Genomic DNA, 115,343 nt, shown 5'->3' with positions numbered 1-115,343 from the left:
ATGAACGAAACGATGGGGATGCTTCGGCAATTGTTTGCGACCTCCAATGAATGGGCTTTTCCGGTCGACGGCACGTCGCGTTCCGGTATTGAAGCGGTTCTGGTCAGTCTTATCGAGCCGGGAGATAAGGTGCTTGTTCCGATCTTCGGGCGTTTCGGGCATTTGCTCGTTGAGATTGCAAGACGCTGCGGAGCGAATGTCGTGACGCTGGAAACGGAATGGGGAACGGTTTTTGACGTTGAGGAAATTACGGCCGCAATCCGCTTGTATCGTCCGAAGCTTGTCGGCATCGTCCACGGGGAAACATCGACGGGAAGAATGCAGCCTTTAGACGGGATCGGAGCCGTATGCCGCGAAGTCGACGCATTGCTAGTCGTTGACGCTGTTGCAACGATTGGAGGCACTCCGGTGGAGACGGATAAATGGATGATTGACGCTGTCATCGGCGGCACGCAGAAATGCCTGTCCGTGCCGTCGGGGTCGTCTCCGATTACGTATAATACGCGCGCGGAAGCGAAGATTCTCCGCCGCAAGCGGATCGAGCAAGGCTTGCTTGCCGCTGGTCAGGAAAGCGGTCATGACGAGCTTTCGGCGCCAATTCAAAGCAACTATCTGGATTTGAGTCAGCTGCAGGATTATTGGAGCTCTGCCCGATTGAATCATCATACCGAATCGACTTCGATGCTTTATGCGCTGCGCGAAGGTCTGAGAGTTGTGCTGGAGGAAGGTTTGGAAGAGCGGTATGCTCGTCACCGCGCTCATGAGCTGGCGCTGGCGGCGGGGCTGAACGCGATGGGGCTAAAGCTGTTCGGCGACCCAAGCTGCAAAATGCCCGTCGTCACCTGCATCAACATCCCGGAAGGTATTGACGGCGAGTCGGTTCGTTCCATGCTGCTGCAGCAATTCGGCATAGAAATCGCGAGCTCCTTCGGTCCGTTGAAAGGGAAAATATGGCGGATAGGGACGATGGGCTACAGCTGCAGTAAGCGAAATGTGCTCCTAACGCTAGGCGCACTCGAAGCGACGCTGCTGAAGCACGGCTATTCGCTGCCGGCAGGGGCAGCCGTGCAGGCGGCGTTTGATGCTTACGGCGTATAAGAAGATTGAAATTTCGTTGCGGAATGTCGCTGAATATTAGGCCGTCCCTTTCTATTCATAGAGGGGGGCGGCTGACTAGCCCGGCTTGCGCGCCGGGTGGCAGCCGTGCGGCCGGGCCGGATGAAACGGCTGCGCTGCTCATCGAGCTGCTCGCCGATGCCCAAGAAGCGGAGGGCCGCGCCATTGAAGCGATTAAGCATTTCATGCGCGAAACGCTGGAAATCCGCGAGGGCGATATCGCCTTGCGTTAATATTGAAGAGAAGAAGGCTCTAACGGATCGACAGTCCGTTAGAGCCTTTTTATTAGCGCAGTTACTGCTGCGTAACGGCCTGCGGTTCCGTTACGTGTGCCGTCTACCTTCCACAACGCCGCCAAACGGACCATTCGGCAATCTCTAACGGACTTTCGGTCCGTTAGAATCGTCCCGACTACATAGTTACTGCCGCGTAACGGCCTGAGGTTCCGTAACGGCAAGACAAAACAATAGAGGATAGCCAATATACGTGTGCGCGCTTGAGTCGGGTCAATTGCTCGTCCGAATGGAACAGGCTGTATCGGTCTATTCTGGTATGCTGAGCTTGCTTCTAACCGTCGGAGCAGTTAATGAGCTGGATGTGCTATTTCATCAACGGTCCCATGATGCCGTGCAGCACCAGATCGGCGGCCATATGGGAAACAATCGCATACTCCAGCCCTTTCCGCCAGTAAAGAAAGCCGAACCAGATGCCCAGCAATGCGTTCAAAATAATGGTGCGCGCCGTTACGGCAGCGGAAAGCTCGCCGAAATACAATTGTGCTGCCGGAAGATGCCCCAGTCCGAACAGTACGGCTGCCAATAGGATCGCCGCGATATAGATGAAGGCCGGGATGTGAGGCGTTTTTGCCCGGAAAAGCTTCGCCAGCAGCCATACGATCAGCGACATCGCGAACAGCCGCAGCAACGTTTCTTCAAAGATGCCGCCGTAAAACAGCGTCAGCACGCCTTTCCACCATTCAACAGATTGCTGCTCATTGGCGACAGCGGGCATATACGGCTGGAACAAAAGATCAATGCCGATAATAGCCAAACATCCGATCACGCTGCCGGCGATTCCGATCAGCAGCCATTTGCGGGAGAAAACGGGGCTGCCGTTGCCATAAATCCATTTGCGCAGAAACGGCGCATTCAATCCGACCCGGCTTGCAAGGGCAAGACCGGCCCATCCCGATAGAAAGATGACAACAGCTGCTTGCAAAATCTGAACGGCCATTACGGCTGGCAATTGCGATTTCGTGACCGCGCTGCTGCCCGACAACAACGTTTCGTTCAAATAAGGAATCATCGCGATACTCGCAAAGATACCTCCAGCCATTAACCATAAAGCGATTTTAAGATGACGAATGCGTTCCATAGGAAAAACCACCTTTAATATTTGTTATAGTTTATATATAACAGATATCTTTTCAAGGTGCAATCTCTTTTCAGATAAAACAAAAAGCATACACTAGGGCATGCTTTTTGTTTTGCGGCTTGCGGGGAGGCAAGCGCCGCTCTTGCAAGGAATAGACGATCAAACTTATCAGCGAATAAATTTGATCTGAATGTTGGCTGAAAGAAATTGTCGGTTTTTGCGAAACTGCAAGGAAATTTTACCTTTTATGTGGAATTTAATAGAAAGAGAAACGGCTTTATCAACTTTTTCAACCGAAGTAGGAGGCACGTTGCATGAATTTGTTTATGAAACCGGCGAGAATCGGGGAAGTTTTGGACCGGAGCTTTCAGTTGTACCGTAAGCACTTTGTTACGGCCTACACGCTGGCGCTTATTTTGATGGGCCCGCTTTATTTGCTGCAAAACCTGCTGCTTCTGAACGATGCTTCGTTTTTGCCGCAAGACGGGATGTCTGTGGAGCAATCTTTTGAGAGATATGCAGAAGCCAGCAATGGGTTGAACGGCGATCAATTAAACGTAGGGTATATTCTGTTCTTGTTTCTGTTTATGCCCCTCTATCTTGTATTCGTCGCGCCTGCGGCGGCAGCGTCGCAGCTGCATGTGGTGCTGGCGGCTGCGGAAGGCAGAGCGATGCGGATCGGCGAGCTTTTGAAGCGCGGCTTTGCCCCTTATTGGCGGATAACGGGCAACAGCGTGCTGTTCGGGCTTATAATGATTGGCGTTTACATCGTGCTGTTCATGGCCATTATGGCGTTCGTATTTATTTTCATGCTGCTGGCGGTAGGGATTGGCGCCGGATTTATGACGTTGAGCGATGATCCCTTTGGCGGAGGGGTCGCAGCTATCATCCTTTTCGTTATCGTCTACTTGCTGCTTGTTGCAGGCGTAACTGCGGGCTTAGCCTTTTTCGCCATTCGATTCGGCTTCTATTTGCCGGTTTTGACGCTGGAGCATGGCAGCTCGCCTTTGGCTCGCAGCTGGAAATTGACCAAAGGCAGCTTTTGGCGGGTTTATGCGACTTTTCTCGTAGTCATGCTGGTAAGCAGCATATTTATAATTGGCGGATATGTGATCTCAATCGGGATTTTTAAGCTGTCGATCATTGGGCAAATCCTCTATGTGCTCATTATGCTTCTCGCGCTCCCGCTTATTCTTCTGACGTATGGCGTCGTTTATTTCGATTTGAAGGGCCGCAGCGAAGGAGCCGATATCGCGAATGACTTAGCGGCGGTTGACGCTGCAGAACGTTCAAGAGCAGCTGCCGATGAGCGGGCGAGCGAAAGCTTTGCGCCAATAGAACGCAAGGAAACGGAAACGATCGATGAATGATATCAGCCTGTCCGAGAAGAAAGAGAAGCTTAGAGAGATTTTAAGCCGAGAGGAATTTGCGGAAAGCGCCAAGCCGCAACACTTAAATCCGATTGCGCTTTGGTTGAGGAAAATATGGGAGAAGTTCATCGATCTGATCTCAGTTGCCGGCGTTCCGCAAGGCGCTTCGGAGCTGTTCGCTTATGTGCTGCTCGGTCTCGTGCTGCTGTTGCTCGCAGCAGCGGTAGTATGGCTGGGAAGAAGGCTGCTCCAGCAGCGCGCGGGAAGGAAGCCGGAATATTTCAGCAGCACGGACGAGCTGCTGAAATCCTCTCGCGTACAGCATGAGGCTGCGAAAAAACAAGCGGAGCAAGGCCAATATGACGAGGCTGTTCGGCTTATGTTTCTAGCGCTGCTGTTAATGATGGACGAGCAAGGCTGGGTGCGCGCGGAGAAGTGGAAAACAAATTTTGAATATGCAGAGGAGCTGGATAACCGCACGCCGGAATTGGTTGAGACGTTCAAGCTGGCTGCGGCCATATTCGAGAACGTGCATTACGGCAAGAAAGCTGCGAATGCCGGAGATTATGAACGGATAACGGAGTTGGCCGGACGGCATTGGCGAGAGGAGCGGGCAGATGCGTAATGAAAACAGGCAACGAATCGGACTCGCCCTTTGTGTCATCGCTTTTATTCTGGTCGGGCTTATTCTAGTCCAGCCTGAAGCTAAGACTGCGCCTCCGCCGTATGCATCCGGTTCAGCCCGGCCAGATGGAGTGAAGGGCTTATATACATGGATGAAAGAAGAGGGCGCTCCGGTCAAGGGCTGGAAGAAGGAGTGGCGCTTTCTTCCGAAGTCGGAAGGATACGCTTTAATTGTGATTGAGCCGGATTCGATTGAAGACTATGAATCGGAAGAGATTCAAAGCTGGGTCGAAGTGGGAAACGATTTGCTGCTGTTGTCCAGCAGTCCGTATTTGTGGGATTGGTTTGAAGTCGGGCAGCTTGATGACAGGACAGCTTCCGACGAGGCTGCCGTCCCGATACGAGTTCCAGCTGAATCAGAAGCGGAAGAGGGAACGTTCACCGGCGTTATAGATACCGAATACCGTTTGCAGCTGACGCCTGCTATGGAGCCATTGCTGGAAGATAGCCAGGGCATTATCGCCGGACGGCTCCAGCAAGGGGAAGGCAGCATTACGCTGCTGCTCGCGCCGGAGTGGGCAAGAAACGATCAAATATTGGACGAATCGCATTTTGAACTGCTTGCGCCTTTATTGCAAACTGAGGCCCGGGCGATTTTGTTCGACGATTATCATCACGGGGTAACGGAAAGACCCGGAATTGCTGCTGTCTATCCTGCATGGCTGCTGGCAGGCGCATTGCAGCTCGGCATCGGCCTGCTTCTATGGCTATGGCTCAAAGCGGTTCGGTTCGGTCCGGCTTATACGCCTCGAGCCTGGACCGTTCGCCGTGGAGACGAGACGGTGCTGGCTGCTGCAGGCTGGTACGAGCGGCGCAGGCTCGCTCGCGAAGCGATTCACCATCAGTCGCGTTATATCAGAAGCATGCTGAGAGAGAAGTGGAAATTGCCGATCGAGGCGAGCGACAGGCAGACTTTCGCCGCCGCCAAGCTGCGCTGGAAAGATGAAGATGCAGAGCGGCTGGTCTCGCTGCTTCAAAGCTTGAGCGAAGCGGAGCGCGCTTCTGTATATTCGATGAAGCAGCTGGTGAAAGACAGTCGGAACGCGGATGACATGATTCGTAAATTAGAGAATGAGTAAGGAGTGAGTGTTTTGCAACAATTAATTCAACAAATGAACGCGATCGTAATCGGCCAGTCGAAAAACGTACGGCTGCTATTAACCGCATTTCTTACGGGAGGCCATGTGCTGCTTGAGGGGGTTCCAGGGCTCGGCAAAACGAAAATGGTCCGCACGCTTGCGGAGCTGACGGACGGAAATTACCGGCGCATTCAGTTCACGCCCGATATGATGCCGAGTGATATTACCGGAAGCGTAATCTTCAACATGAAGGACAATGAATTTCAAACGGTGAAAGGTCCGGTATTTACGAATATGCTGCTGGCCGACGAGATTAACCGGACGCCGCCGAAGACGCAATCGGCGCTGCTCGAGGCGATGGAGGAGCGGCAGGCGACCATTCAAGGGCAAACGTACGCGCTGCCGGACCCGTTCTTCGTCATTGCGACGCAAAACCCGGTGGAATACGAGGGCACATATCCGCTGCCGGAAGCGCAGCTAGACCGCTTTTTGTTCAAGCTGACGGTTAATTACCCATCCATGCAGTCGGAGCTTGAAATATTGAAGAGCCATGTTCCTTTTTATGCAGAAGGGGCGGAGCGCCGCGAACCCGCATTGACATTGGAGCGTTTGAAGGAGCTGCGCGGGAAATTAAAGGATGTCGTCGTTCAGGAATCGCTAGTGGAATATGTAGCAACGTTAATTCGTTCCACCCGCGAGGATAAAAGAGTGCTGCTCGGAGCAAGCCCGCGGGCCGGCATTGCCCTATTAAACGCGGCCAGGGCATGGGCGCTGCTGGACGAACGAAGTTTTGTAACACCGGACGACATTAAGATCGTTGCCGTTCCGGCGCTGCGGCATCGTCTGTTGCTGACGCCTCAAGCCGAATTGGAGGGGGAAACAAGTGACCGCTACATCCAGGACACGCTGGCGACGATTCCGGTACCTCGCTAATGCGTTGGAGCGGCGCATGCTTATTCCGACAACGAGGCTTGCCGCGCTTGCCGGGGCGGGAGCTGCGCTTATCGGCGCCGGATATGCGGTTGGATTAGGCGCTGCCGCTTTTTTGCTCGTCAATGGCTTGCTGCTGGTTTTGAGCATTATTGATTTGTCGCTTATGCCGCGCAGAAAGAGCTTGAAATTTACGCGCGAAATTCCAGAAAAGGCCGATATACATAGTCCGTTCGAGGTAAATTTAAAGGTCGAGTCCGCTCAGCGGCATATGGCGCTTAAGCTGGAGTTCAACGACGATGTGCCGCAAAGCTTTCTCGCACCCGAGCGGAAGGTAACGGCGCTGTGGCGCGGACGGACTGCGGAAGCCCGGTATACGACGCTCGGCAAGGAGCGGGGACGCTATCGTTTTCGTTTGTTGCGTGTTCGGATGAGAGGGACGCTGGGGCTTTGGATGAAGCAAACGGCTGTGGAGCTTGAGCATAACGTTCATATTTATCCGGATTTATCCGGTGTGCGGGGCATTCTGTCATCGGCGCAAAACCATTTGACGCTGGAGGGCAAGCGAATCTATCGCAAGGAACGAAGCGGCTCTGAGTTTCATGCCATCCGCGACTATGTTCCTGATGACGACCTGCGAATGGTGAATTGGCGGGCTTCGGCGAGATCGCGGAATTTGATGACCAACGTCTACCGTCCTGAACGGGGGAAGTCGGTCATCCTGATGATCGATTGCGGAAGAATGATGGGCGTAGAACTCGACGGAAGAACGAAGCTGGACGCTTCTTTGGAAGCCGCGTTGTCTCTGGCGGCGGTGGCGCTCAGGCAAGGAGATAAAGTAGGCTTGCTTGCTTTTTCGGCGCATATCAAAGCATATGTGCCTCCGGGCGCAGGGGTCGCTCATCTAAGCGCGCTGACGGAAGCGGCGTTCGACTTGCAGAGCGATTTTGTTGAAGCGAGCTATAATACGGCGCTGCAATATTTTATGAAGGTGCAGAAGAAACGAAGCTTTGTCGTGCTGTTTTCCGACTTGGACAATTACATGTATGAAGAAGGCCTCCGGCCGCTGCTTAAGCGAGCGAATCGGCAGCATCATTTGCTTCTGCTCGGATTGCGCGACGAGGTGCTGCATAAATGGACGCTATCGGATACCAAAACGCGGCAAGACGCTTTCGTCAAAAGCATCGCGCATAAGCTGACGCTGGACAGGCGCGATTATGCCGCGATGATGGAAGCCGAAGGCATAGATGTCGTTGACGTTCCGGTCGGCGAACTCGCCTGGACGGCGGTTAATCGCTATCTTGTCGTGAAAGCCGACGATTTAGTATAGCGGCTTCTCGGCGAGGAGAGGCGCTTATGGAGACTGCCGTAGAGAACATATAAGGCGAGAGCAAGCAGTGTAAGCCCTGCTACAATATACTTTACTTCCAGTGACAGCGCGGACGGCGTGATGTAGCCTTCGATTATGCCGGCGATGACGAATAATGGAATCGTGCCGACCAGCAGCAAGGCGGATTGCCGGACGGACTGCAAAAACATATATTTGCGGGTGTACGGACCTGGATTCATCATGCGATAGCCCATATACAGTCCGGCTCCCCCGGCAATAAAAATGGCCGTAAGCTCAATGATGCCATGCGGCAAAATATAAGCCCAGAACGCGTAACTGTTGCCTGCCTGCATGAAAACAGCCGCTAATGCGCCTAACAGAATGCCGTTTTGGAGGAGAAGATAGACGGTCATCAACCCGAAGGTGATTCCGCTGGCAAAAGCAAGCACCGCAACGCGGATGTTGTTCGTCATAATGGTCGAGGAGAAAACCGGCTGTCCATGATCCTGGCTTTCGTGACTTTTCCCCAATTGCTCGGGATCAATGTTGTCCGCTATGCTGGCAGGCACAAGCGCATAAAGATTGAGAGGATCGGCCTGCACGGCCGCAAAGCCGCTGACGCCTCCAATCAAGAACAACAGCGCAGCCACGGCAATGAACCAGCGCCGTTCAAGCAAATGACCGACAAATTGAGTTTTGAAAAACGCGCCTATCCGATTTGCGCCTTTCCACTGTTCGCTGTGCAGCGAGTGATGGGCTCTTGATACGAGCTGGTTTAGCAATGTGGTTATCTCATCTTTAGGATAGTTGGTTTGGGAATAGGCCAGATGCCCGGAGACCGTTTTATAGAGCCGGGTCAAGCGATCGATATGCTCCGCGGCCACAGTGCGCTTACGCCCGCCCTCAAACATCAGGAGCAGCTCGTCCAGCTCTGTCCAGAGCGGCTTATATTCGCGAATAAATCGCCGGATTTCCATGTCGTCTATCTCCTTCCATATATAGGATTTATAGTATCATAGTTTGGCGCATAAGCGAATGCTTAAGCGGCCGTGGGCTTTGCAAAACTTTTCAGGAGAGTGGATTATGCAAGATTCGTTTAATAGAGAGGCGACTATCGTCACATCCGAGCATGTGAAGCTGCAGCTCCAAACAGCGGGATTGGGCAGCCGCGCAGCCGCGATGCTGCTGGATACGCTGCTGATGATCGCCTTTTATGGCATCGTCAGCTTGACGGTTGGGCTTGTTATGGCTATTGCGGGAAGCGGCTTGTCGGACGTGTTCGGCTCGTATGCCGCGGCATTCTTGGTCATCCTATACTTCCTTCTAATCGGAGCTTATTACGCGTTAACGGAATATTTCATGGGCGGCCAAACCTTCGGAAAGAAATGGATGGGACTGCGCGTCGTGCATGAGAATGGGCAGCCGCTCACTTTTCTCTCCGCGATTATCCGCAATTTTTTCCGTATTATCGATTTCTTGCCCTCTTTTTATTTGTTCGGAGCGATATGGATGTTTTTTCATCCGGTCGATAAACGGCTCGGAGATGTTGCCGCAGGAACGATGGTTATTCATGACAAGCGCAACGATCGCCAGCGGTCGCGCACTCGGCTGAAGAAGTGGCTTGATAAACAAAACCGGACTTTGCATGCCGAATACCCGATTCCTCATGCGGGGGATCGGATTGGCCGGGAGGATTGGCTGCTGCTGTCAGGCCTTGTTGAGCGGATGCCCTCTCTGGACAAGCTGAAACGGGAGGAGCTGGCTTGGCATCTTGCCGCGCGGCTCGGCTATAAGCTGCAAATCGAGGGAAATGCTCAAATGCGGGATCCAGAGATGTTCCTGCTTGTGCTTTACGAACAATTGTATGAGGAATGGTCGATATAAAAGGGAGGGCTGTCCCAAATGGGACAGCCCTTGTTTTATGCGCAAGTTGCTGCTGCGCGGCGAGCCATCGGAACTAGAGCAGCTTGTATAGATAGCTTGCAATAACGCCAATAAAGAAAAAGATCATGACAGGGTAACGGCGTTTTTCTGTTTTCTCGGCTACGGCGGCATCCATCATATAAGCAGCTCCAACGCAAGTGATTTTAAGCAGTAAATACAAATAGGGCACGATGAGGCCAAGGCATAAGGCGATGGCGAAAAGGATATAGTGCAGTTTCAACCTTGATCTTCCCTTTCAACTTTGATCTATTTTCGAATTTATAAATGGACAGCAAGACGTATTGTTTGGATAATTCTAGTTAATTTTACATGGAAGTCGATCGTTTGGATACATACAAACGATAGGAGATAAAAATATTTTTTCCGACAAGATGGTGTGCAACTTTTGTGCAAACGTTACCACAATGCCGTTTTTGCTGAAAATGGTGTCGAAAACAGAAGGACTTCTTTCTGTTTTTGGTTCATTTTTAAATTGACAGCGCTTTAAATGAGGTAGTAATATAAAAAACGAGTACAGCAAACGCTTTCAAAACACGATTTATGTAACTATTATGGGAACGCCTGGTTGCATTGTGGTCGAGTTGAGAGGTTGTTTGCATTTGCTGGTCTATTTGTGCAATCGTTTGCATCATGAAGGGAACCTCACTGCGAATGTTTAAAATGGGGAGGAAAGCAGGATGAAGTTAGGTTTACGAAGCAGAAAAGCGGTTGCAATCATGATGACGCTCGCTCTGGTGTGGTCATGTTTCGGTATGACGCCAAACCGTGCTAGCGCAGATGCGGTAACGGCTACATTGGTCGGCGATCTGCAGACGGAGCTTGGAGGGACGGCGGATTGGGAGCCGGCTGATGCAACGACGCTCATGCAAGATTTGGGCGATGGCAACTACGTGTTTACGGGCGAGCTTCCGGCAGGCACGTATCAGTACAAAATCGCATTGAATGGAACTTGGGCTGAAAACTATGGATTCAGCAATTATACGAATCCGGCAGGCGTTGATTCCGGCGGCAACATTAAGCTGGTGTTGGCCGAAGCAACGACAGTAACGTTCTACTACAATCACACCACGCGCAAAATTGCGGATTCGACGTACTATACGCCGATAGCGGCCGACAAGCTCCCTCGTCTGGTCGGTGATTTGCAGACGGAGCTTGGGGACGAGGCGGACGGGGCTCCGGATAAAGCAGGAACATTTCTTGCCGATTCCGACTTCGACAATGTGTATACGGTTGTAAAGACATTGCCGGAAGGCACTTATGCGTATCAAGTCGTGCTTGGCAGCACCTCGGAAGATCCGACTTATCCGGAAGAGAGCCAATCGCTGGTTCTGCCGCAGGAGCTTCCAGTTAATTTTAAGTACAACGCGGTTGACAACAGCGTAGGAGCAGACTTTACGATTCCGGTAGACCCGGGCTCGGAAGTGCCGGAAGGCTTTTTACGGGTTCACTATAACGGCGATCCTGAAAATATCGGTCTTTGGCTGTTTAACGATGTAGCTTCGCCTTCGACGAACTGGCCGACAGGCGCTTCGGCGTTCGCGGCGGAGCAGACCGACAGCTACGGCGTATTCCAAGACATTCCGCTTGCAGCAAATGCGAAGAAAGCCGGAATGGTTGTTGTAAATCGTGTAAGCGGCGCGAAGGACGGCGGGGATAAAGTGTTCACGCTAACGTCGGCAGCTGTGAACGAAGTATGGCTGCAGGAAGGATCTGATGTGGTGACGCCGTACGAGCCGGTGGAGCTTGCGCCGAATACGATTCGGATCCATTATACGAGAAGCGATAACACTTACATCAACACCGGATTGTGGCTGTTCGGCGACGTTGCGGTGAAGTCGGAGGAGCTGGGCAGCTGGCCGACTGCTGCAACGCCATTTGCAGAGGAAGACCGCTATGGCGGTTATATCGACGTTGCGTATAAAGAAAACGCGCAAAAAATCAATTTTATTGCCTTGAATCGTGAGACCGGCAACAAAGACGGCGACACGAAAGAGTTCGCGCTTATGAATCGTTATTCTCACATCTGGATTAAAGAGGGAGACAATAACGTATACATCTCGCCATACAGTGATCTGGCTACGGCTATCGTCTCGGCGGAAGTAACAGGGGTCAATAAAATTCTTTCTCTCTTCACAATGACGGAAGGTCTTGACGCGACTGCGCTGAAGAGCGCAATTGCAATAACGGACAGTGAAGGCGAGAGCGTGACGATTAATAAAGTCGTCATTAAAGATGAGACGACGGTGGAGATCGATGCCGCTCTCAATCTGGATAAGCTGCCTCTTAGCATCACGTATTCGGGCAGAACAGTATCCGCTTCTACGGGCTGGAGAATGCTCGACTCATTGTATACCTACGATGGCGACGATCTGGGAGCGAAATACAACGCGAACGGAACGGCGACGTTGAAGCTTTGGGCTCCAACCGCTTCTGCGGTTGTTGCCAATGTGTATGACAAGGATGATTCAACGGAGCTCATCGGCAGCTACCCGTTAACGAAAGGCGAGCAAGGCGTCTGGTCGGAAACGATCACCGTGCTGCAAGACGGCAACGGGGTCGACAGCGAAGGCTACTTCTATCAATATGAAGTGACCAATAACGGCGTGACGAAGAAAGTTCTTGATCCTTACGCTAAATCGATGGCGCCGTTTACGGTGAACACGAAAGGGGAAGCAGGTCCGGACGGAGATACGGTAGGCAAAGCCGCAATCGTAGATTTGAGCGGAACGAACCCTGAAGGCTACGACTTCGCGCAAATCGACGGTTATGAGAAGCGGGAAGACGCGATTGTTTTGGAAATGCATGTACGGGACTTCACGTCCGATCCGTCGATTGAAGGCGATCTGAACGCAAGATGGGGAACTTATAATGCATTTGCCGAGAAATTGGATTATATCAAATCGCTGGGCGTAACCCACATTCAGCTGATGCCGATTATGGCTTGGTACTTCGGAGACGAGACCAAGGCGGGAGAACGCGAGAATGAATACTCTGCGCTGGATAATGAATACAACTGGGGCTATGATCCTCACAACTACTTCACTCCAGACGGCGCTTATTCGGAAGATCCGGCCGATCCGGAGCTTCGTGTCAAAGAGCTGAAGGACATGATTAATGCGATTCACGAAGCGGGAATGGGCGTCATTCTCGACGTTGTTTATACGCATATGGCCCAAAAAGAGCTGTTGAACGACATCGTCCCTGGCTACTATCAATGGATAGACGCAAACGGAAACTTTGTCGGCGGCTTCACAAACAACCTGGCGACCAACCATATCATGTCTGAGAAGCTGATGGTTGATTCCGTCAAATACTGGTTCGACGAGTACAAAATCGACGGCATGCGCTGGGATATGATGGGCGACGCAACATATGAGGCCGTTCAGCATGCTTACGACGAAGCGATCACAATCAATCCAGACGCGCTGTTTATCGGCGAAGGCTGGAGAACGTTCTCCGGGGCTGTTGCTGAACCGGCGTTGGCGGGACATAGCGCCGATCAGGACTGGATGGACAAAACGGATAATGTCGGCGTATTCTCCGACGAATTCCGCAATGAATTGAAATCCGGCTACGGCTCGGAAGGCCAGCCGCGATTCATTACAGGCGGAGCAAGAAGCATTAGCACAATTTTTAACAACATTAAGGGCCAGCCGTCGAACATCAACGAAGACGATCCAGGCGATATCGTTTCTTATATCGAAGCGCATGACAACCTTCCGTTGTACGACGTAATTGCGCAGTCGATCAAGAAGAACCCGGCCATCCCAGCCGATGATCTGGAAATTCATCAGCGGGTCCGGCTCGGCAACCTTCTCGTCCTGACATCGCAGGGCACTGCCTTCCTTCAGGTAGGCCAGGAGTACGGCCGCACGAAGCAGTGGAACGCCGCAGGCGAGCCGGAACAGAAGTCTACGGAGTTTTTGGATGAGAATGGCAACCATATCGGTTATTTCGTCCATGATTCCTATGATTCTTCCGATGCCATTAATAAGTTTGACTGGGCAAAAGCGACGGATGAAGCGGCATATCCGGTCAATAACATTACGAAAGAGTATACGTCGGGCTTAATGAAGCTTCGCAATTCGACGGACGCATTCTCGCTTGGCGACCAGGATTTGGTCAACTCTAACGTTACGTTGATCGACGCGCCACAAATTTCGGCCGAGGACCTCTTCATCGCCTACAAGAACAAGGCGACGGACGGAACTGGACAATACTATGTATTCCTGAATGCGGACAACGAGGAAAGAACGATTACGTTGACGGAGGATTTGCAAAGCGGAACGGTTGTCGTCGACAACGACGAAGCAGGCATTGCTGCGGTATCCGCACCTTCCGGCTTCACATTGACTGCGGATTCGATCACGCTTGATCCGTTGACAGCAGTCATTATTAAGAAAGATGCGCCTGCGGCGACGCTTGCCTCGCTTGAGCTCGACAGCGCAAGCTATTCGGTAGCGATCGGCAGTGAGCATCAAACGACGGTATATGCGAAATACGATGACGGCAGCAAACGCAAAGTAACGGCAGAGGCTGCATTCGCATCCAGCAAGCCTGGTATTGCAAGCGTATCGGCAGCTGGCAAAGTGAAGGGCCTGAGCCTGGGTACGACTGCAATTACGGTTACGTATAACGGCTTGACAGCTGTGGTCGATGTAACGGTTACAAAACCGGTAGATAAACGTTACGTTCAAATCAACTATATCCGTCCGGACAAAGACTATACGGATTGGAACCTGTGGGTATGGGGAACCGGCGTGAAAGACGATCAAATCGACTTCACGAAGGTAGAGAACGGAATCGCAACCGTTAATCTCGAAGTAGCAGAAGGCGCGGCAAGCGTAGGCTTCGTGCTTCGCAAAGGAACGGATTGGAACACCGCGAAGCAAGATATCGGTTACGATCGCAACATACCGATTGAGCCGGGCGCAATGTTTACGAAAGTAAATGTGACCAGCATGGTCGGCGCGCTCGATATTTTGCCAAGCACAAGCGGTCCGTTGTTGAACGACGGCAATGTAACGTTCGTATATCGCGATGAAGCGTTGTTCAAAAACGGGCAAATGAACACGATTGCGAGCGTTAAAGTCAAAGTAGGCGACAACGAATACCAGATGGCATATGACGCTGGAAAAGAATGGTTCAGCTACACGCTGCATAATGTAGCGGTTGGCGCACATGACTATTCGTTCATCGTTGAGAGAGCCGGAACGACGACAGAGGTTAACGACCCGAACAATATCGTGGACGGCAAGTCGAGCTTCGAATATCGCAAGCCAACGATGACGATTACGTCGGCATTCAATCCGGCTGCGATCGCTTCCAACGAGAACGGCGTTCTGTCGCTTGACGTGACGCCATCCGAGCCAGTTGTCTATCGTGAAGCGTATATCGACCTGACGGCGCTTGGCGGCTCGGCAAAGGCGACTTTCGATACGGAATTGATGGCGCAAACGCTCTCTGTAGAAGATAAAATTACGGCGGGAGCTAAAAACGTTACGGTCACGTTAATTGACGTGTACGGCAACAAGCATCAGCACACCGCAACAGTAAATGTAAAAGCAAGAACGTATACAGACGACAAGCTTGATTTCGATTGGGACGAAGCGCGTATTTACTTCACGCTTACTGACCGATTCGCCGACGGCGACAGCACGAACAACGAGAATGTCGATAAAACGCATCTTGAAGCGTATCACGGCGGCGACTTCAGAGGCATGATCGACAAGCTGGATTATATTCAGGATCTTGGCATCAATACGATCTGGATTACGCCTATCGTCGATAACATCGACTTCAACAAAGGCGTTGATTTTGACAGCAAGCAGTACGGCTACCATGGCTACTGGGCAAAAGACTTTACGCAGATCGACGAGCATCTTGGCGATTTGGACACATTCAAGGAGCTTATCGACAAGGCGCATGACAGAGGCATCAAAATTATGGTCGATGTCGTGCTCAACCATACGGGCTACGGCGTGAAGCCGGAAGACGACTATCCGACCATTGCGCAAGAGGACAAAGACCGTTTTGCCGGCATGCTTAGAACGGACGACGTACAGGCTAGCACCAATCCGATTAGGGGCGAGGTCGCTTTCTTGCCAGATTTTAAAACGGAAGAGCCTGCCGTACGCGAGAAAGTGATCGATTGGCAGACGAGTTGGCTGAATCGTGCAAAAACAGACCGCGGAGATACGATTGATTACTTCCGTGTCGATACGGTTAAGCACGTTGAAAGCACGACCTGGAAAGCATTCCGCAATGCGCTGACTGAGATCAATCCAGAATTTAAAATGATCGGCGAGCAATTTGGCGCGACGGTCGACACCGACGGCGGCACGCTGGGCAACGGTCAAATGGACAGCTTGCTTGATTTCGGCTTCAAAGGGCAAGTGCGCGATTTTGCAAACGGCAGCATTGATGCGGTTGACGCTTACTTGCAAGACCGGGAATCGAAAATGAACAATACAAAAACGATGGGCCAATTCCTAAGCAGCCATGACGAGGACGGATTCTTGGTGAGCTATGTGGGCGGGGACAAAGGCAAATTGAAAATCGCCGCAGCGCTGCAAATTACGGCCAAAGGCCAGCCTGTTATTTACTATGGCGAGGAGCTGGGACGTTCCGGCAAAAATGCTGGCGACATGAGCGAAGGAGAGTTCAGTGAAAATCGCGGCGACATGCCGTGGGATAAACTGACGGAGGAAGCGGCGCTTCACAATCATTACAAGAAGCTTCTGAACATCAGAGCGAAATTCTCCAAAGTGTATGCAAAAGGACAGCGCTCGAAGCTGGGCGGCTCCGATGCGGAAGGATTTATGGCGTTTAATAAGCGTTATGGCAGCACGAATATCGTAACCGTTATTAACGTGAAGACGGCTGCGAAGACGGTTACGATCTCGGTGCCGTTCGCATCCGGCTCAACTGTAACCGATGAATACAGCGGAACGACTTATGGTGTAGCCGCTGGCAAGAAAGTAACGTTCAGCCTGCCTGGCATGAATGAAGGCGGCACAGTCATTCTTAGCTTGCTATCCGGACCAAGCGGCAATACGTCTACTGGAGAGACGACTGGCGTGTCGGATACGCAAGTTGTTGAAGAGAGCGGCTTGCAGAACGGTCAAGACGGCAAAGTGGAAGTTCCGGTTGAGGCAGGCAAGCAAGCTGTGCAGCTTCCAATCAACGCGGCTAACGCTTTGGGTAATAGCGATCTTGAATTGAATGCGGGAAGCATCTCGGTAACCTTCCCGAATGAAGTGCTGCAACAAGCAGGCCAACTCGTTTCCGGGACGGCTGCGGAAGGCGCGCAAATTCGGTTTGAGTTCAAGCCGCTGCCGGCTCAAGAAGGCAATGCGCTTATTGAAAATGCAAGCGGACATTCGCTTGAGCTGAAATCGGCATCGCCGGTGTATGAATTGAAGCTGTATGTCATTACTGCAGACGGCAAGCGCATTGAGGTGACGCAGTTCACCCAACCGATTGTGATCAAGCTGCAAGCGACAGGAGAACTTGACGAGTCATTAGTCGGAATCTATTATATCGGCGAAGACGGCAAGCTCACATATGTTGGAGGCAAGGTTGAGAACGGGCAGATTACGGGCGAAACCACCCACTTCAGCAAGTACGCTGCGCTTGAGTACAATAAAACATTTGCCGACGTGTCTGGCTCCCATTGGGCTTCGAGCGTCATCAAAGCGTTGACGGCGAAGCAAATTGTTACCGGGGTTTCAGAGACGAAGTTTGCTCCTGAGAAGAGCGTAACCCGCGCCGAATTAGCGGCGATGCTGGTACGTGCGCTAGGTTTGAAAGCGGAAGGCGAAGCAAGCTACTCTGATGTAGCTAAAGGCGCTTGGTACGCTCCATTCGTAGCTGCGGCTAGCAAAGCGGGAATCGTCAAAGGTAACCAGGACGGTACTTTCGGACCGAACGCAACGATTACACGCGAGGAAATGGCGACGATGATCGTTCGTGCGCTGGAAGTGAAGAACGGAGGCAAAGCGGCGGGTGCGGCTGCTCCGTCCGAATTTACGGACCGCGCGCAAGTTAGCGCATGGGCAGTCGCTTACGTTGACGCTGCTGCAAAGCTCGGTCTTGTGAAAGGCAGAGCAAACGGACAGTTCGCGCCGCAAGGCGTAATGACCCGCGCGGAAGGCGCGCAAGTCATCTTCAATTTGCTAGGCAAATAAGTTTAATAATTGCGGTACAGGTGTTTTATCCCTGTGCCGCTATTTTTTTTATTGTGTGCTAGAACGCCGCTTTCACAGGGATGCGCAAGTTGTAAGGAACTCGGAGGCCGTTAGGCAACCGTGAGTGGACGCAACTGGATGATCTAACGGCCTGCGAGGCCATTAGCAATTTGCGGCTGAATTAACACAGGCGTTTCAGCATGCGTGCAGGCACATGATGGAACGCTTTTCTAATGCCGGTTTTTGAAAGATGGCTTATGCGGCAGCAATGATTTGTGGGTTCTCGGTTTATTTCTTCTTTTGTAGAGGGCCATGATGCTTGAGGTTACGGCGATAGATAAAGCGGAAAGCAGCAAGTTCGCAACAGGGTACGCGAATAAGCTGATGAGCAGCACGGTGCTGTCGAAGACGAAGTTGGTTTTGCCGGGGTTTATTCTAAATTTGCGATTTAAATAGAGCGCAACAATATTGGAGCCGCCGAGTGAGGCGCCGTTTCGGAACAAGGCGCATACGCCAACGCCGATGAGAATGCCGCCTGCGATTGCGCCGACGGTTGGAGAGATGGAGGGGGGCGGGAGGAAGCGATCGACGGAAGTCAGGGCGGACAGCAGCATGATGGAGAAGATTGTATTTAACGTGAATGATCGGCCCATGGTCATAAAGGAAAAGAGAAGGAAGGGGAAATTGAGAAGAAAAAACAAGATGTAAAATTTCAAATGGAGCATATGAGCGAGGCTCAGCGCCATGCCGGCTGTTCCGCCGGTAAACACTTGAGCGTGCTTTAGCATCATAAGGCCGGCAGCAGTCAGCAGACAGCCGAGTGCAAGGTGGAGCCATTTGCGTCTTGGCGCCTTCGTTTTGAAACCGTTCATGTATCTCATAGTTGCACGCACCGCCTGTTGCATGTTGTTTGATTTAAGCATACTGCGGAGCAAACAACGGTTATATACTAAACTGAACCAATCGAATGGGAGTAATGGTAACATTGAATCAATTTAGTCAATAAAATATGCAAAATGAAAGGCGGCGCGCAGAATGGATCAATTGGACTTCACTATACTCCGATTGCTGCAGGAGGATGGAAGAATGACGATAAGCGAATTGTCCAAACGAGTGGCTTTAAGTCGGCCTAGCGTTGCGGAGAGGCTGTTGCGGCTGCAGGAACGGGGCGTCATTACGGGCTTCCGCGCGCAAATCCCGCCCTCCGCCGTCGGCAGGTCAATCCAGCTTATCATTCAAATAAGCGAACTTAAGGCAGCGCCGATAGAGTTCGAGAAGCGGATAGCAGCTGACGAAGCGATATTAGAGTGTCATCGCGTTACAGGTACCGTCAGCTATGTAATGAAGGCGGCCGTTTCGGGGATGGAGGCGTTGACACAGCTTGTTGAGAGGCTGATGCCGTATGGCAACGTAAATACATCTGTCATTTTATCATCGCCGGTTATAAATCGAATGGTACTGCCTCAGCAGCAAAAATAATTTATATATATTCCTTTACAGGAATATTCCTTACATGGTATATTTGGTTCAGACAAACACGAGTGGTCAACAATAAGGCCATAAGACAGTAGAAGAAAGATGGATGAGTGCAATGAATGCTGAAGTTTTGAGCGCTTTAGCAGAGCCTAATCGGTTGCAAATCGTCGAGTTGCTGCTTGAAAGCTCCTTTACGGTAGGTGAGATTGCCGAAAGGCTGGAGATGCGCCAGCCCCAAGCGTCAAAGCATGTGAAGGTGCTGAATGACGCAGGAATTATCGAGGTTAAGGCTGTCGCTAATCGGCGGATTTGCAGCTTGCGTCCCGAGCCGTTTAAGGATCTCAACACATGGATTGAATCTTACCGGCGTTTATGGGAAGAGCGCTACGACCGGCTGGACGATTATTTGCAGCAATTGCAGAACAGGGAAAAAGGGCATTGAATGGCAAGCTGCCGGAGCTGATGTGAAGCGGCCGGTCAATTCTAACAGGGATGGTGTTTATGATGACAACAGCAAATCAAACGGTATCTAGAGTAGAAGGAAATACGCTTATTCTTGAACGTTCCTTTAAAGCGCCGCGCGAGCTCGTTTTCCAAGCTTTTTCGGAAGCAGAGCATTTGAAGCATTGGTGGGGGCCGAAGGGCTGGTCGCTTCCAGTTTGCAATATCGATTTCCGTCCAGGCGGCGTATGGCATTACTGTATGAAGTGCGTTGACCGAGACCAAGGCGAGTTCTATGGCATGGAATCATGGGGCAAAGCGATTTATCGGGAAATCTCGGCTCCTGAGCAAGTCTCCTACACGGACTATTTCTCCGATGCGGAAGGCAATCTGTCGGAAGAGCTTCCGGAAACGCAAGTTCGCCTTGATTTTATCGATGAAAACGGTACGACGAAGCTGATTAACACGGCGCAATACGCATCGCCGGAAGCGCTGCAAACGGTTATTGATATGGGTATGCTTCAAGGGATTTCCGAGACGTGGGATAACCTCGATGCTCACCTTGAAAACGTACAAAGGAACAACGCTTAACGATACAATCCAAAGAAGCGGGAGCTGCTTAAGGCTCCTGCTTCTTTTTTTGCGCTTTCAATGCTGGCAGCTGCGGTGAAATATGGCATTTAAATGGTTTACTAACCTTCTTCGACGGTGTTATATTAATCAACGTTACAATGGTTCTAAAGTAATGTTTTGCTCTGAACAGGGGGGAATCGATGAGAACGCTTCTAGTTATAACCCAAATTATTTATTTGGTTTTATGCATTCCATGGCTTGTCATTTGGGGCATGTCGTTTATGAGCTTTGACCAAGGCTTCAGCTGGTCTGCGGCAGCCTTTGTCGGTGTAATTACTTTATATCCGTTGGCCGTAATCACATGTTCAATCATCGCTTGGGTGCTGCATAAGCGAAAAAAACGTGCTGCCGTCTTCATAAATCTCGTTCCGATGCTGTGGGTCGTTGCACTAGGCGGGATTCTGCTTTTTTATTAGTTTATCATTCACTTCTATTTCGCCTGACAATGCTTGGCCAGCGCCCGGATCTCGGCGCTCATCCGTTGATTGACGGGATAGATCGATTCCAAGTAATTCAGCATTTGTATGGCGGATTCGGGAATGCGATCGTACCCTTGAAGCATGCCGCCCATTTGAGCCGCGAAGCGAGGAAACCGTTTCTCGGCTCTTCTCTCGTTGCCGAACACGTCCGGGAAGAAATCTGTCTCCGGCTCCAGAAGATGCATAACGGACAGAAGTCCGTCGATCGGATAGCTTTCAATAAACCGCAAGGCGGACAGCTTCTCTCCGCGGGCATATCGTCCGAGTCCGACATAAAGGTTGGTTAACGCCTCGCCGACGGCGTGGTCAATCGATTGGCCTCTTCTGGCGGGAATAGCCGCTTTGCCTTCAAGAATACTGCCCTTTAAGCCTCGTTTGGATATCCAAGCGATTCTTCCGCCGGTATATTGCGCATGCTCCAGCTCCGCTTCCTCAAATACCGCAAACTCGCCATAAATGCCGTCCTCGAACAAAAATTTATAGCCGATATCGCAGTTTTTAAAAGAAAAGGCTAGCGGATGCACGTCTTCCAGCCAATCGAGCCGGTCGATAAACAGCTGCTTATACCCCGGCGCCACAATAACGAAAAAATCGAGATCCGAATAGTCGTCGATGCGGTCGGTCTCTGCGCCAACAGAGCCTAACCCGAGCAGGGCCAGCGTATTCTCGTATTTCTCCAACGATTTCCCGATTTCATCCAATCTGTGCAGCAGCGGTTGTTTGCTAGCCATAATAAAAGTCCCTCCCGTTAAAAATGGATTTGGCGGCAAATGCAAAAAAAGGGCTCAACCGCGTCGTTAAACGAGGTTGAACCCTAAGGTTGCATAGCCTTTTAATTGCCAGAATCGTACCATCTCGCAATTCAGCTGTCAATACGGATTTATGGCAGCAACGAGAGAAACCGTTTGGAGGCGGCAGACATAGGAATGCCTTGCAGCGTGGCGATTCCGATATGGCGCTCCGGCAGCGGAGGATCAAGCGGGATTTCTGCGAGCTCGCCGCTCTGCAGCTCAGCCTCAACGAAATTGCGGATAACGAAAGCAAGGCCAAAGCCGCGCAACGCAAACTGAACGAGCAGGTCGATGCTTCCGAGCTCGAATTCAGGCGTAATCGCCAGCCCGTTTGCTGCGGCATATTCGTCGATTGCGCTGCGCATGCTTCCGCTTTCGAGCAGCAGCGAAGGATAGTCGGAAAGAGCGTTCAATGGAAGCGGGGCGTCGGCCAAGTGAAAGTAGCCTTTCCCGCCGACGAGGCAATCTCGAATGACCGCGTTTTTGCGAATTTCGATTCCCTTCTCGGCAGCGAGCCCGGGAGCGATACCGGAGGGGGCTGCGCTGACGATGCCGAAATCGATCTTTCCTTCTTTAAGCAGGGCAAGCGTCTCTGGCGTTGTGCGATTTGTAACATGGATGCGGATATTCGGGTATTGCTCGTGAAACGATTCGAGATAAGGCAGCAAGTAATGCTTGCACAACGTATCGCTGGCCCCGATTCGAATATCGCCGCTGTCGAGATTGTGCATTTCTGCGATCGCTTTTTCTCCCATATTGACGCTAATAAACGCTTTCTCCACATAACGAAGCAGAACTTCGCCCTCTGCCGTAAGCTGCACCCCTTTAGACGTACGAAAAAATAAAGCGCCGCCCAATTGCTCTTCCAATTGTTTGACGGTGTGGCTGACTGCCGGCTGCGTAATGTGAAGCTTCGCCGCCGCCGCCGTCAAGCTGCCTGATTTGGCAATCCAGTAAAAGACACGGTACCATTCTAAATTAACGTTCATCCCATTACCTCAATTTATGTCTAATATAATTAATATCAATTTTTCTTATGTCTATATGCAGCATTATAATCAGAAATGGGTTCAAGAACAATAGGATGGGGGCGGCTAATATGTCGGTAACGGCGATTGTAGGGGCGAATTGGGGAGATGAAGGGAAAGGGAAAATGACGGACGTACTAGCGGCGGACTCTGCGTTTGTCGTAAGGTTTCAAGGCGGCAGCAATGCAGGCCACACCATTATTAATCATTACGGAAAATTTGCGCTGCGCATGCTGCCTTCCGGTGTTTTTCAATCGGGGACCACGAATGTGATCGGCACGGGAACGGCGCTCGATACCGGCGTGCTGATGCAGGAATTGCAAATGCTCGCCGAGAGGGGAGTTCCCTCTCCGAAGCTGTGCGTCTCGGAGAGGGCGCAGCTCGTGCTGAGCGTTCATCGGCTGTTTGACGAATTGGAAGAAGAACGGCTCGGGTCTGGAAGCTTCGGTTCGACCAAGCGGGGGATTGCCCCGTTCTATGCCGATAAGTATGCGAAGCTTGGCATTCAGGTCGCCGATCTCTATGATCGCCCGAGGCTTCGCGAGCGTCTTGAACAGCTGCTGGCGGCCAAAAACGTGCTGCTGCGGCACCATTACAACCGGCCGGCGATAGACGTCGGACAGCTGATAGATGAGCTGCAAGAGGCGGCCGCCGCCTTGGCTCCTTATGTATGCAATACAACGGAGTTGCTGCAGGAGGCGTATCGCAGCGGGCAAACGATTTTGTTGGAAGGACAGCTTGGAGCGCTTCGCGATCCCGATCACGGCATCTATCCGTATTCCACATCGGCTTCGACGCTTGCGGGATACGCGCCTGTCGGAGCGGGGTTGCCTGCGGCGGCAGTCAGCAATGTCGTTGCGGTAGTCAAAGCCTACTCCAGCTGCGTGGGTGCCGGCCCGTTTGTCTCGGAGCTTGGGGGCAGCGAAGCGGAGCAGCTTCGCCAAAGAGGCGGAGATGCCGGAGAATACGGCGTTGTAACGGGCCGGCCAAGACGGGTGGGTTGGTTCGATGCGGTCGCGACCCGGTACGGCTGCATGCTGCAGGGAGCAACGGAGGTGGTGCTGACCAACCTTGACGTGCTCGGATATTTGGACGAAATTCCAGTAGTCGTGGCCTATGAGCTGGAGGACGGGAAGACAACTGTACAATTTCCGGCCACAAGCAAGCTGCATATGGCGAAGCCGGTTATTCGCACGATGCCGGGGTGGGGAAGCGATATTTCGCAAATTGGCCGATTCGACGAGTTGCCGGAGGCGGCCAAACAATATGTGGCCTTCATTGAAGCAAGCATCGGCGTTCCCGTTATGACCGTTTCCGTCGGGCCGAAACGGGAGCAGGTCATCGCTAGACGGCGATAACCAAAAGTCCCTCACACGCTGGTGTGAGGGACTTTTATTAGGTGACGCTCTTGTAGGTGAACCAGACATCCATATTCATATAGACGTCGCTAAAGTAGACGCTCGCTTTGCACCAAAGCTCACCCGTCTCGGTCACGCTTGTGTCCGTTACAAAAAGCTCTAAATATCCGCCAAGCGTGCCGGCCACTTCGCCGTTCGGCGTGTGGTAGACCTTCGTTCCGGCATCGTAATTATACAAGTACGTGTACAGAACCTGGCTTGCTTTATCGTTTGCCTCATCGATTTTGGCTTGCAGCTGGCGTGCTTTCTCCGCTTCTGCTTGCATGTCCTTGATCGCTTTATCGAACGCATCCTTTTTCATCCGCGTAACATTCACCGTCGTTTCCTCTTCCTGGAACGGATAGTGGAACACGAGCTTGTTGTCGTCTATGACCTCAAGGGTGAGCATATCGTCGGAGTCCTCGGTAAATACGATGTCGGCCTGCGAAGGCGTTGGATCGCTGAACTTGAAGTCCTGCTCATGCTTTACGCCTTCCGCGTCATAGGTAATGAACTTGCGATCTTTCGTAATCTCGAGATACCAATCGTAGCTCTCTCCATCGTACTTCGATACGGCCTTCCATGTTCCGGCAATTTGATCGAGCGTAACGAGTTTTTCAAACAGCATGGAGCCAAGGAAGTGAATCGTGCTGTAATCGCCCGCCTTCTCGATTGCTTTGACCGGAGCTTCTTGTCCTGCCGTTTTCGTATAAACCTCGCCCGATTTCGTCCGGTATGCAATATAGCTTAAGCTGGAATCGGCGGCGTATTTCACGACCTGTTCAGCGATCATAACTTTTTCCTTGACGGGGCTTGCCGGCTTGTCTGCTGCAGGCGCCGCCGCTTCGCCTTCTTTATTCTCGGCATCGTCAGTCTTAGCATCAGCTCCAGACTCGGGCTCGGTTGACACGGAACTATCGGCCGCAAGGTCGACCGAATACAATGATTTTTCCTTATTCAGCATCAAGATCGTCTGGTTGTAGAGGCTGACTTCGCTTATATCGCTTGCCACTTTAACCTTTTCTTCGCCGAACCTTTTCAGGAACAGATTGTCGTCGGCATCCAAATACACGATGCTTGTGCCGTCCGGAGACAGATCGAAGTATACGACTTCGTCGCCCAGCTTCACTTTTTCCGCCGGGTTCAGCTGCTTGAGCGGGGCAACCGTAGGAGATGGCGAAGGCTCGCCCTTTTTCTTCTTCTTGGCCGGTTCTTTGTCCGTTTCCGGATCGGTTAATATTTTCATATACAGCGATTTGTCTTCGTTCAGAAAATAAATATAGTCGCCGAGCGATGTGAATTCATAGTCCGTGACATCTGAAGCCAGCTTTACTCGTTCGTAGCCTTCTTTAGCGAGTATCAGCTCGCCTTTGGAAGAGTCTTTCTTGTATTCGTCGAGGTAAGCCAGCAGTGTATTGTCATCGGAAAATTGCACCTCGCCGATATTTTCGGCCGCGAGCTTTTCTTTGTCGGGCGCGCTCGCTTTTTTCAAATAAACGCTGCCTTCTTTGTTGCTGAAAATAGTCGTGTTGCCGTCTGGGCTAGTCTTGAACTGAACAACGTCAGAGCCCAGCTTTTCCTTGTCGGTAACGTCGGCTGCTTTGCGGTAAAGAGAGGCGTCTTTCGTCAGAAAGGTAGCGACCTTCCCGTCTTTAGTAAGAGAATATTGCGCCAGTGACACGTCTCCGGCGATTTTCTCTTTCTCGGTGCCTTTCACGACGCGATACAGGTCGCCCGAAGTTCCGGTATAGTCCTTCGGCTTCGTCGTTCTCAAGAACAGCATCGTCGATTCATCGCCGGAATAAAAGACGGAATCCGGGAAAACATCGGTGCCAAGCTGCTCCTCGGCTTTGCCGTCTTCCTTTATATGAAGCACATGGTCTTTGTCGATATAGACAGCCGCTTTCGTGTTGTACAAATAAGTGAATTGGCCGCGAAGCACGTCTCCGGCGATTTTCTCCCGGTCGCCATTCGGCTTCTTCATATACAGGTCGCCAATTCCTTTTGCTTTGTCGGTATCCGTATACAGAATGATTTCGTCCTTGAGTATTTTAACGGACGGGTCCTCCTGATAGGCAGGCTTTTGCTCGACTTCTTCTGCAACCGGTTTGGCGCAGCTTGTCAGCAAGGTCAGTACAATGATAAAAACTAGAGCAAAATAACTATTTTTCTTTGTCATAATGTGTAGATTTTCCCCCTCTGTCCGATGCGAAACATTCCTAATAGTACCATTGATCTATTTTTCAGTAAAGATTTCCAAATGCTATTTTCGCGAACAAAAAAAGCCCAATCGGCAGCTGCAATTGAGATTGGAGCCGTCTAAACTTCTTTGTTAGTTTTTTGAAAAAAGCAGTCAATAAAGTAAACAAGCGATGTGCGACCCGAATGGTATGATGTGCCTGAAAAGGGGATTGCACTAATCCATACGGCAATAAAGGGGCGATAGGCATGAAGAATAAGAGGGTTTCCGCGTCATTGGGAATGAAAATTACAGCTTCTTTTATGGCGGTTTCTTTATTGACAGGCATAAGCGGCGGTTTATCTATTTACAGTATTAAGCAGGTGAACGAGGCCTATTCGAAGCTTTTGGATGAGAACGGAGCGATTCTTCAGAACGCGACCGAAATCCAATATCGAACGCAAGTGCAGTACACGCTTCTGTCGGAATATTATGCGGAGCCGTCTCGGCAAAAGGAGCAAACGATTCAGCAGACGAACAGTGAAATTACAGCTTTGATTGTGGAAACCAAGAAAAAGGACGGCAATGTCGAGGATCAAGCCTTCTATACAACGATGGCGGAAGCGAACGCGAAGATTGCGGTTCTGTTTGGCGACATTACAGCGGCAATGGAACAAGCTGATCCTGATGAAGCGGAAATAAAAGGCGTGCTGACGCGTTCCGTTCCGTTGTCGCAAAGCTTGACGAAGCTGGCCGGCAAAGTGCAGGCACGTCAGAAAACGGTGTTGGAGATCGAACGTAAGCGAAATGAGCAAGCGATGGAAACGGTTGTCCGCAACCTGACCATTATTGGCGCATCCTCCTTTGTTATCGCCCTTCTCATAGGGCTGCTCGTATCGCTATGGATTGTGAGACCGATTCGCGCTGTCGGCAGAGCAGCGGAGGCGATCAGCCGGTTCGATCTGACGCAAGGCGATGTGTCGGTGAGAAGCAAAGATGAAATATTAGCGCTCGCAAATGCCTTCAATCAGATGAAGTCTACTTTATACAGCATCATTAGCTCGGTCCGGACGCACGCGGAACAAACGTCGGAGGCGGCGAAGGAGCTTCACCTCAGCATGTCGGGAATCGCCCAAGCTTCTGAATATAACGCGAATGTCGTGCAAAATATCGCCGCCGGCTCCGAGCATCAGGAGGCTGCTCTGCTGGATAGCGTGTCGGCTATGGAGGAGGTGTACGTCTCGGTTCAAGCGATTAATGCAATATCCGAGACGATGAATGAGAAGTCCAGGGAGGCGCTGGAATCGACCGGTTTCGGTCAAAGCGCGGTAAGCGGTTCGATTAAGCAGATGCAAACGATCGATATTCGAATGAATAAGCTGAGCCGTTCCGTTGACAGCTTGGCCGTTCGTACGCGGGAGATCGACGAAGCGATTGGTTCAATTGCGGCGATTGCGAAGCAAACCGAGATATTGGCGCTTAATGCTTCTATAGAAGCTTCTCGATCGGGAGAGAGCGGCAAAGGCTTTGTCGTCATTGCCGAAGAAGTGCGCAGGCTTTCAGGGCAGACGAAAGGAATTGCGGAGCAAATTGCAGCATTAGTCGTCGGCATCCGTGCCGAGATGGGACAAGTTGCGGTTTCCACCAGTGATAGCTCGCAGGAGGTTGCGACGGGGATTGCCGTCGTTAATCAGACGGGTGAGGCGTTTAACGCTATCGGTTCCGGCATGCGCGAGGTGGCGGAGCTTATTCAGGAAGTGGCGCTGCGCTCAATGCAGATCGCGAAGCAATCTCAGCATGCGGTATCGCGAGCGAAGAGCATTGAAGAAATAACGCGGGCACAGGCGGAAGGGACGAGCGGAATGAGCGCGAGCATCGAAGAGCAATACGCGAGCGTAGAGGAGGTTGCTTCATCCGCGGAGCTCATGAACGCGATGGCAGAGGAGCTTCGGTCATCCATTGCGAGATTCAAGGTGTAATCGGGCTATGTTTATTTTTTATAAAAAGCGGTTAACGAATTGCAAAGATTAGTCGGGGCGGCTCTTGTATGATTGCCTTATCAACAAATCAACACAGCAAACAAATCGAGAGGGGATAGACAGAAATGAAAAAAGCTCTAACGTTGTTTGTACTCACAGCACTTATTATGGTACTCGCCGCTTGCGGCGGCAATAATGCTGGCAATGCTGGCAATGCCGGCAACACAGAGTCCGGAACGGGCACTGAAGAAAGCGCTGCTAAAAACAGTGAAAAAGGAAGCGTAGGCATCTCGATGCCGACAAAATCGTCCGAGCGCTGGGTGGGCGACGGCGCCAACATGAAAAAAGAATTCGAAGCGCTTGGTTACGGCGTTGACCTGCAGTACGCAGAAGACGTCATTGAAAATCAGGTTTCCCAAATCGAGAACATGATTACAAAAGGCGTTAAGGTTCTGGTTGTAGCTGCAATCGACGGCGAGTCGCTGACGGACGTGCTGCAAAAAGCGGCTGACGAAAACATTAAAGTTATCGCTTACGACCGTTTGATCAAAAATACGGAGCATGTCAGCTACTACGCAACGTTCGACAACTTTAAAGTAGGCGTGCTTCAAGCCTCTTATCTGGAAGAGAAGCTGGGACTGAAGGATGGCAAAGGTCCATTCAATATCGAGCTGTTCGCAGGCTCCCCAGACGATAACAACGCATACTTCTTCTTTGACGGCGCAATGTCCGTACTTCAGCCGTACATCGACAACGGCAAGCTGGTTGTAAAAAGCGGCCAGACAAGCATGGAGCAAGTGGCTACGCTTCGTTGGGATGGCGCAACAGCACAATCCCGTATGGATAACCTGTTGAGCGCGAATTACGCTTCCGACACGGTACACGCGGTATTGTCCCCATATGACGGCATCAGCATCGGTATTATCTCGTCCTTGAAAGGTGTAGGCTACGGCTCGGCAGACAAACCAATGCCAGTTATCAGCGGTCAAGACGCGGAGCTCGCTTCTGTTAAATCGATTATCGCCGGCGAGCAAACGTCCACTGTATTTAAAGATACGCGTGAACTGGCTAAAGTAGCGGTAAGCATGGCTGAAGCGGTAATTCAAGGTAAAGAAGCGGAAGTTAATGACACGAAAACGTATGACAACGGTGTGAAAGTCGTTCCTTCGTTCCTGCTTGAGCCTGTATCGGTAGACAAAGAGAATTACAAACAAGTATTGGTTGACTCCGGTTACTATACGGAAGATGAACTGAAATAATAGTTAGATTGAAGCTTGCTGCGGGACAACAAAGGCGAACCGCGTTTGTTGTCCCGCACCTTATCTTTTGAAGGCGTGGTGATAGCTATGACGGATATTATATTGGAAATGCGCGGGATCACCAAAACCTTTCCAGGCGTAAAGGCGCTTGAGAACGTTAATCTGAAAGTTAAAGAAGGCGAGATTCACGCGCTGATGGGGGAGAATGGAGCGGGCAAATCGACGCTCATGAAAGTGCTCTCCGGCGTATACCCTTACGGTTCCTATGAAGGCGACATTCTATTCAAGGGCAAAGCCTGCGAATTTAAAAATATCCGAAACAGCGAGCAGCTTGGCATTGTTATTATCCATCAGGAGCTGGCGCTTATTCCGCAGCTTTCGATCGCGGAGAACATTTTCCTCGGGAATGAACAGGTCAAGGGCGGCATTATCGATTGGAACGGAACGACAGTTCGCACCCGCGACCTCTTAAATACAGTAGGCTTGTCCGAATCGCCTAATACGGCTGCGGGTTCGCTCGGGGTCGGCAAGCAGCAATTGGTTGAAATTGCGAAGGCGCTTTCCAAAGAAGTAAAGCTGCTTATTCTGGACGAGCCGACCGCGGCGCTGAACGAAGAGGACAGCGACAACCTGCTTAATCTGATGCTGGCGTTCAAACAGCAAGGCATTACGTCCATCATTATTTCGCATAAGCTCAACGAGATTATGAAGGTTGCTGATTCGATTACCATTTTGCGCGACGGCAAGACGATTGAGACGCTCCTCGTGAAGGAAGACAACATTACGGAAGACCGGATTATTAAAGGGATGGTCGGCCGCGATTTGACGAACCGATATCCGGAACGCCAGCCGAAAATCGGCAGCATGCTGTTCGAGGTGAAAAACTGGAACGTGTTTCATCCGACACAGCTCGAACGCAAAGTCATCGACGATGTCAGCTTCCATATTAAACGCGGCGAGATCGTTGGCATTGCCGGTCTGATGGGCGCCGGTCGAACAGAGCTTGCGATGAGCATCTTCGGGCAGTCGTACGGCCGGAAAATTAGCGGCCAGTTGTTTAAGGACGGCAAAGAAACAAAGCTTTCCGATATTAGCAAAGCGATCGACAACGGCGTTGCATACGTAACCGAGGATCGGAAGGAATACGGTCTTATTTTGATGGAGGACATAAAGCGGAACACTACAATGGCCAACCTGAAGGGGCTCTCCAAATGGTTTGTCGTTGACGACTACGAGGAACTTCGTGTAGCGGAAGGCTTCCGCAAGAAGCTAAACATCAAGACGCCGAGCATTCATCAGAAAACGGGCAATTTGAGCGGAGGCAACCAGCAGAAGGTTGTGCTCAGCAAATGGATTTATACCGGACCGGATGTGCTCATTCTCGACGAGCCGACGCGCGGTATCGACGTTGGCGCCAAATATGAAATTTATACGATTATTAACGAGCTGGCTGCGCAAGGGAAAGGCATCTTGATGATTTCCTCCGAGCTGCCTGAGCTGCTTGGCATGTGCGACCGCATTTATGTGATGAACGAGGGCCGCTTTACCGGTGAGGTTCCAAGAGCGGAAGCCAATCAAGAAGTACTAATGAAATATATGACGAAAAGCAGGGGGTAGATCGGCATGGAAACCGCTCTGAAATTGTTTCGCAGCAATATTCGGCAGTATGGCATGTTCATTGCGTTAATTTTGATCATGCTGCTCTTTCAATTTCTATCTGATGGTAATTTGTTGAAGCCGCTTAATATTACGAACCTTATTCTTCAAAACAGTTATATTCTTATTCTCGCGATCGGTATGCTTTTGGTTATTATAACGGGGCATATTGACTTGTCTGTCGGCTCAATCGCCGCCTTTGTCGGGGCCGTGTCCGCCATTATGATGGTTAAGCACGGCATGTCCTTTCCGGTGGCGATGGTGCTCTCGCTTGTATTTGGCGCTTTGGTCGGCGCTTGGCAAGGCTTCTGGGTCGCCTATGTGCGCATCCCGTCCTTTATCGTAACGCTTGCCGGCATGCTGCTGTTCCGCGGCTTGACGATGCTGGTGCTCGACGGAAAATCGGTTGCTCCGTTTCCGGAAGGCTTCCGTGCGATCAGCACCGGGTTCATTCCGGATGTGCCGGGCAACTTCGATCTTCATATGCTGACCGTAATTATCGGAATTGTGTTATCCGTACTGTATATTTTTATGGAATGGCGCGGACGCTTAATACAAAAACGTTATCAGATCGAGCAGCTGCCGCTTCCTTTCTTCTTCCTCAAGCTGGCTGCGGTCATTGCGATCATCAACTTGTTCACCTTTGTTCTCGCTTCCTATAAAGGGCTGCCGAACATTCTCATTATGCTTGCGCTGCTCGTTGCGCTGTATACGTTCGTGATGCGCAAAACGGTAATGGGCCGTCATATCTATGCATTGGGCGGCAATGAGAAAGCGGCTAAGCTTTCCGGCGTGAAGACGAAGAAAATGACCTTCTGGGTATTCGTCAATATGGGCGTGCTGGCAGCGCTGGCCGGTCTCGTATTTGCGGCTCGCCTGAATGCGGCTACGCCGAAAGCGGGCGTTAACTTTGAGCTTGACGCAATCGCAGCCGTATTTATCGGCGGCGCGTCCGCAACAGGCGGGGTCGGAACGGTAATCGGCGCCATTGTCGGCGGTCTTGTCATGGGCGTTATGAACAACGGCATGTCGCTGATCGGCCTTGGCATCGATTATCAACAAGGGATTAAGGGTCTGGTGCTTTTGCTGGCAGTCGCCTTTGACCTTTATAACAAAAACAAATCCGCCTAATAAGCGGAGCCATAGAAATGCGCGCAGCGCGGAGCGTTCACAGTTTGTGGACACTCCGCGTTTAGCCGTTGTATTGTAGTGAAACCGGTATAGGCCAATTTAACGTTTAGAGAGAACCGGAAAGGGAATGACGGCTGCGGCGGCCGCTCATGCCCGAAGGAGGGGTCGAAAGTGAAAAAGCTTTTGCTGGTCTACATCGTGCTTATTGCAACCTTGATGGCCTATTTATATGTGGCATTTGTGCGGGAGGATAACAACAGCCTGCTGGACGAGTCGGCCGGCCTTATCGGGACGACAGAAGAAAAGTATGTTATGGTCAATTTTTTAACCGGCATCGATTATTGGAAAAACTGCCTGAAAGGGTTCGAGGATGCTGCGGAAGCGCTTGGCGTTTCGGTTGAATACCGCGGCTCGACGCAATACGATGTGCAGGAGGAAGTGATGGTGCTGGAGCAGGTCATTGCCCGAAACCCTGCGGGCATTGCGGTGAGCGCCATCAATTCCGAAGCGCTGAACGCGGCGATTAATAAGGCAGTGGAAGCCGGGATTCCCGTTGTTATGTTCGATGCCGACGCGCCGAACAGCGAAGCGTATTCCTTTCTCGGAACGAACAATTATAACGCCGGTGTGACGGCTGCCCGCAAGATGGCCGAGCTAACCGGCGGAAGCGGAAAGTTTGGCGTCATTACGCTTCCGAACCAGTTGAATCACCAAGAGCGTACACGGGGCTTTAAAGAAACGTTAAGCGCAGAATTTCCGGAGATGGAGTTTGTTGCGATTGAGGATGGAAAAGGCGATCAGCTGGTGACGGAACAAAAAGTGCGTGAATTATTGGAGCGCTATCCCAATTTAAGAGGTATTTTCCTGACGGAAGCTAACGGAGGCGTTGGGGCGGGAAATGCGATTTTGCGGATGGGCAAGCTAAATCAGGTAAAGCTGATCAGTTTCGATACCGATAAAGGGACGCTCGATATGGTCAAGAGCGGCACCATCTCTGCTACCCTTGCTCAAGGCACATGGAATATGGGTTATTGGTCGCTCATGCATCTGTTCCATATGCACAATGAGCTGGTCGAGCCAATGCCGGATTGGCGGGAATCGAACGTTCCGCCTTTGCCCTCCTATGTGGATACAGGGATAACGGTCGTCACACAGTCGAATGTTGATCTTTTTTATGCGAAATAATTTCCAAGCTGTGCAGCTTGAGGGAACGGGGTGAGGCGGGATGGCGCTAAGACGGCTGCAAAAATGGTTTCAGCTCAATAACTGGACGATTCGGTACAAATTGATCGTTCATTTTTTGCTGATCAGCACCCTCCCGGCTCTCGGCATCGGATTGTTAATGGGATGGGCCGTTAACGGCATTGTAGAAAAACAGGTCAATGAGCATACGATGCAATTGATCGATAACGTAAATAAGTCGCTGGATGCCTATGCCGGCAACATTCAAAATATTTCGTACTTTATCTCGATGAACCCGGAGATTCAGTCCTTTCTGAAGGAAGGGCACTCGGCGATTGAAGGGGAGCATGAGCAGTACAAGCTGGCGAAGTTTTTGCAAAGCTTTACCGCGCTTTATTCGGAGGTAGCCGGAATTATGGTAGTCGAAGCGAACGGCGACTATTTCAGCAACGAAATGTATGCGCGGACCGACCGCAGCTTGACTGAAGAGAGCTGGTACAAAGAAGCGGTTCAAGCGAAAGGCATTTTCAAAATGATCGGTCATCCGTTCAGCCGAAACGTCACTACGCATGCCAACTATAAGGACAACGAGGTTGTCTCGGTTGTACGGGCCATTCAGGACCCGGATACGCAGAAAACGCAAGGCGTCGTGCTGATCGATTTGAAGCTGCGGGTCATTGCGGAAACGGTCCGCGACGTCAGGCTCGGCAAGTCGGGATATTTAATGGTTATCAACGACGTTGGCGAGAGCATCTATGCGCCCCGTAATTCCAAAATCGGCAGTATGGATATGTCGCTGCTCGGCGGCAACAGCTCCGGCATGTTTTCGCAGAAGCTTGAAGGCCGGGAGCTGCAGTTTATTTATCAGAAATCGCCGTTTACGAATTGGACGACGGTGGGCGTGTTTGACGTTCAGGACAGCGTGAAGGAGATTAAGGATATCAATCTTTACCTCGTTGTTTTCGTGTTTGTCGTCTGTATGCTCGGTATCGCAGCGTCCTATTATTTGTCTCATTCTATTTCGCGGCCGATTTCGCAGCTGTCCTCCTTTATGCGCAAGGTTGAGGAGGGCAATATGCAAATCCGAATTCCCGAGGAGCGGGAGGATGAGGTCGGCATGCTGGGCCGCAGCTTCAACAAAATGCTGTCGCAGATGACCCGCCTCATTGCGCAGGTGTGGGAGGAGCAGCGGCTGAAGAGGGAAGCCGAGCTGCGCAGCCTTCAAGCGCATATTCAGCCGCATTTCTTGTACAACACGCTGGACACGATTCAGTGGCTTGCCCGGAAGGATGGCGCGAAGGAAGCGACGGAGATGGTGGAGGCGCTGTCGAAGCTGTTCCGTATCGGCCTCAGTAAAGGTCAGGAAATGATTCCGCTGGAGGACGAGTATGAGCATATCCGAAGCTATCTGAAAATCCAGAAAACCAGGTACAAGGATAAGCTGAATTATACGATTGATATTGATGAGAGCTGCGGCGACGTGCAGGTGCTGAAGCTCATTCTTCAGCCGGTGGTCGAAAATTCGATCTATCACGGCATTAAAGAACGAAGAGGTCCGGGTATCATCGCTATCCGTGCCAGAGTTCATGCCGGGCTGCTTGAAATCGTTATTCGCGATGATGGGGTCGGCATGTCGGAGGAGCGGCTTGCCGAGCTGCGTGCGGCGCTTGAAGCGGTGCCGGCAGCAACGGAAGACCGCGAAGGCGGAGCGAAAGCAGAAAGCGGCGGGCATGGACACGCAACTGCAAGCGTCGGGGCTGGCGCGAGCTACGGCTTGCGCAACGTGCAGGAACGGATCCGTTTAAGCTTTGGAGAGCCTTATGGGCTGGAGATTGAAAGCGTGCAAAAACAGGGCACGACCGTAACGATCAAGCATCCAATTATTCGCCGGAAAGGATGGGACGGAAATGGCACGCAGCTGGAAGACATTAATCGCGGATGATGAGGCGATTATTCGGGAGGGCATTCGCGGCTCAATCCCTTGGAGCGAACTGAATATGGAAGTTGTCGGCGAAGCGGAGGACGGCGAAGAAGCGCTGGAGCTTGCTATTCAGACGCAAGCGAATATAATGCTCGTCGACTTGAGCATGCCGATTATGAACGGTCTTACTTTAATCGGCCATATCCGCAAGGAGCTTCCGCAATGCAAAATCGTCATCATTACCGGCCATGATGAATTTGCTTACGCGTACGAAGCGATCAAGCTTGAGGTTGACGATTATATATTGAAGCCGGTCAATCCGGGAGCGCTGACGGAGGTGCTGAGAAAGCTGGTGCAAAAGCTGGAGCAGTCGACGGTTAACGAGGAGCTTCTGCACATGGCCTCCAAGCAGATTGAGAAGAACTTTTCGCTGCTCCGCGAACGGTTTTGCCTGGAGTGGATGAAGGGCGAGCTTGGCGAGGAGGAAATGAAGGAGCAGCTTTCTTTTTTGAAAATGCCGGATGTTTCGCCCGATCGCTTAGGTGTCATTCGTTGGCCGGAGCAATCGAAGGGCAAAGCCTTTTTCTCGGAAAAAGATCGGCAGCTGCTGCTGTTTGCGATTGAAAATATTGCGGAGGAGCATCTGCGCGACTATACAGCAGTTCATTTTCGCGATGAGGTCGGGCTGATTGTCGTGCTCGTATGGGGCAGCCCCGACAATTCCGTATTCCAACAGATCGAAGCGGCAATCGCCGATTATCTCAAAATTACGGTAGTGACCAGCTTCCTGCCTAACACAGCGGGCGATGTGCCGTCGCTTTACAAAGAAGCGAAAGCGGCGGTGAACACGGAGACGCGGCTGACGCCATTTGTGCGCCGAACGAAAGAGATCATCGCGGAACGCTACTCCGATCAGGAGCTGTCGCTGGAGGGCATTGCGAACGAGCTGAACGTGTCGACGGTCTATTTGAGCCGGTTGTTCAAGCAGGAGGTCGGAGCATCGTTTATTAATGTACTGACGCAGACGAGAATTAAGCAGGCGATCCGCCTGTTGAGCGAGACCGAAATGACGATGGGCGAGATCGCGGAGCGGACCGGGTACGAATCGCAGCATTATTTCAGCACCTCCTTCAAAAAAATCGCCGGCCTGCCGCCGAATCAATACCGCAAAAACGTACGCTAACTCAGGCAGTCTTTACGGATTATACGGCGCGGCTTCTTTTCCTGGCTCCCATGAGCAGCGCCAGCAGGACAACAAGCCGTTTGAGCGGGATTGCGCTCACTCCGCGTATTTGAAGCAGCAAACGGGCCGCTTGCTGCTTGCGATTGCTATGCGCGTAAGCGATTGCGCACTCGATGACCGCTTGCGTCAGCTGCTTTCGCAGCATTTTTTGCTCCTTGCCGGTGAGCATCGTTTTGTGTCGCGTCCGTATTTCCTGCAGCGCTTCGACCTTGCTGATGCTGTTCTCCAGCCTTTTATTCGATTGCTGGCCGCCATGCATACGGCTCGAGCCCAATATCCGGTCTATATAGACGGCATTGACCCGATGCGCACCGAGAGAAAGCATCAGCGCAAGATCAGGAACCAGCCCCCCGTAGCTTTGAAAGAAGCCGACTTGCTCCAGAACGCTTCTGCGGTAGAGACAAAAGATGATGCAGAACAGGCAAGCTTTATTCGTTATCGTCTGGATAAAAACATCGTTATAGACAGCGGTTTGTAATTGGTCTCTTCCGGAAAAGGCCTGGAACCGCTCGAATTCGGCAGGCTGGTCAACGCCCTTCTCATTCATGAAGGAATGGTTGGAGCAAGAAAAGCCGCATGACGGATTGGCAAGGAGATGACGGTAGTGGACTTCGAGAAATTTCGCATACCAGATGTCATCGTCATCAAGCATCGCCACATATTCGCAGGAGGTTGACGTGATGGCTTGCTGGCGATTGGCTAGCTGGCCTAACGGCGGATCGTTGACTATATGCACAATTGTAATGTGGCGATGCTCCTGCGCGCATTGTTCAATGACCTGCCTCGTTTCAGAATCGGCCCCATCCTCGCTGACGATAATTTCAGTTGGAAGCAATGTTTGAGTGCAAATGGATTGCAGGCAGTCCCGCAAATAATGGGCCCGATTGCAAGTTGTCACGGCGACGCTTATGCCGGGGGTTGGATTCATAGTTATTCACGCTCCGGGTGATACGAATTGTATCGGATATGCCATTAATGTATCACAAACGCTACTCTTCGTAAATATACACAATTCGCCGTTCATAATTTATGCGTGATGCTAAGAAATCGAAGGCCAACTTTCCACAGCAAGTTTGGGGCGATAAAATAGATTCATATATAACGTTTCGTGTGCGAGATGCTGACATGTTGCGAGTTGGCGATAAAGCAGATCATCCTTGGAAAGGTTGGATCGATATGAGTCTTGAGGCGTTGAATGCAAGAGTAAAAACCGATCTTTCTTATTTGGCGTATGGAGGGCCCAATTGGGTACGCCCTCGCAGCCATGCCGACGGGCATGTATATGATGTTGTCATTGTCGGCGGCGGACAGAGCGGACTTAGCATCGCATTCGCTTTGCTGCGCGAGCGGATAGCCAATATCGTGGTCATTGATGAGAATCCGGAGGGCTACGAAGGGCCGTGGGAAACGTACGCAAGGATGATGACGCTGCGCACGCCGAAGCACTTGACCTCGGTTGATCTCGGCATACCGTCGTTGACATTTCGTTCGTGGTGGGAAGCGCAGCACGGCGCAGAGGGCTGGGAGGCGGTAGATAAAATTCCGCGCGGCGATTGGATGAACTATTTGCGCTGGTACCGGAGTATTCTCGATCTGCCCGTCGTTAATGAAGTGAAGCTTAATCTGATAGAGCCGGGAGAGGAAGGTCTTCACCGGCTTCATATAGAAAGAGCGGGAGCGCGGGAGGAACCGCTGCTTGCCCGAAAGGTTGTGCTTGCGACCGGCATTCAGGGCGGCGGCGAGTGGCATGTTCCGCCGATGATATCCGCAAAGCTTTCGCCGCATTTGTATGCCCATACGGCGGATCGCATCGATTTCGGTTCGTTAAAGGGCAAACGGATCGCGGTGCTCGGCGGCGGAGCCTCGGCTTTCGATAACGCTAACTTCGCACTTGCAGAAGGAGTGTCCGAAGCGCATGTGTTCGTCCGCCGCAAGGAGCTGCCGCGCATTAACCCGATCCGGCAAATGGAGGTCTCGGGCATGATCGAGCGCTATCCTTCTTTAGCGGACGAGGAGAAATATGCGGTGATGGCGCATTTTTTCAAAAACAACCAGCCGCCGACGAACGATACGTTCGAACGCGCGGTTTCCCGGCCAGGCTTTCGGCTGCATTTAGGAGCGCCATGGCTGGACGTTGAAGCGGATGGAGAAGGGGTGACGGTGACGACCCCGCAAGGGAAGCACGCCTTCGATTTTCTCATTATTAGCACGGGGCTGCTGACTGACCCGTCCTTCCGTCCGGAGCTGAGGCTCGTCGAGCGCCATATCGCCCGTTGGGGCGATCGGTTTGCCGCGCCGCAGGAGCTTGCCAACCCGGCGCTTGATGCGCACCCTTACTTGAGCCCCGGATTCGCGTTCACCAGCCGTGATGAAGAAGGCGAGAAGCGGCTTCACGGACTTTTTACATTCAGCTATTCGGCGTTAATCAGCTTTGGCGTGTCCGCCTCTGCATTGTCCGGTATGCGCTGCGGCGTGCCCAAGATCGCTTCGGCTGTGGCGGAACAGCTGTTTTTAGATGATCAGGATACGATTTTAAGCCGCTATTTCGCTTATGATGATAAGGAGTTTGTCGGCGAATGGCCGAAGGCTGGCGAGGCCTGATTGAGTTGATTTTAAGGAACGGCCGATTTGCAGGCGTGAATGCCTTGCATTCGGTCGTTTCTTTTTATATTATAAAAATGAATGGAGGTTCATTTATGGTGCAGGTATTGAAAAGCGAACTGCGGGAAGCGATTTTGAATGCGGCTTGCGAAGAGTTTGCCGAGTATGGCTATGCGGAGGCTTCCGTCAAAAGAATCGCCGATAAAGTAGCCATTTCGGCAGGCAATTTATATCGGTATTTTGCAGGGAAAGAAGCGCTGTTCGATGCTGTCGTAGAACCGGCGAATCAAGATCTGGACTACATGATTAACGGACATGGCGAAGGGACTCAAGCGAAAGGCGAAGGGGCTGTCATCGATTCGATCGTACAAGTGCTTACGGATATCGCTCAGAAACGCCGGGTACAACTTTTGATCCTTATTTATGGATCGAAGGGAACACGGCATGAAGGCGCTATGCTGAGCGTGAATCAGATGATGGCGAATCATTTGATCGGCCATTTGTCTGCCTATAACAAGAAGCAGCCGCTCGAGCCATTAGATGAAGACGTAGCGATGTCGATCTCCGCAGCGTTCATGCAAGGGTACTTCGAAACGATTCGCCGCAATTCCGATTCAGAAGCATGCAAACGCATGATAAGGCAATATCTTTTGATCTGGTATAAGGGATTACAGACGTTTCTTTAATGAATAAGGAAACGTCTCCTTTTTGGTTCAATAGTGAATTTATATTCATTTTTTAGGGGGCGTTGCAAATGCGGAATCTTTTTAAAACGAAAGCGGGACTTGTGCTGGAATATACCGTTCTCGGCCATGGAGAGCCGGTTTTAGTGATGCATGGAGGACATTCGAATTGTTACGAGGAGTTTGGCTATGACGAGCTTTTGGCTCGAAATTATTCGATCATTACTCCGAGCAGACCGGGGTACGGGCTATCGGCAAAAGCAATCGGGCATACGCTTGAAACGGCTTGCGAAGCTTATATCGAGCTGCTGGATTACCTTCGCATACAGAAAATTCATGTCGTTGCGATTTCTGCAGGGGGACCAAGCGGCATTGTGTTGGCGTCACGCTTTCCTGAGCGAGTAAGAAGTCTTGTCTTGCAATCGGCCGTAACGCATACGTGGTTGACGCCGAAGGATTCGTTATACCAAACGGCCCGATTCATGTTCAGGCCTACGGTTGAGAAATATTTATGGTCTTTAATGAGACTTCTGCACAATTGGATACCTTCGGCTATGTTTAAACATACGATTGTTTCGTTCAGCAAACGGCCGAAGAAAGAAATATTGCCGCAGTTCAGCGCCGAAGACAGGGAATTGTATCGCCGCATGTTGAATCGGCAGAGGTCGGGGCACGGGTTTTTGCTTGACTTGGAACAGACCGGGAATGATTGGACTGCCGCTATTTCAACGATTCAATGCCCTGTGCTGATCCTGCATAGCAAGTATGACGGTCTCGTCCCTTTGGAGCATGCACGCTATGCAGAGCGGCATATTGCTAAGTCTCGTCTGTACGAACTGGAATCGTGGGGGCATTTAATATGGCTTGGAGAAGGCGCGCCCGATATGTATCGGGAGTGGTTTGCGTTCTTAGATCAGCAACGTGCCTAGCGATAGACTGCGGCGGTAGCTCCAGTCAGGAAAGCTGCTGCCGCAGTCATAGCAATATCGAGCCTTAGGCGGATACGGTTTTAAAATACCGGTAAATTCGCTGCAGCTTTTCCGCATGCTTTCCTTTCGGGCTTTCCATCCCTCCGAACTCGAAAAACTTCACCTTTTTAATTCCCACGTAATTGAAAAGCGCTTTCCGCATTAATATTTTGTGCGAATTGTTCAGCCAGAGGAGCGGGTACAACGCCGGTCCCTTCATGGTAGAAATGCAGACGACCGATTTGCCCTTCAACAGCCCCTCAGGGAGCAAGCCCCCAGTTTCCCTGTAAGCGAAATTCGAAGCGAACATCTGGTCAATATAGCCGAGCAGCATCGCCGGAGGACGTCCCCACCAGATCGGATAGACGAATACGATTGTTCACGGTATTGGCTGAGTACGGGGTCGATATGCATATCCCTTCTCCGCTTGTTTTCATTGAACACGAGCACGGGATTGAATCCTTCTGCGTACAGATCAATCACTTTTATTTCGTTGATATGCGGATTCTCGCTCCCTCCCTCCAGCACTTTTTGCAAAAAGGCGTTGCTTAAGCTTTTCGGATTAGGATGCGTATAGATGATGAGCGTTTTCATAGGCCACCTCTTTATTGTTATCATTTGACAATTAAATGCTATCACGAGGACATGTTAGTTGTCAAATGATACTTATTTTATGATAATTGTTTTATGATAATTTATTTGGTATGGTACCGATAAGTGTAAGGAGTGGCTTTGAGATCCTGATGTAAGGAGTGGCCCTGATGAACAAAAAAGCGTTATTCGAGCAGCTTGTCCCATTCATTAGCGCGGTGCACCAGACCCAAAATGACATGACGAAGCAAATGCCGATCGGCGAGCTGACCAAGGCGCAGTACGGCATATTGGAGTATATTGCGGTTTCGCAGCCGATTACGCTCAGTGAAATTAGCGATTGCAAGGATATGTCGATGCCGAACACGAGCCGCGAGCTGAAGAAGCTGACCGATAAAGGATTGTGCGTGAAAATAAGCGATGCCGAAGATCGAAGAAAGCAATATATCCGTCTGTCGCCGGAGGGCGAAGCGCTGATGGGAATGGCTTTCGGCTACATGGAGGATCAGCTGGCGAAGAAGCTGGAAGGCGTTACGGACGAGACGCTTGAGCAGATGATTCAAGCGATGGCGCTGCTTCAAAGAACGATTTTCCAAGCTGAACAATGAGGTCTGTTTAGGCAAGACCGCGCAATACGCGAGAACCCAAATCTGTCTCCCGGCATAAAATAGCCCATATCCGCATTTTATCGGGAGAGGAATCATTATCATGTCCTATTATTCACCCTATGAATCCAATTACAATGTTTATTATGGCGATGCTCCGCGGCATCCCGTTTACTATCACCATCCGTTCGCTCATGCGGCCGGTCATCCGAGTTACCCGCAAGCTGCGCATCAGCGGCTTGTGTTCGTGCTTGTTCACGGCTCTTGGGCAGATACGACGTTCTGGAACGGAGTTGCCGACGAGCTGAGGAAGCAGGGGCATGCGGTATATGTCCCGGAGTATCCGGGCCATGGCAATGACTCGGATCCGAACGTGACGCATGGCATGATCTCCAGATCGGTTGCCGATTATATAATCGCTCATCAGCTGCGCGATGTTGTGCTTGTCGGCCACAGCTTTGGCGGCTCGGTCGTACAGAAAACGGCGGAGCTGGTGCCGGACCGATTGAAGCGGCTAGTGTTTATGAATGCCTTCGTGCTGGAAGACGGACAGTCGGTTGCGGATCAGTTTCCGCCTCCTGTGCAAGAGGCTTTTAGGCAGCTAAGAGCGATGTCCAAGGACGATACGATTATGCTGCCTTTTCCGTTGTTTCGGGACGCCTTCGTCAATCTGGCCGACCTTGCGCTGGCGAAGCGGCTTTATGGAGAAATTCGTCCGGAACCGGCGAAGGCGGCTTTTGAAAAGCTGGATTTGAAGCGATTTTACGTTTTGCAGCTGCCGAAAAGCTACCTCTACTTAACGGAGGATAACGTTTTGCCCCAAGGAGAAGGGTACGGCTGGCATCCGCATATGTCGAGCCGCTTAGGCATGTTTCGTCTGATCAAGTCGCATGGCGACCATATGACTTATTTCAGGTCGCGGCCAGAGCTTATGGCGCAGAAACTGTATGAAGCTTCAAGAGACTGAGATTATTGAATGAAGGAAAGCTATTTACAAATTGAATTTCTGATGTATAATGACCGTAGATTAATGGCTTTGCAAAAAAATAAGGACGCAAACACCTCTCGGTGTTTGCGTCCTTATTTTTATTTTTATTCATAATAGGAGGATGGGGTAGTTGATGATTCAAAGATTAGGTTTTGCGGCTGATGACCGGGTGTTAATTATTAATGCGGACGATTTAGGCATAACGAAGGGGACGAATGAAGCCATTGTCGATTTGTTCGAACAACAAGCGATAACTTCAACATCGATTATGATGCCTTGCGCGGACTCGGATGAAGCGATGGAGATGTGCACGAAGCAAGGCGTTGAGAAGATTGGCATTCATATAACTCTAACCAGCGGCGAGCGGCATTCTTACACCCCCGTATTTCAAAAAAGCAATTTAAACAGTTTGCTCACAGCAGAAGGATACTTTCATAAGGATGCCGCTTTACTGGAAACTAACGCCGACGAAAAGGAGGTTCGCATAGAAATCGAGTCACAGATTCAAAGCGCGATTGCAAGAGGAATCGATCCAACCCATCTGGACAGCCATGCGGGGAGCATTATGGGGTTCTGCACAGGACGAGACTTTTTAGAACTAACCTTTGATTTATGTGAAAAGTACCGTCTGCCGTTTAACTTGCCTTATCGAATCGTGGAACAGCCCTTTTTGAATGCGGATCAAAAGAAACGGTTTCAAGCAAGACTGGATTCGGCAAAAGAAAGGGGGATTTTATCCATTGACGATATCGTGTTGCTGCCGTATTGCTTTAATCCTCTTAACCGTTACAAGGAAATGAAGAGACAGCTGATTGAACTTATTAAAAATATAAAGCCTGGAATTACGCAGTTGACGGTGCATCCTGCTCAAATAACGGACGCGTTGATTGAAGCAACAGGCTGTTATAAAGAAAGAGAGATAGAGCTGCAATTGCTGAATGATGTCGATATTAAACAATGGATTCAAAGGGAGCGGATTAAGCTTATGTCGTGGGCAGACATTCGAGACTTGCAAAGAAGTGTTTGAAAATGATCTGCCGGTTTGCTGCTGCTCTACTGGCAGCGCAGCGCGAAGTGCCATCTGGCACGCCATTTTTGGTTATCATCACGGTTTCATATAAGCGATCAAGACGCGATTGCCGTCCGGGTCAAGCAGCGGCACTTCGGAAAGGTCGTCAAATTGCTGCGGTTCGCCTGCCAGCTCAAAACCGTTGTCCCGAACAAAAGCGAGCGCGCGGTCAAAATCGTCCGTCTCAAAGTAGAGCAGCTAAACAGAATGCGAATATACATTCGTCTTTTGCTCATCTGCGGCTAAGCGTTATTTCCCGCCTCCAATATGTAAAAGGACAATATTCCTGCAGGACGACGGTACCCCCGCTGACGCTGCACAGAACGCCGGTGACGCCTTGGCCGTTCGTCAAGGAGACGCCTACGGGCTGGCCGACCAAGCGCATTGCTTTTGAATACCATGCCGGTTGAAACATCGCAATCACCTCCAAGAGCCATTGTATGTCGGCAACCATGCAGGTGTACGGTTTGCAGTATTATTTCAAGGAATTATTTGTTATGGTAATATTGTGGTAGTTTGTGCTGTGAAGCGCAATATGAGGAATAGAGGTGTTTTCGAATGGAGAAGGTTTATAAGCAATATGTGATCAGTGACGATAAATCAAGAGTCGATGTCGAGATCGTACTCGACTATTTAAGCCGAAGCTATTGGGCGAGCGACAGAGCCGAGGAGCGCATACGGAAGTCAATCGAAAATTCGCTGTGCTACGGCGTGTATGACGGGGAGCGGCAGGTAGCCTTTGCGAGAATCGTAACTGACGAAGCGACCGTGTACTATGTATGCGATGTGTTTGTGCTTGAGGCTTATCAAAGACAGGGGATAGGAAAAAAACTAGTTGAAACGATCGTCAATTCGGAGCGATTCGAAGGGATGAAAGGCTTGCTGGGAACGCGGGACGCTCACGGATTATATGAACAGTACGGCTTTGAACAGGTTCAGGGGGTCTATATGAGAAGACGCGTCCAGTGATGGAAATTAGCGGCGTTAAGGAAAGGAGCCTGCCATGCTTTTTATTCGTTTGCTTTCTTCTAAGCTGCTGCGAATGAGCAAGACAACGCTTACGGTCAGCGTTGTTCTGTTTGTAACCGTAAGCGCGACGATTGCCTATTTGCTGGAGCCGGCTACCTTCAGCAGTTGGTTCAATTCTTTCTATTGGGTGCTGACGACGATGGCGACAGTCGGCTACGGCGATTTTTTTGCCAAGACGGTGCCGGGTAAAGTGCTTACCATTTTTTTGTACGTATTCGGTATCGGTCTTCTCAGCTTGGTCATCGGAAAAATTATCGAGGGCATTTCAAACGTACAGCGAAAAAGGGGGGAAGGGACGTTGCAATTCCGAGGCGCCAATCATTTTATTATTATTAATTGGAGCAAGAAGGTGCAGACGGCGGTCGAAGAAATATTGTCTCACATGCCGGATTCCGATATCGTCATCATTGACGAAACGGGCAAGCATCCGCTGGAGCATTTGCATCAGGTTCATTTCATAAGCGGCGACCCAGCTGAGGATGAGGTGCTGACGAAAGCGGGCATTGAGCGGGCTCGCGCCGCTATCGTGTTCGGCGATATTCGGATCGACGAGGCATCGCTTATTGACGGAAAGTCGCTTCTCATCGCTTCGAGCATTGAACGGATGGCGCCGCACGTGCATACGACCGTCGAAATTATTCAGGAAAAGCACATTCGCAATTTCCATCATGTCAAAGTAAATGAATTTGTGCTGTCGCATGATGCGATATCCCGGCTTGCCGTCCGTTCGGCGATGCAGGAGGGCAATTCGGATTTGTTCAGGCAGCTGCTGAGCCGTCAATATGGCGACGACATTTACGAGGCAAAGCGGAACGCGGCATGGCGGACGTACGGCGACGCTTTCAGAGGGCTGCTGGAGCAAGGGGCGACGCTGCTTTCGGACCGCGGCGATCTCGGCATTAACCGCAAGCTGAATGATCCGATACCTGCGGATGCGAAGCTTTATATCATTTGCGACGAGCATACGGCGAAAAAAATAAAAGAGTTGTGAGAATGACTGACATCTAAAGGATGCTTTTGGAAATAACAATTCCAAAGGCATCCTTTTTGGATTATACTGTTAATAAATAGAAATTAATTGCTAGATTTGTTTAGGGAAAACAGAAGAGGAGGGTTTGTATTGCTGCGCAGATTGGCTATAATGTTAGCTTTATTAATCACGCTTCATTCACTCACAATCGGATACGGGCACAAGGTAGCTTTCGCGGCCACGACAACTGAATTAGCGCCGATGGCAGAAGGGTTTAAGGATGACGACGGCTTCTATGTCGGTGGCGACGGCGGCAGCCACTATGTCGGCATAGGCAATTTCGGACAAACGATAGCCGCCTTGAAGTATGATTTGAGCGGGCTGGCAGGGAAGAAGATCGTCTCTGCTGTGTTGCGTATCAACGTTACAAGTTCTCTGGAAAATGCAGGGGAAATGTTTATTGATTTGAAAGTAGCCGAAAATGATGGCTGGACTAACGCTTTACCCGCTGGACCGTGGGGAACGATTTATCAGGAAAAAGCTGATTTGCCGGCTCAAGGATCAACTGGATTTTTTACATTCGATAATTCCGACGACATTCTTACTTATGTAAAAGATGAGTATGCCAGAGACCAAAAGATAACGTTTGTTCTCGAAGGCAATGAAATAGGAGGCGGCGGCACGATTACAGAGCTTGGATTTGAAGCGGGAACTGCAAAATTGATTGTGACGACCGAGCCGAACAACGCTCCGACTGCTTCCAATTCTTCGCTCACCGTGACGGAGGATGTTGCCAAAACAGCGACGCTATCCGCCTCGGATGCAGATTCCGATCCGCTGGAATATAGCATCGTGGATCAGCCTTCAAAAGGAACGGTTGCGATCACAAATACGGCAACAGGAGATTTTTCATACACGCCTGATTTGAATGAAACCGGCAACGATTCGTTTACGTTCCAAGCATACGACGGAGCGGCTTATTCGACGAAGAAAACCGTTTCCGTAACGATAAATCCGGTCAATGATGCGCCAGTCGCATCGAACGGATCGTTGAGCGTAACCGAGGATGTTGCGGCTAATGGGGATCTTTCGGCGACTGACATTGACAGCGGGACGCTCACCTACAGCATCGTTGCGCTTCCTGCAAAAGGGACAATTGCGTTTACAAATGCGGCAACAGGCGAATACACCTATACGCCAAATGCAAACGCCACCGGGAACGATACTTTTACGTTTAAAGTAAGAGATGACAATTCTGTTGATTCAAACATAGCAACGGTTAGCGTGACGATTAACAATGTGAATGACGCTCCTGCTGCCACCGATGGCGTTCTTGCCGTTACAGAGGATACCGCAGCGACAGGAACGCTTGTTGCAAGCGACGCGGACGGCAACCCTTTAACCTATTGGGTGGATGCGCAGGGCGCGAAAGGCACCGTAGTCATCAATTCATCGACAGGCGAGTACACTTACACGCCAAACCTGAATGCAACCGGTCTTGATTCATTTAAGTTAAAAGCATATGACAACCAATATTACTCGAATGCGGCGACGATAAGCGTAACGATCAGCTCGGAGGCAGACGCGCCGGCGGCAAGCAACGGCACCCTGATCGTAGCGGAAGACAGCTCGGCTAATGCAGGCGCGCTCTCGGCGACGGATGCCGAGAACGATGCGCTTACGTACAGCATTGTGGACTCTCCTGCAAAAGGTTCGGTTGTTATTACGAATACAGCAACAGGCGCGTATACGTACACGCCGAATGCCAATGCGACAGGAAACGATACGTTTACGTTTCGAGCGAAAGACGCCGCGCTTTTTTCCAATACCGCGACGGTTACCGTGACGATCAACAATGTGAATGATCCGCCGGTCGCGAACGGAGGAACGCTAGCGGTTACTGAGGATACAGCGGCAAACGGAATATTGACGTCGTCCGATATCGACGAAGGCGAAACACAGACCTACAGTGTGATAGATCAGGGCGGCAAAGGTACGGTTTCGATTACGAATGCGTCTACCGGGGCGTATACCTATACGCCAAACGCAGACGCGACAGGAACGGATACGTTCACCTTCCAGGTGAACGATGGCGAGGCCAATTCCAATATTGCGACAATCAATATCACGATAAATGGAGAAAATGACGCTCCTGTTGCGAATCCCGGCACGCTGTCTGTAACCGAGGATACGGCAAAGACAGGAAGACTTAGCGCAGCCGATTCCGAGGGAGACGATCTGACCTACTCAATCGTCGGGTTGCCAGGCAAAGGAACGGTTACTCTGGACGATTCGTCAACGGGCGACTTTACTTACACGCCAAGTCCGAATGCGACGGGCAGCGACAGCTTTACCTTTAAGGCTAGCGACATCGGGCTGCTGGATTCCGGCATCGTGACGATTTCAGTGACGATTGCTGCGGTCAATGACGCCCCTGTCGCGATCGCTGGAACGCTTGCCGTTACGGAGGACACTTCTAATTCCGGCATTTTGGAGGCAAGCGACGTGGACGGCGATTCCCTGAAAATCAGCATTGAAGCTCAGGGTGATAAAGGCACGGTCGAACTCTTAAACGAATTTACCGGAGCTTACAGCTATACGCCTAATCTCAATGCATCGGGTACCGATACGTTCCAATTCAAAGCAAGCGATGAGCATCTCGATTCGAGCATCGTAACGGTGACCGTTACGATTGCGGGCGTGAACGATTTGCCGGTTGCGAGCGACGGGACGCTTTCGGTTACAGAGGATACAGTAAAGACAGGATCGCTTTCGGCAACCGACGTGGAAGGAGACACGCTCACTTATAGTGTAGTGTCGCAGGGCGGTAAAGGAACGGTGGCGATTACGAATGCAGCGACGGGAGCATTTACGTATACGCCAAACTTAAATGAAACGGGCGCCGATTCGTTCGCGTTCAGGGCGGCGGACGGAGACGGCAATTCCAATATCGCAACCGTTGCGGTGGAGATTGCTGGCGTGAACGATGCGCCTGTCGCCAATGCCGGAACGCTGTCAGCTACGGAAGAGACGGCAGCCGCAGCTATTCTGTCTGCAACCGATTCAGAGGGGGACGGGCTGACCTACAGCATTGCCGATCAGCCCTCGAAAGGCTCTGTTGTCATTACTGACCCTTCGACTGGAGCTTATACGTATACGCCGAATGTGAATGCGACAGGCAGCGACAGCTTTACTTTCACAGCAAAAGACAGCGCGTTAACTTCCGTTAAAGCGACGATTTCGGTGACGATTGCCGGCGTCAATGATGTGCCGGTTGCTGCAGATATCGTCAATGTGCAAGTGAAGTACGGGAAAGCGAAAACAGACTCGTTTACAGCGACCGATGTCGACGGCGATACGCTCACTTACAGCATTGTAGAACAGGGCACACTCGGAACGGCAACAGTGACAGGCAATACGTTTACGTATACGCCGAAGCGCGGAGCATCAGGCAAGGATAAGTTTAAATTCCAGGTTTCTGACGGAAACGGCGGTACAGCCCAGGCTTATGTCAATGTCAAAATTGCAACGCCGGGGGGAACTGTGCCGAAAGATCCGGAGCATGGACGCAAACCGTTCCCGATCGGCGTGGACGGCGCCATTCAAGAGGAGATTGCGACCGTAGAGACGTCGCAGGCAGGCGGTCGTACGGTTACGACAGTAAGCTTTGATGAGGAGAAGCTGCTGAAGGAATTTAAAGGCAAGCCTTTCACCAAACTTACGATCTCGCTCGACGAGGCGGCGGATCAATTCGCGCTCGAGATTAGCGGGGAGCTGTTTAAAGGCTTGGACGGGCATGCAGTGGTGATCGAGCTTCGAACACCGCTCGGAACTTACTTGTTGCCATTATCCCAAATGCCAGCGAATAACGCCGTCCGCCTTACCATTAGCAAACCGGAAGCAGGAACGCTGCAAGCTATGCAGTCTGCCGTTAACAAGAACGGAGCACAGCTCGTCGCCGGGCCGGTAGATTTCGAGATTACGGTATCCTCCGGAGATAAACAACAATCAGTCGCTCGCTTTGCTCAATATGTGCAGCGCATGATTCCGCTTCCGTCCGATACGGAACCGGGCGTTGCCTTTACAGGCGTCGTTCTGGAAAGCAATGGCGCAATCCGCCATGTGCCGACCGCGATTGTGAAGCAAGACGGAGTATACTATGCCGTCATTAGCAGCTTAACGAACAGCACTTATGCGGTCATTCGGAAAACGTCTGAGTTTGCCGATACAGCAGGGCATTGGAGCGAGGATGAGGTGAATGATCTCGGTTCCCGCCTCATTGTTCAAGGAGATAAGAACGGTAATTTCCTTCCGGATCAAGCGATTTCCAGAGCCGAGTTTGTTGCCATCGTTGCTAGAGGCCTTGGTTTGAAGGCGGCCGACGGAAACGGAGCGCCTGCATTCTCCGATGTGTCAGCATCCGATTGGTTTGCGCAGGCAATAGCTGCCGCGGTTTCTTACGGGCTTGTCGATGGGTATAAGGACGGTAGGTTCCTCCCGAACCAGAATATTACCCGTGTGGAAGCGATAGCGATTATGGCTAGAGCGATGAAGCTCGCTGGAGCGAAGGATGCAGTGGATGAGACCGAAGCGGAAAGCTTGCTGGCGGCATTTGCCGATCAAGAGGAAGTGGCCGTCTGGGCAAGAAACGTTACCGCAACGGTAATAAAAGCCGGAATCGTAAGAGGCAATGGCGGAGAATTGAAGCCGGATGCTCCGATTACAAGAGCAGAGACAGCGGCTATGGTTCGCAGATTGCTTCAGCAAGCCCATCTGATAGACTAACTAACGCATAAACCGGGCAAGAAATTGTCCGGTTTAAATAAAAATGAGGGGGATTTGTAGGATGAGTGAGCCTTATGTTGGAGAAATTCGATTGTTTGCCGGTAATTACGCGCCCGAAGGCTGGGCCCCATGTGACGGCAGATTGTTAGAGATTAGCGGAAATGAGGTCGTGTTCACTCTCATCGGCACAACGTACGGGGGAGACGGCATTACTAATTTTGCCTTGCCGGATTTACGGGGAAGATTAATGATCGGCGAAAGCAGCCAACATCCGCTTGGACAATCGGCAGGAACAGAGTCAGTGACTTTAAAAGAGGCAGAGCTGCCCGTTCACACGCATACGCCGGCTGCTTGCCAGGAGAAAGGAACGACCGCTGATCCGTCGGGCATGATCTGGGCGATCAGCGACATTACGCAATATTCGAATGAACCCGCTACCGGAAAAATGAATGCTGCCGCAATCGCGCCGACAGGCGGCAGTTTGCCGCATGATAATATGATGCCTTTTCTCGTGTGCAATTATATCATCGCGCTAAACGGAATATTTCCTGATTTCGAGTATTAATAACATTAATTAAGGAGGCTATTCAACATGTCAGATTATTTCCTTGGAGAAATTCGCGCATTTCCGTATAGCAGGGGAGTTCCAAAAGGGTGGATGGAATGCAAGGGACAGCTGCTCCCGATCAGCACCAATTCAGCGTTGTTTTCGCTTCTTGGCGTTATGTACGGCGGCAACGGCACGATCAATTTTGCCTTGCCGAATTTGCAGGGCAGAGCAGTCATTCATGGTATGAATCCGTTACCCGGAAAACCGGGCGGGGAGGAAATGCATACGCTGACGGTTGATGAAATGCCGGCGCATACGCATGCTGCGAAAGCAGGTCAGGCTGTTTCGACAACCGATCCGACGAATGCCGTTTGGGGCAAGTCGAGCATTAACAACTACGGGCAGTATGCTTCGGCAACGATGAGTACGGACTCATTGAACAATAGCGGCAGCAGTCAGCCTCATAACAATATGCAGCCTTATTTGGCTGTAAGGTATTGTATTGCAATTGCCGGCATATATCCGCCAAGGAACTAAGGGGAGGTCTTATTTAATATGGATGCTTATACAGGCGAAATTCGGATTTTTGCAGGCAATTATGCGCCTTATCAATGGGCTTTTTGCGAAGGACAAGAGCTTAATATTAGAGATTATACAAAATTGTTTGCGGTTCTCGGCGTACAGTTTGGCGGCAATGGAACCACGACGTTTCATCTTCCGGACATGAGGGGCAGAGCTCCGATCAGCCAAGGGACAGGTCCTGGGCTAAGCTTTCGGGAGGTTGGAGAAACAGGCGGCAGTGCTAGCGTTACATTAACGACGGCAGAAATACCGGCGCATACGCATATTCCTAACTTTGAAGAGTCGGGCAACCAGACGAATCCCGCCGCATCCAAATGGGCGAATCCCGGCAAAAGAAGCAATCAGACCTACAACGGCTCCGGAGAGACGGAGATGAGCCCGCTCGCAATCGGGTCGACTGGAGGCAGCCAGCCTCATAACAATATGCAGCCCTATGTTGAAATGAAATATATTATTTGCTTGCAAGGCATTGCCCCGAATAGGCCATAGTCGAATAGAGATAACGGCGCAGACCAATCCTGCGCCGTTTTTTTATGGGCTGCTTTTGAAATGCTGAAGAGCGCTATGCTGAGCAGGCGATAAATGGCCCAGCTTTTTGTGCATCTGCTCCAAGGCGTACTGATAGAGCGCGATATCAATGCTGTTTTTTTCACGGATTAGCTGCAGTGTCGCAGAACTAATTTGGTTTTGTTTGAGCCGGTTTGTTGTGACATTCAGCGTAGGGTAACGCTGCAACGGCCAGCCCATCCCATCCGCAAGCAAAAATTGAGATTCCGCATACATTTCGGTAATGCCAACAAGCGACATTTTCCGGGCCAAAATTTTTTTCGCCAGTTTGAGGTCCGGCGCAAGTGTGTCGATATTCCCGCTAATAAAGCGGGTTTGTAAGTTCACATATTCATTGTCGAAGAGCGGATTATGAATAAATTCGTCTATGCATAAATAGGGTGCGTAGTACAGAGGGTGGTTTACATTATGATACATGAAATAGAAATAGGAAATCGTTAGTTCAACGGGATCTCTCAGCATTGTAATGTACCGAAAGGGTCGTTCGGTTTCGCGATGGATGCCGTAAGGGAAATGGCCGCATAAAGCGTCCACCGTATTTAACGCTTCGGCCGTCGCTACAGGCGAGGAGGATACCTGGAAATAGTAGACGGTCTTCGGGCAGTTGTCGAGAATCATCTGCGTAAAGGAGGTTCCGCCAGTTTTCGGAATATGCAAATAGAGCAGCAGTTCGTTGGAGTCTGCTTTCATAGCCGGATCTCCTCGATATATCCGTTATTTTGCAAATAAGCCATAATGATCGAGACCGATTGCTCAATTGTTTGCTTGTCGCTTTCCATGATCAAATCCGGTCGGAGAGGCGGCTCATAGGGGGCCGAAATTCCGGTGAATTGCTGGATTTCCCCCGCCCGTGCCTTGCGGTAAAGTCCTTTCGGATCTCTTTGCTCGCATGTTTCGATGGCGCATTTCACATAAATCTCGATAAACTCGCCTGCTGCAAATTGGGAACGGAGGCGTTCGCGCTCTTCCCGAAACGGAGAAATAACGGCGACTAACGCGATCGTTCCGGCATCGACAAACAGTTTGGCGGCTTCTCCGATTCGTCGTATATTTTCCGAACGGTCGCCGGGACTGAAGCCGAGTCCGCTGCTCAAGCCGCGGCGCAAATGATCGCCGTCCAAAATATAGCTGCGGATCCGTTGCTGATGAAGACGAAGCTCGATTTCAGCAGCTAACGTTGATTTGCCTGAACCTGACAGTCCTGTAAACCACAATACGCAGCTTTTGTGTCCGTTCAGGCGTTGTCTGTCTTCTTTGCTTATTTGTGAACGATGCCATGAGAGATTGGAAGTATCCGGTCTCATTCGCTTCACCTCGGTATATTTCTATAACTATATTGTATGTAGGGAATGGATAAGCGCATTAGTTCATTCGTACAAATTGGAATGCAGGTGTCCTGTTGGATGAATCTATTAGGTAGAAAGGTACAAGCAGACGCATTTACACACTCATATTCTAGAATAAATGGGATGAGGAGTGGATGCTCGATGTCTAATAACAGAGATGGAAACTCTAGCGGCAGCAATTACGGCTACAGCGGATCAGGAGGGGGGAGCTCCTACGGCAACCGATCGCACGGCAACAAATCAAATGGGTACAAATCACACGGCAACAAGTCATACGATGGCGGGCTGTACAGCGGCATGTCAAATAGAGGCGGATCATCCGGCGGCAGTTCCTATGGCGGAGGGGCATACGGAGGCAAAATATATATCGGCTACAAAGGTGATAGCTGTCGGGGCGGCGGCTGCCACGACAGAGGCTCGTCAGGCAATCAAATTATTAACTGCGTATTGAATAAAATCGGAGTAGGAACTTCTCATATTCGTATTCATTTCGGCGGAACTTCGCATTCGGGCGTGTTTTTTGGCTTGGAGGGCGGTTGCGTGCTTTTGAATGTAAAAGGGGTCATTTCTTACATTAAGATAAGTTCGATTACCGCAGTGGATGTTGGTGTTGTGCCTTGCAAATCAAGAAAATCGAAATCGAAGTGCCGGAAAAAATGCTAGTCATTTGGCATGGCGGACAAGCAGGCGGGGCAATGCTTCCGGCCTGTCATCCGCCATCCAATGACACTTGCTGCTATACTAATTTATCGATAGCGTACGAGGGCGATTTTAGTTAGGAATCATTCGGGCGCTGATTGCGATGCGATTCCAGCTGTTAATGGTCACGATCGCCATAATAATGTCGGCAAGTTCTGTTTGCTCGAAATGCCGGACAGCTTCCTCATATACTTCATCAGGCACATGGCCGTCGGTAACGAGCGTAATCGCCTCGGTCAATGCCAATACGGCACGTTCTTTGTCTGTATAGATAGGCACTTCGCGCCAACCGTTCAGCAGATAAATGCGCTGCTCGGTTTCGCCGAGTTTGCGAGCGTGTTTCGTATGCATGTCGAGGCAGAAGCCGCAGCCGTTCACTTGGGAAGCACGGAGCTTGATGAGCCCCAGCAAGTTTTTGTCGACGCTTGCTTGGATGTAGTTCTCCAGACCGAGCATTGCTTTGTAACCACCAGGAATGACCTCAAATAAATTCATACGTGCTTGCATGTTTTCGTCTCCTTTGCGGCCGCTTGGCGGCCTTTTTTTGTTTGATCACCTATTCTGACAAAGGAGAGAAATCATTTGTGACTTCCAGCGGCACATGTTGTAATTTATCCGGGTTTATCACAATGTAAATGTGTTCGATGAATCGTTCGTTATCGGCGTTTGGCTCGCTAAGCTTGAAGCTGACCGTTCGCAGGGGGGCGCCGTCTTTGAACATAATAATGCCGGGCTGCCCGTTAATGTCGGCTTGGAAGGCAATATCGCCCAAATAGCCCTTAGGCAACAGCCCGCGGAAGAAGGCGCAGACGCGATCGCTGCCGATAATGGTGAAGATGGCAGCGCGCACCCTGCCGCCGCCGTCGGAGGTAAGGAGCGCATCTTTCGTCAGCAGCGCGACAAGCGCGTCGGCATTGCCGGTTTGCATAGCTGACAGAAACGCCAATGTGATGGAGTCGGCGCTGAAGCGGGAGGATGACGCTCGTTCAGGGCTGAATGCAATTCCCGGCGACAACTGCTCCAGCTTCATCTTCGCGCGGCTGAGCAGCTTTCGGCAGGCAGGCTCTGTTTTGCCGAGGGAGGCCGCGATTTCCTCATAATCGTATTGAAGCGTCTCCCGCAATATAAATACGGCTCGCTCTAGGGCTGACAGCTGCTCCAGCAGAACGAGCAGAGCGTAAGAGATCGTCTCTTTCCGCTCCATTACGTCAGCGGGATCGTCGGCTGCAGCTTTGCCGAAGCGGACATCCGGCTCCGGCAGCCATTCACCGACATAGAGCTCTCTCTTCTTGCGCGCAGAATTCATGTAGTTAATTGACCTATTCGTTATCATTCGAGCGAGATAGGCCTGCTTATTGACGATTGTTTCCTGCTTCAGCCTGCTGTACTCGGCAAAGGTATCTTGCACAAGATCCTCTGCATCGGCGAATGATCCCGTCATGCGGTATGCGATCGTTCGCATCAGGCTGGAATAGGAGAGGTACAGTTGCTGCATTTCCAAAGGAGGGCCACCTTTCTTCCTTCACAGTTAGGAACCGGTTGAGCGATAGCGGCGAACGCCGGTCCGCCATATGAGCAAGCATGGCGCCAGGAACATCAGGCCGGCAAGCGGGGTGAGCGCGTACCACGGATTGTCCTGGCGATCAAGAATATATTGCAGCGGCAAATAGTTGGCGCATCCGAACGGGATAATGAAGGTGAAAAACTGCTGTATTCTTATATGATAAATATCGAGCGGATATTGTGACATTTCCCTTCCGCCATCCGTAAAAATGTTGGCGATTTCCAGTCCTTGAACGGTCCAGAAGCTAATTGACGCGCTTAATATGAATATACCTGTGAAAATAATAATGCCGCAAGCGAGCATGAGAACAAGAGTGAGCGCTTTTAAAAAGGTCCAGTCGGTATCCAGCTTGACGATGGTCCAGATCAGAACGGCGGTGCCGAGAAAAAGCCTTCCGACTCGCGAAAATTCAAAGCGCGAGCCAAGCACTTGAATAATGGTGCCGCGCGGCCTGACGAGCAGGCGGTCGAAGTCGCCGTTTACGACCAGCGACGAGAACATATCAAAGCCGCGGGCAAAGCATTCTGTAATTGAAAATGCCATATGGGTTATGGCGAAGCAGAGCATTACTTCATAGAAGTCCCAGCCTTTAATTTGCCCGAAGCGCTCAAACATGAAATAAAGTCCGGCGAAAACGGTGAAGGGCGTCAGGCATTGCCCGACTGCCAGCAGGATGAAAGAAGCGCGGTACTGCATTTGCGCTTTCAGCAGCAGCCGCATGTATTTGAAATAGAGGGTCATAATTGCCGTTAACCTCCTTGAACGACAAGCCGCCGCAGCGCTTTGTTCATCGACCATCGGCCGAAAGCGGCGAGAGCGGCAAGCCAAAGCAGTTGATACAGCAGTCCTACGGCGGCGTCGCCATGCGGTATATGGCCGGTGTAGACGCGGAACGGGAAGTCGACGGTCCAATGGAACGGCAGGACGTAAACGATCCGTTGCAGCCACTCCGGCATTAGCGGCACCGGAATAATCATCCCTGCGAGAAATTCGCCGAAGACGCTGAACATAAGCAGGGAGCCAGCCGGCGACATCGTAATGAATACCGAAACGTAGATCAGCATGGAAATGGACACGACGAGCAGCAGCCCGATACACAACGAGACGATGAACAGCAGGAACGATGCAAGATCGGGAGGCAAAGTAAGCCGATAAGGCTGAGGCAATAGTACGGCGACGGCGAGAATCGGCAGGCATCGCAGCAAAGCGCTTGAAATGCGCTGGGCGAGCAGCTTTGCGTACCATAGGCTGTAAATGCCGTTCGGCCTGCATAGTTCATAAGCGATATTGCCGCTCGTAATGAGCTGGAACAACTCGTTGTCTCGCAGCCATAATGCGATAAACGCCAAAAACGCTTGTTTGAGCCAGGAGTAGGCAACCACTTCGGACAGGCTTATTTGCGCGGCGTCCATGTTAACGTTCGTATAGAAGGCTTCAAACACCATGATGAAAATAAACCCGAAAAAAAACTGCGTCGCGATGCCTGCATACGCTGCCGCGCGATACTGCAAGCCGTTAATGAGGCGGAGTCTTAAAACGGCGAAATAGGGCTTCATCATAGCTCGTACTCCGTGTACATCCGGACGATGATTTCCTCAATGGAAAGATCGCCGGTTCCATACCGGCTGCGCAGCCCTTGCACGTTTCCGTCGTATAAGAGGCTGCCTTTGCCGATCAGCAGCAGCCGATCCGCGAGCGCTTCGATGTCGTTCATGTCATGGGTGGTGAGAATGACTGTGACGCCTTTTTCTTTATTGATCGTCTTAATAAAATTTCGCACGGCGATTTTGGAGACAGCATCAAGCCCAATCGTTGGTTCGTCTAAGAAGAGGATGCTCGGACTGTGCAGCAGGGAGGCAGCGATTTCGCATCGCATGCGTTGTCCAAGGCTTAGTTGCCGCACGGGCATTTGAAGAATAGCGGAAATGTCGAGCGTTTCGGTGAGCAAGTTCAGCATGCTGCGATATTCGGCTTGCGGAATGCGGTAGATGTCGCGGAGCAGTTCGAAGGAGTCGAGCACCGGCACGTCCCACCATAGCTGAGAGCGCTGGCCGAATACGACGCCGATATGTTTTACATATGCGGTCCTGTCATTCCACGGGTTGTAGCCCATGATTGAGCAGGAGCCGCTGTCCGGAACGAGTATGCCGCTCATTATTTTGATCGTAGTTGACTTGCCTGCGCCGTTCGGTCCAATGTAGCCGACGATCTCGCCGGGCGCGATGTTGAACGATATGCCTTGCAGCGCCTCTACGGCTGTGTATTCCCGGCGGAATAACGATTTGACCGCATGCTTAAGCCCTGCCGGCCGCTTGGCCACCAGAAAGGTCTTGCTTATTCCCTCTAACTGAATCACGTTTGATACCTCCTAAAAGTTTTGCGAAGCAAAACTTGCTTCGTAAGCATTCGCTTAGTTTTGCGAAGCAAAACTTGCTTCGTAAGCATTCGCTTAGTTTTGCGAAGCAAAACTTGCTTCGTAAGCATTCGCTTAGTTTTGCGAAGCAAAACTTGCTTCGTAAGCATTCGCTTAGTAAAGTTGAATCCGTTCACGGTGAAATGACAGGGAGAAGATATTACCACTCTATGGGAAACGCTGTCAATCTAAGTTTATTATGTTGTGACAGCGCTAACAATTTTTAATATGGAATGTATTGACAATCGAAGCGGACGTAATTATGATAGATTCCTTGACCTAAATATAGAGACGCTAGTCTTACATACGCTGATAGAGGGGCGGAGGAGGGTTTTATGCAAAAACAGGATTCAGAACCGAGCAGGAAAATGAAGGAGAAGCAGGGCGGAAAGGGCGAGCTGGAGCAATCGAAAAAGTCTTACCTGTGGGCGCTGTCGTTCTTGCGGCCGTACGGCAAACAAATTGCGGCGCTTGCGTTATGCGGCATCATGGCGGTGCTCGGCGAGACGCTGACCCCCAAGATGATCCAATATGTCATCGATTCGGCAGCCAAAGAAAAGGATCTTTCGTTATTCGCTAGTATTATCGCTGCTTTGGCCGTTATCAACCTGCTTATGCTTGCCGCCAAAAACTATCGCAATCTGCTGCAGCGCACAATCGGCGAGCTTGCCTCCCGGGATATGCAGCTGGCGATATTCAAACATTTGCGCAAGCTTGGGTTTTCGCATTATGAGCGTCACCCCGCCGGCGAGACGCTCTCGATGTTTAATTCGGAGGTTGCTTCCGTACAAAAAATATACCGCAACTTTTTGCCCGGCGTCATCGATAATTTGCTGTTTATTGCGGTTGCATTCGTATGGTTGATCAGCATCAGCGGCTGGCTGTCGCTCATTATGGTGCCGACGTTTGCGCTGTATTATGTTTTCGGTCCTTACTTCGAGCGGAAAGCCGCTTCCTATGGAACGCAATCGGGAAAGGCGCGCATCGAATATAATCAGACGGTGTACGAGAGCATCTCCGGATTGCGGGAATTCCGCGCTTTCGGCTCGCAGCCTTGGTACCATGAACGCACGCTGTCGAAGCATAAAAATTGGGCTCACTTTTACTTGCAGTCCGCTACCTTCGGCTTTGCGCGGGGCAGCTATCGCCGGTTTGTGTTTTACTTAGGCGCGGCCGGCGTGTTCGCGGCCGGTTATTATGCGGTGCAGAACAATTGGATTACGCTTGGCGCTTTTGTCGCTTTTATACTGCTTTATATGACGGCGATGTTCAGGCTGACGATGCTTGTCACGCTGCTGACCGAGCAGAAGCTTGTCGTCCATCAGACGATTCCGCTCTATCAGTTCATGCATAAGCCGATAGAAATTGATGATCCTGAGGAACCGGTCAAGCTGGATAAAATCAAGGGCGAGCTCGTCTTCGACAATGTCCGGTTCGAATATCCGGGCCAGCCTCCGGTTATTAACGGCTTTTCGCTGCGAATCAAGCCCGGGGAAAAGGTGGCGTTCGTCGGGGCGAGCGGCGGCGGAAAGACGACGATGTTCAAAATGATCGGCAGATTTTACGATCCGACTTCGGGCGCCATTAAGCTGGATGGCGTTCCGACGCGCGAGCTGGAGCTCGCGCAGCTCCGGGAAGCGATCGGGTACGTTTTCCAGGAAACGTATCTGTTCGGCTCCTCGGTGCGTGAAAATATCCGTTTCGGCAGGCCGGAGGCGACCGACGCGGAAGTGGAGGAGGCAGCGCGGGCGGCATACGCTCATGATTTCATCATGCAGCTGCCGGAGGGCTACGATACGTTAGTCGGGGAGCGGGGCATGAAGCTGTCCGGCGGACAGAAGCAGCGGATTTCCATTGCCCGAATGTTTGTGAAGCAGCCGGCGATTATTTTGCTTGATGAGGCAACGTCGTCGCTGGACAATGTGAGCGAATATGAGGTGCAGCGCGCACTGGACGAGATTCTTGTCAATCGGACGACGATTGCGATCGCTCATCGCCTTTCGACGGTGAAGCATTTCGACCGCATTATTGTTATTCAAGACGGGGCGGTCGCAGAAGCGGGAAGCTATGATGAGCTTATCGAACGGCGCGGCCTGCTCTATCATTTGGAAGCGGGACAATCAGGCGTTGCGGAAGGAGGCAGATCGGCTCATGAAGTATATTAAAATTTTTTGGTCGAACTCGCTGCTCATTCGCGGAACGTATTTGATCGCGCTTCTTTATTTGATAATCGAATCCTTCTCGAACTATACGCTCGTTTATGTGCAAAAAATATTGATCGACGATGTGTTCGGACAAGGCAAATACGAGCTTCTCCCGCTCGTAATCGGCATCTTCCTGCTTGCCGGCACTGTTTATGCGCTGATGTTCACGATGACGAGCCGCTCGCTCGTCCGCAACGAGTTTGCCGTCAGCCGTTCGCTGCTTGCGCGCATGCTCCGGCGAATCGAGCATGTGCCGGTAGAGAGGTTTCAAAACGAGCGAACCGGAAAATATGTATACACGTTTACGCAGGATTTGTTTCAGACGGCCAGCGTAATGGGCTGGCAAATTCCGCGCGGCATGCAGGAGCTGCTCAATTTGGGCATCCTGATGACCATCATCGGGTTAGCGAGTCCATCGCTGCTGTTCATGATTGTTGCGCTTTGCGCCGTCTACATTATGATCGGCTACTACTTTTCGCCGAAGCTGAAAGCGGCCGCCAAGCGGGTTTCCGAGAAACGCGCGGCGCTGCTCGTACAGATTGAGGAAGGGGTCGCTTCGACGCGCGAAGTGGTCGCATACCACCGTCTCAAATGGGAAGAGAAGCTGTACGGCACGATGTTCGACGATTATTTCAAGCAGGTGATGCAGGAAGGCAAGCTGGTAAACAGGCAAATGCGGTACAGCGATCCGATGAAATGGGGAATTGGCCTTGTGGTGCTCGGATTTTGCGGCTACCAGCTCATTCATGACCGGATGTCGATCGGGACGTTCGTTATTTTGTTTCAGTTTTCAACGCAGCTTTCCGATGCCTTCTATAACTTTTTTCAATTTATAATGGGCCTTTCCTCGCAGCTTGCGAACATCGACCGCGTCCATCGCATCTTGGATTTGGAGCAGCATGACAAGGGCGAAAACGGAATCGATGCGCCTGTGAGAAAGCTGGCCTTCCACGATGTCGGCTTCCGCTATGCCGCCGATTTGCCGGAGGTCATTCGCGATTTCTCAGCCGAAATGCCGGTCGGCCGCAAAATTGCGTTTGTCGGTCCGAGCGGCTGCGGTAAATCAACGATTGCGCAATTGCTGATCCGATTCTACGAAACGGGAGAAGGGGCGATTCGGCTCAACGGCATTCCTGCGGAACGGCAAAGCAGAGAGCAGTGGCCGGACAAAATCTCGATTGTTTTTCAGGACCCGTATATGTTTTCCGATACGATCCGCGAGAACCTGATGCTCGGCAGAGAAGGGATGACGCAAGCGGACATCGAGGAAGCGTGCCGGATCGCGCAAATTCACGATTTCATTATGGAGCTGCCGGAGGGCTACGATACGAATATCGGCGAGCGCGGCATCAAGCTATCCGGCGGACAGCGGCAGCGCATTGCGATCGCGCGTGCGATCGCGGGCGATCCGGAGGTGCTCGTGCTTGATGAAGCGACCTCGGCGCTCGATATGGAGACAGAGCGGCAGCTGCTGTCCCGACTGGATGAACGGCGAGCGGGGCTGACGACCATTATGATTGCCCATCGGCTGTCTACGATCGAGAATGCCGATGTCATCTATGTAATGGATCAAGGCGCGCTGGCCGAGCAAGGCACCCACGAGGAGCTGCTTGCAAATAGCGGCGTCTACCGGCAGCTGATTATGGCGCAAAGCGAATAGCGTACGAACGCCATTGCAATTGCGTTATAATAGGAGGCATATCGGGCAGGGAGGCGAGCTTTGTGGCGGACATCAATAAGCAAGAAGGCTATTATGCCGTTATTTTTACGAGCATGCGGACGGACGGAGATAAAGGATACGGTGCCATTGCCGAACGGATGGAAGAGCTGGCCAGACGCCAGCCCGGATTTATCGGCGTTGAGAGCGTGAGAGATGCATCCGGCTCGGGCATAACGGTGTCCTATTGGGAAAGCCTTGAGGCTATTCGCGATTGGAAGCGCAACGAGGAGCATTTGAGCGCGCAGCAAAAAGGACGCGATCAGTGGTATTCGCAGTACCGTGTGCGGATTTGCAAAGTGGAGCGCGAATATGGTTTTTGAGCACATATATCTTATATCCAAATGGCTATACTTTTTGTAAGAGATTGGATGTCTGATTGGAGGGTTCGTTCATGGAATGGAACTATTACAATACTTTTATTCCGGTAGCGCAGGATTGCCCGGCGGAATACGGAACGGTGCCGAAAGGCAAGAAAGACGGGAAAACAAAGCCGGGCGTGGAGTTCGAGCTTGCGGCCAGCCATCCTTACAAGTATACGCAAGAGGAACTGCTTTTCGAGGTGCATATCCGGCATAAGGGCCTCTGCGAAGAGGCGTCGACGGGCAATGTCACGCAAATGCGCGAGCAATTTTATCGTAAGCCGCAGCCGTGCCTGCGCGCGTCGATGCTGCCGAAAAAGTACGGCTGGGGCATCCATTTCAATGCTGAGGGCAAGCTTGCGCTGTATGCTGTCGAATCACCCGAATACAGGCGTTTTGCAGAAGCTGCGGACGATTCTGTGCGTATAGTTGCAGCGATGCGGAACAGCAGGTTAAAATAGTGGAATACGCGGCGAGGCTGGAGCGGCCTTGCCGCATTTTGTAGACATCTTAGAGAAAGTTGCGTGTACACATGTTTGCTTCGATTAACGATACCAAAATATATTTTGATGTAGAAGGATCCGGCTATGTGCCGGCAGGGGACCGGATGGTGCGTCAACCGGTCCTCTTTGTCGTGCACGGCGGTCCGGGCAGCGATCATTCCGATTTCAAACCGTGGCTGTCTCCGCTCGCGGAGCGGATGCAAATCGTCTACCTGGATCAGCGCTGCAACGGGCAGTCCGAGCGCGTCGACCCGGCGACCTGCACGTTGGAGCAGCTTGCAGACGATATTGAGGCGCTGCGCCAATACCTCGGGTTCGGTAAAATCAATCTGCTCGGCCATTCCTTCGGAGGAATGGTTGCGCAAGTGTACGCGACGCGCCATGCCGAGTCTCTGGACAAGCTGCTGCTCGTATGCACGGCTCCAAGCAAAGCGTTCTATCCTGATGCGCTGGATTTCGCCAGCCGCGCAGCGACGCCGGAACAATTGAACAGCATTCCTGAATTGTTCGAGGGCCGCATTGAAGATGAGCAGCATTTGATTCGCTGGTGGGACATCAACTTCCCTCTTTACTTCCATGTAAAAGACGAGCAGCTGATGCACGATACGGGCAATCGTCCGATCGGCTCGCTGGACGTAACCAACTACACGTTCAAGCATTTTATTCCGCAGTATGATGTGCGGCCGCAGCTTCCTGATGTGCAAACGCCGACGCTGATCGTCGCTGCTCGTCATGACTGGATTACGCCGGTTTCGCAAGCGGAAGAGATGAAGCGTCTGCTGCCGAATGCGCAGCTCGTTGTATTCGAGAATAGCGGGCATATGCCGTTTATTGAAGAGCATAAGGATTTCTTGGCGCTGGTTGGCGGCTTTATTGCCAATGAGGAAATGCACTCATGATGACGCTGGAGGAATGGAGACTCTATCGCGAACAATCGGTTGCAGGAGAGCAGGGCGATTTGGCGCTTATTGGGCTCTTTCCGATTAATGAGCCGTCGATGACGGCAGGTCAGCTGCCAGGGCGATGGTCGCCGCTATCAAACGGAGAGCTTGGACTAACTGTTGAAGCGGCCGCGGAAGAGGGGATTACGGTAGACGGCAAGCCGCTGGAAGGTACAACGGTATTGCTGGCTGATCGCGAGCTCGTTCGCTTCTCCGCCGATTTGACGGCGGCCGCGACCGAGCAGCCTGGATCGCCGCATTTGCTTGCGCTGTGGGACGCCAAGGCTGAGGCGATTTCCCGGTATGAAGGGATATCGTTTTATCCGAGCGACGACAATTGGATATTGCCTGCCGAATGGGTGAAGGAAGAGGACGGCAGAGTGATCGCCTTTACTCATAACGCTGACGAGGATGGCGTTGCAAGAATCCATCAATCGCCGGGCGATATTCGCTTTGTCAAGGACGGCGTCTCCTACACGCTGACGCCGTTCGTTTCGGGCGATCAATTGATTGTCGTCTTCGGCGACCGTACCAACGGCAAAGAAACGTATGGCCTTGGAAGGATGCTCATCGTGCAAATGAACGATAACGGCGCGGCGACGCTCGATTTCAATCGCGCGTTTTTACCTCCGTGCGCCTTCTCTTACCATTTTAATTGTCCGCTCCCGCCGGCGCATAACCGGTTGCCTTTCGACATACAGGCGGGAGAAAAGCAAGTTCGATTTCGGGAGTAGCGTTTGTTAGGAACGCTGTTGCCCGGAATAGAATATACCGGTTTGCCTACTGGGTGAATCGGTATTTTTTAATGCTGTAAGTCTATTTTTACCATATTTAATTAATAGAATCGTCATAAAAACCTGTCTCGATGGTAATAGTATCAATAATCGTCGTGTGGATGCATTTTCTATACCGATACTATTGACAAAGATATTGAAACGTACGATAGTTTATTAATACAGAGTAAACTAATAGGAATTAGTCAGGGAGTGTACAAATGAAAATAAGAAAACAAGTTAAAGCATCTTTCGCCGTACTGTTAGTCGGTGTATTGTTGCTCCTGTCGGCGTGCAGCAACAACAACAACAGCAGCAGTGAGGCTCCTGCAGGCGAACAGCAGGCTGCAGGCGGCAAAAAGGTCGTCAATGTAGGCGTTACATACTCGCCAAATGCGCTTAATCCGCTGTCTCCGGTTGGACAAGTTTCCTCTTATGTTTCCGGACTTCTGTTCCCTCCGCTCGTTGAATTGGATGGGGATTTGACGTTCAAACCGATGCTTGCCGATTCAATTGAAACGGCCGACAACAGTACGTTTACAATTAAGTTAAACGCGAATGCCAAATGGACCGACGGAACTCCGGTTACGGCAAACGACGTTATTTTTACATTGAAGCTGATGGCCAATCCAAAGGCAGCTTCGAATTATGCCTACATGTTTGCGATTATTGAAGGTCTGGACGATGCAGGCTATTTGGCTGAAGGCGCATCGGACATTTCCGGCGTGAAGAAGGTCGATGATCATACGCTGGAAGTGAAAACGAAGGCTCCGACGACGCTGAACATTTTCCAAGATACGATCGGCCGTTATTTGTTGACGTTACCTGAGGCGGCGCTGAAGGATGTCGCTCCAGAAAGCATTAATACGAGCGAGTTTATGCAAAAGCCTACCGTTACGAGCGGGCCTTTCACGCTGATCAACTATAACCGCGATCATTTCGTAGAGCTTGCGGCAAACAAAGATTACTTCAAAGGCGCTCCGAAGATCGATCAATTGAACATTAAAGTGCTGCAAGGAACGGCGATCTCGACACAGCTGCAAAGCGGTGAAATCGATATAAACGTACCTTCGTTCGGCGTAATTCCAATTCAGGATTACGACAAGGTTAAAGGTCTCAAAAACGTAACGACTGTTGACGGTCCTGCGATTGCAACGCAATTTATGTACATTAACGAGAAGGTTGTTCCGGAAGCGAAGCAGCGCCAGGCGATCTCCTATGCAATGAACCGCGAGATGATCGTTAACAATTTGCTCAAAGGCGCAGGCGAAGCGGTGGACGGCTACTTCACAAGCTATAGCCCTTATCGCGACGCAAGCGTTGCAACAGTCGGCTATGATGTGGAAAAAGCAAAATCGCTGCTGCAGGAATCCGGCTGGGACGCTGGTAAAACATTGACGCTGTCCGTGTTGTCCGGCGACAGCACGCTTGAGCAAGCGGCTAACATTGTTGCCGAGAATTTAAAAGCGGCTGGCGTTAACGTTAAAATTCAAATGGCCGATCTGGCTACACTGATCGATAAGCTGGTCAAAATGGACTATGATCTCGGCATTCTGACCGTATCCTTGTCGCCGGTCAATCCGCTGCCGGACGTTGCCTACTTCCTGCAGGAAGGCAATCCGAGCGGCTACAAAAATGAGGAAGTTGAGAAAATTCTCGCCGCTTTGAAGGCGGAGACGGATGAAGCGAAGATTAAGGAGCATTACAGCAAGCTGCAGCAAATCGTAGCGCAAGACGTGCCAATGCCTTCGATTTATGCGACGAAAGCGCTCGGCGCCGTGAATAACCGCCTGACAGGCGCAACGCCGAAAGACTTCGGCATGTTTATTAATGTGCATGAGTGGGACGTGAAGTAGCAGTCAGTCGCGTTCGCGATATACCAGGTTAAGGTGGTTAAAAAAGATGGAGCATGTACTCGCCGTCAGCCACTTGCAAACCGCATTTGACACGGAGCAGGGGAAGGTCGTCAGTGTCGATGACGTCAGTTTTAACCTTAAACCGGGAGAGACGCTGGCCATAGTCGGAGAATCCGGCAGCGGCAAAAGCGTAACGGCGCTCTCCATCATGCGTTTGCTCGGCAGCAAAAGCCGTATCGAGAGCGGCAGCGTCAAGCTTGAAGGCGTCGAATTGACGTCGCTGGACGAACAAGATATGCAGCACATTCGCGGCAACCGCATATCGATGATTTTTCAAGAGCCGATGACGTCGCTGAATCCGGTGCTGACGATCGGCTATCAAATGACCGAAGCGATTCGGCTGCATTTGAAGCAAGGGAAGCGGGAGGCGCATGCGAGCGCCGTCGACATGCTTCGCAAGGTCGGGCTGCCCCGGCCTGAGCAAATGATGAACGAATACCCGTTTGCTTTGTCGGGAGGCATGCGCCAGCGCGTAATGATCGCGATGGCGCTGTCCTGCAAACCGAAGGTGCTTATTGCCGACGAACCGACCACAGCGCTTGACGTTACCGTTCAAGCGCAAATTATGAAGCTGATGAAGGAGCTGTGCCAGGAAGCTGGCACAGCCATTCTATTGATTACGCATGATCTTGGCGTTGTTGCCGAGATGGCGGATCGCGTGCTCGTCATGTATGCGGGACAAGTCGTGGAAGAGACCGACGTATTTACGCTGTTCGACGACCCGCATCATCCGTACACGCAAGGCTTATTGAAATCCATTCCGCATCTGGACGCTGATGGCGACGAGCGGCTGGAGTCGATACCCGGCTCCGTGCCGGTAAAATACGATAAGCTGCAGGGCTGCAGATTTTACAACCGCTGCTACTTGGCGAATGGTCATTGCAAAGCGGAGCTGCCTCTGTTGGAGGAGACGGCGCCTGGCCATACGGCGCGCTGCTTTGAAGCTCGGAAGGCGGCGGACAAGGCGGGGGAGAAGGCATATGGATAACGAACGGAACCGGCTTTCGCCGCTGCTGACGCTAGACAGCTTGAAGAAATATTATCCGATCCGCAAAGGGATTTTGAATCGGACAGTCGCTAACGTGAAAGCGGTGGACGGCGTCGATTTGAACGTGTTTGAAGGGGAGACGCTTGGCCTGGTAGGCGAATCTGGCTGCGGCAAATCGACGATCGGCAAAACGATTGTCGGGCTGGAGCAGCCGACCGAAGGGCGCATATTGTATGCGGGACAAGATGTGTCTAAGCTTTCTTCCGACGAGATGATCCGGCTGCGGACGAATATGCAAATTGTGTTTCAAGATCCTTACGCCTCGCTCAATCCGCGAAAAACGGCAGGGGAGCTCATAGGCGAGCCGTTGAAGGTGCATCGGATTGTGCCTTCAGCCGACATTTCGAAAGAAGTCGACCGGCTGCTCGAGCTGGTTGGCCTGCCGCGAGGCAGCAAAAATCGGTATCCGCATGAATTTTCAGGCGGACAGCGGCAGCGGATCGGCATTGCAAGGGCGCTGTCGCTTCGGCCGAAGCTTATTGTATGCGATGAGCCGGTGTCGGCGCTCGACGTGTCGATTCAAGCGCAGGTGCTTAATTTGCTTAAACAATTGCAGCAAGAACTGAATTTGACGTACTTGTTCATCGCGCACGGGTTAGGCGCCGTTAAGTATGTCAGCGACCGAATTGCCGTGATGTATCTCGGTAAAATCGTGGAGATCGGCCCGACCAAAGAGCTGTTCGCCAATCCGCGCCATCCGTATACGAAGGCGCTCCTTGATGCGTATCCGATTCCGAATCCGCATATGCGAGGACGGGAAAAGATCGTGCTGCAAGGCGATGTGCCAAGCCCGGTTAACCCGCCGAAAGGCTGCCGTTTCCATACGCGCTGTCCGCTCGCAAGGCCGGAGTGCCAGCAGCGTGACCCGGAGCTGTTCGGCGATGATCGGCACTCGTACGCATGTTTTTTTTCTATTGACTAATTTTCGAGGTGTTGCCGCTTGTTCACCTATTTAATGCGCCGCATCATGATCGCGGTTCCTGTCCTGTTCGGCGTTACGGTCATTAATTTTATTATTATGATGATGGCGCCCGGCAACCCCGTCGACATGCTGATCAGTCCGCAAACGCCGCCGGAGGCGCTGGAAGCCAAACGAATCGAGCTGGGCCTCAACGATCCCGGCTACGTGCAATATTTAAGCTGGCTGTCCAATCTGTTTCACGGCAATCTGGGCTATTCGATGGTCACCTATGAACCGGTTGGCCAAATGATTATGGACCGGATGGGGCCGACGCTGCTGCTAATGGGCATCTCGCTTGTGATTGGCGTGGCGATCGCGATTCCGCTTGGCGTGCTGAGCGCCTCCAAGCAGTATTCGAAGCTCGATTATGCCGCTGTTACCGGCTCATTCCTCGGCATTTCGGTGCCGAACTTTTTTCTCGGCTTTGGACTTATTTATGTATTCTCGATTTGGCTTGGCGTTCTCCCTTCAGGGGGGATGACGACGCTTGGCGGCGAAGGAGGCTTTGGCGACCTGCTGCTGCATCTCATTATGCCGGTTATCGTCCTTACCGCCAATGTGGCGGGGCGCAATATCCGCTATGTCCGTTCCAGCATGCTGGAAATACTCGGGCAGGACTATTTGCGGACGGCGAGAGCGAAAGGACTGAAGGAGTTTCTTGTCGTCAACCGGCATGCCATGCGCAATGCGCTCATTCCGATCGTAACGGTGCTTGGCATGGAAATTCCGATTTTGTTCGGCGGCGCTGTCGTTATCGAGCAAATATTCTCGTGGCCGGGCATAGGGCAGTTGACCATGTCCTCCATTATGAGCCGCGATTACTCGGCGATTATGGGGCTTAACTTAGTCGCGGCGGCTATCGTTATATTCGCCAACCTGCTCACCGATATGGCCTATGCCATCGTTGACCCAAGAATCAAAAACAATTTATAGAGATTGAACACGCTTGATAAGGAGCGGCAGTTACATGAAATGGGAAGAAGTGCCGGCGGCGGACGGTCATGAACCGCCAAAGCAATTAAATCATCCGGTCCAACGCGAGGATAGTCCGGGAAGAAGCTTTGTCCGCAGATTCAAGAAGCATAAGCTGGCGGTGGCCGGGCTTGTTGTATTGCTCTTGCTGACGCTGTGCGCGATTTTCGCGCCGTGGTTGACTCCGTACGAACCGTCAACCATTACGGACAGCTTTGGTGCGCCTCCTTCCAAGGAACATTGGATGGGGACGGACCAGGTCGGCCGCGATCAGCTGACGCGTCTTCTATACGCAGCTAGAGTATCGTTATCTGTCGGGATCGGCGCGATCGCGATCGCTTCCGCGCTTGGCACGGTTCTCGGGCTTGTGTCGGGCTATGTGGGCGGCTGGATAGACGGACTCATCATGCGGATAACGGATATGTTCATGTCGTTTCCGAACATTATGCTTATTCTCGTTGTCGCTAGCATTGTCGGCCCGGGCTTGACGAATATGATTCTTATATTGGGTTTTCTCGGCTGGCCGGCGGTTGCGCGGTTAGTACGGGGCAACGTGCTGTCCTTGAAGGAAACGGACTATGTGAAAGCGAGCGTTGTTCTAGGCTTCCGTACGCCGCGTATTCTGTTCTTGCACATCTTGCCGAACACAGTGGCTCCGATATTAATATATGCGACATCGGGCATAGCTGGCGCGATTCTGGACGAAGCTGCGCTAAGTTTTCTTGGTTTAGGGGTTCAGCCGCCTACGCCAAGCTGGGGGAATATGCTCTCCAGCGCGCAATCGCTCTCGGTGCTGACGTCGCAGCCATGGCTTTGGATTCCGCCGGGCGTGCTTATTATTATATGCGTACTGAGCATCAACTTTGTTGGCGATGCCTTGCGCGATGCGCTTGATCCGAAAAATAACAAGTAACGATCATAGGGGGTGTCCCGGTACCAGCTTTGCTGGCATCGGGACACCCCCTTAATTATGTTCATTAATCGATTAATTTTGCTGCTTGGAGCGTTCTTGTCAGTACGGCGGGCAATAGCCGATGTTGTTGATGTCACTTGGATTGAAGGTGTTGGTATTTAATTACTGGTCATTTTTGGTCACTCGTCAAGAAGAGAATGATTATAATAAGCAAAAAGAGGCTGAGCAGCGGATTGCTCAGCCTTTTTTGTGTTAAAAGGGGCTTTTAGAGAGAGGATTTACGGGAGCAAAGCTGGCGCTTTGCGGTTATGCGTGCCTTGCTCGTAAGCGTAGGCAAGCTTGATGAGTGTCGGTTCATCGAATGCGCGAGTCATGAACTCGATGCCGACTGGCAGTCCGTCTGCCGTAAAACCGGCAGGAACCGAAATGGCCGGAAAGCCTGTGAAGGCGCTAAGACGGTTGTTGGCGCCGGAGTTTTGCCCTTTGCCGATGACGGCTGCCGGCTGGCTGGACGATGGATAAACGATTGCGTCGAGATCGTTGTCGGCCATCAGCTTGAGCATTGCGTCTTTATTTTGCTTCGTGCGGTACAGCACGATGTCTTTGTACTCTTGTGTCTCCAGCTCGGTTCTCGCGTCGCGGGTTTTCATGGATTCCAGCTGCGATTGGAGGACTTGGCCGGATTCGATAATTTCGGTCAGCGAACGGTATGGCGCGTTAGGGCCGAGTTCAGCTAGATACTCATTCAGTTGGAATTTGAACTCATAGCCGCTGAGGCTTGGGTAGCTCAACAGCTTTGTAATGTTCGGAATTTGTACCGGAACGGCTGTTGCGCCGAGCTTTTCGATGTCTTTGATAGCCGCTTTGACGATGTCGGTGACCGGTTTTTCAGCTTCGGTTTCAGGCAGCAGTTCAACGGCAACGCCGATGCGGGCTCCTTTTAAACCGTTTGCGTCCAAATAGTTGGTGTAGCTGCTTGGGATATGGCCGACCGCATAAGCAGTCGCAACGTCGTCTTTGTCGTAGCCGACCGTAGCGTCTAGCAAAATAGCGGCGTCGGTCACCGTACGTGCCATCGGTCCGCCTACATCTTGCGTAAGCGCAAGCGGGATGATGCCGTCTCGGCTGGAGAGGCCGATTGTCGGACGAATACCGACCAGGCTGTTGAACGACGACGGAATGCGGATCGAGCCGCCTGTGTCGGTGCCAAGACCTGCAAGCGCGAAGTTCGCGGCGATGGCAGCGCCTGTGCCGCCGCTGGAGCCGCCAGGGTAGTGGTCAAGCGCGTACGGATTCAGCGTTTGTCCGCCCAGCGAGCTTACTGTCGTGATGCCGAAGGCGAATTCATGCAGGTTGGCTTTGGCTAAAATGATCGCGCCTTGTTTTTTCAATAGCGCGATTTGATCGGCATCCTCCGGCGGAACGGAATCCTTCAAACAGAGGCAGCCGGCCGTTGTCGGCATGTCGCTCGTGTCGAAGTTGTCTTTGACGATAATCGGGATGCCATGCAGCGAGCTGCGTTTGCCTGTTGCGATCCGTTCTTTATCCAGCGCCTTCGCAATCTCCAGCGCGTTCGGGTTTATATTGATGATGGCGTTGATTGCGCCGTTCTGATCCTCGTATTTCTCAATGCGATCCAAATATTGCTGCGTCAGCGCTTCATAGGTCAATTTTTCTTGATCGACCGCTTTCTGAATGGTGCTGATCGTAGCTTCCACCAGCTCGAAAGGTTTTACATAATCATAGATTCGGTACGCAAGCGCGTAAGCTTGCTCGTAAGTTAGCTTTCCGGACGGATTAAACTTCGCCGAACTAGAGCCGTTCATAATTTGATAGTAAGCCACTGCGCCTACGGATGAAGCGTATGTTTCCTTATCAGGCACGTCCTTATAAGACTCTGCTTTCGCAGGCAGTTTCAGCGCGCCGGCAATGAGGACGGCTGCGTCTTTGCGTGTGACGGGGCTTGCAGAGCTTGCTTTGAAGGTTTGGGTGCCTCCGGCAAGTTTGACCGCTTTATTGAATAAGCCAGTTACTTCCGCGGAAGTAATGAGCTTATCCTTTGGCGTGCTTTCCGAGCCTAATTGAAGGGAAATTGCTTTTGCTGCGTCGCCGGTATAGACGTCAGAGACGGCAGGGACGGGAGAAGAAGCGGCGGAGGAAGCGAATGCGGACATCGGCGCCGCTGCAAGCAGGATACTTGCGGCAACCGTAAGGACCGCTTTAGACATCCATCGTGGTCGTTTGTTCATCATGGAGCATGCCTCATTTCTCATATGTAATATTTTCTAACATAAGAGAAAGTATAGTAGAGGCGGTTTAAGAAGAACAAAGTGGATAATGGGGGATGAAAACGCTAAAAAAGAGACTAAACTCGTTATTCCTTGCATAAACTCTTTTATATTCTATAATTCTATATATGTTATATATGTTTACACAAATGATTGAAAACAGCCTTTCAAACCAGAATAACCGGCTTAAATGAAAATAAAAAAGTTCATCATTGTAATTCCAAGTATTCCGATATATAATAACGACATGATCATGAAAAACATAAAATATACCATTTGGGGATCATGTTTACACTATATCTTTTAGGAGGAATCTGCAATGGCTAAAAGCAATTATTTTTCGATCAAAAGTTTAGTGGCTGTCGGTATCGGCTCTGCACTATTCGTTATTTTAGGACGCTTCGGTTCCATCCCGTCCGGCATCCCGGACACGAACATTGAAACGACGTATGCGCTGCTCGCGCTCATTGCGGTTCTGTACGGACCGGTTGCGGGACTGCTCGTCGGCTTGATTGGCCACACGTTAAAGGACGCGATTTTTTACGGCTCGCCTTGGTTCAGCTGGGTTATCGCTTCAGCGCTTGTCGGGCTCATTATCGGGTTTGCATCGGGCAAGCTGAAAATTGAAGACGGCCAGTTCGGCGCTCCTCAAATTGTGAAGTTCAATATTTATCAAATTATCGCGAACGCGATCGCTTGGTTCGTTGTTGCGCCATCGCTGGACATTCTCATTTACGCAGAGCCGGTAAATAAAGTGTTTATTCAAGGACTAGTAGCAGGAGGCGCGAACATCGTGACGGTAGCCGTCATCGGCACGTTGCTGCTGATCGCTTATTCGAAAACGAGAACGAAGCAAGGAAGCTTGACGAAAGAAGTTTAACTGGAAAATAATAAGCTAAAAAGCCGGTGGCCTTCACCGGCTTTCCTATTTTAACGGACGAAGAGGACATGACCATGACCGATCGAATACCAGTCATACAATTGCGAGATTTTTATTTTCAATACCGCGCTCAGGCTGAACCGACGCTGCTAGGCATTAATCTGACCATCTATGAAGGCGAGAAGGTGCTGATCGTCGGTCCTTCAGGCTCGGGCAAAAGCACGCTGGGCCATTGTCTGAACGGGCTTGCCCCTTCTTTTTACCCTGGGGAGATGCGGGGGGAGGCTTTCATTCAAGGGAAGCCTTTGAAGGAGCTGGGCATTTTTGAGCTGTCAGAGCGGGTAGGCACGGTGCTGCAGGATCCGGACGGGCAGTTTGTCGGGTTGACGGTTGCCGAAGATATCGCGTTCAAGTTAGAGAACGAAACGGTGCCGCAGCCGGAAATGCGCAAGAAGGTTGCAGCGGCGGCTTTGTCCGTCGGTATGGAGCCGTTTTTAGGAGCATCGCCGCAGGAGCTGTCAGGCGGACAAAAGCAGCGCACGTCGCTCGGGGGGGTACTTGTGGACGATGTCGGCATTTTGCTGTTCGACGAGCCGCTGGCGAACCTAGACCCACATACGGGCAAGCTGGCCATCGAGCTGATTGACCGTGTGCACAAGCAAATGGGCAAGACGGTGGTCATTATTGAGCACCGCTTGGAGGACGTGCTGCATCGCGATGTTGACCGGATTATCGTGATGCATGAGGGAAGCCTTGTTGCGGATCAGCCGGCAAGCGAGCTGCTTTGCTCGGAGCTGCTTAGGCAGACTGGCATTCGTGAGCCGCTTTACGTAACGGCGTTAAAATATGCGGGTTGCGAGTTGAAGCCCTTAATGAAGCCGGAGCATGTAGGCAGCATTGAACTGGATGAATGTGCGGATCAAATGCGTTCCTGGCATAGCGATCAAGCGTCGTTGATGCAGGCGACGGGGCCAGGGCCGGGCGCGGAGCAGCAGCCGCTGCTCGAAATCGATCGCCTTTCCTTCGGCTATGAGAAGGGAAAGCCGATTTTACACGATATCTCCTTCACTGTTCGAGGAGGTGAAATGATCAGCATTGTCGGAAAAAACGGAGCGGGCAAATCGACGCTGTCCAAGCTGATTTGCGGCTTTTACCGTCCGAGCTCCGGGCGCATGCTGTATAAGGGTGCTGATATGGCTGCAGAGACCATCAAGGAGCGGGCGGAGCGGATCGGTTTTGTGATGCAAAATCCGAACCATATGATTTCGAAAACGAAAATTTTCGACGAGGTGGCGACGGGGCTGGTGACTCGCGGGATTGCGGGCGAGGAGCTGGAGCGGCGAGTGCATGAAGCGCTTAAAATATGCGGGCTTTATCCGTTTCGCAGCTGGCCGGTTTCAGCGTTAAGCTACGGCCAGAAGAAGCGGGTGACGATCGCCTCAATACTGGTGCTGGAGCCGGAGATGATATTGCTGGACGAGCCGACCGCCGGACAAGATTACAAGCATTACAACGAAATGATGGAGTTTCTCGTTGGCTTGAACCGCAGCGGCATAACGGTCGTTATGATTACACATGACATGCATTTGATGCTGGAGTACGCCGACCGCACAATCGTATTGGCGGACGGGAGAATGCTTGCCGACGATACGCCGGCGCGTGTTTTGACAGATACGGCTCTTGTGAGGGCCGCCAATCTGAAGGAAACCTCAGTGTATGAATTGGCTGAGCGCTGCGAGCTTTCGGATGCACGCGGATTTGTCGGCACATTCATTGCCCACGACAGGAGGGTTAGAGGCAGATGAAAGCCAAGATGCTGACCTATTCTCCCATTGACTCGCCGATTCATCGTTTGGCAGGCGCAACGAAGCTCATTTTTTTCGTGCTGTGGTCGGTCACCTCGATGATCACGTACGACACCAGGGTACTGCTGGCCATGTTCGCTTTTGGCATTATGATGTTCGTTTTATCGAAAGTAAGATTTCAGGATTACTCGTTCGTCCTTTATTTAATCTTGTTTTTCTTTCTTCTTAATCATGCGGCTATTTTTCTATTCTCTCCTTTGGAGGGGGTTAAGGTTTACGGGACGATGCATGAGCTTTTCCCGATTGCAGGACGCTATACGGTAACGCAGGAGCAGCTGTTCTATCAATTCAACATAATGTTGAAGTATGCTACCGTTGTGCCGATTGCGCTATTGTTTATATTGACGACCGATCCGAGCGAGTTTGCCGCTTCGCTGAACCGGATCGGCGTCAGCTACAAAATCGCTTATGCCGTCGCGCTGGCGATGCGCTACATTCCGGACATTCAGCGCGATTATGAGAACATTTCGTTCTCGGCGCAGGCGCGGGGAATTGATACGTCGCGAAAAGAAAAGCTGTTTAAGCGGCTGAAAAATGTCGTATCGATACTAATGCCGCTCGTACTGGCGAGCGTGGAGCGGATCGAGGTCATCAGCGCGGCGATGGAGCTGCGCGGCTTCGGCCGTCGCAAACGGCGGACCTGGTACAGCGCGCGTCCGTTTACCGGCCGCGATTATACGGCGCTTGGCTTCATCCTCGTTGTCGCGGCTGCGGCGATTGCCATTACGATCGGCAACGGCTCGCGGTTTTACAATCCATTTGTGTAACGATGAAAAGGCTGCGTTCCTATAAGAGGCTGCGTTCCCAAAAGGGAGCGCAGCCTTTTTTGCCGGTGGAGAGTTGTAAGGCCGGAAACGGCCTTACAGGCAACGCAAACTGCTGCGTTCGAGCGTGTAAGGCTGAATCTGGCCTAACAAACGCGTAAGGAGTGAAGTTGGAGGTAACTTGAACCGCTGTAAGGCCGAAAACGGCCTTACAGGCAACGCAAACTGCTGCGTTCGAGCGTGTAAGGCTGAATCTGGCCTAACAGACGCGTAAGGAGTGAAGTTGGAGGTAACTTGAACCGCTGTAAGGCCGAAAACGGCCTTACAGGCAACGCAAACTGCTGCGTTCGAGCGTGTAAGGCTGAATCTGGCCTAACAGACGCGTAAGGAGTGAAGTTGGAGGTAACTTGAACCGCTGTAAGGCCGAAAACGGCCTTACAGGCAACGCAAACTGCTGCGTTCGAGCGTGTAAGGCTGAATCTGGCCTAACAGACGCGTAAGGAGTGAAGTTGGAGGTAACTTGAGCCGCTGTAAGGCGAAAAAAGGCCTTACAGGCAACGCAAACTGCTGCGCCCGAGCCTGTAAGGCTGAAATTAGCCTAACAGACGCGTAAGGAGTGAAGTTGGAGGTAACTTGAGCCGCTGTAAGGCGAAAAAAGGCCTTACAGGCAACGCAAACTGCTGCGCCGAGCGTGTAAGGCTGAAATTAGTCTAACAGACGCGTAAGGAGTGAAGTTGGAGGTAACTTGAGCCGCTGTAAGGCCGGAAACGGCCTTACAGGCAACGCAAATTGCTGCGCCGAGCGTGTAAGGCTGAAATTAGTCTAACAGACGCGTAAGGAGTGAAGTTGGAGGTAACTTGAGCCGCTGTAAGGCCGGAAACGGCCTTACAGGAAACGCAAATTGCTGCGCCCAAGCGTGTAAGGCTGAAATTAGTCTAACAGACGCGTAAGGAGTGAAGTTGGAGGTAACTTGAGCCGCTGTAAGGCCGGAAACGGCCTTACAGGCAACGCAAACTGCTGCGCCCGAGCCTGTAAGGCTGAAATTAGTCTAACAGACGCGTAAGGAGTGAAGTTGGAGGTAACTTGAGCCGCTGTAAGGCCGGAAACGGCCTTACAGGCAACGCAAACTGCTGCGCCGAGCGTGTAAGGCTGAAATTAGTCTAACAGACGCGTAAGGAGTGAAGTTGGAGGTAACTTGAGCCGCTGTAAGGCCGAAAACGGCCTTACAGGCAACGCAAACTGCTGCGTCGTGCCGTGTAAGGCCATTTATGGCTTAACTATTCATTTAAACCGTTAGCGTCAGCGTTACCGGACAGTGGTCGCTGCCGGTAATATGCGGCTCGATGCCTGCATCTGCGATAGACGGCTGCAGCCGATCGGAGACGAGGAAGTAGTCGATGCGCCAGCCGACATTCCGTTCGCGAACTTTTGGCATGTACGACCACCAGGTGTAGGCGTCGATCAGCTCCGGGTTCAAATGCCGGAACGTGTCGGTGAACCCGGCCTCAAGAAGCTGCGTCATTTTGCCGCGCTCCTCCAGCGTGAAGCCGGAGTTGCCCAGATTCGGCTTCGGGTGTTTAAGGTCGATTTCTTGATGAGCGACATTCAGATCGCCGCACACGACAACAGGCTTCCGGGCGTCGAGCTCAAGCAGATAGGCGCGGAACCGTTCTTCCCATTCCAGTCTAAGCTCCAAGCGCGACAAGTCGCGGCGGGCGTTCGGCGTATAGACTGTCACGAGGTAAAAGCTTTCGAATTCGAGCGTGATGACGCGGCCTTCGGGCTCGTAATCCTCTTCAAGGCCGTAGCGTACCGACAACGGCTTGATTCTCGTAAAAACGGCGGTGCCGGAGTAGCCTTTTTTCTCCGCATAGTTCCAGAATTGCTCGTACTCCTCGCCGATTTCAAGACAAATTTGGCCTTCCTGGAGCTTGGTTTCCTGCACGCAGAAAATGTCTGCGTCTGCCTCGTTGAAGTAGTCTATAAATCCTTTATTTACACAGGCTCTTAAGCCGTTGACGTTCCACGAAATTAGCTTCATTCGAAACGAGTCTCCTAACGCATTCTAGTATGATGATGCTATTAGTGTACCATAGCATAGCCGCAAGGCAACTGCGGTCAGATCATGCGCCTTCAGCCTGCGCCGTTTGACAAAGGTTGGCTCCCTTCGTACGATGAAGCTAGATTAACATTGCCAAAGGAGAGGCCGTCATGAAAACACCTCATATCGCTGTAATCGGAAGCTTGAATATGGATATCGTCGTCAGTATATCGCGGTTTCCCGTAGCGGGCGAGACGCTGACCGGAAGGGAAGCGCACTTTATTCCCGGCGGCAAAGGGGCAAACCAAGCGGTTGCTGCCGCTCGCCTCGGCGCGAAGACGACGATGGCCGGCGCGGTAGGCGGGGATGCGTTCGGGAAGCAATTGCTGGAGTCGATGTCACGTAACGGAGTCGACAACGGTCATATCGCCGTAATGGACGGGGAAGCGACCGGCATTGCCTCTATTATGCTGTCGCCGGAGGACAATATGATTGTCGTTGTGCCGGGGGCAAACGGCAAAGTTTCTCCAGAGAGCGTTCAATCCTTTGAATCGGTTATTGCCGAGGCCGATATTGTGCTGCTGCAATTGGAGGTTCCGCTTGATGCGGTTGCAGAGGCGGCGCAGTTGGCCAAAAAACATCAAAAGCTCGTCGTTCTGAACCCGGCCCCGGCGCAAAAGCTGCCGCAGGCGCTGCTTGATTGCGTTGACGTCATCACGCCGAATCGCTCAGAGCTGGAGCTGCTGACGGGATTGAAAGCAACGGAAGGGCGGCTGGAGGAAGCGATCGACAGGCTTATGGAGCTTGGCCCGAAGTCGGTCGTTACGACGCTCGGAAGCGACGGCGCTGTATTGAAGCAGGCTGGCGGCGCACTGGAAATGATGAAAGCCTATTCCGTTCCGGTTGTCGATACGGTTGGGGCAGGTGACGCATTCAACGCGGGGCTCGCTTTTTCGCTTGCTTCCGGACGCGAGCTGCATGAGGCTGTCGGCTTTGCGGCCAAAGTATCGGGGCTTGCTGTGACCAAATTCGGGGCGCAGGACGGAATGCCGACGATGGCTGAAGTCGAGGCGTTCGAGACGATCGGATAAGTCTGCGCGAACTAGTCTCGGATGCTCATATTTTGGCATGCAATTGGAGACAGTCAGGTCTTGCCGAAGAGGCGTATTCATAATATGCTTGAATAAGCTTTCGACTACATACGTTAGGAATCGATGACAAAATGACGATCGGTTTTTTCGACTCGGGGATTGGCGGCCTTTCGGTTATGGCCGAAGCGCTCCAGCGGCTCCCCGCTCAGAATTATTTGTATATGGCGGACACGCTCCACGTCCCTTACGGGCCGAAGGATAAAGATGAGGTTAAGGGCTACATTATGGACGCTGTCAGCCGAATGATGGCCGAGGGCATCGATGCGCTGGTTGTAGCCTGCAACACGGCAACGAGCATAGCGGTCAATGAGCTGAGAGAAATGTACTCGCTCCCTATCGTCGGCATGGAGCCGGCGGTTAAACCGGCAGTCGAGATGAATCGGGCAACGGGCAAAAGAGTGCTCGTGTTCGCGACCCAGCTCACACTGAGCCTTCCGAAATATTACGCGCTAGTTTCGCGAGTGGATGAGGGAGGCATCGTCGATTCGCTGCCGCTCCCGGAGCTCGTTAAATATTGCGAAGAGCTGCAGTTCGACAAGCAGGTCATTAGCGAATATTTCCGCGACAAGCTGTCCGGCTATAATTTGGACGATTACGGTATCATCGTGCTCGGCTGCACGCATTATCCTTTTTATCGCCATATACTGCGCGAGATGCTTCCGCCTCATATTCAAATTGTCGACGGCAACGCGGGCACGGTCAGAAGACTGTCAGCCTTGCTCACTAGAGCCGGCATTGCGCATCATGGCAGCGGCAATGTCAGCTTTATGTGCACGAATGACGATCCGGTCTATATCGATAAAATGCATACGGCACTCGCCTATTTCCGCAATCAGAACGACGAATAAGCGGCCGCAACCGGCGCCAAAGAGAAGCGCCGTCCTAAAAGGGGGTTCGCTCGCTGGGGAAACGGCTCGCATTAGTAAATTAAAGAAGTGATTCTCATAAAAACAGCGTTGCAGAGAACTATCCCTGCAACGCTGTTTTTCGTTTTTGATCGTTTACTGCTTACGAAGCAGCTTTTTTGAAGCAGAAGGCTTTTAAGCGTTCGTTTTGCTCGGGGATACTTTCGTCTCTTTGCCGTAACGGATGAAGATCCATACGCCAAGCAAGATGAACATTCCGGCGCCCAGTTGATAGCCGTTCAAAGGCTCTTCGAGCAGCATCCAGGCTAGAAGCGAGGCGATAACCGGCTCGCCAAGCACCGACATGGAGACGGCTGCCGCTTTCATATACTGCAGCAGCCAGTTGAACAAGTAATGGCCGAATAGTGTCGGAACGATTGCCAGCAGCAGAAAAATGCCCCATTCCTTATTGCTATAGCCTCCAAAAGCATTTCCGGCAGCAAGATTATAGACTGCCAGCGAGGAAGCGGCCATCAAGAACACCCAAAAGTTGTAGGCGAAGGCGCTCACTTCTTTGCGCAGCTCCTTGCCGATCAGCATGTGGGCCGCAACAGCCGCCGCGCCGAGAAGAGACAGAAAATCGCCGAACAGCGCTTCTCTCGAAAGAGCGAAATCGCTGGAGCCGATAACAACAGAGCCGGCCAGCGCGATGCCCATGCCGAGCAGCATCATGCGGTTCGCTTTGGTGCGGAACAGCACGTAAGAGCCAACCATAACGAACACGGGCTCGAGCGTGAGAATGACGGTGGAGCTGGCGACTGTCGTCAGCCGCAGACTTGCCATCCAAAGCAGAAAGTGGAGCGCAAGCATGACGCCTGACAGTGCGAGCAGACTCCATTGTTTAGCGCTGAAGTGAAACATATGCTCACGCTGCTTCCAAACGAACGGAAGCAGAAGGAGATTGGTTAAGTAAAGGCGGTACATAGCGATAACGGCAACGTCAGCCTCAGACCAGCGGACGAATATAGAAGAAAATGAAATGCCGATAATGCCGATAATGAAAAGCAGCTCGTGCGTGCCGATAAGTTTGGTATTTCGCTGCAGATGATGTGCGGATTCCAAGATGATCTACGCTCCAGATGAAAGTTAACTTCGCATGTAATACTACTATACGGTGAAAAGGAATAGCAAATGGTAATATTCGCAGCGAATTCTGTTACAATAGGAGCAGAATGTGTACAGAAAGAGGAGATCGAATGAAGTTCAGGCCATGCATTGACTTGCATAACGGCAAGGTCAAGCAAATTGTCGGGGAAACGCTCGACGCCAATCCGCAGCAGGTCGTGGAAAATTTCGTTTCGGAGCATGATTCCGCTTATTATGCGGAAATGTTTCAGCGGGATCAGCTAACTGGCGGACATGTTATTATGCTGGGCGGCGGCAATGAGGAAGCGGCGTTGTCCGCGCTTCGGGCTTATCCGGGAGGCTTGCAGATCGGCGGCGGCATTAAAGCCGACAATGCTGCATTTTATTTGGAGCAAGGCGCGTCGCATGTCATCGTCACGTCATCGATTTTCCGCGACGGAGAGCTGGACTGGGACAGCCTTCGGCGGATTGTCGCGGAGGTCGGAAAGGACAGGCTGGTCATTGACCTGAGCTGCAAGCAGCGTGACGGGCAATGGCATGTCGTAACCAACCAATGGCGCACCTTCAGCAGTCTTGTCGTCAATGAAGCGAATTTGCGGGAGCTGGAGTCCTATTGCAGCGAGTTTCTGATTCACGCTGTCGATGTGGAAGGGAAGCGGACAGGTATATTGGAGAGCTTGGTGAAGCAGCTTGCCGATTGGGTCGCAATCCCGACGACTTACGCCGGCGGCGCCCGTTCTATGGAAGACTTGGAGCTGTTCCGCCGATTGTCGGACGGCAAGCTGGATATTACAGTCGGCAGCGCGCTCGATATTTTTGGCGGCAGCCTGTCTTATAACAAAGTAGTAGATTACTCGGCCTCGATTCAATGAATCGGGGTTTTTTTGCGCCCGGAATTTACGTAACGGTAGCGGAGTCTGCGCTGCCAGCCGTCTTTTGCTGTGTTTTTTGCGGGGCTTTCAACAGTTCGGCTTCAAAAATTTCGCGAAGCTCGACAATTTTACGCAAGTCGGTCAGCTCGATTTTATCTTTCAAATATTTTTCGTTCAGAAGCTCCCAAGTAGGGGCTGCCTTTTGCGATGCCATCGAACGGACTGCGTTCTTCACCAGACGCCTTTCCTTGGCGTTTGTGTATGTATCCTTGTAATACTGGGCGCGTTCGAAATCGAGCGAATTGAAGACGGCCCGGAACACTTCGGCTGTCATGCGCGCGTCATCCAATGCGCGATGCGCCGTGCCTTCCGCTGTAATTTCCAGATCGAGCAAGGCGGCTTCTACGCTCACGTCGTTGGTGACGTTTTTGTACCGGAGATAGCCTTTGAGCAAGTCGAAGTAAGGAGCAGACAGCCAATAGCTGTCATCGAGCTTGTGCATTCGGGTATCGTAGACGATCCGCTTCATATCTTCTCCGCCCCAAGTAATGAGCATGAACGCATCGCTTCGGTTCAGCCATGCGGTAAACTCTTTAATGACCTTAACAAAGCCGTGCGCGCGATCGATGTCCTCCTGCGGAATGCCGGTCTTTTTTTTAATAAAACTGTTGAGCTTGGCAAAGTAAACCGGCTTGATCAGCGCGGAAAATTCATCCGTATGCTTCAAATTCGAATCAAGCCTGACGGCTCCGATTTCGATAACTTCCATCGGCAGCTCGCTGGCGAATTTTCTGCCGTTAAATTCAATATCCAATATGATATAGTCCATCGTTGTACCCCCGGAAATATGACTCTCCGTTATTTTACCACACTGGCGGGGCAATCGTTTACAACATGGATAGGAAGGCTTGAAAAACGGCATTGTAATACAGTCGATCCTCATTTTCCCGTTGATTTGAAGCGTGAAAACGGGTAAAAATAAAATCAATAGTTTACATCCTGTGTAATATCTTTATACTAAGAAGAGGTTGCAACCAGGATAGTCTCACACCAATAAGCTAAGGAGTGACTTTGAACTCCGTTCAAAGTCCTGATGTTAGGAGGAACATCGCGTGAGTAAAACAATTAAAATTGGCATAGTAGGATACGGCAATTTGGGCAGAGGCGTAGAGAAAGCGATCGCTCAAAATCCGGATATGGAGCTTGAAGCTATCTTTACACGCAGACAGCCGGAAGGTCTTCAAAGCGCAAGCGGCGCTCGTTTTGAGCACATTTCCGCTGCAGAGCAATATAAAGGCATAATCGACGTTATGATCCTTTGCGGAGGATCGGCTACGGATCTTCCGGAACAAACGCCGGCACTGGCAAGCATGTTCAATACAGTTGACAGCTTCGATACGCATGCGAAAATTCCGGAGTTTTACGAGTCGGTTAACAAAGTTGCCAAACAGGCGGGCACGCTCAGCGTCATTTCGACGGGCTGGGACCCAGGCTTGTTCTCGCTTAACCGCTTGCTTGCGGAAGCGATCCTCCCGGAAGGCAAAGACTATACGTTCTGGGGCAAAGGGGTCAGCCAAGGCCACTCCGACGCTATTCGCCGCGTTCCCGGCGTAAAAGCTGGCGTTCAATATACGGTGCCGGTACAATCCGTCATCGACAGCATCCGTTCGGGCGAAACGCCTGAGCTTGCTACACGCGAGAAGCATTTGAGAGATTGCTATGTCGTTGCCGAAGAAGGCGCGGACTTGGAGCAAATTCGCGAAGCTATCGTCACGATGGAAAACTATTTCGCAGACTATGACACGACTGTCAATTTCATTACAGAAGAGCAGTTGAAAGCCGAGCATCAAGGCATGCCGCACGGCGGATTTGTAATTCGCAGCGGCATTACCGGCGAGAGCACGAAGCAAATTATCGAGTTCGGCCTGAAGCTGGAAAGCAATCCAGAGTTTACGGCAAGCGTTCTTGTTGCATGCGCGCGCGCAGGCTACCGGATTAGAGAAGAAGGCGGCACCGGCGCAAAGACGATTTTCGACCTGCCGATCGGCTACTTGTCGCCGAAATCTGCAGAGCAATTGCGCCGCGAATTGCTGTAATTTATTTTCATTTATCGTATCAAACAGACCGTTTCAAAGTTGTCCTTGGGCAGCTTATGGGACGGTCTTTTTGCCATTCGCCAGAGGGGGAGGGGCTGATTTGGCGTTCATTTAAAGCAGTTTCATCCATTTCTTAAAAAGTTTAAATTTATAAAGAAATAGATAAGAACATAACCGTTCATTGTAGTCTAAAACCGAACATTTAGAGAGATAGAATGTTTTAATCATAGTAAAAAAATAAATTAATTGGCGCAAATCGCTTTTGTTGTTTTACGATTTAATGCAGATCAGTGCAAAGAAAAATCAAATAGTGCAAACTGTGTTTTTGTAAAAAAATGAGTGACTTTGAGCTCCCCTCAAAGGTCCTGATGTCAAGGAGTGGAGAAAATAATGTCGATTACAATTGCAGAGAAGCATTCGACGGCAGCAAAACAATATGTGCAAGCGGTGTATGAAACGGTATCCAAACGCAACCATCATGAGCCGGAATTTTTGCAAGCGGTGAAGGAAATTTTGGATTCCCTTATTCCTGTTTTTGAGCAGCAGCCGCAATTGATGGAAGCTGGCATTCTGGAGAGAATTACCGAGCCGGAACGCGTCGTTTCCTTCCGTGTCCCTTGGGTGGACGATAATGGCAAAGTGCAAGTGAACCGAGGCTACCGCGTGCAGTTTAACAGCGCTCTCGGTCCGTACAAAGGCGGATTGCGTTTCCATCCGTCCGTTGATGCGAGCATTATCAAGTTTCTCGGCTTTGAGCAAATTTTCAAGAACAGCTTGACCGGTCAACCGATCGGCGGCGGCAAAGGCGGCTCCGACTTCGATCCGAAGGGGAAATCGGACAACGAAATTATGCGTTTTACGCAAAGCTTTATGACTGAGCTGTATAAATACATCGGCCCGGATACGGACGTGCCGGCAGGGGATATTGGCGTTGGCGCTCGCGAGATTGGCTATATGTTCGGACAATACAAACGGATTCGCGGCGGTTATGAAGCCGGCGTGCTAACGGGCAAAGGCATCGTCTACGGCGGAAGCTTGACTCGTAAAGAAGCGACTGGATACGGCTGCGTTTATTTCGTGCAAGAAATGCTGGCCTCCAAAGGGCTTAGCTTTAACGGCAGCAAGGTTGTGGTTTCCGGCTCCGGCAACGTATCGATCTATGCGATCGAGAAGGCGCAGCAGCTGGGCGCGCATGTCGTGGCTTGCAGCGACTCGAACGGCTACATTGTGGACGAAGAGGGCATTAAGCTGGATACGGTTAAACGTCTCAAGGAAGTTGAGCGCAAAAGAATCAGCGAGTATGTAAAAGAGCATCCGAACGCGAAATATGTGGAAGGCTGCGGCGGCATTTGGTCGGTGCCATGCGACATCGCGCTGCCTTGCGCGACGCAGAATGAAATCGATGAGAAAGACGCGGCGTTGCTCGTTGAAAGCGGAGTGAAAGCGATTGGCGAAGGGGCGAATATGCCTTCGACGCTGGAAGCAATCGAAGTATTCCTGAACAATGGCGTGCTGTTCGGACCGGCGAAAGCAGCCAATGCAGGCGGCGTTGCCGTATCCTCGCTGGAAATGTCGCAAAACAGCATGCGTCTGTCGTGGACGTTCGAAGAGGTAGATGCGAAGCTTCACGGCATTATGAAAAACATCTATAACAACAGCGTGAAAGCGGCGGAGGAATTCGGCTATGCGGGCAATCTGGTCGTAGGCGCCAACATCGCGGGCTTCAAACGTGTCGCTGATGCGATGATCGCTCAAGGCGTTGTATAAAATAAGCACTAGAAAATATAAGTAAAAATAAAAGCATACTATTCTCATTGGAAATGTTGTATAATCATGCTAAGGTGCTTGATTCTCTTACTTCAGCCAAGGAGTGATACGTATGGTTCAGAACGAAACGGCAGTGCCATCTGTGCCGATGCCGCTCGTCCGCTTTAATACTTGGGTTACATTGGCTTTTGTCGTGCTGAGCTGGGTTACTCAGCAGGCTTGGATTTTGACGGTCCCTGTTCTGTATAACGGACTCGGTGCGGCGGTCGGCTGGAATCCGCTGATCGTGTTGGCGAAACGTTTCTTTCATAAACCGCCTTCCTCCTACGTGTCGGAGGAAAAAGCGCAGCTGCGGTTCAATCTGACGCTTAACGCGTCGATGCTGGCCGCAGCCTTAATTAGCGGAATTGCCGGCTGGAGCGCAGCGTACTACATTTTTACGATCATGCCTGTTCTGGCGATGAGCGTGATGCTAGCCGGATTTTGTATCGGCTGCTTCATCCGTTACCGCTGGATCCAATATCGGCATGCGCGGAGCAAAGCGAAATCTGCTTAATTAGGAAAAGCGATCCCGAGTCATTTCGAATGACTTGGGATCGCTTTTGTTGTGAAGAAGAAACCGAATAACGCTGCCGCACAGCGTTATTCGGTTTCTTAGTCGGGAAATGGAAGGAATAACGCTGTGGAACAGCGTTAAAATTGCCAGGACGGCCATAAATAGATGATTTTCTGAAAATAACGCTGTCGCGCAGCGTTATTCGGTCGCAAGAATGGCTAAATAAAGAAATAGCGCTGTCACGCAGCGTTATTTCTTCATCGCTATCTGTTTACGGCGGGTTAGCGTGGACGTAAACAATATTGGCGTAAAAAATGCGGATTTCATACGTAAATCCCGAGTCCTCGAACGAGACAAGAATATAGTCGTTGCCGACGCGCACGAGCTGCCCGATGACTGCCAGTTGGCCGAATGCGTTCGTGACAACCGTTACTTCGGAGCCGATTAGCGGAATTAAATCGCCTGAGAGTGTAGTGGCCATACCGTCAACCTCCTTACTGGCCTATCTCCTCAATATTTGTAATAAAGGCGAGCGGAATGGTCATCGTCGTGCCTGCGCTAGTCTTGAAGGCAGCTAACGTCGTCTGGACGTTTGACACGGTGCCGGCAAAGCCGGTTGGCTGTCCCGGAGTCATTATATCCAGCAAGGTTTCGGAATCCATATAACCTTTAAGCAGTGCGATCAGTTCGGCAAAATCGCCCGATGGCCCCGGAGGTCCGGCCGGTCCTTGCACGCCTTGAATGCCTTGCGGTCCTTGCGCGCCCGCCGGTCCGGCAACGCCCTGCGGTCCGGCCGGTCCAGCCGGTCCTTGCGCGCCCGCCGCTCCCGCGGAACCCGGCTCGCCTGGCGCGCCCGCCGGACCAGCAGCGCCTTGCGCCCCGGCAACGCCCGGCACGCCAGGTGCGCCAGGCGCGCCGTCAATACCGGCAGGTCCGGGCAAGCCCGGCGTTCCTGCGGCGCCCTCGGGGCCTGGCGCGCCTCGCATGCCGTCGATTCCAGCGGGGCCTCGGAAGCCCGGCTGTCCCGGTTTGATTTTTATTATCTTCCTTATAATGAAGCATTTTTTTGGCCGTTTGCAGTTTTTGCGCCGTTGACGTTTCTTTTTGATGAGCGGAGGACTGCATTTTTTTCGCTTCACGCGTCTCCGCTTTACTTGATTTCCCCGATAAATATGATCTAAGAGCTGATTTAAAACGCTTGGATCTTTTAGCCATATGAAATGGTTCCCGCTGCGACTCCCTCGGTCAGGAGCAATCATCCGCCGATTACCTCCTCCGCAGTATCTGTTTCTATTAATTTATCCGAGTCGGGTCAATCGCGGACTAGATGAATCCCCATTTTTGCGCATATTTTCGTAAAAATTTATAAACAGAGGCGCATTGCTGAAAACGCTGTAAACGAATATAATAAAACGGTAAAGATCATACCTTTTCGAACAAATGCACACCGTGAAATCGAACTATAAGGGGGATTTACGTAGTGAAAAAGATTAGAGTACTTCAGCAGCTGGCGGAAGCCGGCGTTGTTGCCGTGCTCCGGGCCGATTCGCCGGAGGAAGTGACAGAGATGGCGCGCCGCGCCATTAAGGGCGGCATTAAAGCGATAGAGATTACGATGACTGTTCCTTTTGCGCTTCGCGCGATCGAGCAGCTGTCGAAGGAATATTCCAGCTCGGTATCGCCGGATGCCGACAATTTCGCTATTATCGGCGTTGGCACCGTGCTTGATCCGGAAACGGCGCGGGCAGCGATTCTGGCAGGCTCGGAGTTCGTAGTGGCTCCCGCGTTCAATGCCGATACGATTAAGCTTTGCAACCGCTATGCGATTCCTGTAATGCCGGGAACGATGACGATCCACGAAATTCAAAGCTCGCTTGAGCTTGGCGCCGACATCGTGAAGCTGTTCCCTGGCAATCTGTATTCGCCAAGCATTATTTCCGCGATCAAAGGGCCTTTGCCGCAAGCAAACATTATGCCTACAGGCGGTGTCTCGCTTGATAACCTGAAGGACTGGATTAAAGCAGGTGCGATTGCAGTAGGCATAGGCTCCGATTTGACCAAGGATGCGGTTAAAACGGGCGATTTCTCATTGATCGAGAAAAAAGCGAGCGCTTATATGGAAGCTTACCGCAGCGCGAAAGGGCTGTAACAGGAACCGCGCCGACATCCGCATCCGAGACCCGTTTATTCTCGTCAAAGAAGACAATCAGAGGAAGCGTGCAGAGGTACGCAGGTGCTTGCGGCGGACAGTCCGCTCGGGCCTTTCGAGCCGGGTCACGGACAAGCCGGTTACGCCGGAACATTGGGAATGCCTCGACGGGACGCTTCATATCGACGATGAGGGCCGCCCGTGGACGCAGGACGCGGAGACGCTGTTCCCTCAGGACGGCGGGCACGGTATGCTGTTTCGAACGTTTGAAGGCAAGCTTATGCTGACGATGCATGCGCCGAATCAGCAGCCGCTGGAACGCGCCGTATTTATTGAAGTAGAGGAAAGAGACGGAACGCTTGTCAGCGATTCCGGCTAAAAATAATGCACAGCGCCTCTTGCGCCGCTGCCGCCGAAGTGCGGACCGGCGCAAGAGGCTTTGTTGTGCGCGCTTCTATTTCAATGCGAAATGAGCTTCGCCGACTATGGTTGGCTTGAACGGCCGCAGCATTTTGTATAAAGTAGTATTATGTGCTTAGAAATGTTTGGAGAAGACAAGGAGGCAATAAAGATGGAATTCCGTATTGAGAAAGATACGATGGGCGAAATTCAAGTGCCGGCAGACAAGCTGTGGGGCGCGCAAACGCAGCGCAGCTTGCAAAACTTTAAAATTAGCAGCGAGCGGATGCCGATTCAAGTCGTTTATGCGATGGCGATCGTAAAGAAAGCAGCGGCAAACGCAAACCTGAAGATCGGTATGCTTGATGAAGTGAAAGCGGGAGCAATCGGCGAAGCTGTCGACGAGATTTTGGCCGGCAAATGGGATGACGAATTCCCTCTCGTTGTATGGCAAACAGGCAGCGGTACGCAAACGAACATGAACGTGAACGAGGTCGTTGCCCGCCGTGCAAATCAATTGCTTGAAGCGCGCGGAAGCGAAGTGCGCATTCACCCGAACGATGACGTTAACCGTTCCCAAAGCTCGAACGATACGTTCCCGGCTGCTTTACATATCGCAGGCGTGATCGAGGTTGAAGACAAGCTGCTGCCGGCGATCGACGTCCTGAGCGGCACGTTACGGGCGAAGCAAGAGAAATTCGAGAACATTGTCAAGATCGGCCGTACCCATTTGCAGGACGCGACTCCGATTACGCTCGGCCAAGAAATTAGCGGCTGGCATACGATGCTGACCAAAACGCGCAGCATGATCGAGCAAAGCGTTGACACGATGCGCGAGCTGGCGCTTGGCGGCACAGCGGTAGGCACAGGGCTGAACGCTCACCCGGACTTCGCGGTTCAAGTAGCGGCTGAAGTGACCGAGCTGACGGGCAAGAAGTTCATTACGGCGCCAAACAAGTTCCACTCCCTGACAAGCCATGACCAAATTACGTTCGCGCACGGCGCAATCAAAGCGCTGGCGGCCGATTTAATGAAAATCGCCAACGACGTAAGATGGCTGGCAAGCGGTCCTCGCTGCGGCATCGGCGAAATTTCGATTCCGGAAAACGAGCCGGGCAGCTCCATTATGCCGGGCAAAGTAAACCCTACGCAAAGCGAAGCGATTACGATGGCGGCATGCCAAGTATTCGGCAACGATGCGACGATCGGTTTTGCCGCAAGCCAAGGCAACTTCGAATTGAACGTATTCAAACCGGTTATCATTTATAACTTCCTGCAATCGGTCGCGCTGATGGCCGACGGCATGATTTCGTTCAACGACAACTGCGCAGTCGGCATCGAGCCGAATGAAGCCGTGATCAAGCGCAACCTGGAGCAATCGCTCATGCTCGTAACGGCGCTGAACCCGCATATCGGTTACGAGAATGCGGCGGCAATCGCTAAAAACGCGCACAAAAAAGGTTTGACGCTTAAAGAGTCCGCGATCGCAAGCGGTTTGCTGACTTCCGAGCAATTCGACGAGTTCGTAAAGCCTGAATTAATGATCGGTACGTTGAAATAAATTGCAGAGCTGCAATCCCCGTTCTCTATACCAGCTTTTCTCAAGCGCTGGATAGGAACGGGGATTTTTTTTGTATTGCATGAGCAGGGCGGTGCCATGGCTTCAAGAGTGATCGAAGCGGCTGAGTATGTTATGATGTTACATAGCAATTGCCTTATGAATCCGATGTAAAGTAGGTTTGATCATGCATTTATTATCCGTTGAACATATAACTAAAAGCTACGGCGAGAAGCTGCTGTTCGAAGATGTCACCTTCGGTGTTGAAGAAGGCGACAAAATCGGCATTATCGGCGTAAACGGCACTGGCAAGTCGACATTTCTGAAAGTGATTGCCGGGCTTGATGCCGCAGATGCCGGCCAAATTTCAATCGGCAACCGCGTAAGAGTGCGAATGCTGGCGCAGGATCCTGTTTTCGAGCCGGGAGAGACGGCGCTTGAGCATGTTCTGGGCGGCGATTCGCCGCAGCTTCGAGCGGTAAGAGAATACACTGCCGCTATGGAAGCGATTGAATTGAAGCCAAGCGATGAGAAGCTGCAGCAGCAGCTCATTGCCGCGAACCAGCGAATGGATGAGCTGGACGCTTGGACGATGGACAGCGATGCGAAGGTCGCGCTCGCCAAGCTTGGCATTTTGAACTACAACGATAAAGTCGAAACGATGTCGGGCGGCCAGCGCAAAAGAGTGGCGATGGCAGCGGCGCTGCTTCAGCCTTCTGATATTTTGATCCTTGACGAGCCTACGAACCATATCGACAACGACTCGGTCGCTTGGCTCGAAGGGATGCTGCAGAAGCGCAAGGGCGCGTTGCTGATGATTACCCATGATCGTTATTTCCTCGATCGCGTAAGCAATCGGGTTATTGAGCTGGATAAGGGCAAGGCTTATTTCTATGAAGCCAACTACAGCCGGTTTCTGGAGCTCAAGCTGGAGCGGGAGGAACGGGAAGCGGCGACGGAGAGCAAGCGCCAGAACCTGCTGCGCAACGAGCTGGCTTGGATTCGGCGCGGCGCCAAGGCGCGGACGACGAAGCAGAAGGCGCGGATCGACCGGTTCGAGGCGTTGAAGACGCAAGCGCCGAAGCAGGCAGGCGGCAAGATGGATGTATCTGTCGCTTCTTCGAGGCTGGGCAAAAAGATACTGGAGATCGAACATGTGACGAAAAGCTTCGGCGAGCGAACCGTTATTCGCGACTTGAGCTATATTGCCGTTCCTGAGGATCGCGTCGGTATTGTCGGCCGCAACGGCAGCGGCAAGTCGACGCTGCTGAAGCTGATCGAAGGACGACTTCAGCCGGATGCGGGTACAGTAGAGCTGGGGCCGACCGTTAAGCTCGGTTGGTTCTCGCAGGAGCACGAAGAGATGGATGAGTCGCTGCGCGTTATCGAGTATATCCGCGAAGGAGCGGATCAGGTTCGCACGGCGGAAGGCATTATGATCTCAGCGGGACAAATGCTGGAACGCTTTTTGTTTGCGCCTGCGATGCAATGGTCGCCAATCGCAAAGCTTTCCGGCGGCGAGAAAAGAAGGCTGCAGCTGCTGCGCGTCTTGATGGATGCGCCGAATGTGCTGCTTCTGGACGAGCCGACCAATGATTTGGACATTGCGACGTTGTCCGTACTTGAGGATTATCTCGACGATTTCCCGGGCGTCGTATTTGTCGTATCCCATGACCGTTATTTCCTTGATCGCACGGTAGATAAAATTATCGCATTTGAAGGCAATGGCGTAATCTCGCACCATACAGGCAACTATACCGAATATCAGGAGCATCTGAGCAAAAACGGTCCGGCAAGCGAAAGCGCTGGAGCGGCGCAACATTCGGCGAAGACGGCGTCAAGCGCAGAGGCTCCTGCGCCATCGGCTCCGAGATCTTCGGAACGGCTGCGCATGTCCTATAAAGATCAGAAAGACTACGAGCAAATTGACGGCTGGATCGCCGATACGGAGGCGAAGCTGAGCGCGGTGGCCGAGCGGATGAACGAATCGGGCAGCGATTCCGTTCTGCTTCAGCAGCTGATAGCGGAACAGCAGCAGCTGGAAGCGAAGCTCGACGAGCTTCTGGAACGGTGGACGGAATTAAATGAGCTGGCCGAGAAAATTGCCGAACAGAAGAAAAGCTAGTTGACTAATTTAAGGTTAGCAGAGCCGAAACGGCTAGGAAGGCGGCAGTGATATGGCAGAAGAACAACAGATACGCAACATTTATTGTATCGGACGGAACTACCGGATGCATGCGATCGAGCTTGGCAACGAGATTCCGAAATCGCCTCTCGTTTTTACAAAGCCTTCGCATGCGGTTGCGGCAATGGATGGCGAGCTGCTGCCGATTCCAGGCGACAGAGGCGCCGTTCATTTTGAACTGGAGATCGTGCTGAGGGTCGGAAAGCCGTTGTCGCCTGGCATGAATGCGGATGAATGTATTGATGCGATGACGCTTGGTCTGGATTTAACGCTAAGGGATGTGCAAAGCAGATTAAAGGAAAAGGGCCAGCCGTGGCTGGAGGCGAAGGGCTTCAAAGCTTCTGCGCCGTTAGGGCGTTGGCTTCCGTATCCGGGCGAGGAAGGGCTCAAGGATTTGAGCTTTACGCTCATTCGCAACGGCGAGCAGGCGCAGCTGGGCAATTCAAGCGATATGCTATTCCCCGTTTCAAAGCTGATCGAACATATCGACCGGTTGTACGGTCTTGGACAAGGCGATTTGATTTACACCGGCACGCCGGAAGGGGTTGCCGCTCTAAACGACGGCGACGTTCTTGAAGCGTTCTGGGGTAAACAGCTGGTTGGCAGCAATCGTATAAAACTGGTTTAAGGACTCGACGGCAGCTATCTAGCGGAAAAGCCGCTGCACCATCGTCGCAAGAGCGGCATGTGCAGCGGCTTTTTTATCTATGAAACAAACATTAAGCGTTAAAAGCTCTCAGCATCCACACATGCTTCTCAAGCGTGGTGTGGATCGCGAGCAGCATGTCTGCTGTCGTCTCGTCGCCTGCTTCCTGAGCGACATGCATGCCCTCCTTCAATTCGCCGATCAATGTGGTGAAATCGGCGACTAGTGAATCGACCATCTCCTTTGCGGACTCGGAGCCGCTAGCCTCCTTAATGCTGGAGGTGCTCAAGTATTGGGCCATTGTGGCGCTCGGCCGACCTTGAAGAGCCAGCAGGCGCTCGGCAATTTCATCGACGTGAAGCGCAGCTTCCTCGTAAAACTCCTGAAATTTAACGTGCAAAGTGAAAAATTGCGTTCCTTTTACGTACCAATGGTAGTTGTGCAGCTTGATGTAAAGTACGCTCCAATTGGCGATTTGTTTGTTTAAAACAGTATGGGTTGCAGTTGTCATATTTCTCTCATCCTTTCCTTCCTATAGTGTGTACCGACAGGCCGAAATGATGCAAAAGGGCGTTCGAACTAAAACGTCCGCGATGACCGCTAACGACTCTCCATATATTGATGCAGATTGCCTTATGATGATAGACGGAACAGCTTATGACCCTGCGGCTTCATAATAAAAAAGTGCCGGAAGGACAGTTGCGCAACTGTTCTTCCGGCACTTTGCATATATAACAATCTATACGGCAGCTTCTCCAGCGGTTGCCGCTTGAGCTTTTTCCGCATCAGCCAGCATGCCGACAGCGAGAATATACATCGCATGCGACCAAGTAAGCGGCACAACCCATGCCGTTTCGCCTGTCACCTTATCGACTTGCTCCGGCAAGAGGCCGGTTGTTGTGCGATGCTCAAGCACCCAGTCGATAATTTGTGTGGCGCCTTCGATTTGACCGGTTTGCAGCTTGTAGTGAGCGAGCCACAGCGAAGTCAGAATCCAAGGGTTGCCGCCAATGTATCGGTCATCCTCGTAGCGCTTAATGCCGCCGACGCCTGGAACGGTAAGCTCGCGCTCAATCGTTGCAGCTGTCTTTCGCATGTATTCATGCTCCGGCGCAACGACGCCAAACGGTACGGAAATGCCAAGCAAGCTAATATCGACAATCGGATCGTGGCGCAGCTTATGCTTGCTATAACCTTTCACAAACTCCGAAACTTCGCCTTGCTTGCCGTCAGCCGTCTCGCGTTCATAGCGCTGCTGATCTACGGTAATATTCAGGCCGCGGTAGAAGCTTTCGCGCTCTTCATTCCAATGCTCGGAAACGATGCGCTCCGCAATGCGTTCAGCTGCTGCAAGCCATTCATCGGCAAGCTCGTTTGCTCCCGAAACGGTAGCGAAGCTTGCGGCAGCCGTCAAGCCGCCGTATACGGCAGCGGAAGAATACGTATGTGACGCTTCGCGTTCTTCCCACAGATCGATGCTTGGCTTCGGCAGTCCTGTTGCCGGGTCGAGATAGGAGATCAGGAAACGGGCGCCGCGCTCGACTGCAGGCCATACTTTTGCAGCGAAGCTGCTGTCCTTATTTTCCAGGTAATGCTGCCACATCCCCCAAATAATCGAGGAGCCTTCATCGATTTGCAGTCCCCAAGACGGCGCAAGGCTGCCGTCATGATAGTGGCGCTGCTGCCAGGAACCGTCCGGCGCTTGCGCAGTTAATGCCCAATCGTAGAAGCGGTCGGAAAGCTGGTTCAGGCCGGCTTTGTCAAGCGCTGTTGTAATGAATGCCGCATCGCGTCCCCAGCAGTAGGAGTAGCCGCCGCAGCGAATGAATTGCTCGTCGAACTCAGGAGCGGCAATAATGCTGCCGGTTTGCTCGTCAGACATAAGCTTGAATACGAGCAGCGAACGGTCATAAAGCTCAGCGACATCCGAGCGGTTAATCGGGCAAGGCGCTGCCGCGAGCAAATAATTGCGCCAGTACGCATCGGTATCGGCTTGCCAAGCCAAACTAGGCTTGCTTTTCGCAATGCGCATGGCTTGCAAGCTTTCTTCCTCATTTTCACCGGCAGCGATATAGACAGGGATCGATACGCTTTGACCGGCAGCCAATTCATCAATACGCCATACGAGCGCGCCGTCCGGCTGCATGTCGATGACATTGCCGTTCAAGTCGGCATTTTGCGCCGCATCCCATGCACGGCCTGCCTGGAATTTTGTGCATACGTTTGCACTTGAAAGCGCAAAAAAATAGCGGCGGCGGAAATGAATAAGCGCGTCGTCTGCGACATTAAAGGTTGTTGTGTTGTAAAGCTCATTTTCACTTAGTTTAAACGAAGAATGGAGAACAAATTCAAACGAAACGGGTTGATCCGACGTATTTTCGAATTTGTAATCGCGAACGATAAAAGACTGCTCAGGAACAGCGTAATGATAGCTGTCAACGCGCAGCGATTGAGCCTCATTCGAAGCTTGAACGCGGAAAATGTTTGTTTTCTCTACATAAGCCGCTTCATGGCTCCAGCCTTCCTCGGCGCTGTCGAACCAGGATACTTTAGCGGAAGCGTCGGCAACGCGAACGCCGGTCCGGATTGCGTCTACATGCTGAGGGAAATCGATGTGGGGCCACCAAAGGCGATACATTCTGCCGTTGCTGCCGAGAGAGGCGAGAAACTTGGAATTACCGATGATGGCATCCACAAGATAGGGTTTATTTGGATTAGACATAAAACTCAGCTCCTTTTGGATGCAAGATTAATGGATGATTCACGCACGATTAAACGATGCGGGATAATGAGATGGGTTTGATGAACCGGTTCCTCATTAATGCGGCGCACCAGCAATTGCGATGCGGCGTAGCCAAGCTGGTACGTGCCGATATCGACAGAACTGATAGGCGGCGTAGCAAGCTCGGACAACGCAATATTATTGAAGCTTACGATGCAAAGATCGTCGGGAACCGAGTAGCCGATTTCTGAAAGGCCGCGCATAACGCCGAACGCGACGACATCGTCAATCGCGACAAGCGCAGTCGGGCGCTCCGGATGTCCCATAGTCAGAGACATAGCCCGATAGCCGCTTTGCTGCAAAAATTCGCCGTCGACAATCCATTCGGAACGGCACTGCAGCCCGGCTTCCGCCATCGCGTTGCGATAACCGCTCATCCGGTCGCGAGATACGTTTAAGTTTTGCGGCCCGCTAACAAAGCCGATTCGAGTATGTCCTTGTGCAATGAGATGCTGGGTTGCGTCGAAAGCCGCCTGAACGTTATCATTGTCTACCGATAAAATATTATCATGCGGTTCATCCGTTCGGCCGATCAGCACGCTTGGAAACTTTTGCTCATTCAAATAGCTGATCAACGGATCGTTGATGCGCGATGAAAGCAGCATTACGCCGTCAACCCGCCGTCCAAACACGAGTCGTGAAATCGTTTCGATCTCGTCATGCTCGCTTGTAGCTGCAGTGAGCAGCATATCGTAACCGGCGCGGCTGGAATGAGTCAGAATGCCTCGTAACAGCTCTCCGAAGAAGAAATCCTGGAAAAGTTCCTCGGCTGGCCGCGGCAGCATAATGGCAAGCGTATTCGTTGTTTTAGAAACAAGGCTTTTGGCCATAATATTCGGATGGTAGCCCATTTCTTCCATAATGCGCTTTACTTTTATAGAGGTTTCTTTGCTAATCCGCGGATGATTCGATACCACTCTGGACACCGTTGAAGGGGATACGCCCGCAGCTTTCGCAATGTCTTTTATCGTTACCATGAAGATAGCCCCCATCTCAAATGCAATCGTTTGAACACTATTGTTTAATCGTAATGCATGCGCTATATAAAGTAAATATATATCTTCCGAAAGCGTTTCACAAATGATGAAAAACTGGGATAAACGAAGAATAACGTAGCAAACTGAAGATATCTACGAAATAGTCGGAAATTACGACCTGTGCAAACGTTTTTACAAATGCAGAACGCTGTTGTATGATGAACTCACGAAAAGAACGCTTTCACTGCGATTTCCTTCGACGAGAACGGGAAAAATACGTAAATAACTCGTTTCTCTGGCACAAACTCATGATTTTTGTTCAAACGTTTGCATATAAATCGTTTCATGAAAACAAAGCAAACTAAACAAACGAGAACCATGATAATGAGCCAATGTTCGCAGGAAAAGAAAATGCAAGCGCTCTTGTTCACAACAAAGTATTCATTACGAAGATGGAAGGGGATCTTGTACACATGAAAAAATGGATGGTTATTTCAACAATTGTGTCATTATTCATCGTTTCTGCTTGCGGAGGGAACACGAACAACGGCGGCAACAACGGCGGCAACAACGGCGGCGCTGCAACGAATGCGCCAGCGGCTACGGACGCAGCTTCGGAAGCTCCGGCGGCTTCGGAAGACATTACTCCTGAAGAAGGCGCAACGCTTGTCGTATGGGATTCCAAAAACGAACGCGGCTTTATCGACGGAATTGCAAAGGAATTTACAGAGAAATATGGCATTCCGGTAAAAGTTGAAGACGTTGAATCCCCTGACCAAGTTGGCAAATTGCTGACTGACGGTCCTGCAGGCATCGGCGCTGACGTTGTAACATTCCCGCATGACAGCCTTGGTAAAGCGGTTGCTGCCGGTATCTTGCTTCCGAATGACTTCTATGCGGATACGACAAAAGCAGACAACGCTGAAGCGGCAGTTAATGCTGTAACTTCCGGAGACGTACTGTACGGATACCCTCGTTCGGTTGAAACATACGGTTTGTTCTACAACAAAGACCTTGTGAAAACACCTCCAACATCGTTTGAGGAGATCATTGAATTCTCCAAAACGTTCAACGATGCTGGCAGCAACAAATACGCTCTAATGTGGGAATTGGGCAACTTCTACTTCAACTATCCGTTCATCGCGACAACTGGCGGTTACGTGTTCGGCGATAACGGTACGAACCCTGCTGATATCGGCCTGAACAATGACGGCGCGGTAGAAGGCGTGAAGGTTTACCAATCCTTGAAAAACATTTTGCCAATTGAATCCGGCGACGCTACGGCTGACATTATCCAAGGAAAATTCGCTGATAAATCGCTGGCAATGACAATTACAGGACCATGGAAAGTCGGCGACTTCAAAAACCTGGGCATCAACTTCGGCGTAGTTCCAGTTCCAACAATCGGCGGCAAAGCGGCTGTATCGTTCTCCGGCGTTAAAGCCTGGTACGTAAATTCGTTCTCGAAATATCCGAATGCTGCACGCTTGTTCGCTCACTATGTTTCGTCGAAAGAGAGCCAATTGAAATCATTCCAGTACAATGGCGCGATTCCTGCAAACAAAGAAGCGATGGAAGATCCAATCTTCAAAGCTGACGAAATTTCCAGCGGCTTCGCAGCACAATTCGTTAACTCGCAAGCAATGCCTTCCATCCCTGAAATGGGCGGCGTATGGGATCCAATCGGCGCTGCATTCTCGGATGTGTGGAACGCAGGCAAAGATCCTAAAGCAGCTCTTGACAATGCCGTACAACAAATCAAAGACGCTAGCCAAGGCGCTGCACAGTAATAGCTTCAACTGCCATGGCAACACTTTAACTAACAATCATGCTAAACAAATGGCTCGCCCGCCGAAGCTGCTTCGGCGGGTGACCGCCATGGAAGGGGGCCGCTTAGGTTATGAACCGTCATCGCTATACCGCCGGAGTATTGTCGGGCGTAATTATGGGGCTGGGACAGCTGTATAATCGGCAATATGTAAAAGGAATTATTCTGATAATCATAAAAGCGGCAGCCATTATTTTTCTGGCGCCGACGCTGCCTCGCGCTTTTTGGGGCATTTGGACCTTAGGTGAGAAGCTGCACGGCTTTAAAGTCGTCAACAAAATATCTGTACGCGTTGAGGGCGATAACTCGATTACATTGCTCATCAACGGTTTGCTTATTATGTTTGTCTTAGCTATCTTTATCGTAATTTGGATTATGAATATTCGCGATGCGTATCGTACGGGAAGCATACGGGACAATGGAGAAACGCCAGCGACGTTCGAAAAGACGGTTAGTTATTTGCTGGATCGCAAATTCCCGCATATGCTTATGATTGTACCGGCTATGGGTGTTCTGTTTCTTACGGTTATGCCGATTGTGTTCATGGTGCTTCTCTCGTTTACGAACTACTCCTCGCCTCATCATATTCCGCCGGGAAAATTGGTGGATTGGGTCGGTTTTCAAACGTTTATTGACTTGTTGACGAAAAAAACGTGGAGCGGCACGTTTTACGGCGTATTTCTATGGACGGTCGTATGGGCAGTTCTAGCGACACTGACCTGTTACTTCGGCGGTCTTCTCGTTGCTCTGCTTATTGAACAAAAGGGCGTTCGTTTCAAAAAGCTGTGGCGGACAATTTTCATTTTGCCTTATGCGATTCCGCAATTGATTTCGCTGCTCGTTATGCGCAATCTGTTCAACGGGCAATTCGGACCGATTAATACGTACTTGACTACTTTCGGTTTCGGCAAGGTGCCTTGGCTTACGGATCCGTTTATGGCGAAGGTGACTGCAATTCTGGTCAATATGTGGGTCGGTATTCCGGTTTCCATGGTACTGCTTCTTGGCGTTCTTACAGCGATTCCTAAAGATCTGTACGAAGCGGCTGATGTTGACGGGGCTTCCGCATTCCAAAAATTCAAAATCGTTACGCTGCCATTCGTTATGTTTGCGACAGCTCCGATTTTGATTACACAGTTTGCCGGCAACTTCAATAACTTCAACCTGATTTTCCTTCTGACGGGCGGCTTGCCTGCAAACGGCGATTATCTGTATGCCGGAAGCACAGATTTGCTTGTTACCTGGTTGTTTAAGCTGACGCTTACGAACAGCCAATACAATATGGCTTCTGCGATCGGCATCATTATTTTCATCGTTATTGCAACGTTCTCCATTTACAACTACCGTCGCACAAAATCGTTCAAAGAGGAGGACATGATCCAATGATTGGTCGCAAAGCAGGTTTGACGCTTAGTTATATCCTTCTGATCGTAATTGCGATCTGCTGTATTTATCCTTCGCTTTGGGTAGTGTTCTCGTCATTCCGTCCGGGTACGGCATTGTTCAGCGAAACGATGATTCCCGCAACTTGGACTTTGACGCACTACAAAGAGCTGTTTAATTCCGATACGTTTATGTTCGGCACTTGGTACTGGAATACGGTGAAAATCGCGTTCCTGTCGATGATTTTCTCCACCTTGCTGTCAACGCTTTGCATGTACGCATTGTCGCGTTTCCGGTTCAAAGGACGTCAAACGGTCCTGTCGACATTGCTGATTCTAGGCATGTTCCCAGGCTTTATGAGCTTGATTCCAGTGTATATCCTGCTTATGCAATTGAAATTGCTCAATACGCATTTAGCAATTGTAATGGTTTACGCTGCAGGCGCGGTCCTGTTCAACGGTTTCGTTATTAAAGGCTTCTTCGATACGATTCCGCGCAGCCTTGACGAGTCGGCTCGTATTGACGGCGCGAACCATTTGCAAATTTTTTATCGCATTATGCTTCCGCTTGCCCGTCCGATTCTCGTATACGTTGCGTTGACGACGTTTACCGGAGCATGGGTCGACTTCATTTTCGCAAGACTTGTGCTCACGTCGCGTGACAAATGGACGCTTGCGGTCGGCATGTACGATCTCGTTAACTCGTTCCAAAACTCGAACTTTACGATGTTCGCAGCCGGCGCCGTTCTCATTGCCGTGCCGATCACGCTGCTGTTCGTCTTCTTGCAAAAGTTTCTCGTGCACGGACTCACGTCCGGCGCATCGAAAGGATGATGGTATGAAGCTTTTATCCAACACTACTCATACCGGGAAAGGGCTGCGGCTTGCCGCAGCTCTTTTGCTAACTGCGGGATTAATCGTGGCTGCTGGCTGCTCATCTGCGTCGAATGGACATGGCGCGGGAGAAAACGAGGCGGCTTCTCCAGCAGTTGCAGCAAGCGCGGCTCCCGATTCCGGCGCTGGCGCAGGTACGCAAGCGGTTCAAGTGGATGAGCAGCCGGGCACTGTTTATTATGAAATTTTCGTGCGATCTTTCTATGATACGAACGGCGACGGCATTGGCGATCTGAATGGCGTGACGGCCAAACTGGATTATTTGAAAGAGCTGGGGATTGGCGGAATCTGGCTGATGCCGATCAATCCGGCGGCAAGCTATCATGGTTATGATGTAACCGACTATTATGACATCAATCCGGATTATGGGACGAAGGAAGATTTTAAACGGCTGATGGAAGAAGCGCATAAACGCGACATTAGAATCGTGATGGATTTAGTCGTTAACCATACGAGCAGCGAGCATCCATGGTTTAAGGAAGCGCTAGCCGATCCGAACAGTACATATCGCAGCTGGTACCGGTTCGCAGCTGCCAGCGAGAAAATGAAGGGGGACGGCGCAACGGGAAGCGCGCCGTGGCATAAGTCTGGCGACTCGCAGTATTTGGGCGTATTCTGGGGCGGTATGCCGGATTTGAATTTTGATGAGCCGGCCGTACGAGAAGAAATGGTGAAGATCGGGAACTATTGGCTGGATTTTGGTCTTGACGGTTTCAGGCTCGACGCCGCCAAGCATATTTATGGCGATTATGCTTCGACGATCAATACGCCTGAGATTTGGGCGGCCAATAAGAAATGGTGGCAAGAGTTCCGCAGCGGCTTGCTGCAAAAGAAGCCCGATGTTTTTCTGATCGGCGAAGTGTGGGATTCGACGTCGGTCATCGCGCCATATTTCGATCAGGCGCTGGATTCGGCGTTCAATTTCGACTTGATGGATAAACTGATCGGAGCGGCGGAAGGCGAGCGCAATCCGGATATCGCCTTCACGCTTCAGCGGATGTACACCGCTTACGAAAAGACGTCCGGAGGGAAGTTTACGGATGCTCCTTTCTTGAACAATCATGATAAAAACCGCGTCATGACCCGCCTCGGCGGCAATGTCGATCATGCACGCATGGCGGCCTCGCTGCTGCTGACGATGCCTGGAAATCCGTTCCTTTATTACGGTGAGGAGATCGGCATGAAAGGCGCCAAGCCGGATGAATTCATCCGCGAGCCGATGATATGGTACGCAGACGCGAAAGGCGGAGAAGGCCAGACGACATGGGAGCCTTTGAAGCATAACAGCGGCGCATCGGCGACGGTATCGGTAGAGGCGCAGCTTGGCGACGAGAAGTCGCTGTTCTCGCATTACCGTATGCTGCTGAAATGGCGCAGCGAAGAACCGGCGCTTCGCGACGGCGGCATCGCCGATTATCCGCTCGCGGACGCGCCAACTGCGGTCAGCCTCTATGTGCGGCTGACAAGCAAAGAGCGTGTGCTCGTCGCCCATAACTTATCGGGCGAATCGCAAACGTTCGAGCTCGCGCCGACGAATGACAGCTTCGGCGCGTTTGAAACGGTAAGCCGCGCAAGCGAAAGCGCGGCTAAGCTGGAGGGCGGCAAGCTGACATTGCCGCCGTACAGCACGGCGATCTTGAAGTAGCGCGGCATTGCGGCGCGACTAAGGTGCCGCAGCGCTTTATGCCCTGTGGCGCTTTTTTTTTGCGTTTGTAAGGCTCTAAGTGCATATTCATTCCTGCAATTGTACAACCTGCACATTTGCAATTTTCCGAATGAAAAGTTACCTGTCGAGGGCTAAAGCGGGTGGCGTGGGCATCAAACGGAGCAGTCGAATGATTCTGGAGAAGCGGAGCGTTCGCTTTTGTGAGTGGATTCCTACTTCTTACTAGTTTAAATCAGGGAATCCGCGAACAATGGCGATCGGAGGAACATTTGATTGCGCAGTGAGTGTCTTGCGACAGGCGGTTGGGAGTCATGTGTTCCATAACTATTATGAAAAAGATCGCGGCATTCATCGCTGCTCAAGCGATCGAAGTAGGGGAAACTGGGCTGAAAAGAAGAGGCTGTCCCAAAGTCATTTAATGACTTTGGGACAGCCTGCGTTTTGCAATAATCTATATCATACTAGGCTTTCAAACGCCAAATTTGATAGCCGTAAGCCGGCAGTTTGAACGTCAGCTCTCCAGCTTTGTCCGCTTTCAGCTCCAGCGACTCGTCGAGCAGCGACACCCATGCGCCGTCCGCTTTGACTGTGGCCGAAGCGTCTTTTCCGCGTGCGTTCAGCGCGATCAGGATGCGCTCTTCACCATCGCGGCGCTCATAGACGAGCGTACCGCTGTCTTTAGCGCCCGCATGCAGGAAGCGAATATCGGAGCTGCGCAGCGCTCCATGCTTATGCCTCAGTGCGATAACTTGCTGGTAGAACTGAAGCAGCGAAACGTTTTGCTCTTCCGGCTCCCATACCATGCACTTGCGGCAATCAGGATCGCCTTCGCCGTTAATTCCGACTTCGTCGCCGTAGTAGATGCACGGAACGCCAGGGTAGGTCAGCTGGAACAGAGCAGCCAGCTTCATTGCCTCGACGTTGTCTCCGCATACGGTAAGCAGACGCGGTGTGTCGTGGCTGTCGAGCAGGTTGAATGCCGTCTCGGTTACTTGCTGCGGATATGCCGCGAGCTGCGCGCTGATCGCATCGGCGAATTCAGTCGTTTCAAGCGTTTGATGGCCGAAGAAATCGAGTACGGCATTGGTGAACGGGTAGTTCATGACCGCATCGAATTGGTCGCCTTGCAGCCAAGCAATGGAATCATGCCAAATTTCACCCAAGATATAGGCTTCCGGATTGACGTCCTTCACGGTTTTGCGGAATTCACGCCAAAACTGGTGGTCAACCTCGTTGGCAACGTCCAGCCTCCAGCCGTCTATGCCGATTTCCTCAATCCAGTAGCGGGCTACTTTAAATAGATACTCTTTGACTTCAGGATGCTCGGTATTGAGCTTCGGCATCATCGGTTCAAATGCAAACGTCTCGTAGGTTGGAATACGGTCGATGACCTGCAGCGGCCACTCCCGCACATGGAACCAGTCTGCGTAGCTCGAATACTGCCCTTTCTCCAGCGCATCGACGAATGGAGGGAAGGTGCGGCCGGCATGGTTGAAAACAGCGTCCAGCAGGACGCGGATGCCGCGCGCATGGCAAAGCTCGACGAGCTCCTTCATTTTTTCGTTTGTACCGAAATGGCGGTCAATCTTGAGGTAATCCTCTGTATCGTACTTATGATTCGTCGTGGCTTCAAATACCGGAGTAAAGTATACGGCATTGATGCCGAGCTCAGCTATATGGTCGAGATGATCGATGACGCCTTGCAGGTCGCCGCCGAAAAAGTTTTTAGGCGTCGGTTCGCCGCCCCACTCTTCCGTATTCTCAGGATTGATCGAAGGGTCGCCGTTTGCGAACCGTTCAGGGAAAATTTGATAGAAAACAGCGTCTTTCACCCATGCAGGCGGCGTAAACACATCAATTGGATTGATGTACGGAAAATCAAAGAAGCTGTTCGAGTTGTCCGGCAGCTCTTTCGCAAAGCCGCGGTCTGTCAGTACAATCGTTTCTTTTCCGCTCGTCAAGCGGAAGGCGTAGCGAAGACGGCGGAACGGCGGCACATAGGCGATTTCCCAATAATCGAACAAAGCGTCCGATGACAAAAGCGCCATCGGGATCGTTTCCATCGTATGCTCCCAAGCATACTTATCGCCGACAACGGCTTCAACCAGCTCGACATCATTTTTTTTCGTGCGAATCCGGATATGCAGCGTGTTTCCGTCGTACGCGTAAGCCCAGTTTTGTTTCGGGCGATGGTAAATAGCTTCCAGTAACATGTGTGTTCCAGCTCCAATCGTTTGGTAGATTATGGGCAAAGACAAAAAAGGTACAACCACGTTTTAAACGAGGTTGTACCTTTTTCATAGCGGATGGTGAAGCATCCATATGTGCGGTAACATTGCCTTTGTATTGTAACTCTCAACAAAGCAAATTATACAACTTTTTGTGAGAATGCACTACCCTTTTTGCAACAAAATTTAAGAGGCAGTTTCTTAGCCATGGGTGAGGGCTTCCAGGTAACGCTCGCAATCAAGCGCCGCCATGCAGCCGCTTCCCGCAGCCGTGATGGCTTGGCGGTATTTATTGTCCTGTACGTCGCCGCAAGCGAATACGCCAGGAATGTTCGTCTCGGATGTGCCCGGTTTTACGATAATGTAGCCTTGCTCATCGGTATCAATCTGACCGCCAAGGAAGCCGGTATTCGGCGTATGACCGATGGCGATAAATACGCCGTCCGATTGCACGAGCTCTTCTTCGCCGGTTGCGTTGTTGCGTACTTTCAAGCCTTGAAGCCCTTGCTCGCCGGCAACGACTTCAAGCGGCGTGCGGTTCAAATTCCAATTGATTTTCTCATTGTCGCGTGCACGGTCCTGCATGATTTTGGAAGCTCGCAGCTCGTCGCGGCGGTTAACGACTGTAACCTCCGATGCGAAACGAGTCAGGAACACCGCTTCTTCCATTGCGGAGTCGCCGCCGCCGACAATAATGAGCTTCTTGCCGCGGAAGAAAAAGCCGTCGCATGTCGCGCAAGTGCTGACGCCGCGTCCGATATTGTCTTGCTCGCCTGGGATGCCGAGATATTTGGCGGATGCGCCGGTCGAAATAATAACAGACTCCGCTTTCAGTTCGCCAATTCCTTCAACGTCGAGCGTATACGGGCGTTCGCTGAAATCAACGCTTTTAACCGAGCCGGTGCGGAAGGCAGCGCCGAAGCGCTGCGCTTGCTTGCGCATGTTCGACATCAGCTCGCTGCCAAGAATGCCGTCGGGAAAGCCTGGGAAATTTTCAATTTCCGTCGTTGTCGTCAACTGGCCGCCCGGCTGCCAGCCTTCGATGACCAGTGGCTCCATATTAGCGCGCGCAAGATAAATCGCTGCTGTCAAACCGGCAGGGCCGGTACCGATAATAATTGTTTTATGCATTGAATATCCCTCCATTACATCAGGATCATTACGTTTTTCGTAGTTTAAAATTATTGTAATCTAGAAAAAAAGTCAACAATGTTCATCTTAATTTCATGTAGCTATATTATTGTACAAATAACGACTGTCATTAAGATGACCGGTCTCGTCTAAGCAATAGTTATTGTCGCCTATTAATGTGGCGATCATGAATGCCGAAAATGGGGGAGCAGCCGGATGGCGAAATTGTTAGTGGTCGACGACGATCCGAATATAAGGGAGCTCGTCGTGTTGTTTTTGCGCAGGGAGGGCTTTGAGGTTGTAGAAGCGAAGGACGGCGAGGATGCGCTTGCCAGGCTGGAGGAGTACAAGCTGGATTTGGCCGTCATCGACGTCATGATGCCGCGCATGGACGGCTGGGCGTTATGCGCCGCATTGCGCGAATCGTTCGACATGCCGATTTTGATGCTGACGGCGAAGGGCGAGACGGCGCAGAAGGTCAAGGGCTTCGAGCTTGGAGCCGACGATTATGTGGTCAAGCCGTTTGATCCGCCGGAGCTTGTCGCCAGAGTTAAAGCGCTGCTGAAACGGTACAAAATCGCCTCCTCGCATACGGTCGAATTTGGCAGCGTCGTGATGAACCGGAAGGAATATTATGCGCTCGTGAACGGCGCCGAGGTTATGCTTCCTCCGAAGGAGTTCGAGCTGCTGTTCAAGTTGGGGAGTTATCCCGGAAAAACCTTTTCCCGCGAGCAGCTGATCGAGCAGCTGTGGGGAATGGATTACGAGGGCGATGAACGGACGGTCGATGTGCATATCAAACGGCTGCGCGAGCGTTTTCCCGAGGAATTGCACGGATTTCGGATTGTGACGATTCGCGGACTAGGCTACAGGCTGGAGGAAAACGCATGATTCGAAGCTTGTATGTACGCATTGCGATTACTTTTCTGCTAATCGTTCTCGTTAGTATGGGCGTCGCGTATACGACGGCAAACTTGCTTTTTAAGCATGATATGAGAGGCCGGTTCGGCAATGCGATGAACCATTCGCTCACGCGGATTGAACAGCTGTATGCGGTGTCAACGCCAAGGTCGCTGCCGTTGTTTTTAGAGCAAGTATCCAATTTGCAGGGGATGACGATTGTCGCGGTTGGACAAGACGGCTATGTAATCAAGGTGGGAAAAAACAGCGCTGCGTTAGTTGATCATCTCACGAGGGAGACGCTCATAAATGTATTCTCGGGCAGAACGGAGCGCGTTTCGATCAGCGACGAAGAAGACGGCGATTCGCAGCCTGCGCCTCAGGCGATCGGCAGAATCGTACAGTTCGACTATTCCCAATGGGCCGTGTTTATTGTCCCTGATCGAGTGCCCGAGGTGCGCAGCTTTCAGCGCAATACGTATACGATATTGGCTACGCTGCTAGTCGTCGGCTGCATTCTTATCCTCGTCGCTGCGCGCTATTTAGTGAAGCCGCTTAAAATGATGACGGCCGCTACGACGCGAATGGCGAAGGGCGATTTTGCGGTGCAACTGCCGGTGCAACGCAATGATGAGCTCGGCGAGCTGGCGGACAGCATCAATCGGATGGCGGCCGGTTTGTCGCAGCTGGAGACGATGCGGCAAGATTTTGTCTCCAACGTTTCGCACGAAATCCAGTCGCCGCTAACGTCTATCGGCGGTTTCGCCGAGGCTTTGCGCAGCGAGGCGCTGACAGAGGCGGAAAGGGAACGTTATGTCGGCATTATCAAGCAGGAGAGCAGCAGGCTGTCCCGTTTGAGCGAAAACTTGCTTAAGCTGGCATCGCTGGATTCGCAGCAGCATCCTTATCAGCCGGTAACGTTCCGGCTTGATCGGCAATTGAGGGACATTGTGCTTTCCTGCGAGCCGCACTGGATGGCCAAGCGGCTTACCGTCGAGCTTCTTATGGAAGAAACGGTCATTACGGCGGATGAGGACCAATTGAGCCAGGTATGGATCAATTTGCTGACCAACAGCATTAAGTTTACGCCGGAAGACGGCAATATCTCGTTTCAATTAAGCGAAGAGGACGGCTTTGCCGTTGTGCGGCTGACCGATTCAGGAAACGGCATTGCTCCCGAGGAGAGAGAACGCGTATTTGAACGGTTTTACAAAGTAGACGCATCGCGTGAAAGATCGATTGGGGGAAGCGGCCTCGGGCTGTCCATCGTACGCAAGATCGTTGACATTCATCAGGGCTCCATTGAAATAGAAGGGGAGCGCAGTACAGTCTTTGTTATTCGTTTGCCGCTTGCTTCGGCTAGTCGCTAGCTGGCCGTTCAATTTACGAAACCCGACACGAACCGCCTTTTCTCGCTATGGCTAAAAATTGGAAATAGGGTTATGATGAAAAGGTGTTTTATTTTTTGGGATAGGGAGCGGATGCGGTTGAAACAGAGAGTACGCAAGGCAATAATACCTGCGGGAGGTCTCGGGACAAGGTTCCTGCCGGCAACCAAAGCTCAACCGAAAGAAATGCTTCCAATCATAGATAAACCGGCGATCCAATATATAGTTGAAGAAGCGGTGCAATCGGGCATTGACAGCATCGTCATAGTTAGCGGCCGGCATAAGCGGGCAATCGAGGATCACTTTGACAAGTCGGTCGAGCTGGAAGCGGAGCTGGAGGAACGGGGCAACGAGCAAATGCTGGCTGTCGTCCGTGAAATCTCTAAGCTTGCGGACATCTACTACGTCCGGCAAAAAGAGCCGCTTGGTCTCGGTCACGCTGTCTTGTGCGCGAGAAGATTTATCGGCGACGAGCCGTTTGCCGTTCTGTTAGGCGACGATATTTTGAAGTCGGAGCCGCCTTGCTTGAAGCAAATGATCGACGTTTATGAACGTCGTCAGTCGTCGGTCGTAGCGGTGATGGAGGTGCCATGGGATCAGACGCATAAGTATGGCATCGTTGATTTCGAACCAGGAAACAAGGATGGACAGCTGCGCGATCTGATTGAGAAGCCGATGCCGGGACAGGCGCCTTCGAATTGGGCGGTTGTCGGACGCTATGTGCTTGATTCGGCTATTTTTGATCTGCTGGAGCGGGCGGAGCCCGGCAAAGCCGGAGAAATTCAGTTGACCGACAGTCTGCAACGATTGAATCGGGTGTCGCCGCTGATCGGCCATCGCTTCACCGGCAAACGCCATGACGTTGGCGACAAGCTGGGCTTCGTGCAGGCGACAATCGACTTTGCGCTGGAGCGCGAGGATTTGTCAGACGATGTGAAGCGCTATTTGCTGGAGCGGCTTGCGCAGCATACCTAGCACCCAGTTGATATATTTGTGTTTCTTTCGTTGAGGGGACTGTAAGGTACATTTGTACTTTACAGTCCCCTCAACTATTTATATTGCTAGCTCTAAGGTTCAAACGTACCTTAGAGCTAGCTTGGCAGCTGGTGTGCGAGTCGGTAACCTCCATCTAACGTACAAAAGTACCTTACAGTCGGTTGCAGCCGCATGTGTGTGGCTAGCTAAGGTACAAATGTACGTTGAATGAGCGCGATCACTGCGCAAAGGCAAGGCTCTTTACGTAAAGAGACATAAAAAAAGCCCCATGAGGGGCTGTCAAAAAAAATGAGTTGTCTGAAATTAGTATATGAGAGTTTCATATATTTTGATTAGGTAGATTGATAGGGATATGGTCTATTATCTCTCGTCATTAGCCGCTTTTTCTTAAAATAGATAGTAGTCTAGTAAAATCTAGGTCAGTATCTTGTTCAAAGAAAAGGAGTGAAGCGTAGTATAAGACAAATCCCTTGGAGGTGTTAAATAATTGAGTTGTCTGGTAAATAAAAAGAAAAAACATTGCTTTAAGAAAAAAGTCGTTGTTTGCAAACCTAAAAAAAGGAAAAAAATTGTTATTAACAAAAAAATTGTTAAAGTATCCTGCCCAGCCCCTGTTGTAAACGTTACTCCTGTTCCCGGCCCTCAAGGCGCGCAAGGTTTGCAAGGTCCTGCCGGCCCTCAAGGCGCACAAGGTGCACAGGGCGCGCAAGGCGCGCAAGGCGCACAGGGTGCACAAGGCGCACAAGGCCCTCAAGGCCCGCAAGGCCCTGCAGGCGGAATCTCCGATTTTGCGTTTTTGTGCAGCACGGAGGCACAAAACGTAGCAGCTGCGCTGGTACCAGGCGGGCAAGGCGGAGCCGTAACATTTAACAACTCCGTTATTAGCTCTTCTTCCATTACCTTTACTCCTCCAACGGATATCATCATCAATGATACTGCGTTTTATCATATTACTTGGGAAGTTTTCCCTACACCAGGCAACTCTGCATACGGCTTATTTTATGATCCGGACGGCGCAGGTCCTGCTCCTGCAACACTTGTGCTATGCAGCAATTACGGTTCTAACGCAGGCAATAACCCTTACCCTGGGCAAGTAATAACTTCCTTGTCGGCAGGCGGGGTATTGACCTTGCACCGGATCGATAACATGGGTAACCAAGTGCTGCAAAATGCAATCGGCGGAGGAACTCCGACCGTTAGCGCTTCTCTCGTCATTACAAAATTGTCCTAAGAAAAATAATATAACGAAAGAGGCACATTACGTTTGTGCCTCTTTTTTGCATGTTGAGGAGGACGGGGGAGAGGGGGACATGCTATAATTTGCTAAACATTCGTATCGCAGACATCGATGAAAATTTATGGCAGGGGGAGAAAAGCATGATCGGACGGCCGCAAACAGAGGAGTATAATGTTTATTATTCCACGTATGTGAGTATGGTTCCTGAAGGAGATATTGCGCAAATTTTGCGCGAGCAGCTGGAGGAGACGACTGCAGCGCTAAGCGCGATTTCCGAAGAACGGGGCGATTATCGGTATGCGCCTGGAAAGTGGAGCATCAAGCAGGTGATCGGCCATCTCGCCGACAACGAACGGATTATGAGCTATCGCATGCTTCGGATCGCGCGCGGCGATCAAACACCGCTCCCAGGATACGATCAGAATGCCTACATGGCAACCGTAGATTTTGCAGAGAACAGCTTGCGTGAGCTGATTGAAGATTTTGCTGCTGCCCGCAAATCGACACTGTCCCTCATTGCGTTGCTTCCTGGCGACGGCTGGGTGCGCACAGGCTCCGCCAATAACAGTCCGCTGTCGGCTCGTGCGCTTGCTTACATAATCGCCGGCCATGCGACGCATCATTTGAACGGGATCAAAACGAACTATTTGAAATAGATGAATGAAGCGGCGGTTTGGAGCTATGCATTAGCGGCTTTCAACCGCTTTTTTAATTATTCCATTCTTTTCTAGCAATTCTATCAATTTAAAATGGAGATCATTTACTTTTTCTAGTAGAATAGGGAGATAGATTAAGAGAGATGACGGCAACGGGAGTTGAAATGGAGTGTACTGCCAGCATTGCGAAAGAAAGCATGAACCTGATGCGCGTTATTGCAGCCTTTGCGGCAGAAGATTGCCGGGGAATCCGGAGGGGCAAGAGACGGCGCCGATTGAGGATCAAGCTAGCCGGGAATGGCATAGCGGATTGAAGCAGACTGGAGCTGCGATCGCGTCTAACAAAGAAAGCAAGAGGAGTAAGCCTGCGAGCGGCAAGACGTTAATTGCGGGACTTCTTCCTGCCTTTATTTTCGTCGTGACGGCTGCGGCTGTTGTTTCCTATTATTTATATGAAGTGAAAGTAAACAGGCAAGTCGAGTCATGGCATTCGGAGGCGGCGAAGGATGCGATAGCAGGCAAATACGATCAGTCCTTAATGCTGCTGGAGGATGCAGTTAGACTGCGTCCGAAAAATGACGCGGTGCTCGTTGATTTGAAGCTCGTTCAAGAAGCGTCATCGTTCCAGCGAACGGTTGATGCGATAGGCAAGTTAATGAACCGCGACAGTTGGACGAATGCCGAACCGCTGCTTGAACAGCTGAAGCAAAACTTGCGAGGCAGGGAGGAACAGTCGTTTACGGTTATTCGTGAACAAGCGGCTGACTTGTCGATGCGGTTGACGGTTTTTCAAATCAAGTCGGAGTTGGAGCAGCTGCAGTCGGTAGAGGCGCTGATTGCGAAGCTGAATCTTGTTAAAGGCTTATCCAGCAATGAAGCGTTGGAGCTCAAGCGAAAGATTGAGGAGAGAATTGAGGAAGTATGCGCTGAGCAAGCCGAGGAGCTGGTGGACAAGAAAAGCTTCTCCGACGCTTTGGCAGTTGTGCAGCAAGGGATAGAGAATACGACAGAGCGTGAAAAGCTGAAAGAGCTGTACGACCGCATCCTGGCGGATAAGCTGAAGTTCGAGCAAGAGGAGCAGCAGCGGATTGAGAATGCGATGCAGAAAGCGGCCGAGGAGGATTTGATTAACAAGACGGCTGCGGTGGAGCTGCTGCATATCGAAACAGAGCTTGATGAAAATGGCAGCTTGCATATTAACGGACAGTTGAAAAATGCGGCGACTAGGCCGATCTATTCCGTGACGATTGAATACACCGTCCATGACAGTGAAGGCAAGCCGATTGAATCGGGCACGGCGAAAGCAACCCCGGATTTTATCGAGGCGGGCGAAAATTTTAATTTTTCCGCTATAGTGACGGGCATCGAGGACCCGCAGGTTAAAGTGGTCGTGGACCACGCGACATGGTATTTGGATTAGCAGCTTACGAAGTAAGTTTTGCTGCGCAAAACTAGGCATATGCTTGCGAAGTAAGTTTTGCTGCGCAAAACTAGGTAAATGCTTGCGAAGTAAGTTTTGCTGCGCAAAACTAGGTAAATGCTTGCGAAGTAAGTTTTGCTGCGCAAAACTTTTAGGAGACGATAGGATGAAAAGGGGTACAAGGATCAGCGTGGCAGTGTCGGCGCTAATTGTGATCGTCGGCATTGCAGCGGCAGCGGCCATACGCACGGAAGTGCCAACGCAGCTTGCCGGCGAGCCGCTGCTTGCGGCTGCTCAGCAGCATGGTGCGGGCGGAGCGCCCAAGTCGCTTAAGGACGTTATCTATGAGACGCAAAAGCTGGTTGTGATGATTGAGACGGAGGACGGCACGCAAGGCTCGGGCTTTTTATATAACGATAAAGGCGATTTGATTACGAACGCGCATGTTGTTTCCGGCGTGAAGAAGGTTACGATCAAGACGGCGGACGCGCGCGAGCTTGAAGGGGAAGTTATCGGCATCAGCTCGGATATTGATGTTGCGGTAGTACGAGTTGCAGAGCTGGCAGGCATGGAGCCGCTGGTGCTCGTTGAGGCTGACAAGTCCGAGGTTGGCGATGATGTAATTGCGGTCGGCAGTCCGCTCGGCTTTCAGAATACAGTAACGACCGGCATTATTAGCGGTGTTGGCCGAAGCTTTGAAATTGAGCCGTATACGTACGATGACTTGTACCAAATTTCAGCTCCGATTGCGCCTGGAAACAGCGGAGGACCGCTTGTCAGCAAAGAGACGGGAGCGGTGCTTGGCATTAATTCGGCAGGCATCGAGGAAACGACGATCGGGTTCAGCATACCGATAGTAAACGTGCTCAAGCTAGTAGAGGACTGGTCGGCTCATCCGATGGCGGAACTGCCGGAGCTTTCGTATACGGACAATAACGGAATTGTGCAGCAGGACGCTTCGATCAATGAATTAGCCGACTATCTGGTCACTCACTTTTACGACAGCTTAAACAACAGGGACTATGTCTATGCCTATTCGCTCATAGGCGGCAACTGGAAGACGGGCACAAGCTATGAGGAGTTCAGGGAAGGCTACATGGGCACTCGCAACGTGGTGATCGATAACATGCATGTAACGGCGAAAAGCGATAAAGAAGCTGTCGTTACAGCCGTTATCTCCGTAGATGAAAGAGTCGACGGCGCATATAAGTTAAGTAAATATCAGGTGACATACGAAGTTGGGTATGAGAATGATCAGCTAAAGCTTATTATCGGCAAAGGTAAAGCCATTTTGAATGACAAAGCGAAGTGATGCCGGTGTAAAAAAAAGTGCAGCGTGGTTCGCGTACGCTCCGTTAAGAAGGAGGCGGGTTGGCGAATCCAACTGCACTTTTTTTTCTGTGAAAAGAATAACGCACGTATGAAGGATCTCGTCTTTCTAAAGGGAGGGGATTCAGAAAAATGGCAATAGGATACCCGGGAAACGAATTTATCGATTCCATGTTTAGCTTACACTATT

At 51.4% G+C, this 115,343-nt stretch carries 97 protein-coding genes and 1 pseudogene (1 of these 98 running past the window's edge); 70 read left to right on the top strand and 28 right to left on the bottom strand.

Translation table 11 applies throughout. The features are described from left to right. A protein-coding gene (locus tag GOM71_RS01625; protein WP_156277792.1) for a pyridoxal-phosphate-dependent aminotransferase family protein crosses the window boundary here: on the top strand, positions 1-1,098 show its 3' portion. 135 nt of this gene lie to the left of the window's left edge; 1,098 of the gene's 1,233 nt are visible here — the last part of the coding sequence; its start codon lies beyond the left edge, outside the window; it ends in the stop codon at positions 1,096-1,098. 23 nt (positions 1,099-1,121) lie between these two features. Then, positions 1,122-1,349, top strand: coding sequence for a hypothetical protein (locus GOM71_RS01620; protein WP_173275049.1), 228 nt, complete (start codon positions 1,122-1,124; stop codon positions 1,347-1,349). 367 nt (positions 1,350-1,716) lie between these two features. Here the strand turns inward: GOM71_RS01620 and GOM71_RS01615 are convergent, their stop codons facing one another. Continuing rightward, on the bottom strand, positions 1,717-2,490 hold the full coding sequence (locus GOM71_RS01615; RefSeq protein ID WP_156277788.1) for a CPBP family intramembrane glutamic endopeptidase: 774 nt from the start codon (positions 2,488-2,490) through the stop codon (positions 1,717-1,719). Between the two features lie 314 nt (positions 2,491-2,804). On the opposite strand from GOM71_RS01615, the gene GOM71_RS01610 reads away from it, so the two are divergent. The 5 genes from GOM71_RS01610 to GOM71_RS01590 are packed head-to-tail and all read left to right on the top strand — an operon-like array spanning position 2,805 to position 7,883. Beyond that, positions 2,805-3,860, top strand: a complete 1,056-nt coding sequence (locus tag GOM71_RS01610) for a hypothetical protein (RefSeq protein WP_156277786.1) — start codon at positions 2,805-2,807, stop codon at positions 3,858-3,860. Beyond that, positions 3,853-4,485 (top strand): DUF4129 domain-containing protein, encoded by a 633-nt coding sequence (locus tag GOM71_RS01605; RefSeq protein WP_156277784.1) that lies wholly within the window; start codon positions 3,853-3,855, stop codon positions 4,483-4,485. Before GOM71_RS01610 ends, GOM71_RS01605 begins: the two co-directional genes overlap by 8 nt. Next, on the top strand, positions 4,478-5,623 hold the full coding sequence (locus GOM71_RS01600; RefSeq protein WP_156277782.1) for a DUF4350 domain-containing protein: 1,146 nt from the start codon (positions 4,478-4,480) through the stop codon (positions 5,621-5,623). The genes GOM71_RS01605 and GOM71_RS01600 overlap by 8 nt, the downstream gene beginning before the upstream one ends. Positions 5,624-5,635: 12 nt before the next feature. Continuing rightward, complete coding sequence (locus GOM71_RS01595; RefSeq protein ID WP_156277780.1) at positions 5,636-6,556, top strand: AAA family ATPase; 921 nt, start codon at positions 5,636-5,638, stop codon at positions 6,554-6,556. Continuing rightward, positions 6,507-7,883, top strand: a complete 1,377-nt coding sequence (locus GOM71_RS01590; protein ID WP_367649424.1) for a DUF58 domain-containing protein — start codon at positions 6,507-6,509, stop codon at positions 7,881-7,883. The genes GOM71_RS01595 and GOM71_RS01590 overlap by 50 nt, the downstream gene beginning before the upstream one ends. On the opposite strand, the gene GOM71_RS01585 is transcribed toward GOM71_RS01590, so the two are convergent. Continuing rightward, positions 7,850-8,860: a stage II sporulation protein M gene (locus tag GOM71_RS01585; protein ID WP_156277776.1), complete on the bottom strand. Its 1,011-nt coding sequence runs from the start codon at positions 8,858-8,860 to the stop codon at positions 7,850-7,852. The genes GOM71_RS01590 and GOM71_RS01585 overlap by 34 nt on opposite strands. 106 nt (positions 8,861-8,966) lie before the next feature. Here GOM71_RS01585 and GOM71_RS01580 point away from each other — a divergent pair, with 106 nt between their 5' ends. Then, the gene (locus GOM71_RS01580) at positions 8,967-9,767 is read left to right on the top strand and encodes an RDD family protein (RefSeq protein WP_156277774.1); all 801 of its coding nucleotides are present in this window, start codon (positions 8,967-8,969) and stop codon (positions 9,765-9,767) included. Positions 9,768-9,840: 73 nt separating this feature from the next. Here the strand turns inward: GOM71_RS01580 and GOM71_RS01575 are convergent, their stop codons facing one another. After that, entirely contained in the window at positions 9,841-10,047 is a 207-nt protein-coding gene (locus GOM71_RS01575; protein ID WP_156277767.1) for a hypothetical protein, read from the bottom strand. A 457-nt stretch (positions 10,048-10,504) separates the two neighbouring features. Between GOM71_RS01575 and GOM71_RS01570 the strand changes: the two genes are divergently transcribed. Beyond that, on the top strand, positions 10,505-18,016 hold the full coding sequence (locus GOM71_RS01570) for a pullulanase (RefSeq protein WP_156277765.1): 7,512 nt from the start codon (positions 10,505-10,507) through the stop codon (positions 18,014-18,016). 230 nt (positions 18,017-18,246) lie between these two features. On the opposite strand, the gene GOM71_RS01565 is transcribed toward GOM71_RS01570, so the two are convergent. Further along, entirely contained in the window at positions 18,247-18,888 is a 642-nt protein-coding gene (locus GOM71_RS01565; RefSeq protein WP_216651688.1) for a YitT family protein, read from the bottom strand. Positions 18,889-19,051: 163 nt separating this feature from the next. On the opposite strand from GOM71_RS01565, the gene GOM71_RS01560 reads away from it, so the two are divergent. The 4 genes from GOM71_RS01560 to GOM71_RS01545 all read left to right on the top strand — a co-directional run bounded on the left by GOM71_RS01560 (position 19,052) and on the right by GOM71_RS01545 (position 20,982). Continuing rightward, complete coding sequence (locus GOM71_RS01560; protein WP_156277761.1) at positions 19,052-19,495, top strand: Lrp/AsnC family transcriptional regulator; 444 nt, start codon at positions 19,052-19,054, stop codon at positions 19,493-19,495. 112 nt (positions 19,496-19,607) lie between these two features. Next, positions 19,608-19,934, top strand: a complete 327-nt coding sequence (locus tag GOM71_RS01555) for an ArsR/SmtB family transcription factor (RefSeq protein ID WP_156278082.1) — start codon at positions 19,608-19,610, stop codon at positions 19,932-19,934. Positions 19,935-19,996: 62 nt separating this feature from the next. Beyond that, positions 19,997-20,524, top strand: a complete 528-nt coding sequence (locus GOM71_RS01550; RefSeq protein WP_156278080.1) for an SRPBCC family protein — start codon at positions 19,997-19,999, stop codon at positions 20,522-20,524. 182 nt (positions 20,525-20,706) lie between these two features. Next, complete coding sequence (locus GOM71_RS01545; RefSeq protein WP_156277759.1) at positions 20,707-20,982, top strand: hypothetical protein; 276 nt, start codon at positions 20,707-20,709, stop codon at positions 20,980-20,982. A 14-nt stretch (positions 20,983-20,996) separates the two neighbouring features. Here the strand turns inward: GOM71_RS01545 and GOM71_RS01540 are convergent, their stop codons facing one another. Both GOM71_RS01540 and GOM71_RS01535 read right to left on the bottom strand, forming a co-directional pair. Continuing rightward, entirely contained in the window at positions 20,997-21,776 is a 780-nt protein-coding gene (locus GOM71_RS01540; protein WP_156277757.1) for a hypothetical protein, read from the bottom strand. A 149-nt stretch (positions 21,777-21,925) separates the two neighbouring features. Then, positions 21,926-22,825 (bottom strand): LysR family transcriptional regulator, encoded by a 900-nt coding sequence (locus tag GOM71_RS01535; RefSeq protein ID WP_156277755.1) that lies wholly within the window; start codon positions 22,823-22,825, stop codon positions 21,926-21,928. Positions 22,826-22,935: 110 nt separating this feature from the next. Between GOM71_RS01535 and GOM71_RS01530 the strand changes: the two genes are divergently transcribed. Then, on the top strand, positions 22,936-24,222 hold the full coding sequence (locus GOM71_RS01530) for an adenylosuccinate synthase (RefSeq protein ID WP_156277753.1): 1,287 nt from the start codon (positions 22,936-22,938) through the stop codon (positions 24,220-24,222). A gap of 37 nt (positions 24,223-24,259) precedes the next feature. Here the strand turns inward: GOM71_RS01530 and GOM71_RS01525 are convergent, their stop codons facing one another. After that, a complete protein-coding gene (locus GOM71_RS01525; RefSeq protein ID WP_156277750.1) occupies positions 24,260-26,440 on the bottom strand; it encodes a hypothetical protein in 2,181 nt (726 codons plus the stop codon). Between the two features lie 302 nt (positions 26,441-26,742). On the opposite strand from GOM71_RS01525, the gene GOM71_RS01520 reads away from it, so the two are divergent. The 7 genes from GOM71_RS01520 to GOM71_RS01490 all read left to right on the top strand — a co-directional run bounded on the left by GOM71_RS01520 (position 26,743) and on the right by GOM71_RS01490 (position 36,751). Further along, positions 26,743-28,419 (top strand): methyl-accepting chemotaxis protein, encoded by a 1,677-nt coding sequence (locus GOM71_RS01520; RefSeq protein ID WP_173275043.1) that lies wholly within the window; start codon positions 26,743-26,745, stop codon positions 28,417-28,419. A 125-nt stretch (positions 28,420-28,544) separates the two neighbouring features. Further along, a complete protein-coding gene (gene chvE, locus GOM71_RS01515; RefSeq protein WP_156277745.1) occupies positions 28,545-29,678 on the top strand; it encodes a multiple monosaccharide ABC transporter substrate-binding protein in 1,134 nt (377 codons plus the stop codon). 87 nt (positions 29,679-29,765) lie between these two features. Continuing rightward, positions 29,766-31,295: a multiple monosaccharide ABC transporter ATP-binding protein gene (gene mmsA, locus GOM71_RS01510; RefSeq protein WP_156277742.1), complete on the top strand. Its 1,530-nt coding sequence runs from the start codon at positions 29,766-29,768 to the stop codon at positions 31,293-31,295. Positions 31,296-31,301: 6 nt separating this feature from the next. Continuing rightward, positions 31,302-32,465 carry a multiple monosaccharide ABC transporter permease gene (gene mmsB / locus GOM71_RS01505; RefSeq protein WP_156277735.1) on the top strand — a complete coding sequence of 388 codons (1,164 nt, stop codon included), beginning with the start codon at positions 31,302-31,304 and terminating at the stop codon, positions 32,463-32,465. Positions 32,466-32,636: 171 nt separating this feature from the next. Then, entirely contained in the window at positions 32,637-33,650 is a 1,014-nt protein-coding gene (locus tag GOM71_RS01500; protein WP_367649423.1) for a substrate-binding domain-containing protein, read from the top strand. Between the two features lie 40 nt (positions 33,651-33,690). Beyond that, positions 33,691-35,589: a cache domain-containing sensor histidine kinase gene (locus tag GOM71_RS01495; RefSeq protein ID WP_156277733.1), complete on the top strand. Its 1,899-nt coding sequence runs from the start codon at positions 33,691-33,693 to the stop codon at positions 35,587-35,589. Next, positions 35,555-36,751: a response regulator transcription factor gene (locus GOM71_RS01490; RefSeq protein ID WP_156277727.1), complete on the top strand. Its 1,197-nt coding sequence runs from the start codon at positions 35,555-35,557 to the stop codon at positions 36,749-36,751. The genes GOM71_RS01495 and GOM71_RS01490 overlap by 35 nt, the downstream gene beginning before the upstream one ends. A gap of 19 nt (positions 36,752-36,770) precedes the next feature. On the opposite strand, the gene GOM71_RS01485 is transcribed toward GOM71_RS01490, so the two are convergent. Next, positions 36,771-37,739, bottom strand: a complete 969-nt coding sequence (locus GOM71_RS01485; protein ID WP_156277724.1) for a glycosyltransferase family 2 protein — start codon at positions 37,737-37,739, stop codon at positions 36,771-36,773. Positions 37,740-37,987: 248 nt separating this feature from the next. On the opposite strand from GOM71_RS01485, the gene GOM71_RS01480 reads away from it, so the two are divergent. The 3 genes from GOM71_RS01480 (at position 37,988) to GOM71_RS01470 (ending at position 41,024) form a co-directional block, all read left to right on the top strand. Then, positions 37,988-39,412: an FAD/NAD(P)-binding protein gene (locus GOM71_RS01480; protein WP_156278076.1), complete on the top strand. Its 1,425-nt coding sequence runs from the start codon at positions 37,988-37,990 to the stop codon at positions 39,410-39,412. Next, complete coding sequence (locus tag GOM71_RS01475; protein WP_253944631.1) at positions 39,388-40,098, top strand: TetR/AcrR family transcriptional regulator; 711 nt, start codon at positions 39,388-39,390, stop codon at positions 40,096-40,098. Before GOM71_RS01480 ends, GOM71_RS01475 begins: the two co-directional genes overlap by 25 nt. 68 nt (positions 40,099-40,166) lie before the next feature. Beyond that, the gene (locus GOM71_RS01470) at positions 40,167-41,024 is read left to right on the top strand and encodes an alpha/beta fold hydrolase (protein ID WP_156277722.1); all 858 of its coding nucleotides are present in this window, start codon (positions 40,167-40,169) and stop codon (positions 41,022-41,024) included. A 64-nt stretch (positions 41,025-41,088) separates the two neighbouring features. Here GOM71_RS01470 and GOM71_RS01465 read toward each other — a convergent pair. Then, positions 41,089-41,657, bottom strand: a pseudogene (locus GOM71_RS01465) (NAD(P)H-dependent oxidoreductase). Between the two features lie 167 nt (positions 41,658-41,824). On the opposite strand from GOM71_RS01465, the gene GOM71_RS01460 reads away from it, so the two are divergent. The 3 genes from GOM71_RS01460 (at position 41,825) to GOM71_RS01450 (ending at position 44,274) form a co-directional block, all read left to right on the top strand. After that, a complete protein-coding gene (locus tag GOM71_RS01460; RefSeq protein WP_156277720.1) occupies positions 41,825-42,262 on the top strand; it encodes a MarR family winged helix-turn-helix transcriptional regulator in 438 nt (145 codons plus the stop codon). A gap of 100 nt (positions 42,263-42,362) precedes the next feature. Continuing rightward, entirely contained in the window at positions 42,363-43,226 is an 864-nt protein-coding gene (locus GOM71_RS01455) for an alpha/beta fold hydrolase (protein ID WP_156277718.1), read from the top strand. Positions 43,227-43,380: 154 nt separating this feature from the next. After that, positions 43,381-44,274 carry a polysaccharide deacetylase family protein gene (locus tag GOM71_RS01450; protein WP_156277715.1) on the top strand — a complete coding sequence of 298 codons (894 nt, stop codon included), beginning with the start codon at positions 43,381-43,383 and terminating at the stop codon, positions 44,272-44,274. A gap of 274 nt (positions 44,275-44,548) precedes the next feature. On the opposite strand, the gene GOM71_RS01445 is transcribed toward GOM71_RS01450, so the two are convergent. Then, entirely contained in the window at positions 44,549-44,731 is a 183-nt protein-coding gene (locus GOM71_RS01445; RefSeq protein WP_156277712.1) for a hypothetical protein, read from the bottom strand. 143 nt (positions 44,732-44,874) lie between these two features. On the opposite strand from GOM71_RS01445, the gene GOM71_RS01440 reads away from it, so the two are divergent. The 6 genes from GOM71_RS01440 (at position 44,875) to GOM71_RS01415 (ending at position 52,721) form a co-directional block, all read left to right on the top strand. Continuing rightward, complete coding sequence (locus GOM71_RS01440; RefSeq protein WP_156277710.1) at positions 44,875-45,285, top strand: GNAT family N-acetyltransferase; 411 nt, start codon at positions 44,875-44,877, stop codon at positions 45,283-45,285. A gap of 34 nt (positions 45,286-45,319) precedes the next feature. Continuing rightward, entirely contained in the window at positions 45,320-46,336 is a 1,017-nt protein-coding gene (locus GOM71_RS01435; protein WP_156277708.1) for a potassium channel family protein, read from the top strand. A 150-nt stretch (positions 46,337-46,486) separates the two neighbouring features. Next, positions 46,487-51,100, top strand: coding sequence for an S-layer homology domain-containing protein (locus tag GOM71_RS01430; RefSeq protein WP_173275039.1), 4,614 nt, complete (start codon positions 46,487-46,489; stop codon positions 51,098-51,100). Positions 51,101-51,161: 61 nt separating this feature from the next. Next, on the top strand, positions 51,162-51,665 hold the full coding sequence (locus GOM71_RS01425) for a phage tail protein (RefSeq protein WP_156277700.1): 504 nt from the start codon (positions 51,162-51,164) through the stop codon (positions 51,663-51,665). Between the two features lie 27 nt (positions 51,666-51,692). Further along, complete coding sequence (locus GOM71_RS01420) at positions 51,693-52,187, top strand: phage tail protein (protein WP_156277694.1); 495 nt, start codon at positions 51,693-51,695, stop codon at positions 52,185-52,187. Positions 52,188-52,205: 18 nt separating this feature from the next. Further along, a complete protein-coding gene (locus tag GOM71_RS01415; protein ID WP_156277692.1) occupies positions 52,206-52,721 on the top strand; it encodes a phage tail protein in 516 nt (171 codons plus the stop codon). A gap of 42 nt (positions 52,722-52,763) precedes the next feature. On the opposite strand, the gene GOM71_RS01410 is transcribed toward GOM71_RS01415, so the two are convergent. Together GOM71_RS01410 and cysC are read right to left on the bottom strand one after the other, a co-directional pair. Continuing rightward, the gene (locus GOM71_RS01410; RefSeq protein ID WP_156277690.1) at positions 52,764-53,489 is read right to left on the bottom strand and encodes a sulfotransferase family 2 domain-containing protein; all 726 of its coding nucleotides are present in this window, start codon (positions 53,487-53,489) and stop codon (positions 52,764-52,766) included. Continuing rightward, entirely contained in the window at positions 53,486-54,103 is a 618-nt protein-coding gene (gene cysC / locus GOM71_RS01405) for an adenylyl-sulfate kinase (RefSeq protein ID WP_156277688.1), read from the bottom strand. The genes GOM71_RS01410 and cysC overlap by 4 nt, the downstream gene beginning before the upstream one ends. Before the next feature lie 183 nt (positions 54,104-54,286). Between cysC and GOM71_RS01400 the strand changes: the two genes are divergently transcribed. Then, on the top strand, positions 54,287-54,808 hold the full coding sequence (locus tag GOM71_RS01400; protein WP_156277686.1) for a hypothetical protein: 522 nt from the start codon (positions 54,287-54,289) through the stop codon (positions 54,806-54,808). 108 nt (positions 54,809-54,916) lie between these two features. Here the strand turns inward: GOM71_RS01400 and GOM71_RS01395 are convergent, their stop codons facing one another. From GOM71_RS01395 to GOM71_RS01375, 5 genes are read right to left on the bottom strand one after another with little or no spacing between them, the layout of a single operon-like run. Further along, positions 54,917-55,351 carry a carboxymuconolactone decarboxylase family protein gene (locus tag GOM71_RS01395; protein ID WP_156277684.1) on the bottom strand — a complete coding sequence of 145 codons (435 nt, stop codon included), beginning with the start codon at positions 55,349-55,351 and terminating at the stop codon, positions 54,917-54,919. Positions 55,352-55,400: 49 nt separating this feature from the next. Next, the gene (locus GOM71_RS01390; RefSeq protein ID WP_253944645.1) at positions 55,401-56,339 is read right to left on the bottom strand and encodes a sigma-70 family RNA polymerase sigma factor; all 939 of its coding nucleotides are present in this window, start codon (positions 56,337-56,339) and stop codon (positions 55,401-55,403) included. Between the two features lie 33 nt (positions 56,340-56,372). Then, positions 56,373-57,128: an ABC transporter permease gene (locus GOM71_RS01385; protein WP_367649422.1), complete on the bottom strand. Its 756-nt coding sequence runs from the start codon at positions 57,126-57,128 to the stop codon at positions 56,373-56,375. A 29-nt stretch (positions 57,129-57,157) separates the two neighbouring features. Further along, a complete protein-coding gene (locus tag GOM71_RS01380; RefSeq protein WP_367649421.1) occupies positions 57,158-57,967 on the bottom strand; it encodes an ABC transporter permease in 810 nt (269 codons plus the stop codon). Further along, on the bottom strand, positions 57,964-58,764 hold the full coding sequence (locus GOM71_RS01375) for an ABC transporter ATP-binding protein (protein WP_367649420.1): 801 nt from the start codon (positions 58,762-58,764) through the stop codon (positions 57,964-57,966). The genes GOM71_RS01380 and GOM71_RS01375 overlap by 4 nt, the downstream gene beginning before the upstream one ends. A gap of 392 nt (positions 58,765-59,156) precedes the next feature. On the opposite strand from GOM71_RS01375, the gene GOM71_RS01370 reads away from it, so the two are divergent. The 11 genes from GOM71_RS01370 to opp4C all read left to right on the top strand — a co-directional run bounded on the left by GOM71_RS01370 (position 59,157) and on the right by opp4C (position 71,131). Further along, positions 59,157-60,986 carry an ABC transporter ATP-binding protein gene (locus GOM71_RS01370; RefSeq protein ID WP_156277678.1) on the top strand — a complete coding sequence of 610 codons (1,830 nt, stop codon included), beginning with the start codon at positions 59,157-59,159 and terminating at the stop codon, positions 60,984-60,986. Then, on the top strand, positions 60,973-62,685 hold the full coding sequence (locus GOM71_RS01365; RefSeq protein ID WP_173275037.1) for an ABC transporter ATP-binding protein: 1,713 nt from the start codon (positions 60,973-60,975) through the stop codon (positions 62,683-62,685). Before GOM71_RS01370 ends, GOM71_RS01365 begins: the two co-directional genes overlap by 14 nt. Before the next feature lie 113 nt (positions 62,686-62,798). Continuing rightward, positions 62,799-63,065: an antibiotic biosynthesis monooxygenase family protein gene (locus tag GOM71_RS01360; protein ID WP_156278068.1), complete on the top strand. Its 267-nt coding sequence runs from the start codon at positions 62,799-62,801 to the stop codon at positions 63,063-63,065. Positions 63,066-63,136: 71 nt separating this feature from the next. After that, on the top strand, positions 63,137-63,565 hold the full coding sequence (locus GOM71_RS01355) for a DUF6157 family protein (protein WP_156277669.1): 429 nt from the start codon (positions 63,137-63,139) through the stop codon (positions 63,563-63,565). Positions 63,566-63,624: 59 nt separating this feature from the next. Further along, complete coding sequence (locus tag GOM71_RS01350) at positions 63,625-64,506, top strand: alpha/beta fold hydrolase (RefSeq protein ID WP_216651687.1); 882 nt, start codon at positions 63,625-63,627, stop codon at positions 64,504-64,506. Beyond that, the gene (locus GOM71_RS01345) at positions 64,503-65,282 is read left to right on the top strand and encodes a DUF1684 domain-containing protein (protein ID WP_156277665.1); all 780 of its coding nucleotides are present in this window, start codon (positions 64,503-64,505) and stop codon (positions 65,280-65,282) included. The genes GOM71_RS01350 and GOM71_RS01345 overlap by 4 nt, the downstream gene beginning before the upstream one ends. A 260-nt stretch (positions 65,283-65,542) precedes the next feature. Then, complete coding sequence (locus GOM71_RS01340) at positions 65,543-67,177, top strand: ABC transporter substrate-binding protein (RefSeq protein WP_156277663.1); 1,635 nt, start codon at positions 65,543-65,545, stop codon at positions 67,175-67,177. A 46-nt stretch (positions 67,178-67,223) separates the two neighbouring features. Continuing rightward, positions 67,224-68,225, top strand: a complete 1,002-nt coding sequence (locus GOM71_RS01335; RefSeq protein WP_156277661.1) for an ABC transporter ATP-binding protein — start codon at positions 67,224-67,226, stop codon at positions 68,223-68,225. Further along, positions 68,218-69,207 carry an ABC transporter ATP-binding protein gene (locus GOM71_RS01330; protein ID WP_156277658.1) on the top strand — a complete coding sequence of 330 codons (990 nt, stop codon included), beginning with the start codon at positions 68,218-68,220 and terminating at the stop codon, positions 69,205-69,207. Before GOM71_RS01335 ends, GOM71_RS01330 begins: the two co-directional genes overlap by 8 nt. A gap of 33 nt (positions 69,208-69,240) precedes the next feature. Then, positions 69,241-70,179, top strand: coding sequence for an ABC transporter permease (locus GOM71_RS01325; protein ID WP_253944630.1), 939 nt, complete (start codon positions 69,241-69,243; stop codon positions 70,177-70,179). A gap of 34 nt (positions 70,180-70,213) precedes the next feature. Continuing rightward, positions 70,214-71,131, top strand: coding sequence for an oligopeptide ABC transporter permease (gene opp4C / locus GOM71_RS01320; protein WP_156277652.1), 918 nt, complete (start codon positions 70,214-70,216; stop codon positions 71,129-71,131). Between the two features lie 278 nt (positions 71,132-71,409). Here the strand turns inward: opp4C and GOM71_RS01315 are convergent, their stop codons facing one another. Continuing rightward, positions 71,410-73,380 (bottom strand): amidase family protein, encoded by a 1,971-nt coding sequence (locus GOM71_RS01315; RefSeq protein ID WP_156278066.1) that lies wholly within the window; start codon positions 73,378-73,380, stop codon positions 71,410-71,412. Between the two features lie 358 nt (positions 73,381-73,738). Here GOM71_RS01315 and GOM71_RS01310 point away from each other — a divergent pair, with 358 nt between their 5' ends. The 3 genes from GOM71_RS01310 to GOM71_RS01300 all read left to right on the top strand — a co-directional run bounded on the left by GOM71_RS01310 (position 73,739) and on the right by GOM71_RS01300 (position 76,931). Beyond that, a complete protein-coding gene (locus GOM71_RS01310; RefSeq protein WP_156277650.1) occupies positions 73,739-74,299 on the top strand; it encodes an ECF-type riboflavin transporter substrate-binding protein in 561 nt (186 codons plus the stop codon). Between the two features lie 74 nt (positions 74,300-74,373). Next, a complete protein-coding gene (locus GOM71_RS01305) occupies positions 74,374-76,104 on the top strand; it encodes an ABC transporter ATP-binding protein (RefSeq protein WP_483311016.1) in 1,731 nt (576 codons plus the stop codon). Continuing rightward, complete coding sequence (locus GOM71_RS01300; RefSeq protein ID WP_156277645.1) at positions 76,101-76,931, top strand: energy-coupling factor transporter transmembrane component T family protein; 831 nt, start codon at positions 76,101-76,103, stop codon at positions 76,929-76,931. The genes GOM71_RS01305 and GOM71_RS01300 overlap by 4 nt, the downstream gene beginning before the upstream one ends. Positions 76,932-78,213: 1,282 nt before the next feature. Here GOM71_RS01300 and GOM71_RS01295 read toward each other — a convergent pair. Continuing rightward, positions 78,214-78,969, bottom strand: a complete 756-nt coding sequence (locus GOM71_RS01295; protein ID WP_156277643.1) for an exodeoxyribonuclease III — start codon at positions 78,967-78,969, stop codon at positions 78,214-78,216. Positions 78,970-79,139: 170 nt separating this feature from the next. Between GOM71_RS01295 and rbsK the strand changes: the two genes are divergently transcribed. Then, positions 79,140-80,060 carry a ribokinase gene (rbsK, locus tag GOM71_RS01290; RefSeq protein WP_156277641.1) on the top strand — a complete coding sequence of 307 codons (921 nt, stop codon included), beginning with the start codon at positions 79,140-79,142 and terminating at the stop codon, positions 80,058-80,060. 131 nt (positions 80,061-80,191) lie between these two features. Then, positions 80,192-80,968, top strand: a complete 777-nt coding sequence (gene murI, locus GOM71_RS01285) for a glutamate racemase (protein ID WP_156277639.1) — start codon at positions 80,192-80,194, stop codon at positions 80,966-80,968. A gap of 192 nt (positions 80,969-81,160) precedes the next feature. On the opposite strand, the gene GOM71_RS01280 is transcribed toward murI, so the two are convergent. Further along, complete coding sequence (locus GOM71_RS01280) at positions 81,161-82,087, bottom strand: DMT family transporter (protein WP_253944628.1); 927 nt, start codon at positions 82,085-82,087, stop codon at positions 81,161-81,163. A 134-nt stretch (positions 82,088-82,221) separates the two neighbouring features. Between GOM71_RS01280 and hisA the strand changes: the two genes are divergently transcribed. Further along, entirely contained in the window at positions 82,222-82,983 is a 762-nt protein-coding gene (hisA, locus tag GOM71_RS01275) for a phosphoribosylformimino-5-aminoimidazole carboxamide ribotide isomerase (protein ID WP_156277637.1), read from the top strand. A 25-nt stretch (positions 82,984-83,008) separates the two neighbouring features. Here the strand turns inward: hisA and GOM71_RS01270 are convergent, their stop codons facing one another. Then, on the bottom strand, positions 83,009-83,812 hold the full coding sequence (locus GOM71_RS01270; RefSeq protein ID WP_156277635.1) for a 3'-5' exonuclease: 804 nt from the start codon (positions 83,810-83,812) through the stop codon (positions 83,009-83,011). Between the two features lie 283 nt (positions 83,813-84,095). On the opposite strand from GOM71_RS01270, the gene GOM71_RS01265 reads away from it, so the two are divergent. The 3 genes from GOM71_RS01265 to GOM71_RS01255 all read left to right on the top strand — a co-directional run bounded on the left by GOM71_RS01265 (position 84,096) and on the right by GOM71_RS01255 (position 87,402). Beyond that, a complete protein-coding gene (locus GOM71_RS01265) occupies positions 84,096-85,079 on the top strand; it encodes a diaminopimelate dehydrogenase (RefSeq protein ID WP_367649419.1) in 984 nt (327 codons plus the stop codon). Positions 85,080-85,469: 390 nt separating this feature from the next. Continuing rightward, positions 85,470-86,846 (top strand): NADP-specific glutamate dehydrogenase, encoded by a 1,377-nt coding sequence (gdhA, locus tag GOM71_RS01260; RefSeq protein WP_156277633.1) that lies wholly within the window; start codon positions 85,470-85,472, stop codon positions 86,844-86,846. 112 nt (positions 86,847-86,958) lie between these two features. Continuing rightward, positions 86,959-87,402: a DUF4395 domain-containing protein gene (locus GOM71_RS01255; protein ID WP_156277631.1), complete on the top strand. Its 444-nt coding sequence runs from the start codon at positions 86,959-86,961 to the stop codon at positions 87,400-87,402. A 271-nt stretch (positions 87,403-87,673) separates the two neighbouring features. On the opposite strand, the gene GOM71_RS01250 is transcribed toward GOM71_RS01255, so the two are convergent. Both GOM71_RS01250 and GOM71_RS24035 read right to left on the bottom strand, forming a co-directional pair. Beyond that, positions 87,674-87,883 (bottom strand): hypothetical protein, encoded by a 210-nt coding sequence (locus GOM71_RS01250; protein WP_156277629.1) that lies wholly within the window; start codon positions 87,881-87,883, stop codon positions 87,674-87,676. 13 nt (positions 87,884-87,896) lie between these two features. Further along, a complete protein-coding gene (locus GOM71_RS24035; protein WP_216651686.1) occupies positions 87,897-88,388 on the bottom strand; it encodes a hypothetical protein in 492 nt (163 codons plus the stop codon). Between the two features lie 494 nt (positions 88,389-88,882). Between GOM71_RS24035 and GOM71_RS01240 the strand changes: the two genes are divergently transcribed. The 5 genes from GOM71_RS01240 (at position 88,883) to GOM71_RS01220 (ending at position 94,321) form a co-directional block, all read left to right on the top strand. Next, positions 88,883-89,551, top strand: a complete 669-nt coding sequence (locus tag GOM71_RS01240) for a bifunctional 2-keto-4-hydroxyglutarate aldolase/2-keto-3-deoxy-6-phosphogluconate aldolase (protein WP_367649418.1) — start codon at positions 88,883-88,885, stop codon at positions 89,549-89,551. 88 nt (positions 89,552-89,639) lie between these two features. Beyond that, positions 89,640-89,930, top strand: coding sequence for a glycoside hydrolase family protein (locus tag GOM71_RS01235; RefSeq protein ID WP_156277625.1), 291 nt, complete (start codon positions 89,640-89,642; stop codon positions 89,928-89,930). A gap of 192 nt (positions 89,931-90,122) precedes the next feature. Beyond that, positions 90,123-91,511, top strand: coding sequence for a class II fumarate hydratase (gene fumC / locus GOM71_RS01230; RefSeq protein ID WP_156277623.1), 1,389 nt, complete (start codon positions 90,123-90,125; stop codon positions 91,509-91,511). Between the two features lie 184 nt (positions 91,512-91,695). Continuing rightward, a complete protein-coding gene (locus GOM71_RS01225) occupies positions 91,696-93,633 on the top strand; it encodes an ABC-F family ATP-binding cassette domain-containing protein (RefSeq protein ID WP_156277620.1) in 1,938 nt (645 codons plus the stop codon). A gap of 52 nt (positions 93,634-93,685) precedes the next feature. Then, the gene (locus GOM71_RS01220; RefSeq protein WP_156277616.1) at positions 93,686-94,321 is read left to right on the top strand and encodes a fumarylacetoacetate hydrolase family protein; all 636 of its coding nucleotides are present in this window, start codon (positions 93,686-93,688) and stop codon (positions 94,319-94,321) included. Positions 94,322-94,412: 91 nt separating this feature from the next. Here GOM71_RS01220 and GOM71_RS01215 read toward each other — a convergent pair whose 3' ends face one another. From GOM71_RS01215 to GOM71_RS01205, 3 genes are all read right to left on the bottom strand, one after another. Next, complete coding sequence (locus tag GOM71_RS01215) at positions 94,413-94,850, bottom strand: Dps family protein (RefSeq protein WP_156277614.1); 438 nt, start codon at positions 94,848-94,850, stop codon at positions 94,413-94,415. Between the two features lie 228 nt (positions 94,851-95,078). Continuing rightward, entirely contained in the window at positions 95,079-97,061 is a 1,983-nt protein-coding gene (locus GOM71_RS01210; RefSeq protein WP_156277612.1) for a glycoside hydrolase family 15 protein, read from the bottom strand. 5 nt (positions 97,062-97,066) lie between these two features. After that, a complete protein-coding gene (locus GOM71_RS01205; RefSeq protein WP_156277610.1) occupies positions 97,067-98,098 on the bottom strand; it encodes a LacI family DNA-binding transcriptional regulator in 1,032 nt (343 codons plus the stop codon). A 473-nt stretch (positions 98,099-98,571) separates the two neighbouring features. Between GOM71_RS01205 and GOM71_RS01200 the strand changes: the two genes are divergently transcribed. The 4 genes from GOM71_RS01200 (at position 98,572) to GOM71_RS01185 (ending at position 103,847) form a co-directional block, all read left to right on the top strand. Further along, positions 98,572-99,888, top strand: a complete 1,317-nt coding sequence (locus GOM71_RS01200) for a sugar ABC transporter substrate-binding protein (RefSeq protein WP_156277608.1) — start codon at positions 98,572-98,574, stop codon at positions 99,886-99,888. Between the two features lie 110 nt (positions 99,889-99,998). Next, positions 99,999-101,312, top strand: a complete 1,314-nt coding sequence (locus GOM71_RS01195) for a carbohydrate ABC transporter permease (protein WP_156277606.1) — start codon at positions 99,999-100,001, stop codon at positions 101,310-101,312. Next, on the top strand, positions 101,309-102,142 hold the full coding sequence (locus tag GOM71_RS01190; protein WP_156277604.1) for a sugar ABC transporter permease: 834 nt from the start codon (positions 101,309-101,311) through the stop codon (positions 102,140-102,142). The genes GOM71_RS01195 and GOM71_RS01190 overlap by 4 nt, the downstream gene beginning before the upstream one ends. Before the next feature lie 4 nt (positions 102,143-102,146). Further along, positions 102,147-103,847, top strand: coding sequence for an alpha-amylase family glycosyl hydrolase (locus GOM71_RS01185; protein ID WP_156277602.1), 1,701 nt, complete (start codon positions 102,147-102,149; stop codon positions 103,845-103,847). 482 nt (positions 103,848-104,329) lie between these two features. Here GOM71_RS01185 and GOM71_RS01180 read toward each other — a convergent pair whose 3' ends face one another. Together GOM71_RS01180 and trxB are read right to left on the bottom strand one after the other, a co-directional pair. Further along, positions 104,330-106,081, bottom strand: coding sequence for an alpha-glycosidase (locus GOM71_RS01180; protein ID WP_156277600.1), 1,752 nt, complete (start codon positions 106,079-106,081; stop codon positions 104,330-104,332). A gap of 216 nt (positions 106,082-106,297) precedes the next feature. Beyond that, a complete protein-coding gene (gene trxB, locus GOM71_RS01175) occupies positions 106,298-107,227 on the bottom strand; it encodes a thioredoxin-disulfide reductase (protein ID WP_156277598.1) in 930 nt (309 codons plus the stop codon). Positions 107,228-107,443: 216 nt separating this feature from the next. Between trxB and GOM71_RS01170 the strand changes: the two genes are divergently transcribed. The 7 genes from GOM71_RS01170 to GOM71_RS01140 all read left to right on the top strand — a co-directional run bounded on the left by GOM71_RS01170 (position 107,444) and on the right by GOM71_RS01140 (position 115,136). Further along, positions 107,444-108,118 carry a response regulator transcription factor gene (locus GOM71_RS01170; protein WP_156277596.1) on the top strand — a complete coding sequence of 225 codons (675 nt, stop codon included), beginning with the start codon at positions 107,444-107,446 and terminating at the stop codon, positions 108,116-108,118. Next, entirely contained in the window at positions 108,115-109,497 is a 1,383-nt protein-coding gene (locus GOM71_RS01165; protein WP_156277594.1) for a sensor histidine kinase, read from the top strand. Before GOM71_RS01170 ends, GOM71_RS01165 begins: the two co-directional genes overlap by 4 nt. Before the next feature lie 111 nt (positions 109,498-109,608). Continuing rightward, a complete protein-coding gene (gene galU, locus GOM71_RS01160) occupies positions 109,609-110,490 on the top strand; it encodes a UTP--glucose-1-phosphate uridylyltransferase GalU (RefSeq protein WP_156277592.1) in 882 nt (293 codons plus the stop codon). A gap of 508 nt (positions 110,491-110,998) precedes the next feature. After that, entirely contained in the window at positions 110,999-111,742 is a 744-nt protein-coding gene (locus GOM71_RS01155) for a collagen-like protein (RefSeq protein WP_173275035.1), read from the top strand. 146 nt (positions 111,743-111,888) lie between these two features. Then, positions 111,889-112,404, top strand: coding sequence for a DinB family protein (locus tag GOM71_RS01150; protein ID WP_156277590.1), 516 nt, complete (start codon positions 111,889-111,891; stop codon positions 112,402-112,404). Positions 112,405-112,573: 169 nt separating this feature from the next. Continuing rightward, on the top strand, positions 112,574-113,824 hold the full coding sequence (locus GOM71_RS24795) for an FxLYD domain-containing protein (RefSeq protein ID WP_156277588.1): 1,251 nt from the start codon (positions 112,574-112,576) through the stop codon (positions 113,822-113,824). A 166-nt stretch (positions 113,825-113,990) separates the two neighbouring features. Continuing rightward, positions 113,991-115,136 carry a S1C family serine protease gene (locus GOM71_RS01140; protein ID WP_156277586.1) on the top strand — a complete coding sequence of 382 codons (1,146 nt, stop codon included), beginning with the start codon at positions 113,991-113,993 and terminating at the stop codon, positions 115,134-115,136. Positions 115,137-115,343: the final 207 nt, after the last annotated feature.

Origin of the sequence: Paenibacillus sp. NEAU-GSW1 (assembly GCF_009737085.1) — a bacterium.
In the GTDB taxonomy this organism is placed as follows: domain Bacteria; phylum Bacillota; class Bacilli; order Paenibacillales; family Paenibacillaceae; genus Pristimantibacillus.
Note: the sequence above shows the minus strand (reverse complement) of the source record. Positions and strands in the feature narration are given on the sequence as shown.

Excerpts from the sequence above, each read along its gene's own strand:
- GOM71_RS01445 (WP_156277712.1), bottom strand. The coding sequence starts at position 44,731 with ATGTTTCAACCGGCATGGTATTCAAAAGCAATGCGCTTGGTCGGCCAG.
- GOM71_RS01610 (WP_156277786.1), top strand. The coding sequence starts at position 2,805 with ATGAATTTGTTTATGAAACCGGCGAGAATCGGGGAAGTTTTGGACCGG.
- GOM71_RS01295 (WP_156277643.1), bottom strand. The coding sequence starts at position 78,969 with ATGAAGCTAATTTCGTGGAACGTCAACGGCTTAAGAGCCTGTGTAAAT.
- GOM71_RS01560 (WP_156277761.1), top strand. The coding sequence starts at position 19,052 with ATGGATCAATTGGACTTCACTATACTCCGATTGCTGCAGGAGGATGGA.
- GOM71_RS01365 (WP_173275037.1), top strand. The coding sequence starts at position 60,973 with ATGAAGTATATTAAAATTTTTTGGTCGAACTCGCTGCTCATTCGCGGA.
- GOM71_RS01205 (WP_156277610.1), bottom strand. The coding sequence starts at position 98,098 with ATGGTAACGATAAAAGACATTGCGAAAGCTGCGGGCGTATCCCCTTCA.
- GOM71_RS01210 (WP_156277612.1), bottom strand. The coding sequence starts at position 97,061 with ATGTCTAATCCAAATAAACCCTATCTTGTGGATGCCATCATCGGTAAT.
- trxB (WP_156277598.1), bottom strand. The coding sequence starts at position 107,227 with ATGCATAAAACAATTATTATCGGTACCGGCCCTGCCGGTTTGACAGCA.
- GOM71_RS01395 (WP_156277684.1), bottom strand. The coding sequence starts at position 55,351 with ATGCAAGCACGTATGAATTTATTTGAGGTCATTCCTGGTGGTTACAAA.
- GOM71_RS01165 (WP_156277594.1), top strand. The coding sequence starts at position 108,115 with ATGATTCGAAGCTTGTATGTACGCATTGCGATTACTTTTCTGCTAATC.
- GOM71_RS01535 (WP_156277755.1), bottom strand. The coding sequence starts at position 22,825 with ATGAACGTTAATTTAGAATGGTACCGTGTCTTTTACTGGATTGCCAAA.
- GOM71_RS01255 (WP_156277631.1), top strand. The coding sequence starts at position 86,959 with ATGGTTCAGAACGAAACGGCAGTGCCATCTGTGCCGATGCCGCTCGTC.
- GOM71_RS01525 (WP_156277750.1), bottom strand. The coding sequence starts at position 26,440 with ATGACAAAGAAAAATAGTTATTTTGCTCTAGTTTTTATCATTGTACTG.
- GOM71_RS01325 (WP_253944630.1), top strand. The coding sequence starts at position 69,241 with ATGCGCCGCATCATGATCGCGGTTCCTGTCCTGTTCGGCGTTACGGTC.
- GOM71_RS01480 (WP_156278076.1), top strand. The coding sequence starts at position 37,988 with ATGAGTCTTGAGGCGTTGAATGCAAGAGTAAAAACCGATCTTTCTTAT.
- GOM71_RS01385 (WP_367649422.1), bottom strand. The coding sequence starts at position 57,128 with ATGCGGCTGCTGCTGAAAGCGCAAATGCAGTACCGCGCTTCTTTCATC.
- GOM71_RS01360 (WP_156278068.1), top strand. The coding sequence starts at position 62,799 with ATGCGGACGGACGGAGATAAAGGATACGGTGCCATTGCCGAACGGATG.
- GOM71_RS24035 (WP_216651686.1), bottom strand. The coding sequence starts at position 88,388 with ATGCGAGGCGCGCCAGGCCCCGAGGGCGCCGCAGGAACGCCGGGCTTG.
- GOM71_RS01485 (WP_156277724.1), bottom strand. The coding sequence starts at position 37,739 with ATGAATCCAACCCCCGGCATAAGCGTCGCCGTGACAACTTGCAATCGG.
- GOM71_RS01390 (WP_253944645.1), bottom strand. The coding sequence starts at position 56,339 with ATGCAGCAACTGTACCTCTCCTATTCCAGCCTGATGCGAACGATCGCA.
- GOM71_RS01540 (WP_156277757.1), bottom strand. The coding sequence starts at position 21,776 with ATGGCTAGCAAACAACCGCTGCTGCACAGATTGGATGAAATCGGGAAA.
- GOM71_RS01570 (WP_156277765.1), top strand. The coding sequence starts at position 10,505 with ATGAAGTTAGGTTTACGAAGCAGAAAAGCGGTTGCAATCATGATGACG.
- GOM71_RS01475 (WP_253944631.1), top strand. The coding sequence starts at position 39,388 with ATGGCCGAAGGCTGGCGAGGCCTGATTGAGTTGATTTTAAGGAACGGC.
- GOM71_RS01460 (WP_156277720.1), top strand. The coding sequence starts at position 41,825 with ATGAACAAAAAAGCGTTATTCGAGCAGCTTGTCCCATTCATTAGCGCG.
- GOM71_RS01140 (WP_156277586.1), top strand. The coding sequence starts at position 113,991 with ATGAAAAGGGGTACAAGGATCAGCGTGGCAGTGTCGGCGCTAATTGTG.
- GOM71_RS01435 (WP_156277708.1), top strand. The coding sequence starts at position 45,320 with ATGCTTTTTATTCGTTTGCTTTCTTCTAAGCTGCTGCGAATGAGCAAG.
- GOM71_RS01555 (WP_156278082.1), top strand. The coding sequence starts at position 19,608 with ATGAATGCTGAAGTTTTGAGCGCTTTAGCAGAGCCTAATCGGTTGCAA.
- GOM71_RS01315 (WP_156278066.1), bottom strand. The coding sequence starts at position 73,380 with ATGAACAAACGACCACGATGGATGTCTAAAGCGGTCCTTACGGTTGCC.
- GOM71_RS01605 (WP_156277784.1), top strand. The coding sequence starts at position 3,853 with ATGAATGATATCAGCCTGTCCGAGAAGAAAGAGAAGCTTAGAGAGATT.
- GOM71_RS01215 (WP_156277614.1), bottom strand. The coding sequence starts at position 94,850 with ATGACAACTGCAACCCATACTGTTTTAAACAAACAAATCGCCAATTGG.
- GOM71_RS01420 (WP_156277694.1), top strand. The coding sequence starts at position 51,693 with ATGTCAGATTATTTCCTTGGAGAAATTCGCGCATTTCCGTATAGCAGG.
- GOM71_RS01220 (WP_156277616.1), top strand. The coding sequence starts at position 93,686 with ATGGCAGAAGAACAACAGATACGCAACATTTATTGTATCGGACGGAAC.
- GOM71_RS01615 (WP_156277788.1), bottom strand. The coding sequence starts at position 2,490 with ATGGAACGCATTCGTCATCTTAAAATCGCTTTATGGTTAATGGCTGGA.
- GOM71_RS01400 (WP_156277686.1), top strand. The coding sequence starts at position 54,287 with ATGTCTAATAACAGAGATGGAAACTCTAGCGGCAGCAATTACGGCTAC.
- opp4C (WP_156277652.1), top strand. The coding sequence starts at position 70,214 with ATGAAATGGGAAGAAGTGCCGGCGGCGGACGGTCATGAACCGCCAAAG.
- GOM71_RS01195 (WP_156277606.1), top strand. The coding sequence starts at position 99,999 with ATGAACCGTCATCGCTATACCGCCGGAGTATTGTCGGGCGTAATTATG.
- cysC (WP_156277688.1), bottom strand. The coding sequence starts at position 54,103 with ATGAGACCGGATACTTCCAATCTCTCATGGCATCGTTCACAAATAAGC.
- GOM71_RS01450 (WP_156277715.1), top strand. The coding sequence starts at position 43,381 with ATGATTCAAAGATTAGGTTTTGCGGCTGATGACCGGGTGTTAATTATT.
- GOM71_RS01305 (WP_483311016.1), top strand. The coding sequence starts at position 74,374 with ATGACCGATCGAATACCAGTCATACAATTGCGAGATTTTTATTTTCAA.
- GOM71_RS01545 (WP_156277759.1), top strand. The coding sequence starts at position 20,707 with ATGAGAACGCTTCTAGTTATAACCCAAATTATTTATTTGGTTTTATGC.
- GOM71_RS01470 (WP_156277722.1), top strand. The coding sequence starts at position 40,167 with ATGCGGAATCTTTTTAAAACGAAAGCGGGACTTGTGCTGGAATATACC.
- GOM71_RS01300 (WP_156277645.1), top strand. The coding sequence starts at position 76,101 with ATGAAAGCCAAGATGCTGACCTATTCTCCCATTGACTCGCCGATTCAT.
- GOM71_RS01170 (WP_156277596.1), top strand. The coding sequence starts at position 107,444 with ATGGCGAAATTGTTAGTGGTCGACGACGATCCGAATATAAGGGAGCTC.
- GOM71_RS01355 (WP_156277669.1), top strand. The coding sequence starts at position 63,137 with ATGGAATGGAACTATTACAATACTTTTATTCCGGTAGCGCAGGATTGC.
- GOM71_RS01330 (WP_156277658.1), top strand. The coding sequence starts at position 68,218 with ATGGATAACGAACGGAACCGGCTTTCGCCGCTGCTGACGCTAGACAGC.
- GOM71_RS01565 (WP_216651688.1), bottom strand. The coding sequence starts at position 18,888 with ATGAACGGTTTCAAAACGAAGGCGCCAAGACGCAAATGGCTCCACCTT.
- GOM71_RS01310 (WP_156277650.1), top strand. The coding sequence starts at position 73,739 with ATGGCTAAAAGCAATTATTTTTCGATCAAAAGTTTAGTGGCTGTCGGT.
- GOM71_RS01225 (WP_156277620.1), top strand. The coding sequence starts at position 91,696 with ATGCATTTATTATCCGTTGAACATATAACTAAAAGCTACGGCGAGAAG.
- mmsB (WP_156277735.1), top strand. The coding sequence starts at position 31,302 with ATGGAAACCGCTCTGAAATTGTTTCGCAGCAATATTCGGCAGTATGGC.
- GOM71_RS01430 (WP_173275039.1), top strand. The coding sequence starts at position 46,487 with ATGTTAGCTTTATTAATCACGCTTCATTCACTCACAATCGGATACGGG.
- GOM71_RS01180 (WP_156277600.1), bottom strand. The coding sequence starts at position 106,081 with ATGTTACTGGAAGCTATTTACCATCGCCCGAAACAAAACTGGGCTTAC.
- murI (WP_156277639.1), top strand. The coding sequence starts at position 80,192 with ATGACGATCGGTTTTTTCGACTCGGGGATTGGCGGCCTTTCGGTTATG.
- GOM71_RS01250 (WP_156277629.1), bottom strand. The coding sequence starts at position 87,883 with ATGGCCACTACACTCTCAGGCGATTTAATTCCGCTAATCGGCTCCGAA.
- GOM71_RS01585 (WP_156277776.1), bottom strand. The coding sequence starts at position 8,860 with ATGGAAATCCGGCGATTTATTCGCGAATATAAGCCGCTCTGGACAGAG.
- GOM71_RS01270 (WP_156277635.1), bottom strand. The coding sequence starts at position 83,812 with ATGGACTATATCATATTGGATATTGAATTTAACGGCAGAAAATTCGCC.
- GOM71_RS01495 (WP_156277733.1), top strand. The coding sequence starts at position 33,691 with ATGGCGCTAAGACGGCTGCAAAAATGGTTTCAGCTCAATAACTGGACG.
- GOM71_RS01340 (WP_156277663.1), top strand. The coding sequence starts at position 65,543 with ATGAAAATAAGAAAACAAGTTAAAGCATCTTTCGCCGTACTGTTAGTC.
- GOM71_RS01520 (WP_173275043.1), top strand. The coding sequence starts at position 26,743 with ATGAAAATTACAGCTTCTTTTATGGCGGTTTCTTTATTGACAGGCATA.
- hisA (WP_156277637.1), top strand. The coding sequence starts at position 82,222 with ATGAAGTTCAGGCCATGCATTGACTTGCATAACGGCAAGGTCAAGCAA.
- GOM71_RS01620 (WP_173275049.1), top strand. The coding sequence starts at position 1,122 with ATGTCGCTGAATATTAGGCCGTCCCTTTCTATTCATAGAGGGGGGCGG.
- galU (WP_156277592.1), top strand. The coding sequence starts at position 109,609 with ATGCGGTTGAAACAGAGAGTACGCAAGGCAATAATACCTGCGGGAGGT.
- GOM71_RS01425 (WP_156277700.1), top strand. The coding sequence starts at position 51,162 with ATGAGTGAGCCTTATGTTGGAGAAATTCGATTGTTTGCCGGTAATTAC.
- GOM71_RS01440 (WP_156277710.1), top strand. The coding sequence starts at position 44,875 with ATGGAGAAGGTTTATAAGCAATATGTGATCAGTGACGATAAATCAAGA.
- GOM71_RS01550 (WP_156278080.1), top strand. The coding sequence starts at position 19,997 with ATGACAACAGCAAATCAAACGGTATCTAGAGTAGAAGGAAATACGCTT.
- GOM71_RS01150 (WP_156277590.1), top strand. The coding sequence starts at position 111,889 with ATGATCGGACGGCCGCAAACAGAGGAGTATAATGTTTATTATTCCACG.
- GOM71_RS01345 (WP_156277665.1), top strand. The coding sequence starts at position 64,503 with ATGATGACGCTGGAGGAATGGAGACTCTATCGCGAACAATCGGTTGCA.
- GOM71_RS01600 (WP_156277782.1), top strand. The coding sequence starts at position 4,478 with ATGCGTAATGAAAACAGGCAACGAATCGGACTCGCCCTTTGTGTCATC.
- GOM71_RS01580 (WP_156277774.1), top strand. The coding sequence starts at position 8,967 with ATGCAAGATTCGTTTAATAGAGAGGCGACTATCGTCACATCCGAGCAT.
- GOM71_RS01335 (WP_156277661.1), top strand. The coding sequence starts at position 67,224 with ATGGAGCATGTACTCGCCGTCAGCCACTTGCAAACCGCATTTGACACG.
- GOM71_RS01415 (WP_156277692.1), top strand. The coding sequence starts at position 52,206 with ATGGATGCTTATACAGGCGAAATTCGGATTTTTGCAGGCAATTATGCG.
- GOM71_RS01530 (WP_156277753.1), top strand. The coding sequence starts at position 22,936 with ATGTCGGTAACGGCGATTGTAGGGGCGAATTGGGGAGATGAAGGGAAA.
- GOM71_RS01380 (WP_367649421.1), bottom strand. The coding sequence starts at position 57,967 with ATGATGAAGCCCTATTTCGCCGTTTTAAGACTCCGCCTCATTAACGGC.
- chvE (WP_156277745.1), top strand. The coding sequence starts at position 28,545 with ATGAAAAAAGCTCTAACGTTGTTTGTACTCACAGCACTTATTATGGTA.
- gdhA (WP_156277633.1), top strand. The coding sequence starts at position 85,470 with ATGTCGATTACAATTGCAGAGAAGCATTCGACGGCAGCAAAACAATAT.
- mmsA (WP_156277742.1), top strand. The coding sequence starts at position 29,766 with ATGACGGATATTATATTGGAAATGCGCGGGATCACCAAAACCTTTCCA.
- rbsK (WP_156277641.1), top strand. The coding sequence starts at position 79,140 with ATGAAAACACCTCATATCGCTGTAATCGGAAGCTTGAATATGGATATC.
- GOM71_RS01200 (WP_156277608.1), top strand. The coding sequence starts at position 98,572 with ATGAAAAAATGGATGGTTATTTCAACAATTGTGTCATTATTCATCGTT.
- GOM71_RS01370 (WP_156277678.1), top strand. The coding sequence starts at position 59,157 with ATGCAAAAACAGGATTCAGAACCGAGCAGGAAAATGAAGGAGAAGCAG.
- GOM71_RS01490 (WP_156277727.1), top strand. The coding sequence starts at position 35,555 with ATGGCACGCAGCTGGAAGACATTAATCGCGGATGATGAGGCGATTATT.
- GOM71_RS01190 (WP_156277604.1), top strand. The coding sequence starts at position 101,309 with ATGATTGGTCGCAAAGCAGGTTTGACGCTTAGTTATATCCTTCTGATC.
- fumC (WP_156277623.1), top strand. The coding sequence starts at position 90,123 with ATGGAATTCCGTATTGAGAAAGATACGATGGGCGAAATTCAAGTGCCG.
- GOM71_RS01185 (WP_156277602.1), top strand. The coding sequence starts at position 102,147 with ATGAAGCTTTTATCCAACACTACTCATACCGGGAAAGGGCTGCGGCTT.
- GOM71_RS01410 (WP_156277690.1), bottom strand. The coding sequence starts at position 53,489 with ATGAAAGCAGACTCCAACGAACTGCTGCTCTATTTGCATATTCCGAAA.
- GOM71_RS01455 (WP_156277718.1), top strand. The coding sequence starts at position 42,363 with ATGTCCTATTATTCACCCTATGAATCCAATTACAATGTTTATTATGGC.